The following is a 115,343-nucleotide window of genomic DNA, read 5'->3' on the forward strand; positions in this document are numbered from 1 at the left end:
TCTTCCACCTGAACCGCTTCGAGAGCATCGAGCAACTACAGGCCGGCATCCGCCAATACATCCACTACTACAATCACCACCGCATCAAGCTCAAGCTAAAAGGCCTGAGCCTGGTTCAGTACCGGACCCAGGCCTTCGGACCTTAGCTTTTTACCGTCCAACTTCTTGGGGTCAGTTCATTGCGCAGCCCCTTTTTATTTGCCGGCGCCTTTGCATGGGGCGCCTGCCCAGCCCGTTGCCTACCCCTGCACGTCACTCGCCCAAGGTTCCGCCGTCAACCGTTCCGCCAGATACTCGATCAGCGCCTGCACCCGCGCCGGCCGCCGGCGCCCGGGCGGCGTGACGATGTGCAGCGCGATGGGGTCGACCCGCCAGTCGTCCATGGCGGTTTCCAGCGCGCCCGATTGCAGGTCTTCCCAGGCCAGGAATTCCGGTTGCAGCGCCAGGCCCAGGCCGGCCTGCAGCGCGGGTGACAGCGCCTCGGCGTTGTTGACGTTCAGCTGCACCGGCAGCGACTGCGAGAACTCGCCGTGCTTCTCGTGGCGGAAGCGCCAGCTCGAGCCGTTGCGCGCGTACATGTACTGCAGCGCGGTGTGCTGCGCCAGGTCGCGCGGATGCTTGGGCTTGCCGGCGCGCTTGAAGTAGCCGGGCGCGCCCACCAGCAGGATGCGCACCGAGCACAGCCGCCGCGCCAGCAGCGTCGAGTCCACCAGGTTGGAGATGCGCAGGGCCAGGTCGAAGCGCTCGGACACCAGGTCCGACTGCTTGTCGTTGAATTCGATCTCCAGGTCCACGTCGGGATGCGCCTGCATGAAGGGCGGCAGCATCGGCGCCAGGTGCGTGACGCCGAAGGACATGGGCGCGGCCAGGCGGATCTTGCCGCGCAGGCTGGTGGATTTCTCGGTGACCTCGGCTTCGACCGCCTCGCCCTCTTCCAGGATGCGCGCGGCGCGCTCCAGCGCCGCATAGCCGGACTCCGTCAACGACATGCTGCGCGAGGTGCGGTGGAACAGCATGGTCTTCATCTTGGTTTCCAGACGGGTGATGGTCTTGGACACCGTGGCCTGGGACAGGGACAGTTCTGCCGCCGCCTTGGCGAACGAGCCCGTGTCGGCGACCTTGGCGAAGATCGCCCAGCCTTCCAGATCCGGCAGTTTATTCATGATGATTCTCGCAAAGAAAGTGGCGTCGATGATAGCGGCTGGCTATGTGACGAACAAGAACGCCCGGGGAAGGCCGGGCGGGAAACACCCGGGTCATGGGGATCATGCAAAAAATGGAAAGGATGCAATTCCCGGTTGCGGATTCTCAGGTGGAGGGCGGATCCCTAATATGCCCATACCGACAGACGACGTGAACGAAACCCCTCAAGCGGCATTCGGACACGGCGGCAGCGGGGCAGGCCGGAACGGTTTGCGCAGTGCCCGAATTCACCTAGCCGCATTTCCTTGAACGATTCCTTGAAAGAGAGAGCCACCATGTCCGCCAACAAGTACCTCGAAGTCCTGACCCCGCAAAACAGCCAGATCATCTTCATCGATCAGCAGCCGCAGATGGCTTTCGGCGTGCAGTCGATCGATCGCCAGACGCTCAAGAACAACGTGGTGGGCCTGGCCAAGGCCGCGCGCACCTTCAACATCCCGACCACCATCACCACGGTGGAAACCGACGGCTTCTCGGGCAACACCTTTCCCGAACTGCTGGCCGTGTTCCCCGAGAACAAGATCCTGGAACGCACCTCGATGAATTCGTGGGACGACCAGAACGTGCGCGATGCGCTGGCCGCCAACGGCCGCAAGAAGATCGTGGTGGCGGGCCTGTGGACCGAAGTCTGCAACACCACCTTCGCGCTGTGCGCCATGCTGGAAGGCGACTACGAGATCTACATGGTGGCCGACGCCTCGGGCGGCACCTCGGCCGACGCGCACAAGTACGCGATGGACCGCATGATCCAGGCCGGCGTGGTGCCGGTGACCTGGCAGCAGGTGATGCTGGAGTGGCAGCGCGACTGGGCTCGCAAGGAGACCTATGACGCCGTGACCGGCATCGCCAAGGAACACTCGGGCGCCTACGGCATGGGCATCGACTACGCCGTCACCCACGTCCACAAGCTGGCCGAGCGCGTGACGCACGGCGAACGCATCGGCCCCAACCCGGCCAAGTAAGCCGCCTGCCGGGCCGGCGGTGGCGCCGCCACCCCCGGCCGGCGTGATTCCCTTTCGAACACGGCAGGCGGCATGATGAACGCCCCTGGCGACCCCCGAGCGATCCAGGAGCGTTCCATGCCGAACACCCCCCCTCATTCCCCGGGCAGCGGCTTCGCGCCGCTGCGCCAACCCGTCTTCGCCGTGCTGTGGGCGGCCGCGGTGCTGGGCAACGTCGGCAGCTTCATGCGTGACGTCGCCAGCTCCTGGCTGGTGACCGACCTGTCGGCCAGCCCGGCGGCGGTGGCGCTGATCCAGACGGCGGCGACGCTGCCGATCTTCCTGCTGGCGATTCCGGCCGGCGTGCTGTCGGACATCCTGGACCGCCGGCGTTTCCTGATCTTCGTGCAGTTGCTGCTGGCATCGGTCAGCGGCACGTTGCTGCTGCTGTCGCACTTTGGCGCGTTGACGGTGGACTACCTGATCGCCCTGACGTTCGTCGGCGGCATCGGCGCGGCGCTGATGGGGCCGACGTGGCAGTCGATCGTGCCGGAGCTGGTGCCGCGCGAGGACCTCAAGGGCGCCGTGGCGCTCAATTCCCTGGGCATCAACATCGCGCGCGCCATCGGTCCGGCGGCGGGCGGCCTGATCCTGGCCAGCTTCGGCGCGGCGGTGACCTACGGCATGGACGTATTGAGCTATGCGTTCGTGATTGCCGCCCTGGTGTGGTGGAAGCGCCCGGCCAAGGTCGACAGCGCCCTGTCGGAGAACTTCTTCGGCGCGTTCCGGGCCGGCCTGCGCTACACGCGGGCCAGCAAGGAACTGCATCGCGTGCTGCTGCGCGCCGCCGTGTTCTTCCTGTTCGCCAGCGCGGTCTGGGCCCTGCTGCCGCTGGTGGCGCGGCAGATGCTGGGCGGCTCCTCGGGCTTCTATGGCGTGCTGCTGGGCGCCGTGGGCGCGGGGGCCATCATCGGCGCGCTGGTCATGCCCAAGCTGGGCGCCAAGCTCAACGCCGACGGCCTGGTGCTGCTGGCCTCGGTCGTCAGCGCGGTGGTGATGGGCGTGCTGGTGTTCGCGCCGCCCAAGTGGCTGGCGGTGCTGATGCTGGTGCTGCTGGGCATGGGCTGGATCACGGCGCTGACCACGTTCAATGGCGTGGCCCAGGCGATCCTGCCCAACTGGGTGCGGGGCCGCGGCCTGGCGGTGTACCTGATGGTGTTCAACGGCGCGATGGCGGCGGGCAGCCTGGGCTGGGGCCTGGTGGCGCGGGAGATCGGCGTGCCGTATGCGCTGGTGGTGAGCGCGGTCGGCTTGGTGGCCGTGGCGCTGCTGTTTCACCGGGCGCGGCTGCCGGTGGGCGAGGCCGACCTGCAGGCGTCGAACCACTGGCCCGAGCCGCTGGTGTCCGCGCCGGTGGCCAATGACCGCGGTCCGGTGCTGATCCAGGTCGAGTATCGCGTTCGGCAGGCGGATCGTCCCGCCTTCCTGGAAGCGATGCAGCGCCTGTCGCAGGAGCGACTGCGCGACGGCGCCTACGCCTGGGGCGTGGTCGAGCACACGGGCGATCCGGAGCGCGTGATGGAGTGGTTCTTCGTGGAGTCGTGGGCCGAGCATCTGCGCCAGCACCATCGCGTCTCGCACGCCGATGCCGACCTGCAAGCCGAAGCGCTGCGCTTTCACATCGGTCCCGACAAACCCGAAGTGCATCACTTCCTGGCGTTGAAACGCTGACCGCAACGCGCGGCACCCATTCCCCCGACCTGGAGTCTCGTCATGATCGAGCGCCGTCCCCTTACTACCCTGGGCCATGCCCGCCGTGGCTGGCTCGACGTGAAGCACCATTTCTCCTTTGCCAACTACCAGGATCCCGCGCGCATGCGCTGGGGGGCGCTACGCGCCTGGAACGACGAGACCATCGCGCCAGGCGCGGGCTTTGAACCGCTGCTGCACACGGATGTGGAAATCATTACCTGCGTGCGCGAAGGCGCGCTGACGCACGAGGATGACCTGGGCAACCGCGGCCGCACGCGTGCCGGCGACGTGCAGGTCATGAGCGCCGGCAGCGGCGTGACGCACGCCGAATTCAATATGGAAGGCGGCCCCGCGCGCGTGTTCCAGATCTGGCTGGAGCCGGACCGCCGCGGCGTGCCGCCCAGCTGGGGCCGCAAGTCGTTCGCCCGCGAGGCCTGCCACGGCCGCTTCGTCACGCTGGCCAGCGGCATCGAGGGTGACGACGACGCCCTGCCGATCCGCAGCGACGCGCGGCTGCTGGCCGTGGCGCTCAAGGCCGGTGAAGCCGCCACGTATCGCTTTGCGCACGGACGGCGCCGTGGCTACCTGGTGTCTTCCAAGGGACGGCTGACCATCAACGATGTCGAGATCGGCAGCGGCGACGGCGCCGCGATCCTGGACGAGACCGACGTGCGCATCACCGCGCTGGACGATGCCGAGCTGCTGTTGGCCGATACCCATGCATGACCCATCACACACACGAGGACGCACATGAAGATCTATCTACTTTCCCTGGGCGCCGGCCTGCTGGTCGGCGTGGTGTACAGCCTGCTGCAGGTGCGTTCGCCCGCGCCGCCGCTGGTGGCGCTGATCGGCCTGCTCGGCATCCTGGTCGGCGAGCAGATCGTGCCGGTGGGCAAGCAACTGCTCAACGGCACGGCGTTCGTTGCCGCCTGCGACAAGGAGAAGGCGGTCAGCCACGTATTCGGGCAACTGCCCGGCCGACAGGTGAAAGACAAGGATCACAGCTGATTCCCTTCCCGCACCAGAGGAGATAATCGTATGCCGACCCGCCGCGACCTTATCGGTGTTGCTTCCACGCTTGCTCTGAACAGCCTGTTGGGCGGATGTGCCACTGCCCGTTCCAAAGGAGAACCCCCCATGTCAAATGCCTCGAACGCCACTCCCGATGTCATCTTCCACAACGGCCGCATCACCACGCTGGACCGCGCCAAGCCGCTGGCCAGCGCCGTGGCCATCAAGGACGGCCGCTTCGTCGCCGTCGGCACCGACGCCGAGGTCATGGCACTGGCCGGGCCCGGCACCCGGCGCGTCGACCTCAAGCAGCGCAGCGCCCTGCCCGGCCTGTTCGACAACCACACCCATGTGGTGCGCGGCGGCCTGAACTACAACATGGAACTGCGCTGGGACGGCGTGCGCTCGCTGGCCGACGCCATGGCGATGCTCAAGCGCCAGGTCGCCATCACGCCGGCGCCGCAATGGGTGCGGGTGGTGGGCGGTTTCACCGAGCACCAGTTCGCCGAGAAGCGCCTGCCCACGATCGAAGAAATCAACGCCATCGCGCCCGACACGCCGGTGTTCCTGCTGCACCTGTATGACCGCGCCCTGCTCAACGGCGCCGCGCTGCGCGCGGTGGGCTACACCAAGACCACGCCCAATCCGCCGGGCGGCGAGATCATCCGCGACGCGCAGGGCAACCCCACCGGGCTGCTGCTGGCCAAGCCGAATGCGACCATCCTGTACGCCACGCTGGCCAAGGGCCCCAAGCTGCCGTTCGACTACCAGGTCAATTCCACGCGCCATTTCATGCGCGAGCTGAACCGCCTGGGCGTGACCGGCGTGATCGACGCGGGCGGCGGCTTCCAGAACTATCCCGACGACTACGCCGTGATCCAGAAGCTGGCCGACGAAGGGCAGATGACGGTGCGGCTGGCCTACAACCTGTTCACGCAGAAACCCAAGCAGGAGAAGGAAGACTTTCTCAAGTGGACCTCGAGCGTGAAGTACAAGCAGGGCACCGACTACTTCCGCCACAACGGCGCCGGCGAAATGCTGGTGTTCTCGGCCGCCGACTTCGAGGACTTCCGCATCGAGCGCCCGGACATGCCGCCGGAGATGGAAGGCGAGCTGGAGGAAGTGGTGCGCGTGCTGGTGCAGAACAAGTGGCCGTGGCGGCTGCATGCCACCTATGACGAGACCATTTCGCGCGCGCTGGACGTGTTCGAGAAGGTCAACCAGGACACGCCGCTGACCGGGCTGAACTGGTTCTTCGACCATGCCGAGACCATTTCCGACAAGTCGATCGACCGCATCGCCGCGCTGGGCGGCGGCATTGCCGTGCAGCACCGCATGGCCTACCAGGGCGAGTACTTCATCGAGCGCTACGGCGCGGCCGCGGCCGAGGCCACCCCGCCCATCGCCAAGATGCTGGATCGCGGCGTGAAGGTCTCGGCCGGCACCGACGCCACCCGGGTCGCGTCCTACAACCCTTGGGTGTCGCTGTCGTGGATGGTGACCGGCAAGACCGTGGGCGGCACGCGCCTCTATCCGGCGCGCAACTGCCTGGACCGCGAGACCGCGCTGCGCATGTGGACCGAGAACGTGGCCTGGTTCGCCAACGAGGAAGGCAAGCGCGGCCGCATTCAGCCGGGCCAGCTGGCCGACTTCATCGTGCCGAGCAAGGATTACTTCCGCTGCAGCGAGGACGAGATCTCGTTCCTGACCTCGGACCTGACGGTGGTCGGCGGCCGCGTGGTCTACGGCGCGGGCGAATTCGGGTCCGAGGACGACAACGCGCTGCCGCCGGCCATGCCGGACTGGTCGCCCACGCGCCTGTTCGGCGGCTATGCCGCCTGGGGCGACCCCGACGGCGCCGGCCGCAATTCGCTGGGCTACCGCAACATGGCGGCCTGCGCGTGCGCCAGCAGCTGCGGGCTGCATGGGCATGACCATGCCAAGGCCTGGGCCTCGAACGCGCCCAGTTCCGACCTCCAGGGCTTCTTCGGCGCGCTGGGTTGTTCCTGCTGGGCAGTCTGAGGAGGCCGGCCATGAACGCGACCTTTCAATGGGAGCGGCGGCTGGCCAGCCTGGCCCGGCCGCTGTTCGGCTCCTCCGCCGTGCGGTTCCTGGCCTACCTGGGCCTGTGCGCCGCGTACCTGCAGGGCGGGCTGGTCAAGCTGACCGACTTTCCCGGCGCGCTGGCGGAGATGGCGCATTTCGGGCTGGCGCCCGGACCGTTGTTCGCGGTGCTGGTGATCGCGCTGGAACTGGCGGCCTCCGCCATGATCCTGAGCGGCCGCCTGCGCTGGCTGGGGGCGCTGGCGCTGGCTGTCTTCACGCTGGCGGCCACGGGCATTGCGCTGCGCTACTGGGAGATGCCGGTCGGCCAGGAACGCTTCATGGCCGCCAATGCGTTCTATGAGCACCTGGGGCTGGCGGGGGGATTGTTGCTGGTGGCGTGGCTGGATCTGCGCGAGCCGCGCCCGGACGGCGCGACCGCCTGACGGCGGGACGCCGCGGGCAAAAAAAGGCCCCGATTCCGGGGCCTTGTCGTTTCCAGGCGAGGGGGGCCGCTGCCCTCACCGCCCCGGCCGCGCCTTCAGGTCCGCCATTTCCTCCTGCATCAGCTGGTGCGCATAGCGCGAGAACACGCTCACCAGCCGGGTACGGGTATGGTACGGCGGGTACAGCAGCGCCACCGTGACCGGCACCGCCGGGCTGAAGGGGCGGACCTCGACGCCGTTGGCTTCGTATTCCTCGCGCGCCGCCAGCGGGTTGATCAGCGCCACGCCCAGGCCGGCGCCGACCAGCGCACAGACCGACGAGCCCAGCCCGGCTTCGGCCACCGTCTGGCGCTCGACCTTGGCGGCCTTGAAGACCGCGTCGATCTTCTCCCGCAGCGGCGTGGCGCTGGGGAAGGCGATGAAGGGTTCGCCGGCGAAGTCGGCGGGCTTGAGCTTTTTCAGCTTGGTCAGCCGGTGGCCCTTGGGCAGCACCGCCACGCAGTTCATGGTCAGCACCGGTTCAACCTGGATGCCGGGGCTGTCGCCCGACAGCATGGCCAGGCCGGTGTCGCAGAAGCCCGAGCTGATCCAGTTGTGCACGGCGCTGGCGTTGCCGGAGTGGATCGAGACCATGACGTCCGGGTATTCGGTCTTGAAGGCGGCCACGATGCGCGCCAGCAGGCCGCCGGCCAGGCGCGGCATGGCGGCCACGCTCAGGCGGCTGGCGCTGAACGAGCGGATGCTGGCCGCCGCCGATTCCAGGCCGGCCAGGCCAATGAAGGTCTTTTCCACCTCTTGAAAGAAGCGCGAGCCGTCCTGGGTGGGGGTCAGGCGGCTGCCATTGCGGTCGAACAGGGGAAACTGGGTGATTGCTTCCAATTGCGCGATTAAGCGGCTAACGTGCGGCTGCGAGGTGTGCACTCGTCGCGCCGCCGCCGTCATGGATCCGGTCATCATGACAGCACGGAAAGCCTCGATGTGTCGCAAGCCCATTCGTGTAATGGCCATATCAAATCCGTATAGAGGAATACCCGATTGGAACTGGATAAAACCATAACGCTAGTTGATACTTTTTGCCAGCCGCGGGGCTCATCGCGGGACGCGGCGGTTCGCATGCAATCCGGCACCGCTGTTCGTGAACATAAACACGCGCCGCACGACCGGCGCCAAGGGAATACGATGAAAGCATTTGCCGCGATTTCGGTCGCCGCTGCCCTGTTCGGCAGCGCCGCCGCCCACGCCGAAGGCCCCAGCCGCCTGGACAAGATCCGCGACACCGGCGTGATCACCATCGGCCACCCCGAGACCTCGGTGCCGTTCGCCTACCTGGACGGCAACCAGAAGCCGATCGGCTATACCGTCGAGATCTGCCAGGAAATCGCCCAGCACATCAAGACCGCGCTGAAACTGCCCAAGCTGGACGTGCGCTACAACCCGACCACGTCCGCCACCCGTATCCCGCTGCTGGCCAACGGCACCATCGACCTGGAATGCGGCAACACCACCAACAACCTCGAACGCCACAAGCTGGTGTCGTTCGCGCCCACCACGTTCGTGGCGCAGGTGGTGCTGGTGGCGCGCAAGGACGGCGGCGTCGATCCCAACAACCTGGCGTCGTTCCGCGGCAAGACCATCGCCGCGCAGGCCGGCGGCCAGACCTTCAAGCTGATCTCGCGCCTGAACGCCGAGGGCAACCTGGGCATCAGCATGGCGCCCACCAAGGATACGGCGGAAACGCTGCTGATGGTGGAATCCGGACGCGCCGCCGGGTCGGCCAACGATGACGGCATCGCCTATGGCGTGGTGGCCTCGTCCAAGAACCCGGACGCTTTCGTGATCGGCACCAAGGGCCTGGAACTGGCGCCCTACGGCATCATGCAGCCCAAGGACGATCCGGCCTTCAAGAAGGTGGTGGACGACGCCGTGCTGGACCTGATCAAGACCGGCCGCGTCGCCGCGATCTACGACAAGTACTTCAACTCGCCGATCCCGCCCAAGCAGATCAACCTGAAGTACCCGATGAGCGACGCGCTCAAGCGCGCGCTGGCGCATCCGACCGACTCCGGCGACCCCAAGGCCTACGAGTAAGCCGGCCCGCCGCGGCGGCCCCGTCATGGGCGTCGCGGCGCCGCGCGACCCGGGGCGCCGCCCGCCGGCGCCCTCTTCTTTGGTTGTCCACAGGTCCTGAAGCATGAATTACAACTGGAACTGGAGCATCTTCCTGGAGATGTCGCCCGACGGCGTGCATACCTTCCTGGAGACGATCCTGATCGGCGTGGGCTGGACCCTGGCGCTGGCCCTGACGGCGTGGGTGTTCTCGCTGTTGCTGGGGTCGTGCCTGGGCGTGATGCGCACCGCCTCGTCGCGCCTGGCCAATGCCGTCGGCGCGACCTATGTCGAGATTTTCCGCAACGTGCCGCTGCTGGTGCAGATGTTCCTGTGGTACTTCGTGCTGCCCGAGCTGCTGCCGCACGCCTGGGGGCTGGCCATGAAGCAGATGCCGCAGCCCTGGGGGCAATTCCTGCCGGCGGTGCTGTGCCTGGGCTTCTACGGTTCGGCGCGCGTGGCCGAGCAGCTGCGCGCCGGCATCCAGTCGCTGCCGCGCGGCCAGTTTCAGGCGGGCACGGCGCTGGGGCTGACCGAGACGCAGGTGTACCGCTACATCATCCTGCCCGAGGCCTATCGCATCGTGCTGCCGCCCCTGACCTCGGAGTTCATGGGCACGATCAAGTATTCGTCGGTGGCGCTGACCATCGGCCTGCTGGAACTGACCGGCCAGACCCGCTCGATGGCCGAGTTCAGCTTCCATATCTTCGAGGCCTTCACGGCCGCGACCGTGATCTACCTGATCCTGAACGGCATCGTGGTCCTGGGCATGCGCCTGCTTGAACGCCATGTGGCGGTTCCCGGCCTGATCGGCGCGGCGGCCAGGAACGGGCGCTAGGAATCGACATGGGCAAATTCGATTTCGACGTCATCGGCAGCGCGCTGCCGTACCTGTTCCAGACCGGCATGACCTTCACGCTGACCCTGACGCTGCTGGCGGCGGTGATGGGGCTGGCGCTGGGCACGGTGCTGGCCATGATGCGGCTGTCGCGCTTCCGGATCCTGTCGGTGCCGGCGGGCATCTACGTGAACGTGATGCGTTCGGTGCCGCTGCTGCTGGTGATCTTCTGGTTCTACTTCCTGGTGCCCTATATCGCCGCCTGGATCGTGGGTTCGCCCACGCCGCTGCGGGTGGGAGCGTTCAATTCGGCGGTGGTCACGTTCACGCTGTTCGAGGCCGCGTACTTCTGCGAGATCATGCGCGCCGGCATCCAGTCGATCTCGCGCGGCCAGGTCTCGGCCAGCATGGCGCTGGGCCTGAACCACTGGCAGGGCATGCGCTACGTGATCCTGCCGCAGGCCATCCGCAACATGGTGCCGGCGCTGCTGACGCGGGTCATCATCCTGTTCCAGGACACCTCGCTGGTGTACGTGCTGTCGCTGACCGACTTCCTGGGCGCGGCGTCCAAGATCGGCCAGCGCGACGGCCGGCTGGTGGAACTCTATCTCTTCGTGGCGGTGGTGTATTTCGTGATCTGCTTCACGGCATCCCGTCTGGTCAAACGGCTGGAAAAGCGCGTGCGGGTGCTGCGCTAGGCGCCCAGGTTATCCACAGGTCCAACGATGCAACTCTCTTCGAAACCCCCGATGATCGAGATCAAGCAGGTCAGCAAGTGGTATGGCGACTTCCAGGTGCTGGATGACTGCTCCACCACCGTTGGCCGGGGCGAGGTCGTGGTGGTGTGCGGCCCGTCCGGGTCGGGCAAGTCGACCCTGATCAAGACCGTCAACGCGCTCGAACCCTTCCAGAAGGGCGACATCGTGGTCAACGGCATCCATGTGGGCGATCCACGCACCGACCTGCCCAAGCTGCGTTCGGTGGCCGGCATGGTGTTCCAGCACTTCGAGCTGTTCCCGCACCTGTCGGTGACCGAGAACCTGTGCCTGGGCCAGCTCAAGGTGCTCAAGCGCGGCAAGGACGAGGCCCGCGCCCGCGCGCTGGCGCTGCTGGAGCGGGTCGGCCTGTCGGCGCACAAGGACAAGCATCCGGGCGAGCTGTCCGGCGGCCAGCAGCAGCGCGTGGCGATCGCCCGCGCCCTGTCGATGGATCCGGTGGTGATGCTGTTCGACGAGCCGACCTCGGCGCTGGATCCGGAGATGGTCAACGAAGTGCTGGACGTGATGACTGACCTGGCCGGCGAAGGCATGACGATGATGGTGGTGACCCATGAAATGGGGTTCGCCCGCCGCGTCGCCGACCGTGTGATTTTCATGGACGGCGGCAAGATCGTCGAAGACTGCCCGAAGACGGCCTTCTTCGACGATGTCGAGGCGCGCGCGCCGCGCACGCGCCAGTTTCTTTCCAAAATTCTGCAGCACTGATTGTTATGACCCAGCGGATTTCCGTCGACTCCTCCAGCGCACTCGTCGACCTGCGCAGCGACACGGTGACCCACCCCACCGCCGCCATGTACGAGCGCATGCGCACCGCCCCGATCGGTGACGACGGGCTCGATGGCGACCCCAGCGTGCGCGCGTTGGAGGCCCACGTTGCCGCGCGCCTGGGCAAGGAAGCCGGGCTGTTCGTGCCCAGCTGCACCATGGCGAACCTGCTGGCGGTGCTGGCGCAGAGCCAGCGCAACGAGCAGGTGGTGCTGGAATCGGCCGCGCACATGTATACGTCCGAGCGCGGCGCCGCCACTTTCACCGGGCTGTTCTACCAGGGCGTGACGGGCACCGATGGTGCCATGGACCTGAACCGCCTGGAAGACGCGCTGCAGTCCGGCGGCCACAAGCTCAAGACCGCGCTGGTGGCGATGGAGACTTCGCACAACAACGCTGGCGGCACGGTGCTGCCGCTGGAACACATGCAGGCGGTCCATGGCATGGCGCAGGACTGCGGCGTGCCGGTGCACCTGGACGGGGCGCGCCTGTTCAACGCCGCGGTGGCGCTGGGCGTGGCGCCGGCCGAGATCACGCGCCATGCCGACACGGTGTCGCTGTGCCTGTCCAAGGGCCTGAGCGCGCCGGTGGGCGCGGTGCTGACCGGCGCGCGGCCGGTGATGGCGCGCGCCCGCATGCTGCGCCGCATGCTTGGCGGCACGCAGCGCCAGGCCGGCATCATGGCCGCGGCCGGGCTGGAAGGCGTGCAGACCATGGGCGACCGCCTGGTCGAGGACCACGCGCGCGCGCGCCGCCTGAGCGATGGCCTGAACCGGCTCGATCCGTCCTTGTCGGCCACGGTGCCGCAGACCAACATCGTCCAGGTCGAGACCGCCGACACGGGCATGACCAATGCGCACTGGGTCACGGCGCTGGAAGGCGCGGGCCTGCTGACGCGGCCGTGGGGCCGCACGCGCCTGCGCTGCGTGACGCACCGCCATATCGACGACGAGGACATCGACCGCGCCATCGAGGCCTTCAAAAAGGTGCTGGCAAGCCGCTGAATCGGCGTTTTTCGGGGGCGGGCGATGCGATAATGCAGGCATGTCCGCTACCCACCTCTCCAAGAAAGACTATCTCTGCGCGCTGGCGGTAGTGGTGATCTGGGGCCTGAACTTCGTGGTCATGAAGTTCGGCCTCAAAGGCCTCTCGCCCATGATGCTGGGCGCCCTGCGGTTCGCCCTGGCGGCTTTCCCCCTGGTGTTGTTCGTGCGGCCGCCGCGCCTGCCCTGGCAATGGATCGCGGCCTATGGACTGGTGCAGGGCCTGGGCCAGTTCGGCCTGTTGTTCACGGCCCTCAAGTTCGGCATGCCGGCGGGCATGGCTTCGCTGGTGATCCAGACCCAGGCGTTCTTCACGCTGCTGCTGGCCGCGCCGATACTGCGCGAGCGAGCCCGGCCGCATCATTGGGCCGGATTGGGCGTGGCGGCGCTGGGGCTGGCGGTGATCGCCGCGGGCCGCGGCGACGGGCCGGGGCAGATGACCATGGTGGGCTTTGTCCTGACGCTGGGCGCGGCTTCCATGTGGGCGGTGTCCAACATCATCGTGCGGCTGGCCAGCCGCAAGGCCCCTGGCTACGATCCTTTCGCCTTCATTGCCTGGAGCAGCGCCGCGCCGGTGTTGCCCTTTCTGGCGTTGGCGGTGATGGCGGATGGCTGGGACGCGGTGACGGACATGATCCTGGGCATCGGCTGGGGCGAGGCGCTGTCGGTGCTGTACCTGGCGGTGCTGGCCACGCTGCTGGCCTATACCCTGTGGACCCAGCTGCTGACGCGCCATCCGGCCGCCAAGATCGCGCCGTTCTCGCTGCTGGTGCCGGTGGTGGGGTTGTGGGCCGCATCGGCGGCCTTCGACGAACGGTTGCAGCCGTTGCAGTGGGCCGGCGCGGGCTGCGTGCTGATGGGGCTGGTCATCAACCAGGTGGGCGGGCGCTGGCTGCGCAACCGCTGATCCCGCCGCGCGCATTGCGCTTCGTCGATTCGGCGGTCGCCGCGCCCGCCTCGGCGTTGCTGCGCCGGTTCTCATCCCGCGGTATTCATCCTTCCCTGGCCATGTCCTCCACCCACTTTGGGATGAAAGGCGGGACGCCTGGCGTGCGTTCTACAGCTGTTCGAAATGGGCGTAGCGCTTGTCGGTGTACTCCCGTCGCGTGACCATTTCGGTGACCTCGGCGCCCGGCGGCCCGCGCCGCAGCCATTCCAGCATGTGATCGACCTGGTCGGGCGTGCCCTGCACCAGCGCCTGCACGGTGCCGTCCAGCATGTTCTGCACCCAGCCGCGCGCGCCCAGCAGGTGGGCGCGGCGCACGGCGGCATGGCGGTAGCCCACGCCCTGTACGGCGCCGCTGACGGTCACATGAACGGTTTCTATATGGGTGTCTTGCATTGGAATTCCTTCGGATGATGCGCCGCGGCGCGCCGGCGGGCTAGACGGTTCCGGCTACAGCGGATGGTCGATAGGCCCCCCGGGCATCGAAGCGATACGTTAGTGCACATGTCGAAACGTGCCAACGGGAACGCCCGCAAGCAAAGCTTGGAGAAGCCATTATGGAAGAGACCAGTTTGTTGTCGGAAGCAGAAACAGCGCGGTACAGGGAACGGGGCTACCTGGCCCTGCAGGATATGTGCCCGCAGGACGAGGTGGGCTACATCCGGCGCACGTTGCTGGACTTGTTCGCGAACAAGACCGGCTATAACGAGGGGGCGCAGTACGACTTCATCAGCCGCGACGACCCGACCAAGCCGGCCAAGTTTCCCAGTCTGCACGATCCTCGCCATTATGCCCCGGGCCTGCTGAAGACCCAGTATCACGAACGCACGCTGGAGCTGGCGCGCCAGCTGTTGGGCGAGGACGCCGCGCTGTACGGCGAACACGCGCTGCTCAAGCCGGCGCTGGTCGGGCCCGAGACGCCGTGGCACCAGGACGAGGCGTTCCGTTCGCCCGATTTCATCTACAACGAGCTGAGTATCTGGCTGGCGCTGCAGCCGGCCACGCTGGAGAACGGCTGCATGCAGTTCATTCCGGGATCGAACAAGGGCGAGGTGCTGGAGCACCGCTCGCCGGGCGGCGACAAGACGCTGCATCCGCTCGAATGCTGCGCCGACTTCCCGCGCGAGCAGGCGGTGGCCGAACCGCTGCAACCCGGCGGCTGCACCGTGCACGATGCGCGCACGCTGCATTTCACCGGCGCCAATACCTCGCCGCAGCCGCGGCTGGCGTACATCCTGATCTACAACACGCCGCCGGTCTACAAGCCGGGACGGCGCGAGTTTCCGTGGCTGGAAGGCCGTTGGACCGACAGCCAGACGCGCAAGAAGGAATGGCATCGCCGCGGCGGCCTGGCGGTGGATGTGATGCGGCGCCTGCCAGCGGCGCGCTTGACCAGCCCGCGCTGGGTGGCGTGGGCCACGATCCGGGCGGTGAGCAAGGTCTGGCCGAGGTAGCGGCGGCGCGGCGGCCGGGCAATCGGCGGCGACGTAGGGGGGGCACGGGGCCGGCAAGGGACGCTTGCCGGCCTCGGCGCGTATACTGGGCGGCGCCGCAGGGCCTGGCCGCCATGCGCGACCCCGGATGTCCTGGCGACGCGGGCGGGTTGCGCGCAGGGGTGGGCGCGCTGCGGGATCGCGACCCCTCTTTCCCCAGAAGAATAACCATGACCGCTGACCTTTCCACGATCACCTGCATCGAAGACCTGCGCGCGATCGCGCGCAAGCGCGTGCCGCGCATGTTCTACGACTACGCCGATTCGGGCGCCTGGACCGAGGGCACCTACCGCGCCAACGAAAGCGATTTCCAGAAGATCAAGCTGCGCCAGCGCGTGGCGGTGAACATGGAAGGCCGTTCGCTGCGCACCACGCTGGTGGGCCAGGATGCGGTGATGCCGCTGGCGATTTCGCCGACGGGCCTGACCGGCATGCAGCACGCCGATGGCGAGATCCTGGCGGCCAAGGCGGCGGCCGATTTCGGCGTGCCGTTCACGCTGTCGACCATGAGCATCTGCTCGCTGGAAGACGTGGCGGCGGCCACCGGCAAGCCGTTCTGGTTCCAGCTGTACGTGATGCGCGACCGCGAGTTCGTCGGCAACCTGATCGACCGCGCCAAGGCGGCGGGCTGCTCGGCGCTGGTGCTGACGCTGGACCTGCAGATCCTGGGCCAGCGCCACAAGGACATCAAGAACGGGCTGTCGACGCCGCCCAAGCCGACCCTCCGCAATCTCATCAACCTGGCGACCAAGCCGCGCTGGTGCCTGGGCATGCTGGGCACCAAGCGCCGCACGTTCGGCAACATCGTCGGCCATGCGAAGGGCGTGAGCGACCTGTCGTCGCTGTCGTCGTGGACGGCCGAGCAGTTCGATCCGCGCCTGAGCTGGGACGATGTGGAGTGGATCAAGCAGCGCTGGGGCGGCAAGCTGATCATCAAGGGCATCCTGGATGTCGAGGATGCGCAGCTGGCGGCCAACAGCGGGGCGGATGCGCTGATCGTCAGCAACCACGGCGGGCGCCAGCTCGATGGCGCGATGTCGTCGATCGCGGCGCTGCCTGGCATTGCAGATGCGGTGGGCTCGAAGATCGAAGTGTGGATGGATGGCGGCGTGCGCTCGGGGCAGGATATCCTCAAGGCGGTGGCGCTGGGCGCGCGCGGCGCGATGATCGGGCGGGCGTTCCTTTACGGCCTGGGCGCATATGGGCAGGCGGGCGTCAAGCGCGTGCTGGAGATCCTGTACAAGGAAATGGATACGACGATGGCGCTTTGCGGGCGGCGCAATATCGAAGTCGGGGATCGGAGCATTCTGCTGCCGGGGACTTATCCCGTTTGAGCGTTGCGCTGATTGGCTGGAAGCCGGTGGGTCGCTGTTGCGGCTTGCCGGCTTTTTTGTTTTCTTGCTTTGGGGTTTTTGCTTGGCGAGTCGTGCTTCGTAGGTCGGCCGGCGCGGCGAGGGGCGGGCGGGGCGCGCCTACGATTGCGGTCCGGAGCCTTCGCTCCGGACTGCCCCATCGTCATCCTCGTTGCCGCCTGAGGCGGCTGCCTACGGATTCCCTCGGGCGCATCTACGCGGCGCGCCCCGCCCGCCCCTCGCCGCGCCGGCCTGCGGGTGTCGAGAGTTGAGGCGTTGTTGGAGCGGAGGGGGCATGAAGAGTGTGCGTTGCCCGTCATGGTCGGCTGCGCGGGCAGCCGGCCATGACTTACGCGGTGTCTTGTGGTGGCGCGATGTGCGCTGCGCGACGTTGACGCGGGGCTGGGTTGGCCCGGCCTTGGGTGGGGAGAGGGGGCGGTGTGGCTGGTCGTTTCAGTCGCGGTTGCCGGTTCCCAGGAATTGGCTGGGGCGCCTTAGCGCCGGGTCGAAGGGGTTGAGTTGGGCGCTGATGCCGGCGGCTTCGCGGCGCAGGATCTCCACGATCAGGGGCAGGCGTTCGTCGCTGATGCGTTCTACGGGGGCGGCGATGCTGAGGGCGGCGACGGTGACGCCGTTGGGGTCGTGCACGGGGACGGCGAGGCCGGCGATGTTGGGGAAGATGCCCTGGCCCTTGCTGCGGGCGTATTGGAGTTCCTGGCATTCCTTGATGCCGGCGCGCATGGTGATTTCGTCGACGAAGCCCAGGTGGTGCAGGCGCGGGATGTTGAAGCGCAGGACTTCCTCGCGTTCGGCGTCTGGCAGGTTGGCCAGCAGCAGCAGGCCGCCCTGGCCGAGGCCGAGCGGGACGCGGCCGCCGATGTCGCCGGTGTGCGAGCGCACCGGGAAGGCGCCGTCGATGCGGTCCAGGCAGACGGCGTCGAAGCCGCTGCGCACCAGCAGGAAGATGGTGTCGTTGAGCATGCCGCTCAGGCGCAGCATGGCGGGACGGTAGATCGAACGCAGGGTCGATTGGTGGTTGCCGGCGTTGGCCGCGAGCGAGAAGAAGGCGACGGTGAGTTGGTAGCCCTTGCTCTGCGCGGGCTGTTCGACCATGCCTTCCTGCACCAGGCCCTGCAGCACGCGGTGCACGGTGGCCTGGGCCTGGCCGGTGCGGGCGGCGATGTCGGTCAGGCGCAATTTTTCGCCCTTGGCGTCGGACAGGACGCGCAGCACGGCGAAGGCGCGTTGCAGGACGCCCTGAGCGCCGGCGTCGTCGGCGGCTTCTGATTTCTTCATTGTTCAATTCCGATAATCAAAATATACGGCTGTATTTTTATCAGGAAATTCAGCTATACGGAAATAATAAGTAGAAAATTCGATTCTTCGGAAAACCCTAATTGACCGGCCTTTTCGGCCCCTCCTAGACTGCCCTGCATCGATTGCAACGCGGGCGGGTCCCGCGCACCGCGCCTTACCGGGCAGGGGGTTGGAATATGTCATTTCTGCGGCTGGACAACGTCTCCAAGAATTACGGCGACCTGCGGGTGGTCTCGGACCTGAGCCTGGCGGTCGAGAAAGGGGAATTCGTGTCCTTGCTGGGGCCGTCGGGCTGCGGCAAGACCACCACGCTGCAGATGATCGCGGGCTTTGCCGACGTGACGCGCGGCAGCATCACGCTCGATGGCCGCGACATCACCCATGCCAAGCCGAACACGCGCGGACTGGGCATCGTGTTCCAGAGCTATGCGCTGTTTCCGCACCTGACGGTGGCGGACAACGTGGCGTTCGGGCTGAAGATGCGCAAGGTCGAGCGCGCCGAGCGCCAGGCGCGGGTGCGCGAGGCGCTGGCGCTGGTGAAGCTGGACAAGCACGCCGACCGCTTTCCGCGTGAACTGTCGGGCGGGCAGCGCCAGCGGGTGGCGCTGGCGCGCGCGCTGGTGATCCGGCCGCCGGTGCTGTTGCTGGACGAGCCGTTGTCGAACCTGGACGCCAAGCTGCGCGAGGACATGCAGTTCGAGCTGCGCAGCATCCAGAAGCAGATCGGCACCACCACCGTGATGGTGACGCACGACCAGGCCGAGGCGCTGTCCATCAGCGACCGCGTGGTGGTGATGCAGGACGGCCGCGCCACGCAGGTGGATGCGCCCTACCGCATGTACGAGCATCCGCAGAGCGAGTTCATCTCTCGTTTCGTCGGCAAGACCAATCTGCTGCCGGGCCGCGTGACGCGCTGCGGCGCGCAGGCCGAGGTGGAGACCGGCGCGCTGCGCGTGCTGGTCGACGGCGCGGGGCTGCGCCATGGCGACAGTGTGCAGCTGTCGCTGCGGCCGGAGAAGCTGGTGCCGGTGCCGGCCGGCCAGGGCAAACTGTCCTGTGTGGTCAGCACGCGCTACTTCCTGGGCAGCCAGTGGATGTATGGGCTGGATTCGCCGGTGGGGGCGCTGACGGTGCTCACGCCCAACGACGGCCGCCGGCCGCACGATGATGGCGACCAGATCGGCCTGGACTGGGCCGAGGGCGTGCTGCGCGTGCTGCCCGTCGCGGCCGTTGCCGAAGAGGCCTGACATGGCGACGCTGACCCAACCCGGCGCCGCCAGCGCGCCCAAGCCGCGCACCGACGGGCTGCTGGCCATCCTCGGTTCGATCCCGCTGGCGATCGTGTTCCTGACGCTGGTGCTGACGCCGCTGGCGTTGACGCTGGTGCTGTCGTTCCGTCCGTTCGACTACAGCGCGGGCATCCTGCCCGGGCACACCTTCGAACACTACCTGGCGGTGGTGACCGACGGCTATTTCCTGGAGATCTTCTGGCGCACGTTCTGGATCGCGGGCGTGACCACGCTGATCTGCGTGCTGATCGGCGCGCCCGAGGCCTACATCCTGTCGCGCATGGGCAAGCCGTGGCGCTCGATCTTCCTGCTGGTGGTGCTGTCGCCGCTCTTGATCTCGCTGGTGGTGCGCGCCTTCGGCTGGAGCATGCTGCTGGGGCCGGGCGGGGCCATCGGCCGCGCGGCCGCGGCGCTGGGCCTGGGACCACTGCTGTACACGCCTACCGCCGTCATCATCGGCCTGGTGCACGTGATGCTGCCGTTCATGGTGATTCCGGTGTGGACCTCGCTGCAGAAGCTGGACCCGACCGTGGAGCACGCGGCGCTGTCGCTCAATGCGTCGCGCTTGCAGACGCTGCTGCGTATCGTGCTGCCGCAGGCCATGCCGGGCATCCTGTCGGGCAGCCTGATCGTGTTCGGGCTGTCGGCCAGTTCGTTCGCCATTCCCGCGCTGCTGGGCGGACGCCGCCTGAAGATGGTGGCCACGGTGGTCTACGACGAATTCCTGACCGAATTGAACTGGCCGCTGGGCGCGGCCATCGCCATCGTGCTGCTGGTGGTCAACGTCGTCATCATGATGGCGTACAACCGCGTGGTGGAACGTTCCTACCGGCGCAGCCTGGGTTGAGCGAGGACAGCGATCATGCAGAAAAACGGTCCCTTCGCCCTGCTCTTCAATGCCCTGGTGGTGCTGTTCGTGCTGGCGCCGCTGGCCATCGTGTGCCTGGTGGCGTTCACCCCCGAGTCGACGCTGACGGTGCCGACCACGCAGTTTTCGCTGCGCTGGTTCCACGCGGTGTTCGAGCATCCCAACTTCATGCAGGCGTTCAAGAACAGCTTGTGGCTGGCGTTCCTGTCGGCCAGCATCGCCGTGTGCCTGGCGGTGCCGGCGGCCATCGCCATTACGCGCTACCGCTTTCCGGGACGCGATGCGCTCAACGGCCTGTTCCTGTCGCCGCTGATGATCCCGCACCTGGTGCTGGGCGTGGCGCTGCTGCGCTTTTTCGCGCTGCTGGGCACCACCGGCAGCTTCGGCTGGCTGGTGTTCAGCCACGTGGTGGTGATCACGCCGTATGTGATGCGGCTGGTGATCGGCGCGCTGGTGGGCTTTGACCGCTCGGTCGAGCACGCCGCGCTGTCGCTGGGCGCGAGCCGCGCCACCGTGTTCTTCCAGGTGACGCTGCCGCTCATCATTCCGGGCGTGTCGGGCGGCTGGCTGCTGGCCTTCATCAACAGTTTCGACGAACTGACCATGTCGGTGTTCATCACCGCGCCCTCGACCATCACGCTGCCGGTGCGCATGTACATGTACGCCACCGAGTCGATCGACCCGATGATGGCGGCCGTGTCGGCGCTGGTGATCGGCCTGACCGCGGTGACCATGCTGCTGCTGGACCGTGTCTACGGCCTGGACCGCGTGCTGGTGGGACAGAAATGACGATCACGCCGGGTACGCAACGGGAGACCCCGCCATCATGGCAATACTGAAACGCCTGGCCGAAACGGCCCGGCCCGCCGTCGCCTTCACGCTGGACGGCAAACCCTGCAGCGCGCTGGCCGGCGATACCGTGCTGACGGCGGTGCTGACGCAGGCCGAGCGCCTGCGCGTCTCGGAATTCGGCGGCGGGCCGCGCGCCGGCTTCTGCATGATGGGCGCCTGCCAGGACTGCTGGATGCAGCGCGAGGATGGCACGCGGCTGCGCGCCTGTTCCACCTACATCGAAGCGGGCATGCGCCTGCGCAGCGCGCCGCTGCGCGCCGAGCAGGTGCCGGGCACGCTGGCGGCGGAGGGCGACGCCTCATGAACCTGATCCTGCCCGTGATCGTGGGCGCCGGCCCCGCCGGCATCCGCGCCGCGCAGACGCTGGCGTCCCAGGGCCTGCGGCCGGTGGTGCTGGACGAGGCGCCGCGCGCCGGCGGCCAGATCTACCGGCAGCCGCCGCCGGGCTTCGCGCGCTCCAAGGCGTCGCTGTATGGCTTCGAGCACCGCAAGGCCGATGCGCTGCATCGCAAGATGGACGAGCTGGCGCCGCAACTGGATTACCGGCCCGGCAGCCTGGTGTGGAACGCCGAAGGCAAGACGCTCGATGTGCTGCGCGACGGCAAGAGCGCGCCCGTGCCCTACACCCACTTGATCCTGGCCACCGGCGCCACCGATCGCGTGCTGCCGTTCCCGGGCTGGCTGACGCCGGGCGTGTACACGCTGGGCGGTTCGCAGGTGGCGTTGAAGCACCAGGGCTGCGCCATCGGCGAGCGCGTCGCGTTCCTGGGCACCGGCCCCCTGCTCTATCTGGTCGCCTACCAGTACGCCAAGGCCGGCGCCCGCGTTGTGGCGGTGCTGGATACCTCGCGCTTCGCCGACCGCCTGGCGGCGTTGCCCGGCATGCTGCGCGCGCCGGGCCTGCTGGCCAAGGGGCTGTACTACATGGCCTGGCTGCGCGCGCATGGCGTGCCCATGGCCAGCGGCGTGCGGCCGGTGCGGGTCGAGGGCGAGACGCGCGTCACCGGGCTGGCCTACCGCCAGGGAGCGCGGCAGCGGCGGGTGGATTGCGACGCCTTGGGCTACGGCCTGTCGCTGCGCTCCGAAACGCAGCTTGCCAGCCTGGTGGGCTGCCAGTTCGCCTTCAATGTCCGCGACCGTGGCTGGACGCCGCGCCTGGACGCGGCCGGGCGCAGCAGCGTGGCCGGCGTGTACGTGGCCGGCGACGGCGCCGGCATCGGCGGCGCCGACGCGGCCGAGCTGGCCGGCGAGCGCGCCGCGCTCGCCTTGCTTGAGGATGCGGGCCATGCGCAGCCGGCGCAGCGGGCGCGCCAGCTCGAAGCGCGCCTGGCCGCCAACGGCCGCGTGCGCGATGCGCTGGAGCGCGCCTTTCCGTTTCCCGAGGATTGGGCCGCCGACATCGCCGACGACACCGTGGTGTGCCGCTGCGAGGAAGTCACCGCCGGCACGCTGCGCGCGGCGGTCCACGGCACCGGCGCGCGCGAACTGAACCGCCTGAAGGCGCTGACGCGCGTCGGCATGGGCCGCTGCCAGGGCCGCATGTGCGGCGCCGGCGCGGCCGAAGTGCTGGCGCACGCCTGCGGCGCCGGGCCGGACGGCGTCGGCCGCCTGCGTGGCCAGCCGCCGGTCAAGCCGATCCCTGTGGATATCGTCTGTCTCGACCGCACGGAGAAGGCCGCGCCATGACCGAACGCATCGACACCGAAGTCGCCATTCTCGGCGGCGGCATCGTCGGCGGCAGCGCCGCGCTGTTCCTGCGCCGGCTGGGCGTGCCGGTGGTGCTGCTGGAGGCCGCGCTGTGCGGGGCCCGCGCCAGCGGCGTCAACTATGGCGGCGTGCGCCGCCAGGGCCGCGACCTGGAGCAGATGCCGCTGGCGCGCCGCGCGCACGAACTCTGGGGCCAGCTGCCGCAACTGATCGGCATCGACGGCGAATACGTGCGCTCGGGGCACCTGAAGCTGGCGTGTTCCGATGCGGACCTGGAAGCCCTGCATGCCTACCGCGCGCGGACGCGCGGCTTCGGCATGAACCTGGAAATGCTGGACCGCGCCGCGCTGGCGCGGCGTTTCGGCTGGCTGGGCGCGCACGTGGTGGGCGGCTCGTTCTGCCCCGAGGATGGCCACGCCAACCCGCGCCTGGTGTCGCCGGCCTTCGGCCGCGCCGCCCGCGCGCTGGGCGCCGATGTGCGCGAAGGCACTCCCGTCACGCAGGCCATCCACGACGGCGAGCGCTTTATCCTGCGCGCCGGCGATGCGCTGGAGGTGCGTTCGCGCTTCCTGCTCAATTGCGCCGGCGCCTGGGCCGGACGCTTCGCGCAGGATTTCGGCGAAACCGTGCCCGAGACTGCGATCCATCCGCTGATGATGGTGACCGAGCCGCTGCCGCTGTTCATGGATGTCAGCCTCGGCATGCAGGGCGGCGGCATCTACGCGCGCCAGGTGGCGCGCGGCAACTGCGTCATCGGTGGGGGCCGCGCCGTGTCCGCCGGCCCCGATTACGCCCGTCCCGGCCGCGAGGCGCTGGGCCCGCTGATGGCCAACGCCGCGCGCCTGCTGCCGCCGTTGCGCGGGGCGCAGGTCATCCGCTTCTGGACCGGGGTCGAGGGCAACATGCCCGACCACAACCCGGTGCTGGGCCCCAGCGCCACCGTGCCGGGCCTGTTCCATGCCTTCGGCCTGTCCGGCGCGGGCTTCCAGATCGGCCCCGCCGTGGGCGAAGTGCTTTCCGAACTGGTCGTTAACGGCCGGTCTTCCATTCCCATCGACGCCTTCGGCATCGGACGATACACGGGGGCCGCTCACGGCGCCGTGGCTCGGTTGGGGCCTGTTCGTGAGCAAACGCTGGAGTCACCATGAAGCACAACAAACAGGGCGTTCGCCGCCCGTCCAAGGGGAAGTGGCTGCTGGGCCTGGCGCTGGCCGCGCTGTCGGCGGGCGCCATGGCGCAGCAGAAGACGCTGTACGTCGGCATGAACGGCGGCGACATGGAGCGCGCCTTCACGCAGTACGTGTTCCCGGATTTCGAGAAGGCCAACAACGTCAAGATCGTGGTGGTGCCCGGCACCTCCACCGACGTGCTGGCCAAGGCCCAGGCCTTCAAGGACAAGCCGCAGATGCACGTCATGTTCCTGGACGACGGCATCATGGCGCGCGCCATTTCCATGGGCCTGTGCGAGCCGCTCAACGACGATCCGGTGCTCAAGGACCTGTACCCCACCGCCGTCATGAAGGACCGCATGGCCGCCGGCATCGACATCGGCATGACCGGCCTGGGCTACAACACCCGCCTGTTCAAGGAGAAAGGCTGGGCCGCGCCGACCTCGTGGATGGACCTGGCCGATCCCAAGTTCAAGGGCAAAGTGGTGTTCCAGTCGGCCTCGGGCAGCACCTTCGGCCTGCACGGCTTCCTGATGTTCAACCGCATCCAGGGCGGCAACGACCAGAACACCGAGCCCGGCTTCAAGCAGTGGCCGTCCACCATCGGCCCCAACGTGCTGGAATACATCCCCAACTCGGCCAAGCTGGCCGAGATGATCCAGTCCAACGAAGCCGCCATCTTCCCGCTCACGCCCACCGCCATCGCCCGCCTGAAGAAGCGCGACATCCCGGTGGAATACGCCCAGCCCAAGGAAGGCTCGGTGATCCTGATGGTGGCCGAGTGCGTCATCGCCAAGAACAGCGAGCCGGAACTGGCGCAGAAGCTGGCGCTGTACCTGCTGTCGCCGCAGGCGCAGGCCAAGGCACTGGAAATGGGCGGCCATTTCCCGTCCAATAAGAACGTTCAACCGCCGGCCGGCAGCGAAGAGGCGCTCAAGCGCTTCCAGGGCTACATGGCCAACGCCAAGATCCTGGACTGGGACCAGATCAACGCCACCCGTCCCGCCTTCAACGCGCGCTGGAACCGCACGGTCGAACGCTGAGGACAGGCGCGCCTTGCCGTCCGCGACGCTGCGCGCGTCGCGGACGGCAAGGCGCCGATCACATCCAGGGCGCGCGCGCCCTTCACGCAGGAGCGAGGCATGCGGCTCATCATCAGGTCTGGCGGCGAATCGGCCATGGAAGAATGGCGCGAGCAGTTCAAGCGCCACGCGCCCGATCTGGAGATCGTCAGCTGGTTCGACGACGTCGACCCCGCCTCGATCGACTACGCCCTGGTCTGGGCGCCCGAGCCTGGCCGCCTGGCCACCTTCCCGAACCTTAAGCTCATCATCAGCGCCGGCGCCGGCGTCGACCACATCGTCTCCGACCCCGCCTGGCCGCGCCACCTGCGCATTGCCCGCATGGTCACCCCGCGCACCGAAACCGAGATGGCCGAGTTCGTGCTGACCAGCGCCCTGATGCTGACCCGCGACCTCAAGCGCGCCATCGACCAGCAGGCCCGTCGCCACTGGGAACTGTACGACTCGCTGCGCGTGGTCGCCGACATGCGCGTCGGCATCATGGGCCTGGGCCACCTCGGCATCGCCGCCGCCCGCCTGCTGGCCAAGGTCGGTTTCCCCGTCAGCGGCTGGTCACGCGGCGCGACCACCTTGCCCGACGGCCTGCCTTCCTACGCCGGCCCCGACCAGTTCCCCGAATTCCTGTCCCGCACCGACTTGCTGGTCTGCCTGCTGCCCGCCACCGAAGCCACCCGCGGCATCCTCAACCGCGACACCTTCGCCCGTCTCCCTCGCGGCGCCAGCCTCATCAACGCCGGCCGCGGCGCCCACATGGTCACGCAGGACCTTCTCGATGCCCTCGACGACGGCCACCTGCACCAGGCCCTGCTGGACGTCTTCGACCCCGAACCCCTGCCGCCCGAGTCCCCCCTCTGGACCCACCCCCAAATCATCATCACCCCCCACTGCGCGGCCATCCCCGACCGCCAGGAACGCGCCCGCCACACCGCCTGGCTCATCACCGCCAACGAACGCGGCGAGGCTTTGCCCAACATCTACGACCCCATCCGCGGCTACTGAAAACCCCGCCAAGCACTTATCCACAGCCGGCGCGTTGCACAGAAAAACGAGACCCTGTGGAAAACTCGCTTTCCCCACCAGCGCCCTTGAAGTGAAATCAACAAGAGCCCGGCGTGCCGGGCGTCTAAAGAACCCCACTCCCCACCAGCAACAACAACTACCCAACTCAAAGAAAAAAAACCGCAAAATCTGCAAACCAGGCCCGCCTACATTGCTCCCCAAGGAGCCACGCACTTGAAACCCCAAACCCGCGCCACCTACGCCCACCGCCTGGACCCCGTCCTGCGCTGGCTGGCAAGCCACCCCGACGCCGACCCCGACCTGTACCAGTTGGCCGACCTGGCTTGCCTCTCGCCCTATCACTTCCACCGCGTCTACCGCGCCGTGATGGGCGAAACCGTGAACGCCACCGTGCAGCGCATCCGCATGCACCGCGCGGCCGTTTCATTGGGCAGTACCGGGGATTCCTTGCGTGACGTTGCGCAGCGCGCCGGCTATGAGTCGGACGCCGCCTTCAACCGCGCGTTCGGCGCGACCTTCGGCATCCCGCCGGGGCGCTACCGCGCGACCCGCTCCCGACCCTTCGACCCCAAGGAGCTAGGCATGTACCCCATCACCATCGAAACCTTCCCCGGCGCCGTGCTGGCCGCCCTGCCGCACCGTGGCAGCTACCAGGAAATCGGCCCGGTCTTCTCCCGCGCCTTCATGCTCGCCGCCAGCCGCGGCCTGGCGCGTCCCGAGGCCATCGGCTTCGGCATCTACTTCGACGACCCCGAGCAGGTGCCGCCGGCCCAGTTGCGCTCGATGGCGGGTGTGTCGGTCGCGCCCGACGCCGTGCTGGGCGACGAGCTGGAGCGCTTCGAAATCCCCGCCAGCCGCTGCGCCATGCTGACCTACACCGGCCCGTACAACGAGATGGACAAGGCCTACAACTGGATGTTTTCGGAATGGCTGCCCGGCAGCGGCATGGTGCCGGCGGACTTTCCCATGTTCGAGCAATACCTGAACGACCCGCGCACCACGCCACCGGCGCAACTGCAGACGCGCATCTGCATGCCGTTGAAGTAATCGCCGGACACCGCGCGATGGCCCGCGCTGCCGGAGCCGTCGTTCACGCCATGGGCGCGGCGGCCCTGGCATCGAGCACCGCCGCTACCCCAGCACGCCCGCCAGGTACTGCCGCAGCCACGCATGCGCCGGGTCATCCTGGTAGCGCTCGTGCCAGTACAACGACACGGTGATCGCCGGCAGGCTCAGCGGTGCCTTGAGCGTGACGATGCGCGCGCTGCCCGACATCGCCTTGGCGATGCTCGCCGGCATCGTGGCGATGAGGTCCGAGGCCTCGACGATGAACGGGCACACCATGTAGCTCGACAACGTCGCCACGATGCGGCGGCTGCGGTTCTGCCCCATCAGGATGCGGTCGATGGCCTTGCTGAAGTAGCGCGTGTGGGCCGCCAGGTCCAGGTGCCCATAGCTCAGGTAGGCGTCCAGGTTCCAGCGCTTGCGCAGACAGGGATGGCCTTCGCGCACGATACACACCGCCGGCTCCTGGTACAGGAAGCGCGTGCGCAGGTCCGGCGCCGGGTCCGGAAAATAGCCGGCGATCAGCTCCACATGGTTGGTGTCCAGCATGCTCAGGCCGTGCTGCGGCCGCGCCGGCACGATCAGCAATTGGAAGTGCGGCGCGTCCACCGCCAGGCGCGGGATCAGCTTGGGCAGCAGCGTGTACTGCACATAATCGGTGGCGTAGAACGACAGGCTGCGGGCCGAGTGCGCCGGGTCAAACACCTCGCGCGTGCGGGTGGCGCGACGCCAACCTTCCAATAGCGGCAGAAAGCCCTGGTGCAGTTCATGCGCGCGCTGCGTCGGTTGCCACGCGCCGCCTTCGCGCACCAGCAGCGGATCGCCGAACAGTTGCCGCAGCCGGTTCATCGCGGCGCTCATGGCGGGCTGGCTGATGCCGAGTTGCTCGGCCGCGCGCGACACATTGCGGCAGGTCATCAACGCGTCGAAATGCACAAGCAGATTCAAGTCCGGATGCTTCACCGCCGCCCACCTATAAATGGCATCTATATCAATATAAACCGCAAGGACTGCTGGCGCGTGCCGGCCAGGCCTAGGATGTTCCCGTTGTTGCAGTGAACCCGAGGCAATGCCTCTCAGGCCTGGCGTCCATGATCGGGCCGCAAGGAAGTTCTATCAACAAGGGGAAGTCATGAACGCAGCGTTCATTCGCAGTTGCTGTCTTGCATTCGGGGCGGCGGCGCTGGCCGCCACCGCGCTACCGGCCCGCGCCGAGTGGCCCGACAAGGTGATCCGCATCGTGGTGCCGTTCGCGGCGGGCGGGTCCACCGACCTGATCGCGCGCAAGATCGCCGAAGGCCTGGGCCAGCGCCTGTCGGCCAATGTCATTGTCGAGAACCGGCCCGGCGCCGGCGGCACCGTCGGCACCGAGTACGTGGCGCGCCAGCCGGCCGATGGCTACACCATCCTGATGGGCTCGGTCAGCACGCACGGCAGCGCGCCCTGCGTGTATTCGAAGCTGCCGTACGACGCGCTCAAGGATTTCACGCCGCTGACCGTCGTCGCCACCATTCCCAACGTCATGTCGGTGAACAAGTCGGTGCCGGCCAACAACCTGCGGGAATTCGTGGCGCTGCTCAAGAAGGAGCCCGAGAAATACTCGTTCGCTTCCAACGGCCAGGGCACATCGAACCATTTGGCCGCCGAGCTGTTCAAGAGCACGGCCGGCGTGTCGATGGTGCATGTGCCCTACCGCGGTTCGGGCCCCGCGTTGATCGACCTGGTGGGCGGCCAGATCAACATGATGATGGACGTGGTGATGACGTCCTATCCGTATATCAAGGACGGCAAGATCAAGGCGCTGGCGGTGACTTCGCCGCAGCGGTCGCCGATGCTGCCCGACGTGCCGACGGTGGCCGAGTCCGGCTATCCCGGTTACGAGGCGATGGTGTGGTTCGGCATGCTGGCCCCGGCCAGGCTGCCCGAGCCGCTACGCGTCAAGCTCACCGACGCGCTGGCGCAGACGCTGCACGCGCCCGCCATGAAGGCCTATCTGGAACAACAGGGCGCGCAGGTCTCGGACGTGGCCGGGCCGGCCTTCGGCGCCATGATCAAGAGCGAAATCGACAAATGGTGCGGCGTGGTCAAGCAGGCGGGCATCAAGCTGGACTGAGCGCGGCCGCGCCCTTCTTTTCTTTCAGGGAAGCACAAGCATGTATCGCATAGGGATAGACGTCGGAGGCACGTTTACCGACTTCACGATGATCGACGAAGATCAAGGCATCGTGCATTTTCACAAGGTGCCGTCGACGCCGTCCGATCCGTCGGAAGCCATCGCCACCGGCATCGGGCAGATGCTCAATGACCATGGCGTGGCGCCGTCGCAGGTGTCGCACGTGGGCCATGGCACCACGGTGGCGACCAACCTCATCATCGAGCGCAAGGGCGCGCGCGTCGGCCTTATCACCACGCAGGGCTTTCGCGACGTGCTGGAGATCGGCCGGCAGACGCGGCCGCACCTGTACGACTACAGCGTCGGCAAGCCGCCGGTGGCGGTGCCGCGCGAGTTCCGCGCCGAGGTCAATGAACGCGTCAATGCGCAAGGCGAGGTGCTGACACCGCTGGATGGGGACGCGGTGCGCGCGGCGGCGCGGCGCTTTGCCGCCGCCGGCATCGACGCGGTCACGGTCTGCTTCCTGCATGCCTACCGCAACCCGGCGCACGAGCAGCTGGCCGCGCGCATCGTGGCCGAGGAAATGCCCGATGCGTATATCAGCCTGTCGTCGGACGTGCTGCCGGAATTCCGCGAATACGAACGCCTGTCGACCACGGTGCTGAACGCGGCGGTGGGCCCGAAGATGGCGCGCTATCTGGAACGCTTCCTGCAGCGCGTGCGCGAGCTGGATATTGGCCACGAGCCGCACACCATCCATTCCAATGGCGGCCTGATGTCGATCGCCACGGTGCGCCAGTATCCGGTGCGCACCTGCCTGTCGGGGCCGGCCGCCGGCGTGGTGGGCGCGGCGGCCGTGGGCCGCGCCATCGGCAGCCTGAACCTGGTGACGTTCGACGTCGGCGGCACCAGCACCGACGTGTCGCTGATCTGCGATGGCCGGCCGCTGTTCACCTCGCATCGCCAGGTGGCGGGCTATCCGGTGAAGACGCCGATGGTGGACATCCACGTGATCGGCGCGGGCGGCGGCAGCATTGCCTGGCTCGATGACGCGGGCGCGCTGAAGGTCGGACCGCACAGCGCCGGCGCGGTGCCGGGGCCGGTGGGCTACGGCCGCGGCGGCAGCGAGCCGACCATCACCGATGCCGAGATCGCGTTGCAGCGCCTGAATCCGGTGGCGCTGCTCAACGGCCGCATGCCGGTGCACGCCGAGGCCGCGCGCCAGGTGATCGACGAACGCGTGGCGCGGCCGCTGGGCCTGACGCGTGAGGCGGCGGCAGAAGGCATTTTGCGCATCGCGGCGGCCAACATGAGCCGCGCCATCCGCGCCGTGTCGACCGAACGCGGCTACGACCTGTCGCAATTCGCCCTGTATGCCTATGGCGGCGCGGGCCCGCTGCACGCGGTCGAGGTGGCCGAGGAATGCGGCATCCCCACGGTGATCGTGCCGCAGGAGCCGGGCACCATGTGCGCGCGCGGCATCCTGCTCAGCGACATCTCGTTCGACTTCGTGCGCAGCGAGATCGCGCTGGCCAGCGCGGAAAGCTGGGACGGCGTATCGACGATCTTCGACGGACTGCGCGATCAGGCCGAACGCTGGCTGGAGGAGGAACGCGTGGAACCGGCGCTGCGCCTGTACCGCAGCGCCATCGACGCGCGCTACGAGGGCCAGAACTTCGAGGTGCAGGTGGCGCTGGACGACACCGGCGCCGACGGCTACGCCGAATTCGCGCGCCGCTTCGCCGAGGCGCACGAGCGCGAGTACGGCTACACCGTCGATGACCGCAAGGTGCAGATCATCAACTGCCGCATGCAGGCGGTGGGCCAGGTGGTGAAGGCGCCGCTGGCGCCGCGCCAGGTCGATGGCACGCTGGACGGCGCCCGCATCGGCGAACGCCGCGCCTATTTCGGCGAGCGCCACGGCTGGCTGGACACGCCGGTCTATGACCGCGACCGCGTGCCCACCGGGGTGCGCTTCCGCGGCCCGGCGCTGCTGGAGGAAATGAGTTCGACCACCGTGGTCGGCGCGGGCCAGGACGTCGAGGTCGACGCCTACGGCAACCTGATCATCCATTTGCAAGGAGGCTCGCATGCGTGAAGCCCATCAAGCCAATCAAGACACTGGCGTGGCCCTGGCCGACCCGGTCGGCATGGAGGTGTTCTGCAACCGCCTGCTGTCGATCACCGAAGACATGAACAACACGCTGGTGCGGGCCTCGTTCTCGACCAACATCAAGGAACGCAAGGACTGCTCGGTGGCGCTGTTCGACGCCGCCGGCCGGCTGGTGGCGCAGGGCACGCAGATTCCGCTGCACCTGGGCTCGCTGGACGGCGCCATGGGCGCGATACTGCGCGCCTTCCCGGCCGACCAGATCCGCGACGGCGATGTGTTCATCTGCAACGACCCCTACCTGGCCGATGGCAGCCACCTGCCCGACATCAACATCGTCACGCCAGTGTTCTGGGAAGGCACGCTGCGCTTTTTCGCCGCCAACATCGCGCACCATTCGGACGTGGGCGGCGCGGTGCCCGGCTCGATCGCCGGCGGCCTGAAGTCGATCTTCGAGGAAGGCATCCGCATTCCCGCCAGCCGCATCGCGCGCGCCGGCGAGGTGGACGAGGATTTGCTGCGCCTGATCTGCGCCAACACCCGCGACCCCGAGGAGCGGGTGCTGGACCTGCGCGTGCAGATGGCCACCAATCGCCGTGGCGCGGCCGCGGTGCAGGGCCTGATCCGGCAGATGGGCCTGGCGGCCGTGCTGCGCTCGGTGGATGACGTCATCACGTACACGCGCCGCCGCCTGCTCAACCGCATCGGCGAGCTGGCGCAGGGCAGCTACACCTTCCGCAGCGACCTGGACGACGACGGCATGGGCGGCGATCCGGTGCCGATCCAGGTGACGCTGACGGTCAGCCGCGACCGCCTGCATTTCGATTTCGAGGGCTCGGGTAAGCAGGCGCGCGGCGCCATGAACCTGCCGTTCAACGCGCTGCGGGCCTGCGTGTATTACGCGGTCAAGGCGCTGCTGGATCCGGACCTGGCGCCCAACGCCGGCCTGTTCGACCCGATCAGCGTATCAGCGCCGGTGGGCACCATCACCAACCCCGAGCATCCGGCGGCGGTGGGCGCGCGCTCGATCACCGCGCAGAAGGTCGCGGGCGCCATCTTCGGCGCGTTCCGCGGCCTGCTGCCGGCGGAAAAGACCATGGCGTCCAGCAACGACTGCTGCCCGGCCATCGTGTTCTCGGGCCGCTGGCGCGAGCGCGCCGGGCACTTCGTCTACCTGGAGACGCTGGGCGGCGGGGCCGGCGCGCGCTACGACAGCGACGGCATGGACGCCGTGCACGTGCACATGACCAATACCTCCAACCTGCCGGTGGAAGCGCTGGAGAACGAGTACCCGCTGCTGATGGACGAGTACGCCATGATCCCCGATTCCGGCGGCGCCGGCCGCACCCGCGGCGGCATGGGCATCGCCAAGCAGATCCGCGCGGTTGGACCGGGCATCGTGTTCTCGGCGCGCTCGGACAGCCACACCGTGGGCGTGGCCGCCGGCGTCGATGGCGGCGCCGATGGCCGCCGCGCGCGGCTGGTGCGCAATTTCGGCACGCCGGCCGAAGAGGAACTGTTCTCCAAGACCGCCAACATCACGCTGGCGCCGGGCGAGAGCGTGCGCATCGAGACCCCGGGCGCGGGCGGCTACGGCCCCGCGGCCGAGCGGACCCGTAGCCGCATCGAGCGCGATCTGGCCGACGGCAAGATCAGTCCGGAAGCGGCGCGCGCGACCTATGGCTACGAAGCCCTCGCTACGCCACGTTGAGCGACATCGAGTACTTCATCTTGTCATGCGGAAAAGTGGTGATCGTGGCCAGCAGCAACACCCCGCCGCTGCCGTAGTAGCGGCGGGTGATGACAAAGCCCGCCGTCTGCGGCTCCACGTGGAGCTGTCTGGCGATCCCGGCCGCGATGGGCGTGGCCGAGAATTCCTGGTTGACCTCGTGGATGCGGTTGCCGAAGTGGTCTTCGATCAGCCGCAGCAGCGAGATGCGCGGCTGGATGTCGGCGCGCAGGTCGGAATGCGCCGGGTCGACATAGATCAGCGTGCACGCCACCGGCGTGTCCTGGTCGCCCAGCGTCTTGATGGAGTTGATGTGCAGCCACGGCTGGCCGGGCTCGGCGCCCAGGCTCTCGGCCAGCCGCTTGGTGAGCTTGATGGTGCGCACGTCCTGCACCAGCAGCGCGGCGTTGCGCGCGTACTGCAGCAGGTCGGGAAACTGCGAGATGCGTTGGGTGAAGCGGGTGCTGGCGTGGGCGGTCTCGACGCGCGTGCCGACGCCGGGGCGCCGCGACACCATGCCGGCCACCGTCAGCATGCGGATGGCCTCGCGGATGGTGTGGCGGCTGGCGCCGAATTGTTCGCACAGTTCGTGTTCGGTCGGCAGCAGCGTCATGACCGGGTAGCGGCCGCTGCCGATGTCGCGCGCCAACTGCTGGTAGATGCTTTTGTAGCGCGGACCGCCAGCCTCGTCGTCCGGCCCCGTGGCCTGGCCGCGGGCCTCGCGCGCGGCGGCCGGGTCGGGCGCGCGTTCGGAGGATCGGGTCATGGGGGTGGCTCCTTTTCTCGTTCTATCGGGGTTTGTACGGACAATAACCCATTGACAGGGCCCGCCTTGCGGATCCATTATTTGTCCGGACATTCATGTACGGACAAATTGTACGGCGGACATGAGGTCGCGGGGCAAGCGGGTCCGCATTTTTTTCTGCGGCGAGTCCATCCCCGGATTCAGGCAGCACCGGCAGTTCTTGCAGTTCTCTTCCAATAAACGGGGGTTTTCATGGGCAAGGTACTCGCAGTCCTGGCGGCGGCCACGGTGGCCGTCGGCGTATGCGCCACGGCGCAGGCGCAGCAGAAGTTGGTGGTGGCCGGCTACGGCGGCTCGTTCGAAGACATCATGCGCAAGGACATCTTCCCGCCCTTCGCCAAGCAGCATGGCGTCGAGCTGGATTACGTGGCCGGCAACTCCACCAACACGGTGGCGCGCCTGCAGGCGCAGAAAAGCAACCAGCAGATCGACGTCGCCATCATCGACGACGGCCCCATGTACCAGGCCATCGCGCTGGGCTTCTGCGCGCCGATCCAGGGCCTGCCGGCCGACGACATCTACGGCACCGCGCGCTACAAGGACGACAAGGCGGTTGCCATCGGCATCGTCGCCACCGGCATCATGTACAACAAGAAGGTCTTCGACGAGCGCAAGTGGGCCGCGCCCACCTCGTGGAAGGACCTGAAGGATCCCAAGTACAAGAAGCAATTGGTGGTGCCGCCGCTGAACAACACCTACGGCCTGCACGCGCTGGTGGAATACGCCCGCGAGGGCGGCGGCGGCGAGAAGAAGATCGACGCCGGCTTCAAGACCTTCAAGGACGAGGTCGGCCCCAACGTGCTGGTGTACGAACCGTCGCCGGGCAAGATGACCGAACTGTTCTCCAGCGGACAGGCCACCATCGCCGTGTGGGGCAGCGGCCGCGTCAAGGCCTTCGCCGACACCGGCTTCCCGGTGGGCTTCGTCTATCCGCAGGAAGGTGCCTACGCGCTGCTGTCGTCGGTGTGCCCGGTGGCCAAGGCCAACGCCAATCCGCTGGCGCAGGCCTTCGTCAACTATCTGGTCAGCCCGAAGGTGCAGGAGCAGTTGGCCAGCGCCTACGGCTATGGCCCGGTCAACAAGCAGGCCAAGGTGGCCGACGATCCGCGCGTGCCGCTGCCGATCGGCAAGCGCGCCGCCGACCTGATCGTGATCGACTGGGACACGGTCAACCAGAACCGGGACGACTGGAACAAGCGCTGGACGCGTGAAATCGAGCGTTGACGTTTCGTACACCAGGACGCAACGGCGGCGCGGGCGCGCCGCCAGCGGGAGCATCCATGAGTTATCTCGTATTGAACCGCCTGTCCAAGCGCTACGGCGACCTGACGGCGGTCGAGGACCTGAGTCTGTCGGTCGAACGCGGCGAGTTCATCTCGCTGCTGGGGCCGTCCGGCTGCGGCAAGACCACCACCCTGCAGATGATCGCCGGGTTCGTCGAACCCAGCGGCGGCAGCATCGTGCTGGACGGCAAGGACGTCAGCAGGACGCCCGCGAACAAGCGCGGGCTGGGCATGGTGTTCCAGAACTACGCGCTGTTTCCGCACATGACCGCGGCCGAGAACGTGTCGTTCGGCCTGGAGATGCAGCGGGTCGGCAAAGACGAGCGGCAGGCGCGGGTGGCCGAGGCGCTCAAGCTGGTGGGACTGTCGCACCTGGCGGATCGTCATCCGGCGCGCATGTCGGGCGGCCAGCAGCAGCGCGTGGCGCTGGCGCGCGCGCTGGTGATCCGCCCCAGCGTGCTGCTGCTGGACGAGCCGCTGTCGAACCTGGACGCCAAGCTGCGCGAGGAAATGCAGCTGGAGCTGCGCAGCATCCAGCGCACCGTCGGCACTACCACCATCCTGGTGACGCACGACCAGTCCGAAGCGCTGGCGCTGTCCGATCGTATCGTGGTGATGAACCAGGGCCGGGTCGAGCAGGTGGCCGAGCCCTTCGCCGCGTATGAAGGGCCATCCAACCGCTTCGTCGGCGGCTTCCTGGGCAAGGCCAATGTGTTCACGCCCACGCCCCAGTCTTATGACGGCGAGGTGCGGGCGCGCATCGGCGAGGCCCACATCGCCATGGACGGGCAGCCCGTGCCGCAGGGCGCGGTGATCGTGCGGCCCGAGAAGATTCTGTTTGCCGAGGCCGGCGCCTGTGCCCTGCCCGGCCGCATGAAGACGCGCGTGTTCCAGGGCAACCACTGGCTGTGCCAGGTCGAGACCTCGGTGGGCGAAGTCATGGTGATCCGCCAGAACGACGGCGTGCCGGTGCCCGCCGAGGGCGCGACGGTACACCTGCGCTGGCGCGCGCAGGACATGTGCGCGGTGGCCGGCCAGGAGCCGGCAAAATGAGCGCGCGCGCCAACCCCTGGCTGCTGAGCGCGCCGGCGCTGGCGGTGTACGCCACCTTCCTGGTGGTGCCGATGGCGCTGGTGCTGCTGATCAGCTTCTTCGACTTCCAGTTCTACGGCGGCATGCAGGCCACCTTCACCTGGAAGAACTACATCGAGATTTTCAGCGACGGCTATTACTACGAGATCTACGCCCGCACCTTCGGCGTGGCGGCGCTGGTGACGCTGGCCTGCCTGGTGCTGGGCACGGCCGAGGCCTACGTGCTGTCGCGCATTGCCAATCCGTGGAAGGGCCTGTTCCTGATGGTGGTGCTGGGGCCGCTGCTGATCTCGGTGGTGGTGCGCACGCTGGGCTGGGCGCTGCTGTTCGGGTCCACCGGACTCATCAACAAGGCGTTGATGGGCATCGGCCTGATCGCCACACCGATCGACCTGATGTACAGCAACCTGGGCGTGGGCATCGCGCTCACGCACGTGCTGGTGCCGTTCATGGTGATCGCGGTGTGGGCGTCGTTGCAGCGGATCAATCCGTCGACCGAGGCCGCCGCGCTGTCGCTGGGCGCCAGCCAGTTCACCGTGATCCGTCGCGTGATCGTGCCGCAGGTCATGCCGGGCATCCTGTCGGGTTCGATCATGGTGTTCGCGATGGCCGCCAGTTCCTTCGCCACGCCGGCCATCATCGGCGGCCGGCGCCTGAAGAACGTGGCCACCGCCGCCTACGACGAGTTCCTCAACACGCTCAACTGGCCGCTGGGCGCGGCGCTGGCGGTGGTGCTGCTGGTGGCGACCGTGGTGGTGCTGCTGTCGGCCAACCGGCTGATCGAGCGTCGCTATGGCGCGGTCTTCAATCCGTCGGGGGCCTGACATGAACTTCCGCAACGGTCCCATCGGCCTGCTGTTCCATACGCTTTTCATCCTGTTCATCCTGGCGCCCATCGTGATGGTGTGCGCGGTGGCGTTCACGTCCGAAGGCTTCATCTCGCTGCCCAGCGGGGGGCTGTCGCTGCGCTGGTTCCGCGCCATCCTGGACAACCCGCGCTTCATCGAGGCGTTCTGGTTCAGCCTGGGGCTGGGCACGCTGTCGGCGACGCTGGCGATCGCGCTGGCGGTGCCGAGCGCGCTGGCGCTGGCGCGCAACCGCTTTCGCGGCCGCGAGGCGCTGGTGGCGTTCTTCCTGTCGCCGCTGATGATTCCGCACGTGGTGCTGGGGCTGGCCTTCCTGAAATTCTTCACCACCGTGGACCTGGCCGGCACTTACGTGGGGTTGGTGGTGGCGCACGTGATCCTGGTGATGCCCTATGCGCTGCGGCTGGTGCTGGCCTCGGCCACCGGCATCGATCCGGCGCTGGAGCGCGCGGCGCAGTCGCTGGGCGCGTCCCACTGGACCGCGTTCCGGCGGGTGGTGCTGCCGCTGCTGCTGCCGGGCGTGGTCAGCGGCTGGGTGATCGCCTTCATCACCAGCTTCGACGAGCTGACCATGTCGATCTTCATCGCCTCGCCGTCCACCACCACGCTGCCGGTGCGCATCTTCCTGCACATCGAGGACACCATCGACCCGCTGGTGACGGCGGTGTCGGCCGTGCTGATCTATGTGACCATCATCGCCATCTTCATCCTGGACCGCCTGGTCGGCCTGGAAAAGCTGTTTGTCGGAAAGGGACGCTAATGACGGAAGAAATACAACAGGCGCCGCGCGCGCCGGCGCATCGCGGCGTCTACGACGCCGTGGTGATCGGCGGCGGCCTGGTCGGCTCGGCCGTGGCCTACGGGCTGCGGCGCGAACTCGACCACGTCGCGGTATTGGACGAAGGCGACGTGGCCTACCGCGCCTCGCGCGGCAACTTCGGCCTGGTCTGGGTGCAGAGCAAGGGCATGGGCCTGCCGCGCTACGGCGTGTGGACCATGACCTCGGCCGGCGCCTGGCCGCGGCTGGCGGCCGAGCTGCGGGAGCAGACCGGCGTGGACGTGCACCTGGAGCAGCGCGGCGGCCTGCACGCGTTGTTGAGCGACGAGGAAATGGAAGCGCGCGCCACCTTCATGCGCACGCTGCTGGCGCAGCCCGGCATGGCGCAGTACGACTGGAAAATGCTGGACCGCCACGAGCTTGCCGACATGGTGCCCGGCATCGGCCCCGAGGTGCGCGGCGCCACCTGGACGCCGGTGGACGGCATCGCCAATCCGCTCAAGCTGCTGCGGGCGCTGCACATGAGTTTTGCACAGCGGGCTGTGGATTACCTGCCGCGCTGCCCGGCGCAGCAGATCCGCCAGCGCGACGGCTTGTTCGAGGTGACCACGCCCACCGGCACGGTGCGGGCGCGCAAGCTGGTGCTGGCCAGCGGCCTGTCGAACAAGGCGCTGGGCGAACAGGTCGGCCTGACGGTGCCGGTGCGGCCGCAGCGCGGCCAGATCGTGGTGCTGGAGCGCACCCGCCGCCTGCTGGAAACGCCACTGTCCACGCTGCGCCAGACCGACGAAGGCACCTGGCTGATCGGCGACTCGCAGGAAGAAGCCGGCTATGTGGACAACCTGGTGGGCCTGCCGATCCTGGGCACGCTGGCCGACCGCGCCGTGCGCACCCTGCCCGCCTTGCGCGAAGTGCGGGTGGTGCGTAGCTGGGCCGCGCTGCGCGTGATGTCCAAGGACGGTTTCCCCATCTATCAACAATCCGAGACGTGCCCCGGCGCCTTCGTCGCCACCTGTCACAGCGGCGTCACCCTGGCGGCCGCGCACGCGCTCAAACTGGCGCCCATGATCGCCGCCGGCCAGTTGGCCGACGACATGGCGCCCTTCTCGACCCGGAGGTTCCATGTTCAAGAGGCTTGACGAGGCGCAGCGCCAGGCGCAGGGCGCGCCGGTGCGGGTGACGGTGAATGGCGCCGAGCTGCAATGCCGCGCCGGCGACAGCGTGGCCGCGGCGCTCTTTGCCGGCGGCATGCAGGCCTGTCGCGACACCGCGGTGGGCGAAGTGTCGCGCGGCCCCTATTGCATGATGGGCGTGTGCTACGACTGCCTGGTCACGATCGACGGCCAGGCCAACCAGCAGGGCTGCATGACGGCCGTGCGTGATGGCATGAAGATCGAGCGCCAACTGGGCGCGCGCAAGGTGCAGGCATGATCGAGACGACGCAATGCGATTTGCTGGTGGTGGGCGCGGGTCCCGCCGGGCTGGCCGCCGCCACCACCGCCGCCCGGCTGGGGGTGGATACGGTGCTGCTGGATGAGCAACCCGCGCCGGGCGGACAGATCTACCGCGCCATCACCACCACGCCGGTCACCGACCGCGCGGTGTTGGGACCGGATTACTGGCACGGCGCCTCCCTGGTCGAGCCGTTCCGGCAGTCGGGCGCGCGTTATGTGCCGGGCGCGACCGTGTGGGCGGTGGCCGAGCGCACCGCGCCCGAGCCGCGGCGCGGCTTCGAGGTGGCGTATTCGGTGGCGGGCGAGGCGCGCATCCTGCATGCGCGGCGCCTGCTGCTGGCCACCGGCGCGCAGGAACGGCCGTTCCCGATTCCGGGCTGGACGCTGCCCGGCGTCATCACCGCCGGCGCGGCGCAGATCCTGCTGAAGTCCGCCGGCGTGGTGCCGGCCGACCGCACCGTGCTGGCCGGCTGCGGCCCGCTGCTGTACCTGGTGGCCTGGCAATACCTGAACGCCGGCGTCAAGGTCGACGCGCTGCTCGAAACCACGCCGCCCGGTCGCTTGCGCCAGGCCTTGCCGAAGGTGTGGGACTTCCTGCGCTCGCCCTATCTGGGCAAGGGGCTGTCGCTGCTGCGCGCGGTCAAGGCGGAAATACCCATCATCAAGGGCGTGACGGCGCTGGAAGCGTTGGGGCAGGACAAGCTGGAAAGCGTGCGCTACTCCGCCGGCGGCATCACCAAGACGCTGCCGGCGCAACAGTTGATGCTGCATCAGGGCGTGGTGCCCAACGTCAACCTGTCGCGCGCCATCGGCGCCGAGCATCGCTGGAACGCGGCGCTGGATTGCTGGGAACCGGACGTGGATGACTGGGGCCTGACCTCGGTGGACGGCGTTGGCATGGCGGGCGACGGCGCCGGCATCGCGGGCGCGCTGGCCGCCGAACAACGCGGCCGGCTGGCGGCGTTGCAGGCCGCGCATCTGCTGGGTCGCATCGACGCGGCGCGGCGCGACAGCGAGGCCGCGGCGCCCCGCGCCGCGCTGGCGCGGGCGGTGCGCGGACGCGAGTTCTTCGATGCCTTGTACAAGGCGCCCGAGCGTTTCCGCCGCCCTACCGGCGACACCATCGTCTGCCGCTGCGAGGAGGTGACGGCGGCGCAGGTGCGTGACACCGTCAAGCTCGGCTGCAGCGGCCCGAACCAGATGAAGGCCTTCCTGCGCTGCGGCATGGGGCCGTGCCAGGGCCGCTTCTGTGGCCTGACGGTGTCGGAGATCATCGCCGAGGAACGCGGCGTGCCGGTGCCCGAGGTCGGCTACTACCGCCTGCGCTTCCCGACCAAGCCGTTGACGCTGGGCGAGCTGGCCTCGCTGCCGCAGACCGACGAGTCGCGCCAGGCGGTGGTGCGGCTGAAGAAATAGGAGCCCGCCATGACGGACGCTTCGCGCTCGGCCGCCGTCATCATCATCGGCGGCGGCCTGCACGGCAGTTCGGCGGCGCTGCACCTGGCGCGCGCCGGCGTGCCGGCGCTGGTGATCGAGAAGAACTACGTCGGCCGCCATGCCTCGGGCGTGAACGCCGGCGGCGTGCGCACCCTGGCGCGGCACCTGGCCGAAGTGCCGCTGGCGCTGGCTTCGCGCGAGCTCTGGTATCGCATTGGCGAGCTGGTCGATGACGATTGCGGTTTCGAACAGCATGGGCAGGTGCGCGTGGCCGAGAACGAGGCCGACGCGGCGGCGCTGCGCGCGCGCCTGGCGACCATGCAACAGCATGGCTACACGCATGAACAATGGATCGACCGCGATGAATTGCTGGCGATGATTCCCGCGCTGACGCCCACGGTGCAAGGCGGCCTGATCGCGCGCGAGGACGCCGCCGCCGATCCCTACCGCACCACGCTGGCGTTCCGCCGCAAGGCCGCCAGCCTGGGCGCGCGCTTCCTGGAAGGCGTGCGCGTGCTGCGCACCGCGCATGAAGATGGCCAGTGGCGGGTCGAGACCGACGCCGGCGTCTACACCGCGCCGCAGGTGCTCAACTGCGCCGGCGCCTGGGCCGACCGCGTCGCGGCCGAATGGGGCGAGCCGGTGCCGCTGACCGCCATCAGCCCGATGATGCTGGTGACGCTGCGCATGGATCATTTCCTGGACGCGGTGGTGCTGGGCACCGGTCGGCCGCTGTCGTTCAAGCAGCGCGCCAACGGCACGGTGCTGATCGGTGGCGGCCGCCGCGCCTGGGTCGATCGCGACGCGGAATGGACCGAGCTGGACTTCCGTTCACTGGCCGAGGGCGCGCGCACTGTCTGCGACCTGTTTCCGCACATGCGGCAAGCGATCGTGAACCGCGGCTGGGCCGGCATCGAGGCCGCCATGCCCGACGAGATCCCGGTGATCGGCCGCAGCCAGCGTTACGACAGCGCCTTCCACGCCTTCGGCTTCTCGGCCCATGGCTTCGAGTTGGGCCCGATCGTCGGCCGTATCATGGCCGATCTGATCACCACTGGCGTGACCGATCTGCCGATCGCGCCGTTCGCCATCGATCGTTTCGCCGGCGCCGCGGGCGCGCCGGCATCCACTTCAAAGGAGCAGCACTCATGAATGACATCGTGCGCAAGGATTCCAACGAACGCCTGAGCCGCATTGTGATTCACGGCAACACCGTGTACGTCGCGGGCGTGACCTCGTCGGCCGAAGGCGGCATCGCCGCGCAGACGCGCGACGTGCTGGCCAAGATCGACGGCTATCTGAAGCAGGCCGATTCGGACAAGACGCGGCTGCTGTCGGCGCAGATCTGGCTCAAGGACATCGAGCGCGATTTCGCCGGCATGAACGCCGTGTGGGCCGAGTGGGCGCCGGCCAATGCGCTGCCGACGCGCGCGACCTGCGAGGCCAAGCTGGCCTCGCCCGATCTGTTGGTCGAGATCATCGTCACGGCCGCCAAGCGGCCGGGATATGTCGGCGGGCCAGTGTCGGAAGCCTGATCGACCACAACGATCCGGCAGCGTGCTGCCGGATCTTTCCCGTGGCGTCCCGTCGCGACCCTGACAGCGGCGGATGAAGGCCAGGTCCGGCCTCGGACACGCCTTATTTCGTTATCCCGCGATGCATTTTCCCGGTTTTGCGCTTTCTCGCTGTTGATAATCGGCGCGTTGACAAGGAAGTGCTTTGGATGGGCCGGCAAGTTCGGCCTTCGGGAATTCGTAGCGTGCCAGCCGGTCAGGTTTTCATCCGCAATATCGAGACCTCTTGCCGCCACCATCATGGTGCGCCGCGAGGCTGGTGGCGTCCCAGGAGGGCCGCCGCGCACCGTGCCGCCAGCCTGAGGCTGTGCCTTGGGTTCACCGCCGCCCTGGCTTTCCCGCCATGGCCGGCCGCGCAACCCCTCCCCGCGGATGCCGCCACGCGCGCCAGCGAGATCCAACGCCGCCAGGAGCAGGAGCTGGACGCGCAGCGCGCCCGCGCCGCCGAAAGGCCGGACGTGCTGTCGGCGCCGCCCGCCGTCCCCGGCGAGGGGCCGCTCGTCTTCCCCGAGGAATCACCCTGCTTCACCATCGCCCAGGTGGTGTGGGATGGCTCACCGCCACCGGCCGCGCTGCGCCGCGACGTCCATACCGTCTTGGGGCAATGCATCGGCGGGCAGGGCTTGCGCGCCTTGCAGGAACACCTCATGGCGCGCCTGATCGACCGTGGCCAGATCACCGCCCGCGTGCTGGTGCCTGAGCAATCGCTGGCCAGCGGCACCCTGACCCTGCGCTATGTGCCGGGCCGTATCTCCGGGGTCAAGAGCGACGGCACGCCCGGCTGGTGGCGCACCGCCTTGCCCACCTGGCCGGGCGGCGAGGTCAACCAGCGCGACCTCGACCAGGCGCTGGAAAACATCCGCCGGCTGGCCGGCCAGGCGGACGCTTCCATCGACGTCGCGCCCGGCCCCGAGCTGGGCGACTCGGACATCATCATCAAGCCCGGCACCGGCAAGCGCTGGCATGCCTACGTGGGCGGGGACAACGCCGGCCTGGAATCCACCGGCAAGAACCAGGTCAACGCCGGACTCACGCTCGATTCGCCGCTGTTCCTGTACGACCAGTTGTCGGTCTCCTGGAACAGCAACGCCGACCTGCGCAACAGCGACGCCGGCTCGCGCGCCGCCTCCGTCAACTACAGCATCCCGTTCGGCTACTGGACTTTATTCGCCGGCGCCAGCAAGTCGCGCTACCGCCAGACCGTGGCCGGCTTCGATGAGCCCATCGTCTACGGCGGCACCAGCAAGCAGGTTGAGGCGGGCGTGTCGGTGGTGCCCTACCGCGGCGCCAGCTACAAGGGCACCGCCATGCTGAAGTTTCTGCGCAAGCGTGCCAACAGCACCCTCAACGACATCGACATCGAGGTGCAGCGGCGCGACGTGGTCGGCTACGAATTCAGCTACGGCCATCGTCATTACATCGACCAGATGGTGCTGGACGTTGGCGGCGGCGTGCGCGGCACGCTGCCGCAGTTCTCCGATCAGCCCGGCTACGTCTACGGCGATCCCGACTGGAACGGCCGCAGCACCATCCTGACGGCCAATGCAGGTCTATACCTGCCCTTCAAGGTGGCGGGGCAGCAGATGGCGTACCAGGTCAACTGGCAGATCCAGCATGCCAAGACGCCCATCGTGCCCGCCGACTACTTCACCATCGGCAACCGCTACGCGGTGCGCGGCTTCGATGGCCAGATGACGCTGGCCGCGGAAGACGGCTGGACCCTGCGCAATGACCTGTCGCTGGACCTGGGCGAGCTGCTGCGCGTGCCCGGCCATCAGGGGTATGCGGGCCTGGACGTGGGCCGCGTGGGCGGCCCGTCTGCGATGTGGCTGTCCGGCCGCACGCTGGCCGGCGCGGTGATCGGGCTGCGCGGCCGCGCCGCCCTGCCCGGTGCCGCCAATGCGGTCAGCGCCAGCTACGACGTTTCCGCTGGCTGGCCATTGCAAAAGCCTGAGTCGTTGAAAACCGCCTCCCCCGTATTCGCAGCGACGCTGATGTTCGAGTTCTAAGCCCGCCGCCTTGCGTTGTCGAGACATTCACAAGGCCAGTTCCCATTCTTGGTTCAACCGAGTACGCATGATGTCCAAGTTACGTTCCCTGATCGTGTGGTCCGTGGTCTTCACGCAGGTCTGGTCGCCGGTGCTGGCGCAGACCCTGCCGATCTCGGTGGACAGAAGCGTGCCGGGCGCCAAGCCCTTCGTGAGCGTCAGCCATGGCGTGCCGGTGGTCAACATCGCGCCGCCTTCGGCCGGCGGCGTGTCTAACAACCGCTACACGCAATTCAACGTCGGCCCATCCGGTGTGGTGCTCAACAACAGCGGCGGCGCCAGCCAGACGCAACTGGCCGGGCAAGTGTCGGGCAATCTCATGCTGGGCAATCGGCATGCGGGCACCATTCTCAACCAGGTCACCGCGCCCAACCCGTCGCAATTGCTCGGCACGTTGGAAGTGGCGGGCAATCGGGCCAACATCATCGTCGCCAACCCGGCGGGCATCACCTGCAATGGCTGCGGATTCCTGAACGCGGACCGCGCCACGTTGACCACCGGCAAGCCGCGCGTCGGGCCCGACGGCGGCATTGGCTTCGATGTGGCGGGAGGCCGGCTCGCGGTCGAAGGGCAAGGCCTGAACGGCATGAACCTCAGCCAGGTGGACCTGCTCGCGCGCACGCTGGAGATCAACGCGGGCATCTGGGCGAACCGGCTGAACGTGACGGCTGGCGCATCGCGCGTTGACTATGGCTCGGACGCCATATCCGCGCAGGCCGGTGACGGCCCCGCGCCCATCGTGGCGCTGGACACCGCCGCGCTGGGCGGCATGTACGCCAACAGCATCCGCCTGATCGGCACCGAGGCCGGCGTGGGCGTGAACATCGGCGGCAATCTGGCCGCGCTGACGGGCGATCTGCAGGTCAATGCCGCCGGCGATGTGCGCATTGCGCCGCGCGCCACTGTGCAGGCGGCCGGCGATCTGCGCATGCGCAGCGGCGGCGAACTGGCCGTGCAGGGCGCGGCGCAGGCGACAGGCGCGGCCGCGCTCGTCGCCACGCGCAACGTGACGATCCCGGGCGCGGTCGGCGCGGGCTCGTCGCTGAGTATCGAGGCGGGCGGCGATGCGGCGGTGGGCGCACAAGGCAGCCTGCGCACCCAGGGCGCCTTGCGCGTGGCCGCAGGCCGGGATCTTTCGCTGTCGGGAGGCCTGCTAACGTCCGGACAGGACGCGCGCGCGCAATCGGGCCGCAATCTGACGGTGGCCGCTCAGGCGGCAATGCCGGGCGGAGCCACCGAAAGCGGCGCCGGCGCGGACGCGGAGGCAGGTGCGCAGCCGGGCAAGCCATTCGGCCCAGCCACGCCCAGCGAGCCGCCCGGCGGCGTATCCACGGTGGACGGCGTGGTGTCCGCGCAAGATGGCGTCACGCTGCAAGCGGGCCGCGACCTGGTGCTGCCGCAACAGGTGCTGGTGTCGGGAACGCTGCTCACCGAGGCAGACGGGCGCGTGGCCTTGGCGGCCGGCACGCAATTACAGTCGGCCGGCAACGTGACGATACGAGCGAGCCAGGACATTGCCCTGGGCGGTGCGGTCCTGACCGACGCGGCGCTGAGCCTGATCAGTGGCGGCGATCTGGTGCAGGGCGCGGCGGGCAGGCTGCAAGGCAAGCAGGTGCAGGCCAGTGCCGGCCGCGACCTGGCCTTGGGCGGCGCATGGGTGTCCGCAGCCGATGCCCAGGCGCGGGCCACGCGCGATATGCGCTTGGACGGAAAACTCAGCGCCGGTGGATCGTTGGATCTGGATGCGGGGCGTCATCTGCGGGTTGGCGCCGACGGGCAAGCAGACGCGTCGGGCCAGGCGCGCATGCACGCGGCCGGCGACCTCTCGCTGGCTGGCCTCGCGCAAAGCAATGCTGGCCTGACCTTGTCATCCGGCCGTGATCTGCAGGTCGATGGCGGCGCGTTGGCCGATGGCGGCTCCGTGTCCATGACCGCTGGCCAGGCGTTGACGCTAGGCGCCGCGAGCCGCGTGCAAGGTGGGGACCTCATCGCGCGCGCGGGCAGCGATGTGGACGCCCGAGGCGAAATGGGCGCGCAGGGTGATATCGGGCTCCTGTCCGGCCGCGATCTGCGGCTTTCGGGCAAGAGCGCCGCCTCGGGCAATCTCGGCCTGCAGGCCAGGCGCGACCTGTTCGCCGACGCCAATGGGCTTTGGGAGGCGAACTGCGGCGCAACTATCGAGGCCGGGCACGATGCGGCATGGGCAGGCACCTTGCGCGCCAATCGCGGCATCGCGCTGGATGCCGCGCGCCGGCTGTCCGTCGACGGCCTCGTCACCACGGCCGAAGGCGGGCTGCTGAGCGCGGCGGGGGACGCGTTGTCCATCGGCGTGACGGGCCGCCTGATTTCCAGGGATCGCCTGGGGGTGACGGCGGGCGCGGACCTGGTGATCGATGGCGAACTCAGTTCGTTGGACGAACTGTCTGTGCAGGCGGCGCGCGATGCGCGGGCCGGCGGCAAGCTGCATGCCACGACCTCGTTGCGCATGGCGGCCGGTGGCGACCTTGCCCTGCTGCGCGGCGCCAGCGTCCGCAGCGATGGCGAAGTGGCGCTGCACGCCGACCAGGATCTGGCGCTGGCCGGCATGGCGGCGGCGGACGGTGGCATGGTCTTGAACGGGGCGCGTGACCTGACGATGGCGGGCGAGGCATTCGCTTTCGGCGGGCGGTTGCGCCTGGAGGTTAGCCAGAATGCGCGGTTGGAAGCGGGCAGCCGCCTGCAAGGCCTGGGCGTGGACGCGCGCGCTGGTGGCGACTTGAGCCAGGATGGCCAACTGGTGTCCTTCGCGGACATCAATCTGGCTGCCGGCCATGACCTGAGCGCAGGCGGCGGAATCGTTGCCGATGGCAAGCTGGATCTGTCCGCTCAGGGCGACGCGCGGATTGGCGAGGCGGGGCGTCTGCAATCGGCGGGTCTGGCCACGCTGCGCGCGGACGGCGAAGTCGCCGTCGCCGGCGAACTGCGCGGCGATGGCGGCACGGCGGTCAATGCGGGCGGCACGCTGAATGTGCAGGGCTTGATCGCGTCGGCGCAAGGTGCGCTGACCATGAATGCCGAACAGGACCTGACGTTGGGCGCGAACGGCAGCGCCTTGGCGAGCGGCCCATTGAAGGCGCAGGCCGGCGGGGCGTTGGCCAGCGCGGGAATGCTGTCATCGCTAGCCGACCTGGCATTGGAGGCAAGCAGGAACCTGACCTTGCAGGGCCAGAGTCTCGCCACCGGCGACATGCGCCTGAATGCGGGTGGCAGGCTCGTCAGTGCCTCCAGCGCGCAGACGCAGGCCAACGGCGCGTTGAGCGTGAACGCCGATTCGGCGATGCTGGCCGGCCAGGTTGTCGCTGGGGGCGTGACCAATCTGCGCACGAACGGCGAACTGCTCCTGGACGGTAGCTTGCTGGCACCCGGGAACACACTCACGCTGGCCAGCGGCGGCGATCTGAAACTGGCCGCATCCAGCGCCATGAAGGCGGGCGGACGGCTGACCGCGCGAGCTGGCGGCGCGTTGCTTGCCGACGGCGCGATACAGGGCGACAGCGATATTCACCTGTCCGCCACGTCGGACGCGGTGCTGAACGGCAACACGGCCGCCAACGGCCTGTTGAACGTCATGGCAGGCAAGGGCCTGGGCGACCTGCGGGTCGGGCAAGACGCGCACCTGCGGGCGGCCACCACGTTGGACATGCGCGCAGGCCGCGACCTGACCGTCGCGGGGACGCTGGCTTCGACCGCGGATCTGACGCTGGCCGCTGCGCGCGACATACGCGTGGATGGCGTGGCGGCCAGCGACGCGGGTTTGACCTTGACCGGGCGCGACATCACGGTGGGCGACCCGGGCCTGATCCAGGCGGCCGCCACCATGGCTGGCGTGGCCGACCGCTCGATGACGATCGCGGGCCGCGCGGTGGCGGGCCGTACGCAATCGCTGGGCGCGGGCGAGCGCCTGTCGATCGCGGGCACGGTCGCGGCCTTGCAGGGCGATCTGTCTCTGGCTGCCACGCGCGGCGATGCCATCTTCGGCGCGGCATCGCGTCAACAGGCGGGCGGCTCGCTCATGTTGACGGCGGGCGGCGCATTGCAGATGTCGGGCAGCAGCAGCGCCGGCCAGGATTTGTTCTTGCGCGCCGGCACTGATGCCCAGCTCGATGGCGTGATCGCCACGCGGCAAGGCACGCTCGCGGCCACCGCCGCCCGCGACCTGCGGATAGCGGCGGGCGGCCGCCTGCAAGCAGGCGCCGGACTGGCCCTGGCGGCTGGCGACATCCTGACGCATGCGGGTGTCGCCGTTGCGGGCGCACAGGCAGACCTGAGCGCCAATACCGCATTGAGCAATACCGGCTCGGTGCTCGCCGCCGGTGATCTGCGCGTTCGCGTTCCGGGTCTGCTGCACAACGCCGGCCGCCTGGTGGCCGGTGTCGACGCCGATGGCGGATTGCGCCTGCCAGGCGGCCTCCAGGTCGACGCGGGCACGATCCAGCATCCTGGCGTCAGCCTGGCCGGCAAGGACATGACGTTGTCCGCCAATGGGTTGCAGCTTGACGGCGGCGCGCTGTCGGCGATGGGCCAGATGACGCTGGCCGTCACGGGCGACATCGACACAGCCGGGGCCCTCCTGCACGCCGGGGCGTTGGATCTGTCGGCGGTTCACCTGCGCAACCCGGGTGGCGCGCTCACCGCCACGGGCGCGGCCCGCATCCGCCTGGGCGCGGGCCTGGACAACACCAACGGCAAGCTGATCGCCGCCGGCCATGCGCGCGTGGACGCAGCCAGCATCGACAACCGCGACGGAACGCTCGCCGGCGGCGATCTGACCATCGTCACCCCGGGCGCGGTCGACAACCGCAGTGGCCTGATCCAGGCGGACGGCACGCTAGCGCTGTCGGCCGCAAGCCTGGACAACCGCGCAGCCACCGCGCCGGCCGTGCCGGTTCGTGGCTTGCTGGGCCGAGTGGTCGCCGTCGAGGCTGACGGCATCAACAATCAGGGCGGCGCGATCAACGCCATCGAAGGCCTGTCGCTCAAGGCCCGTGACATTGACAACACCGCGGGCCGGATCGTCTCGCAAGGCGATGCCAGCATCGAGACCGACGTCCTGCAAAACGGCCGAGGCGAGCTGGCGGCGGGCCGGAACCTGGCGCTCGGCATCAAGGCCTCGCGGACCCTGGGCGCGCTGCGCGCGGGCGGCGATCTGTTGCTGGATTACGCCGGCTCGCTGAACCTGGATAGCGATATCACCGCGGGCCGTGACCTGACACTGAAGCTGGGCGGCGCGCTTGATAACCGGGCGCGCGTCAGTGCCGGGCGCGACCTCGGCATCCGCGCCGAGTCGTTCGTGAACCATGAGACGGGCGAATGGATTGCCGGCCGTGGCAACACGATTGATGTCGCCAACGGGCTGGTCAATGAAGGCCTGATCGATGGCAAGACCACCCGCATTGCGGCCGGCTTTGTGGATAACCGGGGCCGCATTTACGGCGACCAGGTATCGATCGGCGCCGGCACACTGATCAACACGGTTGGAACCAAGGGCGCGGCGGTGATCGCCTCGCGAGCGGACATGGATCTGGGCGCTGGCTCGCTCGTCAACGAGCAGGGCGCCCTGATTTACTCGGCGGCGGACCTGCGAGTGGGCGGCGCGCTGGACGCGGTAGGTACCGCCACGGGCCAGGCCGCGCGGGTGCGCAACAGCGCGGCGACGATCGAGGCGGCAGGTCAGGCCAGCATCGCCGCGTCGCTGATCGAGAACTTGAATCCCAGCTATGCGAGCCGGACTGAACAGGTTTCGTCCGAGCCGAAATTCTATTTCCGGCAGGTCAATCAGGACCGGCAGGAGTTCGGGCCGTTGATGGACGGCAGCGAGTTCTTCTGGGTGTGCCATGAGTACCGGGGAATCTGCTCGCAGAATCCCGCGCAGGGCGTGGGCAAGCAGAACTGGCTGCTGCTATTGCCACCCAGCGAGAAGTACCCGGCCGCGCGCTATGGGCCGCCCTTCGACTATGGCGTGCCGAACTGGTATGGAGACTGGGGCCTGGATCCGACGGCGACCACCTGGCCGATCGCGCCCTCGTACACCCCGGCGGAGCCGGGCTGCGCGGGCATGGCCGACGACGACTGCGATATCCCGCAAGACCTCTTCGCCTACGCCCCGGATGCACGGATCTGGTCGGTCTTCGGGGTCACCCCGCCCGACGGTCCGATGCCGCAATGGGATGAAACCGAACCGGCGGCATGCCGTAACGGCAAATCATCGGTTTGCGAAGCCTATGCCGCGCGCCGCGGCGCGTATGAGCAAGCCTACGCCGACTACAAGGCGCGGCACCTCGAACTCGACACACGCATCAAGGCCTTCAACCGCGACGTGAACGACCGCTGGCAACACGCGTTCATGTACTACCGCGTCAATGAGACGGTTGTCGAGACCCGGACGGTGTCGTCCGATCCCGGGCAGATCCTGTCTGGCGCCGCGATGACCTTGACCGGGGCGGTCACCAACGACAAGAGCCGCATCGCCGCCGGCGGCGCGCTGTCCGTGGTCGGACCCGCCATCGACAACATCGGCGCCAGCGGCACGCACACCGTGACGCGCGAAGGCGTCATGACCTTGAGCTTCGAGAAGCAGCGGCACGCGCGCAAATCCACGCGCTGGGAAAGCAGTAGCCCCTACGCCAGCACCTTGGCGGCCGAAGCGATTGACCTGCCGGTCGCCACCGCGACGGGCGGCGCCGCCCTGACGCTGTCGGGCGGCGCGCCGGCCGCGACCCCCATAGGCGCGCCGGAGCCGGTGCGGGTCTTCAGTGTCGACCTGCCGGGCGGCAAGGCCATCCGCACCGTTGCCCGTCCGGCCGGTATTCCCGACAACCAGCTCTTCGTGGTCAACAGGCAGCCGCAGGCGCCCTACCTGGTGGCGACCGACCCGCGCTTTACTGCCGGCCACGCCCACGTCTCCAGCGACTACCTGCTCGATCTGCTGCGGCAGCCCGGCACGCTGCCTGAGGCCTCGGCCGGCGAGAACGCGGGCGGTGGCGATCGCCGCGCCGGCGATCCCGTCCTGGTATCGCCACCCGCGCGCCAGAACGGCGATATGGCAGGCGCGGGGGACGCCGTGACGGTGGCACATCTGGGCGGCTGGGACGACCTGATCCCGCCGGGCGCCAAGTTCCTCACGCCGGCGGGCCAGCCCCGGCGCCTGGGCGACGGATTCCATGAGCAAAAGGTGGTATCCGACCAGATTCTCGCCACCAGCGGCCAGCGCTTCCTGGAGAACTACAGCAATCAGGATGCGCAGTACAAGGCCTTGCTCGCGGCCGGCGCCCGCTTCGCGCAGGCGCACGGCATCAAGCTGGGCGCCAGGCTGACCGAAGCCCAGCAGCAGTTGCTGCTCACCGATCTGGTATGGCTGGTGGAACAGCCCGTGACCCTGGCCGATGGCAGCGTCCAGTCGGTGCTGGTGCCGCAGGTGTATCTCCTGGTCCGGAAGGACGACCTGAAGGGGGACGGCACGTTGATCGCCGGGCGCGACGTCGACATTGCCGCCGAGGGCGATTTCGTCAACAGTGGCGCCGTCGCGGGGCGTCAAGCCACCGTGATCCGCGCCGGCAACATCGTCAACCGGGCCGGCGGCACTCTCCAGGCGGGCGGCACCATCGACCTGATCGCGCGCCAAGACATGACCAATCTGGCATCGCTGATCAAAGGCGACAAGATTGGCGTGAGCGCCGGACGCGACATTGCGCTTACCTCGACCTCGGCGTCCGAACGCGCCAGCAATACCTGGGGCACCTATCTCACGGGCAAGGCGCGGATCGACGCGGGCAGCCTGGACGTGCGGGCGGGGCGCGACCTGCGCCTGACCACGGCGCAAATCGCCGCCCGGGACGACGCGCGCCTGCAAGCCGGCCGCGACGTCAACATGGCCACCCTGACCGAGCGCAAGGGCGAACGCCTCGAGCGTGACCCGCGCAACCGCTACGAACTGAGCACAGGCCGCGAGATCGGCGCGGCGCTTGCCGCCGGCGGCAGCCTGGCCCTGGTGGCGGGCCGGGACATCAACGCGCGCGCGGCCGATGTCACCGCGGGCAAGCATCTGGCGGTGCAAGCCGGGCGCGACATCAACGCGACGGCCGGCGTGCGGACGCAGCACTCCTACATCGAGTCCTACAGCAAGCAGCACGGCTTCCTGTCCAGCCGTTCCAATCACATGGTCAACGCCATCACGACCGAGCGGGCGCAGGCCACGACCTTCACGGGCGACACGGCAACGCTGACGGCCGGCCGTGACGTAGCGGTCAGCGGCTCGAACCTGGGCGCGCAGCATGACCTGGCGGTGTCGGGCGCGCGGGATGTGAAGATCACCGCCGGCGCCAACACCATGGACATCCGCCACTACGAGCAGGACAAGCAGTCCGGCTTGGGCGCGATGGGCGGGTTGAGCTACGGCACGCGCAGGCAAACCGACTCGCTCGATGGCAAGAACGTGTTCCATACCGCGAGCATGGTGGGCAGCGTTGAGGGCGACACGCTGATTCGCGCGAACCGCGCGCTGAACCTGACGGGCAGCAACATCGTGGCGCGCCAGGGCGATGTGGCGCTGATCGGGCGCGGCGTCAATATCGCCGCGGCGATCGACACCACGCGCGACAAGGAATACCACGAGGTCAAGCAGTCCGGCGTCAGCATCAACGCCAGGACACCCGTGATCGATGCGATGCAGACGGCGGGAAAAATGCACCAGGCCGCCGGCAAGACCGACAACAAGGTCATGCAGGGCCTGGCGCTGGCGACCACGGGTATGGCCGCGCTCAATGCCTACGACTCGGTGATGGCGGATCCCAAGAGCGCCGGCGGCGCAAGCCTGAGCATCGACCTGGGCGCCAGCAAGAGCCAGAGCGCCACGGACCGCGCGTCTGCATCGACGGCCGGATCGACCGTGGCCGCCGGCAGGGATATCACGCTCCTGGCCCGGGGCGCTGGGGCCGCTTCGGACATTGCGGTCGCGGGATCGCGCTTGTCGGCGGGCGGCAATGCCTTGCTTGAGGCCGAGGGAAGCATCCTGCTGCGGGCCGCGCAAAACACATACGAGCAGCGCACAAAGAACAAGAGTTCCAGCGCAAGCGTGGGTATCGGCGTGTCGGCCGATAGCGAGAACGGGGCTGGCGTCATGGTCAGCATCGGCGTCAGCGGCGCTCGCGGCCATGCCGATGGCCGGGATGCGAGTTGGGCCTACAGCAACGTGAGCGCTGGCGATGTGCTTGCGCTGCACTCCGGCGGCGACACCTCCTTGATCGGCGCGGCGGCACAGGCCGACCGGATCATGGCGTTGGTAGGCGGTGGCTTGCGCATCGAGACCTTGCAGGATGTCAGCACGTACGCCTCCAAGCAGCAGAGCGCCGGTGCCCAAGCCAAGATCTGCGTTTATGGCTACTGCAAGAGTTCCGTATCCGGCAACGTGGCGCAAGGCCGGATGGACAGCAACTTCAAGTCCGCCAGCGAACAGGCGGGACTGAAGGCCGGTGACGGCGGATTCCAGTTGGATGTCGCGCGAAACACGACATTGATCGGCGGGCTGATATCCAGCAGCGAGCGCGCGGCGCTCGATGGCCGAAACGCGCTCACTACCGGCACGCTGGTCGTTCAGGACGTCAAGAACACGGCGCGATACAAGGCCGACCAGATTGCGCTCAGCGGGGGCTATAGCTGGGGCGGCGATGGCGGGGGCGCACCCAAGAAAGACGACGCAGGCAAAGCGGACGTAGGCGCGAACACCCACGGCCAGGCGGCGGGCGGCGCCGACAAGGCGCGAGACCCGGCCGACAAGAGCGGCGCGTCGGCAGGCCTGCCTGTCGTCGTGGGCGCGTCCGGCAATGCCAGCTCGACCACGCGCAGCGCGATCAGCGGCGGCAATGTCGTGATTCGCGATGAGGCCGCGCAGCAGGATCTGACGGGGATGACGGCGGTACAGACGATCGCTGCGCTGAATCGCGACACGTCGTCGGATACGTTGAATGCGCTCAAGCCGATCTTCGACAAGAAGAAGATCGAGGCGGGGTTCGAGATTGCGTCGGAGGCTCAGAAGCAGGTCGGGCAGTTCCTGGAAACGCGGGCCAGGGAAGCCAAAGCGCTGGAAGATGCGCTGAAGAACGAACCTGAAGGACCGCGTCGAGATCAATTAAAGCAAGCTTTTGAGGATGCGAAGACGTGGGGGCCGGGTGGCGAGAGCCGTCGCTGGCTGACTGCGATCTTGGGAGCTGTGAGCGGCAATGTGACCGGCGCGGCCGGTGACGCGATCCAGGCGACCGCAGTCAATTATCTGCAAGGGTTGGCGGCATCCGAGGTGAAGCAAATCGTCTCGGCGGTGGGCGACGGCCCCATGGCGGAGACGGCTCGCGCCGCCATGCACGCGATTGTGGGTTGCGCGGGCGCGGCAGGCAAAGGCAGCGATTGCGGCGCGGGCGCGCTGGGCGCGGGTTCCGGTGCGGTGCTGAATGCGCTGTTGGCGGGCGATGCCTCGAAGATGACCCCGGAAGAGAAGGAAGTTCGTCGCAACCTGATCGGCTCGCTGGTGGCGGGGATTGCGGAAACGTCAGGCGTCTCGGGCGCGGAGGCAGTCTTCGCGGCGATCAATGAAACGGAAAACAACTATCTCAAGCCGGATGAGTTGAAGTTGTACCTTGCGGCGCGGCAGGTATTGAAGGATTGCGCCGGGGATGTTTGCGTGCAAGCCCGCAAGGAAGTGGATCGGCTCAATGCCATCAGTGTGAACCGCAACAACGGGGCGGAACGCGCTTGCATTGAGAACCCGCAGGCATGCGCGGCGGTGGCGCAAGTGCTGCGCGCCGATATCACAGCCCTGGAGACACAGGCCAACAGCCTGGACCGCACGGAAGCAGCCACGGCCGCCAACAATCTGCTGCAGGCGCGCACGCAGTACTACACGAACCTGGAATTGCGGGCGCTTGCCGCCGAGCAGGCGCGCGAGCGCGAGGGCCAGGGATCATGGCTGAATACGCTGTCCAAGGAAGATCTGTCTGCGAGTGGCTATCTGACGGCGCAGGAGGTGCAGGATCTGGAAGCGATGCGAAGCCAGGGACTGAAGGTGGGGGTTCTGGCGGTATTGCCGGCGGTGGCCGATGGCGTGATGAAGGGGATCGGATCGGTTGGGGGGCGGCGGGTGCAATTGGCGCCTGAGAAGGCGAAATCTCCAAACTTGAATGGTGCAAAAGATGAAGGCGCAGGCTTTAGTGGTGGTAAGCCGACTGTTCCAGGTGATCCGTATAACCCAAGCACTGTTTCTGAGCGGTCCGGATTAAACAGAAATAATTATGGGCGGGAAAATTCTACTGATGAATTTCCTGCCGGTCTTCCCAATTACGCAAACCACTCCACTGCAAAGAATTATCAGTCTAGGGTGCCGCGAGACTTGAATGAGCAGATTTTGTGGAACAGAGTTAAAGAGAATCCCTCTGCTGGTCGAGACACCAAGCTGGCTGGTGACAAAGATTTTCCACGAGCTGAGGGGTGGAAAAAAATGGAAGTGAGCCACAGATTGCCTAGCGGAGAGAACATAACCATTCATTATCAGTACAATTCCGCGACGGGAAAAGCATACGATATGAAAATTACTACCCCTCAACCATTGCCTCCCGCACTCCAGCCCGGGAAAACCTTAGAGTAATGCGAAATGATTATTAAAGAGCTAGGACGCGAAGAGCCGGTGCAGGTATATGGAGTGTATTGGATTAATAGTGAAAGATTTTATTGGGTCATTCCCTATGAGGGTTACGGTGGTTTGATGGCACTCGGTGATAAGGATGTCAAGATCGTTGACTCTTCCTTATCAAGTGATCTTATCCTCTGCAAAGATGGGGACGGGTCGGACATGATTTTGCACTGGGCTGCGGAAGGCTTGATCGATGATTTGGCTGAGCGTGATCCAATAGCGATGGCCGAGTTTTTAAGGCGCTTAAAGAGTTGATAGTTGGTAGCGAGCGACTTCCGGGGTTATCGGAGGTCGGTAGAGTCGTATGCCGGTGCAGATAGCCAACTGAAGCGGACGTGAGGGGATTGTTACCGCAGGTCAAAAATAGAGGTCCCCGCGATGAGTGAATTGGAAAAAAGAATGCAAGCTGTTCTGGACGAGATTTCGCAATATCTTGTCCCCGATACAGAAAGAAATGTCAGAGAGCTGCTTGTGCACGGGGAGGCAGGAATAGCTTTGGAACTACTCTGCTCTCAATTGGCGGAGTTCGATATAGCTATTCCACTGAAAATCAAAGAGCAGCTCGCGGTGTTTGCGAAGGATATGGGTATAGAGGTTAGTGAGTTGCAGGAGTTGAGGTCTTTTACGGGAGTTTCACGAGATGGCTCCTATTGAGCCATCGGTGCGAAATGAACCTCCCGGGTGTTTCGCAGAGGTCAGTCAGCTTGAGTCAGACTGCGCCGACCAGCCCCCCGCTCACGCGCGCACCTGAAAACTCACCTGCCCCGGCCGCCCCGGCAGGTTCAACGTCGCCGTGGCCGGCGGCGTTGTCGCCACGACCACCCCGGCGCGCAGCACCATCAGGCGCGTGGCGCGCAGGCGCAGCGCCTCGACCGGGTCGCGGGCCTGCAGCAGCACCATATCGGCGCGCTTGCCCACTTCCAGCCCGGTCTCGTCCAGGCCCAGGATCTTCGCCGGCGTGGCCGTGACGGCCTGGAAACAGGCGCGCATGGCGTCCTGCCCGGTCATCTGCGCCACGATTCGTCCGCTATTGCGCCTGCTGACGGAATGGCACGGCGTGCCGCCCGGCCTATCGGACCCGTTCCCATCGCTAGTAGCGGGGGACGTTGGATAAGTTGAGCGCGCAATTACACGTTGAGCAATCGGCGCCCCTGCACGCGGCCGCCTCGACCTGATCCACGCCTGGGTCCGGGCCGGTCCCGTGTCCGTTTACGCCCCTGTTCCCCTTATGTCTGCGCTGCGTTCAGGCCGCACTACTCGCTGGCCGACAACGAGGCCTCAACGAGCGGCTTCGCCCAATCGGGCGTGTCCCGCATCTCCCCTAGCGAAGTGGGATAGAGCACCTGGCCATCGTCCACGTAGAGGGCCAGAGCCGGCTCAGGTACGGCCTCGCCAGGCTCCACGTCCACGCTGTTGTCGTAGACCCGCAGACTGACCAGGTGCGGCATCAATTTCAGCAGATTGCGGTAGGACGTCTTGCAGCGCTCGCGGATGCGTTCTTCGGGGATGTCGTGGCCACCGCGCGCCACCCGGGCCTGCACACGCGCAATATGGTGCTCGGCGTCGCGCAGGCCGCAGTACCAGACCAGCACATCGTGGGTCGACGCCGCGGCGATGAGCTTTTCCACGATGGTCTGGCCGCCCAGGGTGGTTTCGAAGGCGAACGACCCGCCCGCCGCGACTGCCGCGTCCAGCCGCCGCACCCCTTCCGCCCACGCTTCCGCATTGGCCTGATCTTGGGACCGGCCCAAGCGCTGTACAAGCTCACGAGCGAAGGTGTCAGGGTTGAACCAGGCCATGCCGGCCTGAGTCAGGATATGGCCGCCCACTGAGCTTTTGCCGGCGCCATTCACTCCCGCCAGCACATACAGAATTGGGCGTTCCATCAAAACGTGGAGCCGGCCTTAACTCGACCAGCCAACGGGCCTGGGTTGCGCATAACGCTTCGCAGGCGCTCAGCCGCGTCGGGGGCGGACAGCGCGGCAAGTCGTTGATCGAAGCTGCGGCGCAGTTCTTCGACCGGGTCCGGCACGGCGGCCTGGGCAGCGTTCAGCGCGTCTATGATGCGCGTGTACTCGGCCACCGTCATGATCACGGCCTCCGGCTCATCGTGGTTCGTGACGACGAGCTTTCCTTCGGCGGCGGCAAGACTGCGGACGACACCCCGCCAGCCGTCCTTCTTGACTGCCGAAGCAGGCTTCGCCGGCAGGCGGGCGATAGGTTCAGCGAGCAATGCGGAAGCAGCCATGATCGTTCTCCCAACGAGGGCTTTCGAATCGGCCTTGATGGCCTCTTGGTCAATTTTACCCTTTTTGGCCTTTTATCATTAATTGCCCTCTTGGACCGCTCATGCCGACCCTTTCTTATATGGGGCCGGATAAACCGCGCCGCGTCACCATGTCGCGATTGATTGCAGTGAGCGAAGACATCGTCTTGAGCGTGTCGGGTTTGCGCACCATGGCAGAGAAGACCGGTGCCCCCCACGTCAACGCCGCGGGCCTGTTCTGACGCAAAGGCTTCCGTCGGTTGGTCGCTGTTCCATTCGGAGGGGGACAGCACAAAGCCGAAGCCGCCATGGGCCAGTCCCCCTACATCCTCAGCGCACCTGAAAACTCACCTGCCCCGGCCGCCCCGGCAGGTTCAAGGTCGCCGTGGCCGGCGGCGTCGTCGCCACGACCTCCCCGGCGCGCAGCACCATGAGGCGCGTTGCGCGCAGGCGCAGCGCCTCGACCGGGTCGCGGGCCTGCAGCAGCACCATATCGGCGCGCTTGCCCACTTCCAGCCCAGTCTCGTCCAGGCCCAGGATCTTCGCCGGCGTGGCCGTGACGGCCTGGAAACAGGCGCGCATGGCGTCCTGCCCGGTCATCTGCGCCACGTGCAGCCCCATGTGCGCCACTTCCAGCATGTCGCCCGAACCCAGGCTGTACCAGGGGTCCATCACGCAGTCGTGGCCGAAGGCCACCGGCACGCCGGCGGCCAGCAGCTCGGGCACGCGGGTCATGCCGCGGCGCTTCGGGTAGGTGTCGTGACGGCCCTGCAGCGTGATGTTGATGAGCGGGTTGGCGATGGCCGACACGCCGGCCTCGCGCATCAGCGGAATCAGCTTGGACACGTAGTAGTTGTCCATCGAGTGCATCGAGGTCAGGTGCGAGCCCGTGACGCGGCCCTGCAGGCCCAGGCGCTGCGTGTGATAGGCCAGCGTCTCGATGTGGCGCGACAGCGGGTCGTCGCTTTCGTCGCAGTGCATGTCCACGCGCAGGCCGCGCTCGGCCGCCAGTTCGCACAGGATGCGCACCGATTCGGCGCCGTCCTGCATGGTGCGCTCGAAGTGCGGAATGCCGCCGACCACGTCCACGCCCATGTCCAGCGCGCGCTTCAGGTTATCGAGCGCGCCCGGCGCGCGCAGCACGCCGTCCTGCGGGAAGGCGACCAGTTGCAGGTCCAGGTACGGCTTGACCTGCTCGCGCACGTGCAGCAGCGCTTCCACCGCCAGCAGGCGCGGGTCGCACACGTCGACGTGCGAGCGGATCGCCAGCAGGCCGCGCGCCACCGCCCAGTCGCAATAGGCCAGCGCGCGCTCGACCAGCGCTTCCTGCGTCAGCAGCGGCTTGAGTTCACCCCACAGCGCGATGCCTTCGAGCAGCGTGCCCGATTGGTTCACGCGCGGCAGGCCGAACGACAGGGTCGAGTCCATGTGGAAGTGGGCGTCGACGAACGGCGAAGTCACCAGTTGGCCGGCGGCGTCGACGGTCTGCGCGGCCTCGGCCTTCAGCGCCGGTTCGAGCGCCACGATGCGGCCCTGGGCCACGCCGATGTCGATGTGCTGGCGGCCGTCCGGCAGCGTGCAGTTCTTGAGGATCAGATCGAGCATAGTCAAACCTTGTGGATCACCGTTCGCCCTTGCGGTAGGGCTTCATCAGGGCCTGCGGGTAGGCGGCGCGGCGCGCCATCACCACCAGGGCCAGGATGGACAGAATATAGGGCAGCATCAGGTAGACCTGATAGGGCAGCTCGGGCAGCCCCGGCAGCGCCGCCCCGCCCTGCTGCAGCCGCAGCTGCAGCGCGTCGAAGAAGGCGAAGATCAACGCGCCCAGCAGCGCCTTGCCGGGCCGCCACGAGGCGAACACCACCAGCGCCACGCAGACCCAGCCACGGCCGTTGACCATGTTGAAGAAGAAGGCGTTGAAGGCCGCCAGCGTGAGGAAGCTGCCGGCCACGCCCATCAGCGCCGAGCCGGCGACGATGGCGCCCATCCGCAGTTTCGTTACCGACAGGCCCTGGCCCTCGGCGGCGGCGGGGTTCTCGCCCACCATGCGGATCGCCAGGCCCACCGGGGTGCGGTTCAGCACCCACGCCAGGATCGGCACCGCGGCCAGCGCCAGCAGCGTCATCGGCGTCTGCCCGGCCAGCACCGGGCCGATCAGCGGAATGCCGTCCAGGAATTTCATTTCGGCGAACGGCGTGATGGTGGGCGGCGTGTTCACGCTGGGAAACGTGACGCGGTACGCGAAGTAGCTCAGGCTGGTGGCCAGCAGCGTCACGCCCAGGCCCGAGACGTGCTGCGACAGGCCCAGCGGCACCGTCAGCACCGCGTGCAGCAGGCCGAACACGGCGCCCGCCAGCGCGGCGGCCAGCACGCCCACGTACAGCGGCGCGCCCAGGTACACCACCAGCCAGCCGGTGAAGGCGCCGGCGGCCATGATGCCTTCGATGCCCAGGTTCAATACCCCGGCGCGCTCGCACAGCAGCACGCCCAGCGTGCCCAGGATCAGCGGCGTCGCCAGCCGCAACACCGCGACCCAGAAGGCCGCGGAACTCAACAGGTCCATCCATTCCATGGCGTGCTCCTCAAGCCCGGTTGCGGCGCAGGCGGTACTGCGCGAACAGCGTCGCGACCAGCATGGCGAGCAACGACGTGGCGACGATGACGTCGGCGATGTAGTTCGGCACCGCGATGGCGCGGCTCATGCTGTCCGCGCCCACCAGCATGCCGGCCACGAAGATGCTGGCCAGGATCACGCCCAGCGGGTGCAGGCCGGCCAGCATGGCCACCACCACGCCGGTGTAGCCGTAGCCCGGCGACATGTCGAGCGTGACGTAGCCGGTGCGGCCGGCCACCTCGATGGCGCCGGCCAGTCCGGCCAGCGCGCCCGACAGCATGGCCGTGCCCAGCATCACGCGGTTGACCGGCAGGCCCAGGAAGCGCGAGGCGTGGGCGTTGGCGCCGACCGCGCGCATCTGGAAGCCGAACACCGTGTAGCGGTTCAGCAGCCACAGGCCCAGCGCCAGGCCGGCGGCCCACAGCAGGCCAGTGTGGGCGCGGGTGCGCTCGATCAGCTTGCCCAGCTCCAGGTCGGGATTGAGCGCCACCGATTGCGGCCAGCCCATCGCCATCGGGTCTTTCATGGGGCCGTCCAGCATCATCGAGACGAACAGCAGCACGATGAAGTTGCCCAGCAGCGTGGTCACCACTTCGTCCACGCCCAGGCGCGTCTTGAGCAGCGCCGGGATCAGCAGCAGCAAGGCGCCGGCCAGCGCCGCCGCCAGCATCATGCCGCCGAATAGCGCCGGCAGGGGCAGGTCGAAGCCGGTGCCGTCATGCAGGCCGCCCACCGCCACGGCGGCCAGCGCGCCCAGGTACAACTGGCCTTCGGCGCCGATGTTGTAGAAGCGCGCGCGAAAGGCCACGGCGCAGGCCAGGCCGGTCAGCATCAGCGGCGTGGCGCGCGTCAGGGTTTCGGACAGCGCGAATTTGGAGCCGAACGCGCCTTCGAACAGCAGCGCGTAGGTGCGGCCCACCGGCGCGCCGGCCCAGGCCACCAGCAGCGTGCACACCGCCAGCGTAAAGAGGATGGCCGCGATCGGGGCCAGGGCCAGCGCGGCGCGGCTGGGCTCGGGGCGGCGTTCCAGGATCAGTTTCATTCGAGAAATGCTCAGTAGAGGGGGCACGGCGTCAGGCGCGCGTGCCCGTCATGGCCAGCCCGACGGTGGCGGGCGTCCATTGCGCGACCGGCTTGTCGGCGACCAGCTTGCCGCCGCACAGCACCGCGATGCGGTCGGCCAGCGCGAAGATCTCTTCCAGGTCTTCCGACACCAGCAGGATGCCGGCGCCGCGCCGGCGCGCGGCCAGCAACTGTTCGCGCACGTAGGCCACCGCGCCGATGTCCAGGCCCCAGGTGGGCTGGTCGGCGACGATGAAGCGCGGTTCGCGCGCCAGGGTGCGGCCCAGGATCAGCTTCTGCATGTTGCCGCCCGACAGGCTGCGGGTGCGCACATCCAGCGAGGCGGCGCGCACGTCGAACTGCTTGGCCAGCGCCGCCGCGTAGGCGCGGCCGGCCTTGGCGCGGATCAGCCCGAAGCGCGAGAAGCGCGGGTCCTTCAGGTCTTCGACGATGGCGTTTTCCCACAGCGGGCTGTCGCCGATCATGCCTTCGCCGTGGCGATCCTCGGGAATGCGGCCCACGTGCGCGGCGGTCCAGCCGGCCGGCGTGGTGGGCGCGGCCGCGTGTTCGGGGCCCAGGCGGATGGTGCCGTCGGCGGGCTGGCGCAGGCCGGTCAGCACCGACACGAGCGCCTGCTGGCCGTTGCCGGCGACGCCGGCGATGGCCACGATCTCATGCTTGTGCACCACCAGGTCCAGGCTGTCCAGGCGCGGCGCGCCGCCGCGCGGGTCGCGCACGGTGACCTGCGACAGCGTCACCACCGGCGCGGCCTGGCCGGCCGCCGCCATGGCTTCGGCGTGCGGCATGGCGACCTTGCGGCCCACCATCAGCTCGGCCAGTTCGGCCGGCGTGGTGGCGGCGGTGTCGCGCTCGGCCACCAGCTTGCCCTGGCGCAGCACCGCGACGCGGCGCGACACGGCCATGACCTCGTCCAGCTTGTGCGAAATGAAGATGACGGCCAGGCCCTCGTCGACGAAGCCGCGCAGCGTGGCGAACAGGTCCTGCACTTCCTGCGGCGTGAGGACGGCGGTGGGCTCGTCCAGGATCAGCACCTTGGCGCCGCGGTACAGCGCCTTGAGGATCTCGACGCGCTGCTTCTCGCCCACCGACAGGCTGCCGACGCGCGCGTCCGGATCCACCCCCAGGCCGAAGCGCTGGCCCAGTTCCACCAGGCGGCGGCGCGCCTGGCCGCGGCCCGAGGCCAGCTTCCACAGCGACTCGGTGCCGACCATGATGTTGTCCAGCACGGTCAGGTTGTCGGCCAGCGTGAAGTGCTGGTGCACCATGCCGACCCCCGCCGCCAGCGCGGCGTCGGGCCGGCCCGGCGGCAAGGGTTGGCCGAAGACTTCGATACTGCCGGCGTCGGCCACGTAGTGGCCGAACAGGATCGACACCAGGGTCGATTTGCCGGCGCCGTTCTCGCCCAGCAGGGCCAGCACTTCGCCTTGCGCCAGCGTCAGCGAGACATCGTCATTGGCCGTCAGGCTGCCGAAGCGTTTGGTGATCCCTGCCAGCCGCAGGGCGAGAGGCGCTTGATTCATCGTGCCGACGACTTGGGTTCTTTGTCGTTGACCTGCACGCTGAAGCTGCCGTCCAGGATGGCCTTCTGCTTGGCCTGCACCTTGGCGATCAGGTCAGCGGGGATCTTGCTTTCGAAGGTGCCCAGAGGCGCCAGCGACGAACCCTTGTATTTCATCAGCGAGTATTGGCCGAAGTCGGCGGCCTTGAAGGTGCCGGCCTTGACCTGCTTGAGCGCCTCGTCGATGGTCGGCTCCATGCTCCACAGCGCCGAGGCCACCACGGTCTCGGGATACTGCGGCTGGGTGTCGATGACGTTGCCGATGGCCAGCTTGCCGCGTTCCTTGGCGGCGTCCGACACGCCGAAGCGCTCGGCGTACAGCACGTCCGCGCCCTTGTCGATCATGGCGAAGGCGGCTTCCTTGGCCTTCGGGGGATCGAACCACGAACCGATGAAGGTCACGGTGAATTCGGTCTTGGGGTTGATTTCCTTGGCGCCCTCGATGAAGGCCTGCATCAGGCGGTTCACTTCGGGGATGGGGTAGCCGCCCACCAGGCCGATCTTGCCGGTCTTGCTCATGCCGGCGGCGATCATGCCGGTCAGGTAGGCCGGTTCCTGGATGTAGTTGTCGAACACCGAGAAGTTGGGCTGCTGCGGTTTGCCCGACGAACCCATCAGGAAGGCGGTCTGCGGGTAGTCCTTGGCCACCTTGCGGGCGGCGGCCTCGACCGCGAAGGCCTCGCCCACCACCAGCTTGTTGCCCTGCTCGGCGTACTGGCGCATGACGCGCTCGTAGTCGGCGTTGGTGACGTTTTCCGAGAACGTGTATTCGATTTCACCCCGGTCGCGCGCGGCGGTCAGCGCCTTGTGGATGCGCGACACCCATTGCTGTTCCACCGGCACCGTGTAGATGGCGGCAACCTTGGTCTTGGCGGGCGCCTGGGCCTGGGCGCCAGCCGACAGCAGCAGCGCGCCGGCGGCGGCCGCGGCCAGCTTCAGCAGGCCACGGCGGGCGATGCCGCCGGCGGCCGGGAGGGAAAGGGATTTCATGCGCAAGTCTCCTTCGCGGGGATGGAAAGGGAATGGGAGGAATGGCGGCGATGTCCGGGCGTCGCGGTGCGGCACGCGTGGGCGGGCGGGGTCGAGGGCGTGGGATCGGTCATCGGATGGGGGAGCGCCGGGGCGGCGCGCCCCATCCGAATGGGCGGGTTCGCGGCCAGTCCTGGCGAAGCAAGTTGTATGCCATGCGGCATTCCCGCGACAAGTCGGGGGAATCCTGATGGCCGGGCGCGATTATAGGCACCCTGGCGGCCAAGCGTGGCACCAGCATGGTGCGCACCGTTGCGGTGCGTGGACACTTTTCGGCGTGGAACAGCCTGTTGCGGCTGAAATGGGCCCGAAAGGCCCTGGAGGCCTATCGCCATGCGGCCATCGGCGCGGCCGCGGGCCTAAAATTCCCCGCATAGCGCCGCGCCCGTGCGCGGCAAGCCGGAATCCATCATGCAAGACATTCAATTGCTGCTCGAGCAGTACGGCGGCTGGCTCGTCTTCGCCAACGTGCTGGTCGAGCAGGCGGGCCTGCCCGTGCCCGCCTATCCCATGCTGATCGCCGCCGGCGCCCTGGCCGGCGCGGCCGGCTGGCTGGTGCCGTGGCTGGCGGCCACTGTCGCCTGTCTGCTGGCCGACTCGCTCTGGTACGCGGCCGGCCAGCGCTACGGCTCGCGCCTGCTGGGTGTGATCTGCAGGATGTCGCTGTCGCAGGACTCCTGCATCCGCCAGACCCAGCGCCTGTATCTGCGCATCGGCGTGCGCGCCCTGCTGGTCTGCAAGTTCCTGCCCGGCGCCGGCGCCCTGTCCACCGTGATGGCCGGCCTGACCGGCACGCCGTACCGCCGTTTCCTGGCCTATGACCTGGTGGGCGCCATGATCTGGGCGGGCTCGGCCCTGCTGCTGGGCGGGCTGTTCCACGGCGTGGTCAACGACGTGCTGGACGTGCTGGGCACTTACGGCCCCATGGGGCTGGCCCTGCTGGCGGCGGTGCTGGCGCTGTACATCATCGCCCGCGCCCTGCGGCGCTGGGTTCTCAAGCGCCACTTGCGCGTGATTCCGCGGCTGTCGGTGGACGAGCTGATGCAGTGGCGCCAGGACGGCCGCCAGGCGCTGGTGTTCGACGTGCGCCCCGAGGCGGTGCGCGAGGAAGACCGCATCCCCGGCGCCATCGCCGTTGACCTGCGCGCGCCGCTGCCGGCGCTTGAAGCCGGCAGCGAGGAGGCCGATATCGTGGTCTATTGCGCCTGCCCCAACGAGGTTTCGGCCGCGATGCTGGCCGCGCGCCTGCGCGCCGCCGGCTACCCCAAGACCTGGGCGCTGCGCGGCGGGTACGAAGCCTGGGCGCGCCACGCGCACCCGGCCTGACATCGTGCCGGGGGCGTGACGGCGGCAGCCAGTCGCAGGTCACGCGGGCGCTCCGCCCGCGATCGTTCCCCTCTACCTCCACCCACCTGGATGCGGGCCCTTGGCGGGCCGCGCCGGCGTCTGTCCGGGCCATGGGCGCCCGCGCGGTTTCGGTCCGCGCCCGGCGCCGCCACGGGCGCATAATGGCTCCATCGGCCCGCGCCTTTGACGGGCCAGGGAGACAGGCATGAAGTTGTTGTTCTTGGGCGCCGGTGGAACCGGCGGCTATTTCGGCGGCCGCGCCGCCCAGGCGGGCGCGGACGTGACCTTCCTGGTGCGCGAGGCCCGCGCCGCGCGCCTGCGCGAGCAGGGCCTGCGCATCGAAAGCCCGTTCGGCGACGCCACGCTGCAGCCGCAATTGGCCACCGCCGACACGCTGAAGGGCTTCTACGACGTGGTGGTGCTCAGCTGCAAGGCCTATGACCTGCAAAGCGCCATCGACGCCATCCGCCCCGCCGTGGGCCCCGACACCGCGGTGCTGCCCATCATGAACGGCGTGCTGCAGTACGACGTGCTGGACCGCGAATTCGAACCGCACCGCGTGCTGGGCGGCCTGTGCCAGATCAACGCCACGCTCGGCCCCGAAGGGCAGGTGATCCACCTGGGCAAGCACGCCAGCATCGTCTTCGGCGAACGCGCCGGCCCGGCCCGCAGCGCCCGCTGCGAGGCACTGGCAGAGGCCCTGGCCGGCGGCGAATACGTCAGCCGCCTGAGCGAAGACATCTACCAGGACATCTGGGAAAAATACGTGTTCCTGACGACGCTGGCCGCCGCCACCTGCCTGATGCGCGGCACGGTCGGCCAGATCGCCGCCACCGACGACGGCGCCGACATCGTGCGCGGCCTGCTGCGCGAATCGCAGGCGGTTGCCGCCGCCAGCGGCCACGCGGTGCGGCCCGAGGCCGACGCCAACGCGCTCAAGATCCTGACCGATCCGTCCCAGGCCATGACCGCCTCGATGTTCCGCGACCTGCGCCAGGGCCTGCCGGTCGAGGCCGACCACATCGTCGGCGACATGGTGCGGCGCGCGCGCACGCTGGGGGTGGATGCCACCACGCTGCGCACGGCCTACGCGCATTTGCAGGTCTACCAGGCGCAGCGCGCCGCGGCCTGACGGCGTGGCCCGGGCTCATTGGTGCATGGATTGCAAAAAACTCTTCCGTGCCCGTGGGTTCCGGGATCCGATCCGGCCGAATAGTATGGGTTTGCCCGTGCTCCGGACCGTCCAGCGCCGCCTGTCGCGGCCATCGTCCGGGGCCCACCTACCAGGAGCAACACCATGAAAATCGCATTGATCGGAATCACGGGCCGCGTCGGCTCGCGCGTGGCGGACGAGCTGCTCAAGCGCGGCCACCAGGTCACGGGCATTGCCCGCAACCTGGGCGACGTCAACGCCCAGCCCGGCCTGACCGTCCAGCAGGGCGACGCCACCGACCCGCAGGCGCTGACGCCCCTGCTCAAGGGCCATGACGCCGTGGTCAGCGCCTCGCGCTTCGTGTCCGCCGACGCCAAGCCGCTGCTGGCGGCCGTGAAGGACGCCGGCGTGCCGCGCCTGCTGGTGGTCGGCGGCGCCGGCAGCCTGGAAGTGGCGCCCGGCAAGATGCTGATCGACACCCCGGAATTCCCTGACGCCTACAAGCCCGAGGCGCGCGCCGGCGTGGTGTTCCTGGACGCCTTGCGCCAGGAAAAGGTGCTGAACTGGACCTTCCTGTCGCCGTCGGCGCTGTTCGAGCCGGGCGAGCGCACCGGCGCCTTCCGCCTTGGCGATGACAGCCTGCTGGTCGATGCCGGCGGCAAGAGCTGGATCTCGATGGAAGACTACGCCATCGCCCTGGCCGACGAGATCGAGACGCCCAAGCACTCGCGCCGCCGCTTCACCGTGGGCTACTGATTCCGTCCGCTTCCCCCCGGATCGCCTGACGCGGCTCCTTGGACCCAAGGGGCCGCGTCGTTTTTCAGGCGAAAGCCGCAATGGCGGCAGGGTCGAATCGGCCGGTTTTGTTTGTAAACTGGCAAACCGCCAGCCGGCGTCACGATCCCCGAGTAGTCAGTATGAGCATGAAGTTCAAATCGTTGGCCCTTTGCCTGTTGCTGGCCGCCAGCTGTGTGGCGCCGGTACAGGCCGCCTCGCCGCAGTCCAACAAGGACATCGTGTTGGCGTTTTTCCGCATGATGTTCCAGGACCGCGAGATCGACGAGGCGGTGCGCCTGTATGTCGGCAAGAACTACATCCAGCACAACCCCTACATGCGCGACGGCGTCGAGCCGATGGTGGATTTCTTCCCGCACTACTTCGAGCAGCATCCGCAGGCCACGGTCGACATCAAGCGCGTCATCGCCGAGGGCGACCTGGTGATGATCCACAACCTGTGGCGCGAATCGCCCGAAGACCGCGGCCAGGCCGTGGTCGACATCTTCCGGGTCGAGAACGGCAAGATCGTCGAGCACTGGGACGTCAGCCAGGAAATCCCGGAAAATCCCGCCAACAAGAACGGCATGTTCTGAGACCGGTAAACCATGTCCGCCATCGAACCCGTCGACCTGCCACGCGCCTACCTGCTGCTGAACCACGGCCCCACCGTGCTGGTCACCAGCGCCCATGGCGCCGAGCGCAACGTCATGGCCGCGGCCTGGGCCATGCCGCTGGATTTCAGCCCGCCCAAGATGCTGGTGGTGGTGGACAAGAATACCCACACGCGCACGCTGATCGAGGCTTCCGGCGAATTCGCGCTGTGCATCCCCTCGCGCGCGCAGGCCCAGGCCACCCTGCAGGTTGGCTCGCATTCGGGGCGCGACGAAGACAAGTTCAAGGCCAGCGGCCTGGCCACCTTCGCCGCCAGCAAGATCGGCGCGCCGCTGATCGAAGGCTGCCTCGGCTGGCTCGAATGCAAGGTGGTGCCCGAGCCGCATAACCAGCAGGCCTACGACCTGTTCATCGGCGAGGTGGTGGCCGCCTGGGCCGCGCCCGACGTGTTCTCCGGCAACCGCTGGCACTTCAATGACGACGCGCGCCGCTCGGTGCATTACGTCGCGGGCGGTTCGTTCTTCGCCACCGGCGAAGCGTTCTCGGTTGCCGATCCGGAGTAAGCCCATGCGCCGCGTCTACCTTGCCGGCTTCGACGTGTTCCTGCCCGACGCGGTGGCGCACGGCGAGCGGCTCAAGACGCTGGCGGCCGCGCATGGCTTCGAGGGGCTCTACCCGCTCGACAACACGCCGCCGGCCGGTCTGTCCGGCGCCGCGCTGGCGCAATGGATCTACCAGGCCAACGCGGCGATGATCCAGCGCGCCGACCTGGTGATGGCCAACCTCAACCCGTTCCGTGGCGCCGAACCCGATTCGGGCACGGCCTTCGAGGTCGGCTACGCCATCGCGTTGGGCAAGCCGGTGTGGGGCTATACGTCGCAGGCCGGCAGCGTGCGTGAGCAGGTCGCCGTGGGCGTGGCCGCCGACGATGCGGCGCGCGCGGTGGACGCGCAGGGCTACACGGTGGAGGACTTCGGCTTGAACCTGAACCTGATGCTGGCGTGCAGCGCCCGCATCGTGGTGGGCGACGCGGCCGACTGTCTGGCGCACATGGCGCACATGGCGCGCGGTTAGCGCGCCAGCGGCGGCCCGTTGGCGCCCGCCGTCATCCCCGGCTTCAGGCCTCGCCGGCGCGGCCTGGCTTGCGGGCCGTGGCGCGATTGGCCCGGGCCTTGACGCTGGCGGTCGGCGTGCCCAGGTATCCCATCACCGCGTCCACCACCGCCCGTTCCAGTTGCCGCGGATCGAACCCGGCCGGCGGCTCCAGCGCCACCGCGTGCACCAGCGACTCCATGATGCGCAACACCACGTAGGTCGCCAGCTCGCGATCCTGCTGCGCGATTTCTTCGCGATGCAGCTCCAGCAGGTGGCGCATGCGGCGGTGGATGTCCTGGTCGGCGCGGCTGTGGTCGCGCGGCTGGTCAAAGAGCGGGAATTCGCGCTCCAGCACGCGGTGCAGCGCCGGCTCCAGCAGGTGCGCGCGCAGCGACGCGGCAACGATGGCAGCGACCCTTTCGCGCAGCGTGGCCGCGGGGTTGCCGTCCAGCACCTCGTCGATCAGCGCCAGCATCTGCTGGTCGTGGCGGTCGTGCAGGGCCGCGATCAGCGCGTTCTTGTTGGGGAAGTACTGGTACAGCGAACCGACGCTGACGCCGGCGGTCTCGGCGATGCGGTTGGTGTTGGTGCCGGCGTAGCCGTGCTCGGCCAGAACGCGAGCTGTCGCTTGCAAAATGATGTCGACGGTTTGCTGTGAACGTTGCTGGCGCGGCGATTTACGGGGCTGCGGGATGGATGTCATTGGGTTCGGGGAAAGCGAGTTTCAAACCTGAGCATCGGTTCATAAAATTTCGGTACGCAACGGGCATCGCGCCGAACTCCGGCCGATTATGCCATCGTCGATTGCGACGAGCGGGCCACCGGGTGCGTTTCCCACTTCCAAGGAATCCTCATGTCGACTTCATCGACGGCCACGGCGCTGCCCGCGGCCGGCGGGACCGCGCGTCCCGTTTTCATGCAGATATTGCCCCTGACGCTGGCGGTCTTCGTCGGCTTTTTCATGGTCGGCCTGCCCATGCCGGTGCTGCCGCTGTACGTCGACGGCGTGCTGGCGCAGGGGGCGCTGGTGGTCGGCATCGTGGCCGGCCTGCAGTTCGCGGCGGCGCTGCTGTCGCGTGCCTGGTCCGGTTCGCTGGCCGATCGGCGCGGCGCCAGGCGCGCGGTGGTCACCGGCTTCCTGCTGGGGTCGGTGGCGGGGCTGCTGTACCTGCTGGCCAACGCGCAGGCAGCGCAACCACGCGCGGCGCTGGCCGCGTTGATGGCCGGCCGCGCCCTCATGGGCTGCGCCGAAAGCCTGATCGTCACCGGCGCGCTGAGCTGGGGCGTGGGCCGCGTCGGGCCGCGGAACGCGGGCCGCGTGATGGCCTGGATCGGGGTGGCGATCTACGCCGCATTCGGGTTGGGCGCGCCCGCCGGCATGCGCTTGTACGGCGCGGCCGGTTTCGAAGGCATCGCCTGGGCCACGGTGCTCATCCCCGTGCTGGCGTTGGCGCTGGTGCTGCCACAGCGCGGCGTGCCGGCGGCCGGGGGCGCGCGCACGCCGTTCTACCGCGTGCTGGGCATGGTGATGCTGCCGGGCCTGGGGTTGGCGCTGACCAGCGTGGGATTTGGCGTCATCACCGCCTTCATCAGCCTGCTGTTCGCGCAGCGCGGCTGGGACGGCGCGGCGTGGATGTTCAGCCTGTTCGGCGTGGGCTTCATCGTGGCGCGGCTGTTCTTCGCCGGGCTGCCCGACAAGCTGGGCGGCGCGCGCGTGGCGTTGGTGTGCGTGCTGATCGAGGCGGCCGGCCAGTGGCTGATCTGGATGGGCCCGACGCCGGCGTGGGCGTTTGCCGGCGCGCTGTTGAGCGGCGCGGGTTATTCGCTGGCGTTCCCGGCGTTCGGCGTGGAAGCGGTGCGCCGGGTGCCGCCGGCCAGCCGTGGCGCGGCCATGGGGGCGTATGTGGCGTTCCTGGACGTGGCGCTGGGCATTGCCAGTCCCGTTGCCGGCTGGCTGGCCGGCGTGCAGGGCTACGGCGCGGTGTATGCGTTGGGGGGCGCGTGCGCGCTGGGCGCGGTGCTGGTGGCGATGGCGCTGCGCGGTCGCGTTGCCGTGCCATAGGGTGATTGCCGCCAGGCAACGGCAGCGCGCCGACGCCGACGGTTGGCGAGGCTGCCAGGTCGCGCGTATTTATTGATTGAGGGTGACGGCGCCCGCCGATGCGGGCGCCGTTGGCGTTCAGACCGTGGCGGCCATTTCCAGCACTTCGTCATCGACCGGCTGGGCCTGGCCGTCGCGCAGTTGCCGCAGGTGGTCGGCCAGTTCGGCGATGGTCAGGGCGACCAGGCCGTGCTGGGCGGCATAGCGCTCCAGCGCGGCGCCGCGCATCATGGTGCCGTCGGCGTTCATCAGTTCGCACAGCACGCCGGCGGGACGCAGGCCGGCCAGCGTGGCCAGGTCGACCGAGCCTTCGGTGTGGCCACGGCGGGTCAGCACGCCGCCGGGCTGGGCGCGCAGCGGGAAGACGTGGCCGGGGCTGACGATGTCGTCGGCCTGCGCGGTGGGCGAGATGGCGGCGCGGATGGTGGTGACGCGGTCCACGGCCGACACGCCGGTGCTGACGCCTTCGCGCGCTTCGATCGAGACGGTGAAGGCGGTGGCGAAGCGGCTCTGGTTGCGCTGGACCATGGGGGCCAGGTCGAGGCGGTCGAGGGTTTCGCCGGGCAGGCACAGGCAGACGATGCCACTGCCGTCGCGGATCAACTGGGCCATGACGGGCACGGTCAGCTTGTCGGCGGCGACGATGAGGTCGGCTTCGTTTTCACGGTCGAAGTCATCCATGAGGATGACGGGACGGCCCAGGCGCAGGTGATGCAGGGCGCGTTGCAGGCGCGCGGCGAAGGGCTGGGCGGCCAGGCTGGGGATGGGGGACTGCGGGGTAAGGGTAACGTTGGACATTGAAACGCTCTCGCGAAAAAGTGGGCGAAAAACGTTTCAGGGCTAATCGACAGCCGAACGCAAACCAATTGCCCGCGCGTGTGGGGCGCGGACAGGGGGCGTGTGACGGCACATCTTCTCTCATCCGGACTGTGACCGTCGGCCCTGGCATCTCACCAGATCTGCTGACCCCGGTGTCCTCCGTGAAGGACGCCGGGCGCTCGCGGGCTCGCCAAATCGCTTGGCATACCGCCGGTGGGGAATTTCGCCCCGCCCTGAAGACGTACTGCTTGTTTGTCGTGTTAACGACATCGGGGATTTTACGCTGGTCTTGGGGGTGGTGCTGAATATGCTTATTGCGGGTGGGGTTTTGGGTTGGGGGGTGGGATTGGGTTCTTAAGGCGCCGGGGGTGGCGGGGCTTGGGGGGAGCGGGGCTACGATTGCGGTCCGGAGCGTTCGCTCCGGACTGCCCCTGCCTCAACCTCGTCCGCCTTCGGCTCCCTTCGGTTTCCGTTGGGCGCATCTACACGCCCCGCTCCCCCCAAGCCCCGCCACCCCCGGCGCGGTCGGTTGTCACTTCACGGGCGTGGGGGCGGGTGGCTTGCTTGGCGTTTTGGCCAAGAGCCGGGCTGGGTCGGAGGGGGGTGCGGGGTCGCCAAAGGCGGCCGCGCGGGCGGCCTTCTTTGGCATTTGGGTGTGTTGCGTCGGGGCGGTGCCGGGTTGGCTGCTGGGCCGGCGTGGTGGCGCAGCGGCTGGCGTTAGGGATGGGCGTCGCGTGGTCTTGGGATGGGTGGGCCGTAGATTCGGGCGGGGCGGGTATCGCCTCGGCCGCGGGCCGCATGGCGGTGGCGCGAGCGTGGTTTGGGGCGGGCTGGATACCGGGTGTTGGGCGAGCGCAGGCGTTGTGGCTGCGCTGTTGGCGCCCGCGCCGCTTGCTTACTTCGTGGTTTCCGTTTGCGCGGGCGCTTCGGCCTTTTTCTTTTTCTTCTTCTTTTCGGGCAGCGCCAGCATGGTGCCGCGGCACGGTGGGGTGCCGCAGAGGCACTTGTAGCCTTCCTTCAGGGCCTTGGTGATGCGGCCGTCCAGGACCAGGCCGTAGTCGTAGGAGAGTTCCGTGCCGCGCGGGATGTCTTGCAGCGCGACGATGTAGACGCGCTTGCCGTGCTTGCCTTCCTGGGCCTCGCAGTTGGGCTCACAGGAGTGGTTGATCCAGCGGGCGTCGTTGCCCTGGTCGCCGCCGTCGATGACGCGGCCGGAGCTGAGGGCGAAGAAGAAGGTGTGGAAGGGATCGTCGGGGTTGGTGGGGTGGCGACGGTCGGCTTCCTTGGCGCTGATGCGGGCGCCGCCGTACTCGATGATGCGGGTGCCCGCGGGAATCTTGCGGGCGGCGAAGACGCCGTTGCCGTGCAGCTTGGAGCGGCGCACGACGTACCAGGGCTTGATGGGGGTGTCTTCGGAGGTCATTGAGTGGCGGCAGTGTGGCGGTGAGACGAAACAGAATTATATCGGCGCGCTCATGACAGGATGACAGGCGTATAGTGAGCGCCGCCTCGTTTCTTTGTTTACCCGCACCATGATTGTCCGTCCGCGTCCTTCCGCGCTGGGTTTGTTCTTTGTTTTGCGCGGTTCGATCATTCCCCGCATCTTCAGCCGCATCCTGGTCATTACGCTGCTGTCGTGCGTGGTGGTGTGGATGTACCACCGCCAATGGTTCTCGCCCACGCACCTGTCGGCGGTGCCGTTCTCGCTGTTCGGGCTGGCGCTGTCGGTGTTCATGGGGTTTCGCAACAACGTCTGCTACGACCGCTGGTGGGAAGCGCGCAAGCAATGGGGCGACCTGATCGTGCAGGCCCGCAGCCTGGCGCGCGAGAGCGCGGTGCTGCTGGCGGCCAGCACCGCCAATCCGGTGCAGGAAAGGCTGGTGCGGCGCTGCATCGGCTTCGGTTATGCGCTGGCGGCGCGGCTGCGCGACCAGGACGTGCTGGAAGCGGTGCGGCCCTGGGTGCAGCCGGATGAGCTGGACACGCTGGCCGGCAACCGCAATGTGCCCGACGCGCTGCTGCTGGCGATCAACCGCGACCTGGCGGCCTGCCTGCGGCGCGGGGAATTGACCGACATCCTCTATCAGGCGCTGACCCAGCGCGTGGCGCAGTGCGCGGCGATCCAAGCGGCCTGTGAGCGCATCAAGTACACACCGACGCCGTTCGCCTATTCGCTGCTGCTGCATCGCACGGCCTGGCTGTTCTGCTTGCTGCTGCCGTTCGGGCTGGTGGGCACGCTGGAATACCTGATGCCGGTGGCGGTCACCATCATCGCCTATACCTTCTTCGGACTGGACGCGCTGGGCGACGAGCTGGAAGATCCGTTCGGCCTGGAGGAAAACGATCTGCCGCTGTCGGCGCTGGCGCGGGTGATCGAGATCGACCTGCTGGACGGGCTGGGCGTGCGGCCGCTGCCCGAGCCGGCGCAGCCGGTGGACTGCGTGCTGCGCTGACCTCGCCGGGGGCGCCGCGCAGGCGGCGCGAAGCGCCTTGCGCGTGTCTGGGCGCGGGATGCGTTGTCTTGACCGGCCCCGGCGCACCTGCGCGCCCACGGTTCCTGCGCGCCGGCTCCGCTGCCCGGCAGCGCTCGTTCAGGTCGTCGGCCCGTTCAGCGGCAGCATGGTTTCCTTCAGGCGGCGCAATACGAAGCAGGATTTGCTGTGGCGGATGCCGGGGATGCGATACAGCTGCTCGCGCAGCAGCCGCTCGTAGTCGCGGGTGTCGCGCACGGCGATGCGGATGTAGTAGTCGTAGTCGCCCGACACCAGGAAGGCTTCCAGCACTTCCGGAATCTGCGCCAGCGCCCGCCCGAATTCATACAGCGTTTCCTCGCTGTGGCTCTCCAGCGTGACGTGGACGATGACCGTGTCCATGAAGCCCAGGCTGGCCGGGTCGATGTCGACCGTGTAGCCGCGAATCACGCCGGCGGCCTCCATGCGCTTGATGCGGTTCCAACAGGGCGTGGACGACAGGCCGACCGCCGCGCCGATGTCGTTGAGGCTGGCGCGGGCGTTCTCTTGCAGCACGCGCAGAATCGCCAAATCAAACTTGTCCAGGTTCATTTTCTTTGATTCCTCCGATCCAAAGATAAATTTACTGCGTTTGCAGGCAATGCGTGGAAAAGAAGATAAATATTCTTCCGAATTCCCAATAAGATGGATAGCATGAACGATCGCCTGCACCCCTCCGTCGCCGCCGCGCTTGCCGCCCCTGAAACTCCCCCCGCCAATGGGGCCAGGATTCTGCTGGAAACGCTGATTGCGCACGGCGTGGACACCGTGTTCGGCTATCCCGGCGGCGCCGTGCTGCCGTTGTATGACGCGCTCTATGCCGAGCCGCGCCTGCGCCACGTGCTGGTGCGCCACGAACAGGCCGCCGTGCATGCCGCCGAGGGCTACGCCCGCACCACCGGCCGCACCGGCGTGGTGTTCGTGACCTCCGGCCCCGGCATGGCCAACACCACCTCGGGCCTGCTGGACGCCATGTGCGACTCGATCCCGGTGCTGTGCATCAGCGGCCAGGTCGCCACCAGCGCCATCGGCACCGACGCCTTCCAGGAATGCGACGCCATCGGCATCTCGCGTTCCGTGACCAAGTGGAACACCCAGGTGCGCTCGGTGGACGACGTCGCCGCCGTCACCGCCCGCGCCTTCGAACTGACGCGCCAGGGCCGGCCCGGCCCGGTGCTGCTGGACTTCCCCAAGGACGTGCAACTGGCCGTGCCGCGCGACGCGGACGGCGACGACGACACCCCGTCGCAGCAGAAGCTGGCGGCGCTACGCGCGCGGCGCCAGTCGGGCAAGCTGGCGCCCAAGCTGCCGCAGTCGGCGGTGCGCCGCGCCGCCGCGCTGATCGCCCAGGCCAAACGCCCCATCTTCTATGGCGGCGGCGGGCTGGTGAACGCCGGCCCCGAGGCCTGCGCCGCCTTCACCGAGCTGGTGCGCGCCAGCGGCGCGCCCTGCACCCTGACGCTGATGGGCCTGGGGGCGTTCCCGGCTTCCGATCCGCAGTTCGTCGGCATGCTGGGCATGCACGGCACGGTCGAGGCCAACCTGGCCATGCACAACGCCGACCTGGTGGTCTGCATCGGCGCCCGCTTCGACGACCGCATCACCGGCAAGCTGTCCGAGTTCTGCCCGCATGCGCGCAAGATCCATATCGACATCGACCCCGCCTCCATCAACAAGGTGGTGCGCGTGGACGTGGCCCTGGTGGGCGACTGCCTGCCGCTGGTGCGCGCCCTGCAGGCCGAGCTGGGCGGGCCGCTGGACCCGGCGCGTCTGGCGCCGTGGTGGGCGCGGGTGCAGGCCTGGCGCGCGCAGGACTGCCTGGGCTACACCCCGGCGGCCGACGCCATCCTGCCGCAGCACCTGATGTCGCGCCTGAACGCGGCGCTGGCGGGTCGCGACGCCATCGTCTCGACCGACGTCGGCCAGCACCAGATGTGGGCCGCGCAGTATCTGCGCTTCGACCAGCCGTACCGCTGGCTCACCTCCGGCGGCGCCGGCACCATGGGCTACGGCGTGCCGGCCGCCATCGGCGCGCAGGTCGCGCATCCGGACAAGACCGTGGTGTGCGTCAGCGGCGACGCCTCGGTGCTGATGAACATCCAGGAACTCTCCACCGCCATGCAGCACCAGGCGCCCGTCAAGGTCGTGCTGTGCAACAACGGCTACATGGGCATGGTGCGCCAGTGGCAGGAACTGATCCACGGCGGCCGCTACAGCCACAGCTACAACGCCTCGCTGCCCGACTTCGTGGCGCTGGCGCGCGCCTTCGGCTGGGGCGCGGCGCGGGTCGAGGACCCGGCGCAACTGGACGCGGCGCTGGCCGAGTGCCTGGCGCACGACGGCCCCTACTTCCTCGATGTGGCGGTGACGGCGCAGGAGAACTGCTTCCCGATGATGCCGGCCGGCCACGGCCATCACAAGATGATGCTGGCCGAAGGCGTCTGGTACCAGGACGAGACGACCTGAGCCGGCGGCGATTGCCGGGCAGGCGGACATCCCTGCCGGGACCGCCGGAATGATGAAGGGGCCCTTTGCGGGCCCCTTCGTTTTTGCCGCACGGCCAGCGCGCTGTCAGAACTGGATCGACAGGCCGCCGTCCACCACCAGCACGTGGCCGTTCACGTACGACGCCGCCTTGGACGCCAGGAACACCGCCGCGCCGGCGATCTCCTCCGGCTCGCCCCAGCGCCCGGTCGGGTTGCGGGCCGCGATGCGCGGGCCGACCGCCGGGTCGGCCACCATCTGCGCATTGGTCTCGGTGGCGAACGTGCCCGGCGCGATCGCGTTGCTGGTGATGCCGCGCCCGCCGAACTCCGCCGCCAGCGCCCGCACCATGCCGGTCAGGCCCTGCTTGGCGGCCGGATAGACGGCGTCGCCGGCGCGCGCCAGCTCGCCCACCACCGAGGTGATGGCGATCAGGCGGCCGCCGCCCTGGCGCGCCATGCGTTCGGCGGCGTGCTTGGCCAGCAGGATGCCGGCCACCAGGTCGGTGTCGATCAGCTCGCGGATCTCGGCGGCGCTGGTGTCGGCCAGCGTCTTGCGGTTGCGCGCGCCGACGTTGTTCACCAGGATGTCCAGGCGGCCGTGCTCGCGGTCGATGCGCTCGAAGGCCCGCGCCATGGCGGCGTCGTCGCTGACGTCGAAGGCCAGCGCGTGCGCGTCCAGGCCGTCGGCGCGCAACGCGGCGGCGGTGCTTTCCGCGGCCTGCTCGTTGCGGCCGTTGATCAGCACGCGCGCGCCGCAGCCTGCCAGCGCGCGGGCGATACAGAAGCCCAGCCCGCGGGCCGAGCCGGTCACCAGCGCGACCTGGCCGCTCAGGTCGAAGTTGCGCAGATAGGGCAAGGAAGTCGTCATGGTTGCGGCTCGGTTCATTCGCGGAATTCGGGCGCCCAGTGCAGCAGCCGCCGTTCCAGCCAGGTGACGCAGTACACCAGCGCGATGCCGACGATGGACAACAGCGTGACCGCCGCGAACATGTCGGTGGCGTTCAGTGTAGCCAGCGCGGTGATCATCAGGTAGCCCATGCCGGTGGTGGAGCCGACGAACTCGGCCAGCACCACGCCGATCAGCGCGAAGCTGATGGCGTTGGGCAGCGCGGCGAAGGTCCAGGCGGCGGCGGTCGGGATGCGCACGCGCCACAGGATCTGGCGAGGCGATCCGCCCAGCGTGCGGCAGAAGTCCACCAGTTCGCGCTCGACGCTGCGCCCGCCCTTGTAGGTGTTGAAGAACACCAGGAAGAACACCACGAACCACGAGGTCACCACCTTGGACGCCAGCCCCAGCCCGAAGAACATGGTGATGAGCGGCACGAAGGCGATGCGCGGCATCGAGTTGAAGGCCACGATGAACGGGTTGAACACGTCCGCCAGGAAGCGGCTGCGGCTGAGCGTCATGCCGACGATGAAGCCGCTGCCCACGCCCACCACCAGCCCGACCAGCGTGGCCTGCAGCGTCAGCCACAGGTGCGGCCAGACCGAGCGCGGCCCGGGCTGCAGCCATTCCCACAGCCGCACCGCCACGCGCGACGGCTGGCTGATGAAGAACGGATCGAACAGCGTGTTCTGGGTGAACCACGGGATGCGCGTCAGCGTTTCCCAGGAACCGAGGATGAGGGCAAGGATCAGCACTTGCCACAAGGTGATGCGCAGGCGCCGCCGCGCGCTGGCGCGGCGGTCCAGCCGCAACTGGTCCTGCAGGGTATCGGTGAATTCGGGAGCGGTCATGGCGGAATCAGGCGGCGGCGCGGAACTGCTGGCCCAGCACGCTCCAGAGGCTTTGCACGTGGGTGACGAACTGCGGCGTCTCGCGCAGGGTGAAGACGTCGCGCGGATGCGGGATGGCGATGCGCTCGTCCAGCAGGACGCGGCTGGGCGGGCCGGACAGCACCACCACGCGGTCGGACAGCAGGATGGCCTCGTCCAGGTCGTGCGTGACCAGCACCACGGTCTGGCCCAGCTTGCGCCAGATCTCCATCAGCTCGCGGTGCAGGTGGGTCTTGGTGTGCGTATCGAGCGCGCCGAACGGCTCGTCCAGCAGCAGGATGCGCGGCTCCACCGCCAGGCTCATCAGCAGCGCCACGCGCCGCCGCATGCCGCCCGACAGCTGGTGCGGAAAGGCGTCGGCGAAGGCCGTCAGGTGGCCCAGCTCCAGCAGCTCGGCCACCCGGCTGGCGATGCGCGCGGCCGGCACGCCCTGGAACTTCAGGCCCAGCGCTACGTTCTTCCTGACGCTGAACCACGGCAGCAGCGTGTCCTTCTGGAAGATGTAGCCCAGCGCCGGCGGCACCTGGCCGTCGACCACCCGTCCGTCCACCACGATGCGGCCGGTGGTGGGCGGCAGGAAGCCGGCGATCATGTTCAGCAGCGTGCTCTTGCCGCAGCCCGAGGGGCCGACGATCGACACGAACTCGCCCGCCGCGATCTCCAGGCTGACTTCGCCCACCGCGTGGGTGGTGCCCTGGCGCGTCTGGTAGGCCTTGCCCACCCGGTCCAGCGTGATCATCGCTAGCTCCGCGCGCGGCGCACGAAGCGCATGTCGACGCACTTGTCGTACGGCACCGTCTTGATCTCGTCGTTCGAGAACTGGCGGCCGTCGCCCATGATGGCGGTCATGCGGTTGTAGGCGTCCTCGGTGATGACGTTGTCCCCCAGGAACACCGTGTCCTTGTACACGCCCAGCGTCTTCTCGATGGCGGCGCGCGGGAAGGCGTTCAGGTAATCGTCGTAGATCACGTCGGCGATCTCGGCGGCGCTGTGGGCGGTGATGAAGTTCTGTGCCTTCACCAGGCCGGTGACGAAGGCCTGCACGGTTTCCGGCCGCTTCTGGATGGTGTCATGCAGCGTCAGCGCGGCGATGCCCGGCACGTCGCCGCCCATGAATTCGTTCCACGAGGCCTCGGTGGTGGCGTCGAAGATCGGCACGCCCCAGCCTTCCTGCCGGGCCTGTTCCATCATCGACATGGTGGCCATGCTGGCGGCCACCGAGCCGGTCTTGAGCGCGCCCAGCATGGTGGCCAGGTCGCCCAGGGGGCGGATGTCGACCTTGTCGGCCACGCCGGCCTTCTGCATCAGGTACAGCGCCATCAGCCAGGTGCTGGACTGCGGCTGGGTCGCGCCCACGCGCTTGCCGGCCAGGTCCTTGAGCGACTTGATCTTGCCGCTGTCGAAATCCTCGCGCCGCACGATGACGTTGGCGTAGGTCAGCTTGCGGTCGAAGCCGAACACCAGCGCGGCCGGCTTGCCGGCCAGCGTCAGCGCCGGCGCGGCGGTGGCGGCCGTGGCGCCGAACGCGATCTGGCCGGCCGCCAGCAACTGGTTGGTGCGCGGGCCGCTCTGCGAATTCAGGTACTCGACCTCCAGCCCCGCTTCGCCGAAGTAACCCTTCTTGAGCGCCACGTAGCCGGCCGCGAAGAACGGGTCGATGCTGCCCTGCCCGTAGACCACGCGGCCCAGCTTGGGCTGGGCGAAGGCGACGCGGCCGCCGATCAGGGTGACGCCGGCCAGCGCCCCGGTTGCGGCCAGCACGCGGCGGCGGGTGGTGAAGTGGGGGCTCGTGCTCATGTCTTCCTCGGTCTCGATCGGGTGTGGTTGTTTGGCGTCAACAATACCGCAGCGGCGCCTGCCGTCCAACAATGGAAAACGCCCGGTTGCCCGGGCGTTCTCGTCGTGCCACGCAAGTGTAGACCGTGGCGGCTTATGCCGCGGTCTTCTTGGGCGCGGCCTTCTTCACGGCTTTCTTGGCGGCGGTCTTGGTCGCCGTCTTGGTGGCCGTTTTCGTGGCGGTCTTGGTGGCGGTCTTCTTCACCGCGGCCTTCTTGGCCGGCGCCTTCTTCGCCGCCGTCTTGGTGGCGGCGCCGGCGGTCTTGGCCGGGGCGCGGCCGCGGCCGGGTTTCTCCGGACGCGGTTCGAACTCGAAGCCGATCTTGCCGTCGGGCTGGCGCACCAGGAAAGCCTTGAACTTGCGGTTGGTGCGGCTGGACACGAAGCCGTCGAGCAGGTCGGTGCGGCCGTCGGTCAGCAGCTTTTCCATCTGCTCGCGCGAGATTTCCTGCTGCAGGATGACCTTGCCCGAGCGGAAGTCGCAGCTCTTTTCAGGGCCGACAGACTTTTCGCAGACGTAGCTCATGCCGTGCTCGAACACGCGCGACTGGCACTTGGGGCAGGTGCCCACCGGCGTGTGGCCGGAGAAGTCCACCGCCTCGTTGTCGTCCTCGTCGTTCTGGCCGAAGTCGAATTCCAGCTTGTACTCGTCGCTGATGCGCAGGATGGCGGCGAACGGCCGGCCCATCTTGCTGATGAAGCCCTGCAGCGGACCGATCTCGCGCTTGGCCAGCAGTTCCTCGACTTCCGGCAGCTCGAAGGTGCGGCCGCCCGGGTGCTTGCCGATCGAGAAGTCGCAGTTGGTGCAGGCAAAGCGGCGGTAGTTTTCCTTGACCACCCCGCCGCACTTGGGGCACGGCGTCTGCAGCGTGGCGTAGTCGCCGGGCACCGTGTCGCGCTCGTATTCCTTGGCGCGCTTGACGATCACCTGCGTCATCTGGGCGATCTCGCGCATGAAGGCCTGGCGGTCCAGCGCGCCCTGCTCGATCTGCTTGAGCTTGTGTTCCCATTCGCCGGTCAGCTCGGGCGAGGTCAGTTCCGACACGTCCAGGCCCGACAGCAGCGTCATCAGCTGGCGCGCCTTGGCGGTCGGCACCAGGTCGCGGCCCTCGCGGCGCAGGTAGACCTCGTTGAGCAGGCCTTCGATGATGGCCGCGCGCGTGGCCGGCGTGCCCAGGCCGCGCTCGGACATGGCCTCGCGCAGTTCCTCGTCGTCCACCAGCTTGCCGGCGCCTTCCATGGCCGACAGCAGCGTGCCTTCGTTAAAGCGCGCCGGCGGCTTGGTGGTCAGGCCCACGGCTTCCACGTCCTCGGTGCGCACGGTCTCGCCGTCGCCCACCGGCACCAGGTTGGCGTCCTCGCCCTGGGCTTCCTTGCCGTACACGGCCAGCCAGCCCGGATTGACCAGCACCTTGCCGTCGGTGCGGAAGCGATGCCCCTGCACCTCGGTCATGCGGGTGGTGACGCGGTATTCGGCGGCCGGGAAGAACACGGCCAGGAAGCGCTTGAGCACCAGGTCGTACAGCTTGGCCTCGGCCTCGCTCAGGTCGTGCGGGATCTGCAGCGTCGGGATGATGGCAAAGTGGTCCGACACCTTCTTGTTGTCGAAGATGCGGCGGTTCGGCTTGACCCAGTGCTGGCTGACCACGGTCTCGGCATGGCGCGACAGCCCGCCGACGGCGTTGGAGCCGCCCTTGGCCAGCGCGCGCATGGTTTCCTGCACCGTGCCGATGTAGTCCTCGGGCAGATAGCGCGAATCGGTACGCGGGTAGGTCAGCGCCTTGTGGCGTTCGTACAGGGTCTGGGCCAGCGCCAGGGTGGTCTTGGCCGAGAAGCCGAAGCGGCCGTTGGCCTCGCGCTGCAGCGAGGTCAGGTCGTACAGGGCCGGCGACATCTGGGTCGACGGCTTGGATTCCTCGGTGACGCTGCCCGGCTGGTCGCGGCAGGCGGCCACCACGCTCTGGGCGGCGGCCTGCGACCACAGGCGCGACTCGCGCTTCTCGGGGTCGCGCTCGTCCTTCTTGAAGTCCGGATCGATCCAGCGGCCTTCGTACAGGCCGGCGGCGGCCACGAAGGTGGCGCGCACTTCCCAGTAGTCGCGCGGCACGAAGCGGCGGATGCGTTCCTCGCGCTCGGCCACGATGGCCAGCGTGGGGGTCTGCACCCGGCCCACCGGCGTCTTGAAGAAGCCGCCGTCCTTGCTGTTGAAGGCGGTCATGGCGCGGGTGCCGTTGATGCCCACCAGCCAGTCGGCCTCGGCGCGCGAGCGGGCGGCGGCCTCCAGCGGCTTGAGCTGGCTGTCGTCGCGCAGGTTGGCGAAGGCCTCGCGGATGGCGGCCTGCGTCATGGATTGCAGCCACAGGCGCTGGATGGGCTTTTTCACGCCCGCATACTGAATGATGTAGCGGAAGATCAGTTCGCCCTCGCGCCCCGCGTCACAGGCGTTGATGATGGCATCGACGTCCTTGCGCTTGGCCAGGCGCACCAGCAGCTTGAGGCGCTCGGCGGATTTCTTGTCGGTCGGCCCCAGCTCGAATTCAGGCGGAATTACTGGCAGGTGCGTGAAGCTCCATTTCCCCTTGACCGGATCGTTGGGCGCGACCAAGCTAAGCAAATGCCCGATGCTGGACGCCAGTACGTAACGTTCGCTTTCAAAATAGTCGCCCTCGCGCGCAAAGCCTCCCAAGGCGCGTGATATATCAAGGGCCACCGAGGGCTTCTCGGCAATAATCAGCGTTTTATTCATGTGTATCCAGTGGCGGCAGTCCCGCCGTAGTAGCGCGGATAATAAGATCGGAGTTTCGCGAGATGCAAGTCGGCATTGAACGGCAAGTGGGATCGGAACTTCACGCATGGCGTCAATTCCTGGCGCGCAGCACCCTCTGGCTGGGGGTCCTGCTGCTCGGCAGCGCCGCCATCTGCTGGGTCGCGGCGAACTGGCAGGACATGACAAAAATCCAGCGCTTCGCCGGCACGCAGGGCCTGCTGGCCCTGACCGCGCTGGCGGCCGCCTGGACCGGTTTGCGTCTGCGCGCCACCCCTGGCGTGCGCCGCAGCATTCCCGGCGCGCTGCTGGCCCTGGCCGGCATCCTGCTCGGCGCCCTGCTCGCGTTATTAGGCCAAACTTACCAGACTGGCGCCGATACCTGGGAATTGTTCGCCTGGTGGGCGGTCCTGCTGCTGCCGTGGGCATTGGTGGCGGCCAGCCAGGCCGTCTGGCTGCTGTGGGCGCTGGTGACCAACGTCGCCCTGGTCCTGTGGCTGGGCGAGCGCGCCTTCACCTGGTGGCTGATCTTCGGCGGTCCCCAGATCGCCAGCCTGATCGTGGCCGCCTGGAACCTGCTGTTGCTGCTGGGCTGGGAACTGGCGGCGCGCCGCTGGCGCGCCAGCACCTTGGTCGGACCGCGGGTCCTGGCGGCGCTGGTGATCAGCGCGCTGGTGACGGCGCTGGTGTTCGGCCCGATGGTGACGGTGCTGGTGATCGGCAACGGCCTGTCGCGCGGCCTGGGCTCCGTCAACAGCCTGGCCTGGATCGCGGTGACGCTGGGCCTGGGTTTCTATTACCAGCGCGGCCGCCGCGACCTGGTCATCCTGGCCATGCTGGTGGCCGGCGTCATCTGCGTCTCGCTGCGGGTGGTAGGCGAATGGCTGCTGCGGCTGGAGCCTGGTATCTGGGCGGCCCTGCCGCTGGCGGCGCTGCTGATGGCCGAGGCCGTCTGGGCGGCGCGCTGGCTGCGCGGACTGGCCGCCGGGCCGCGGGCGGCGGTCGCGGCCCCGGCCGATGCCGAGCCCGCCGCCGCCTCGGCCGGCAACGCGGTCGATCCCGGCGAGGCCGGCGAACCCGTGGCGCAACTGGCGCCGCCCGCCGTGCCGCACACCGAGCCGCCCTGGTACGTGCAATGCATCCTGGCGCTGAGCGCCTGGCTGTCGACGGTGCTGTTGCTGGCGTTCGTCGCCTTCTCGGGCATGATCAATTCAGAGGAAGGCGCGCTGGTGGCCGGCCTGGTGCTGTGCGCCGCCGGCGTGGCCGTGCTGCGCAGCGACGCCGGCCCGTTCTGGCGCCAGTGCGGCACCGCCATGGCCTTCGCCGGGCAGATCCTCATCATCTACGGCATGTCCAGCTCGACCTCGTTCGCCAGCGCCTGCCTGTTCGTGCTGCTGATGGCCACGGCGGTGTACGCGCTGGGGCCGGACGTGATTCTGCGCTTCCTGAGCGGCGGGCTGATCGCCCTGGCCGGCGCCGGCCTGATCTGGCGCATCCTGGCGCCCGAGCTGCTGCGCGAGGACATGATCGACTCCCTGCTGTATCTCGACATGGCCCGCGCCGCCTTCATCTGGCTGCCCATCGCCGTGACCGGCGCCTGGGCCACGGCGGTGATCCTGACCCTGGCGCACCGGCTGGGCGGCAAGCGCGGCCATGCGCTGCAACCGCTGGCCTGGGCCTTTCTGCTGTCGGTGCAGGGCATGGTGTGGCTGGCCAGCGGCCTGTCGGTGCTGCAACTGCCGGCCATGTGGCAACTGCACGCGCAGACCGCCGTGCTGGTATGCGCGGGCGCGCTGCTGCCAGCGGCGGCGGCAATGGCGGTGCTGTGGCCGCGCCGCCAGGTGCTGACGGGCGGCGTCACCTGGGGTGTGCCCATCGCCCTGCTGCTGCTGGCCCTGTTCTGGCTGCCCAGCCCCGGCGTGGGCTTCGCGCTGGCCTGGCTGCTGCTGGGCTTCGGCCTGAACCAGCCGCGGGTGGCGCTGTTCGGCGTCTTCAGCCTGCTGGCTTACCTGGGCGTCTATTACTACCAGCTGGACGTGCCGCTGCTGCAGAAGTCCTTGTGGCTGGGCGGCGGCGCCGTGCTGCTGTTCGTGCTGCGGGGGCTGGTGTGGCTGGTGCCGCGCTTGATGCGCACCCAGGAGCCGTCGCGCCGCGCGCCGCTGCCGCCGGTCTCGCCGGCCCTGCGCTGGCGCACCCTGGCGATCCTGGGCGGCCTGGCGCTGGTGCTGGTGGTGGCCAACGGCAGTATCTGGCAGCGCGAAAAACTGCTGGCCAACGGCAGGCTGGTGATCCTGGAATTGGCGCCGGTCGACCCGCGCTCGCTGATGCAGGGCGACTACATGGCGCTCAACTTCGCCGCCGGGCGCGAAGTCACGCGGCTGCGGTTGAGCGGCGAGCGCCGGGACACGGAGGACGCCGTCATGGGCGAAGCGTCCGACGGCTACGTCATGCTGACCGGCGATTCGCGCGGCGTGTACCAGCCCGTGCGCATCCAGACCGACGCCAAGCCGCATGGCGACGGCGAAGTGCCGCTGCGCTATCGCGTGCGCGACAACCAGGTGCGTATCGTCACCAATGCCTATTTCTTCCCTGAAGGCCAGGCCAAGCGCTATGAGGTCGCCAAGTTCGGCGAACTGCGCGTGGCCGAGAACGGCGAGGCCCTGCTGGTGCGCATGCTGGGCGAGGATCTGCAGCCGTTGTAGGAATCACAGGTCGGCGGCGCTCCACCCGGCGTGATGTGGCCGGGTGGCCGTCGGCCATGCATCGGAACGGACGTCTCGGCACGCGCGGTTGCACTGCCCGTGACGGCCGCCGGCTCCTGCCGGCCATGCCGGATCAGGGCAGCGGAAAGCGCGCGGCCCAGCGCGCCGTCGCCTCGCGCAGGAAGGCCGCCGGGTCCGGCGCGTCCAGCGGCGCGAAGCCCAGCGCGCGCCAGGCGCCTTGCAGCGACGCCAGCGGCGCGCTCGTGTCGATGGCCGGGGCGCCGTTCTGCTTGGACAGCTTCAGGCCGCTGGCAGGGTCCAGGATCAGCGGAACGTGCAGATAGCGCACCGGCGGCAGGCCTAGCAGCCGGCCCAGCACGCGTTGGCGCGCCGTGGAGCTGAGCAGGTCGGCGCCGCGCACCACGTCGGTCACGCCCTGCGCGCCGTCGTCCACCACCACCGCCAGTTGATAGGCCCACAGGCCATCCGCGCGCTTCACGGCGATGTCGCCCACCGCCCGCGCCACGTCCTGCTCCTGCGGCCCCAGCCAGCGGTCCTCGAAACGCTCCACCCCTTCCGGCATGATCACGCGCCAGGCGCGCGCCTCGCGTCCCGGCGCCAGGCCGTGGCGGCAGGTGCCGGGGTATGGGCGTTCACCGTCCGCGCCCGGCGCCGCCTGGCCACGCAGCGCCGAATCGGCGATCTCGCGGCGGGTGCAGCCGCAGCCATAGACCAGCCCGCGCGCGGCCAGCGCGTCGAAGGCCGCCTGATAGGCGTCGCCGCGTTGCGATTGCCAGACGATGTCGCCATCCCAGCGCAGGCCCAGGGCCTCCAATTGGCCCATGATGATCTCGGCCGCGCCGGGCACCGTGCGCGGCGTGTCCACGTCCTCGATGCGCAGCAGCCAACGGCCGTGGTGGGCGCGCGCATCCAGCCAGCTGGCCAGCGCGGCCACCAGCGAGCCCGCGTGCAACGGGCCGCTGGGGCTGGGGGCGAAGCGGCCGGTGTAGGTCACGGGATGGCGAAGCGGAGCAAGGGGGTTGCGGCGTGGCGACGCCGCGCGCAGCAAGCGCGCGCGTCGCGGGGATACGAACGCCGGCCGGCGCCGTCAGTGCAGCAAGCGCGTGCCGTCTTCGTCCAGCAGCTCTTCCAGGACCAGGTTGTCGATCTCGGCTTCCTGGCTCCAGAGAACCATGAGGGCGATGATCTTGATCTTGGAGAGCGGCACGGGCGATTCCGGCGCCGCCAGACCCCGGTCGATGACGATCTCGCGCAAGGGCGCGGGCAGCACGCCGGCCGATTCCAGGAAGGCGATGAAGCCAATGGATTCGGAGCCGAGCTGCTGGTATTCGTTATCGGTGTAGATCCGGGTACCGGTGGCGGGGGCTTGGGCGAGATCGACGCAGCGTTCGGTGGTTTCGGCCAGGCCGTAGAGCCAGCCGAGCGCGTCATCGATGTCCTCGTGCTCGAACCCGGCGGCGGCCAGCCGTTTGGCCAGCACGTCAGCGGCGGGACAGGCTTGCGGCGTGTAGTAATTCTCGTACAGGTAAACCAGGATATCGAACATATGGCGCAGTCTTGTGCCTGTTTGCACAGTCGGCCCGCATATCGGCAGACCAGCAAACATGAATTTTACTTTACGCTGATTTATTTGCCCGGGCAACCGCCGGAAAGACTGGGAACGGGGGGCGTAGTGGCCTTGCGACAGTCATGAAAACCGCGCGGAAAGGCTGACAGAATAAGGGGTTGCGCGATGCGTCCGGGGCGGACTTCCGGGGTCCGCCCCTCTTTAATACCCCTACGCCTCAGACGGTTTTCGGCGCCGTTTCCAGTTTCAGCTGCGCCAGCTGGCGGATGAACACCGGAATGCAGATGGCCAGTCCGATCAGCCCGCTGGTCAGCCCCGGCAGGATGGTCAGCAGCGCGCCCAGCGTGCACAGCCAGCGTTCCCAGCTTTTCATGCCCACCAGCATGTAGCGCGAGAACGCCGCCGACAGCAGCACCAGCCCCACCATGCAGCCGAACAGCGTCACGAAGAAGTCGTACCACGTGAAGCCCTGCACCGAGATCAGCAGCGACGGCGAGAACACGAACACGAACGGCACGATCAGCTTGGTGATGCCCAGCCGGAACGCCGTGTTGCCGGTCTTGAAGGGATCGCTGCCCGCCATGCCCGCCGCCGCGTAGGCCGCCAGCGCCACCGGCGGCGTGATGTCGGCCAGGATGCCGAAATAGAACACGAAGAAGTGCGCCGCGATCGGCTGCACCCCCAGCTGCACCAGCGTCGGCGCGGCCACCGCCACCATGATCAGGTAGTTGGCGGTGGTGGGAATGCCGCAACCCATCAGGATGCAGACGATGCCCGTCATGATCAGCGCCGCGACCAGCGTCAGCGACTGGGCGTTGGCGATGGTCTCGGGAATGATCGCGCCCGCCACGCCGGCGATCGATTGCGCCGCCGAGATCACGATGTACGAGATCTTGAAGCCCACGCCCGTCAGCGTCACCACGCCGATCACGATGCCCACGGTGCCGGCCGCCGCGCCCACCGCCAGCGCGTACTTGGCGCCGGTCTCGAAGGCTTCGTACAGATCGCGCCAGTGCAGCCGCTGGAACGGATTGAGCAGGCCCACGATGATGCAGCCCGTGATGCCGGCAAACGCCGCCAGGTACGGCGTGCGGCCGCTGGCCAGCACGCCGATCAGCAGAATCAGCGGAATCAGCGTCGGCCAGCGCATCTTGAACGACTGCTTCAGCTTGGGCATTTCCTCGGCCGTCAGCCCGCGCAGGCCCTCGCGCTTGGCCTCGAAGTGCACCTGCATGAACATGCCGAAGAAATACAGAAAGGCCGGGAAGATGCCCGCAATCGCGATCTGCTGGTACGGAATGCCCAGGAACTCGATCATCAGGAACGCCGCCGCGCCCATGATCGGCGGCGTGATCTGTCCGCCCGTGCTGCTGGCCGCCTCCACCCCCGCCGCGAAGTGGCGCGGATAGCCGATGCGGATCATCGCCGGAATGGTCAGCGAGCCTACCGTCACGGCGTTGGCCACCGACGACCCCGACAGCATGCCGAACATGGCCGACCCGAACACCGACACCTTGGCCGGGCCGCCCGCATAGCGTCCGGCGATGGTGGACGCCACGTCCAGGAACAGCTGGCCCAGGCCGATGCGCGTGGCCAGCACGCCGAACAGCACGAAGTGGAACACGTAGGTGGCCACCACGCCCACCGCCACGCCGTACACGCCCTGGCTGGTCAGGTACATGTGGTTGACGATCTGCGACCACGTATTGCCCGCGTGCTGCAGCAGCCCGGGGAAATACGGCCCGAAGGCGGCGTAGGCCATGAACACCAGCGCGATGATCGGCAGCGGCCAGCCCATGGCGCGGCGCGTGGCCTCCAGCAACCCGATCAACAGAATCGAGCCCATCAGCACGTCGATCGGCAGCGGGTTGCCGACGCGGAACGCCAGGTCCTCGAAAATGTAGGGGATGTACAGCACCGACAGCGCCAGCGCGATGGCGATGATCCAGTCATACAGCGGCACGCCGCCCGGCGCGTACCAGGTGGACTTCGGCTCGCGCTGGTAGTGCGCCTTGGAAAAGCCGAACACCAGGAAGATCAGGCTCAGCACGAAGGCCAGGTGCACGCCGCGATGCGTGGCTTCGCGCAGCAGGCCGAAGCCGGCGGTGTAGTAGTGGAACAGCGACAGCGCCACCAGCAGGCCCGAGACGATCCAGGTGGCGCTCTTGTGCAGCGGCCGGAAGCGGATCTCGGAATCGTACTTTTCCGCCAGCTGCTGTGTTTTCTCGTGGTCTATTTCCATAGCCGTGTTTCTCAGGTGAATCGCGAACAGGGCCGCCCGAGGCGGCCCTGTGCAAGCGCGGCGCCGGCGGCCGCGCGCTTCCCGATGGGAATGGATCGGCGCTTACTTCAGCAGGCCGATTTCCTTGTAGAACTTCTCGGCGCCCGGGTGGAACGGGATGCCGGCGCCCTTGACCGCGTTATCGCGGGTGATGAGCTTGCCCTTGGCGTGGCCGTTGTCCAGGGTCTTGCGGGTGGCGTCGCTGTACAGCGCCTTGGTGACGTCATACACCACCTGCTCGGACAGCTTGGCCGACGTCACCATCTGCGCGTTGACCGAGATGGTCTTGACCTCGGGCAGATTCTGGTAGGTGTTGGCGGCGATGGTGTCCGGCGTGAAGAATTCCTGCTTGGCGCGCAATGCGTCGATTTCCGGGCCGACCAGCGACACCAGTTCGATGTTGCCGGAAGACGCCAGTTCGGCGATGGCGCCAGCCGGCGCGCCGCCCACGAAGAAGAACGCATCCAGGCCGCCATCCTTGAGCTTGTCGCCGGCCTGGTTGGGCTTGAGGTACTCGGCCTTGACGTCCTTGTCGGTCATGCCATAGGCGCCCAGGATCAGGCGCACGTCCACCAGCGTGCCGGAGCCCGGCTCGTCCATCGACACGCGCTTGCCCTTCAGGTCGGCCACGCTCTTGATGCCCGCGCCCTTGCGCGTCACCAGGTGGATGCTCTCCGGATACAGCGTGGCGATCAGGCGCAGGTCCTGCGCCTTGGGCTTGCCTTCGAAGGTGCCGGTGCCGCTGTAGGCCCAGAAGGCCACGTCCGACTGCGTGAAGCCGGCTTCGAACGAACCGCCCATGATGCCGTTGATGTTGGCCACCGAACCGTTGGAGGCGACCGCGGTGGCGATCAGCTTGCCGGGTTGGGACACGGCGTTGGCGATGATGCCGCCGATGGGGTAGTAGGTGCCGGCGGTGCCGCCGGTGCCGATACGGAAGAACTGCTGGGCTTGCGCGGCCCCGGTCGCGCCGACAGCGGCGGCGGCCATGGCCAGGGTGGCGATCCAATTCCTGAGTTTCATGCGAGCTTCTCCGTTATGAGTGGAAGTAACCTATTGTTGTGTTGAAATTCTGGCACGCCACCCGCCCTGCGCCAATGGCCTGGAAGCTATCGTTTACCAGGGGTTGCCGCAGTGCGGAAACGTCAACGGTCCGGCGTGGGCCATCGCGCGCGGCGGCGGTTCACGGTTACGCCGCAGGTTTGATCACGGAGCTATTCGATGTCCCAAGAAGTCATACGCGGCATTGTGCTGCCCCCGCCCGCCCAGGCCGGCGATCCCCTAGCCAGCGTCGACACGCCCAGCCTGGTGCTGGATCTGGCCGCGTTCGAGGCCAACCTGCGCGCCATGCAGGCCTGGGCCGACCGCCACGAGGTCGCGCTGCGGCCCCACGCCAAGGCCCACAAATGCCCCGAGGTCGCGCGCCGCCAGCTGGCGCTGGGCGCGCGCGGCATCTGTTGCCAGAAGGTCAGCGAGGCCGTGCCCTTCGTGGCCGCCGGCATCACCGACATCCACATCAGCAACGAAGTGGTCGGCCCGGCCAAGCTGCGCCTCTTGGCCCAGCTGGCGCGCGCCGCCAAGCTCAGCGTCTGCGTCGACAACGCCGCCAACCTGGCGCGGATCTCGCAGGCCATGGCCGCGGCCGGCGCCGAGATCGACGTGCTGGTGGAAGTGGACGTGGGCCAGGGCCGCTGCGGCGTGTCCGACGACGCCACCGTGCTGGCGCTGGCGCAGCAGGCGCGCGACCTGCCGGGCGTGACCTTCGTCGGCCTGCAGGCCTACCACGGCTCGGTGCAGCACTTGCGCACCCGCGAAGAACGCGCCGCGGTCTGCCGCCAGGCCGCGCGCATCGCCGCGTCGTATCAACTGCTGCTGCGCGAGAGCGGCATCGCCTGCGACATCATCACCGGGGGCGGCACCGGCAGCGTCGAGTTCGACGCCGCCAGCGGCGTCTACACCGAACTGCAGGCCGGCTCCTACGCCTTCATGGACGGCGACTACGGCGCCAACGAATGGGACGGCGCGCTCGCCTTCCAGAACAGCCTGTTCGTGCTGTCCACCGTGATGAGCACGCCGGCGCCCGACCGCGTCATCCTCGACGCCGGCCTGAAGTCCACCACCGCCGAATGCGGCCCGCCCGCGATCCACGGCGCCCAGGGCCTGCAATACGCCGCCATCAACGACGAACACGGCGTGGTGCGCGTCGCATCCGGCGCGCAGCCGCCCGCGCTGGGCGACACGCTGCTGCTGGTGCCCTCGCACGTCGATCCCACCTTCAACCTGCACGACGGGCTGGTGGTGTATCGCGACGGCATCGTGCAGGACATCTGGGAGATCTCGGCGCGCGGGTTCTCGCGCTGATGGCGGGGGCGGGCCGTCGGCAACGGCCCGCGCCTAGCGCGCCAGGTCCGTCATCCCCAGGAACTGCCGCAGCTCCGGCGTGGCCGGCGCGGTGAACAATTCCTCCGGCGGCCCGATCTCGTGCACGCGGCCCTGGTGCATGAACACAACCCGGTCGCACACCTCGCGCGCAAAGCGCATCTCGTGCGTCACCATCAGCAGCGTCATGCCGTCGGCGGCCAGCTCGCGCACCACCGCCAGCACCTCGTTGACCAGCTCCGGGTCCAGCGCCGACGTGATCTCGTCGCACAGCAGCGCCAGCGGCTGCATCGCCAACGCGCGCGCGATCGCCACGCGCTGCTGCTGCCCGCCCGACAATTCCTCGGGCCACGCATCGAACTTGTGTGCCAGCCCCACCCGCGTCAGCATCGCCCGCGCCAGGTCGGCGGCCTGGTCCTGCGGCATGCGCTTGGCCACCATCGGCGACAGCATCACGTTGCGCCCCACCGTCAGGTGCGGGAACAGGTTGAACTGCTGGAAGATCATACCCACCTTCAGCCGCAGCGCGCGCAACCGCAACTCGTCGTCGCCCAGTTGCGCGTCCGCCACCATGATGGCGCCGCTGTCGATCTGCTCCAGCCCGTTCACGCAGCGCAGCAGCGTGCTCTTGCCGGAACCGCTTTTGCCGATGATGGCGATGACCTCGCCTGGCTCGACGCGCAACGTCACCCCTTTCAGGACTTCGTTGTCGCCGAACTTCTTGCGGACGTCTTCAAGGGCGATGAGGGGCATGCAACTTCCTTTCCAGCAGCAGGCTGAGGCGCGACAGGGGCCAGCACAGCGCGAAATAGATCAGCGCGGCGCAGGCATAGACAGTGAAGGGGCTGAAGGTGGCGTTGGTGATCACCGTGCTGGCCTTGGACAGCTCGGTGAAACCAATGATGGAGGTGAGCGCCGTGCTCTTGACGATCTGCACCGCGAAGCCGACGGTCGGCGCCACCGCGATGCGCAGCGCCTGCGGCAGCACCACGTAGCGCATCTGCTGCACATAGCCCAGCGCCAGGCTGGCCGAGGCTTCCCACTGGCCTTTCGGAATCGCTTCCACGCAGCCGCGCCAGATCTCGGCCAGGAACGCGCCCGACCACAGCGTCAGCGCCGCGCCCGCGGCCAGCCACGGCGGAACCTCGACCCCGGCCAGCGACAAGCCGAAGAACGCCAGGAACAACTGCATCAGCAGCGGCGTGCCCTGGAACAGTTCGATATACGCCCAGCTCACGCGCCGCAGCAGCGCCACGCGCGAGGTCCGCATCATCAGCGCCAGCATGCCCATCAGCGCGCCGCCGGCAAACGCCACCAGCGACAGCACGATGGTCCAGCGCGCCGCCAGCAGCAGGTTGCGGACAATGTCCCAGGTGGTGAACTCGATCATCGCGCCGCCTTGCGGAACAACCGCCTGCCCGTCATGCGCAGAAACTGGCGCAACAACACCGCCAGCACCAGATAGATGCCGGTGGTCACGAAATACACCTCGAACGCGCGGAAATTGCGCGACTGGATGAAGTTGGCCGCGAACGTCAGGTCCTCGGCCGCGATCTGCGAGCACACCGCCGACCCCAGCATCACGATCACGATCTGCGACGACAGCGCCGGCCAGATGCGCGCCAATGCGGGTTTCAGCACCACATGGCGGAACACCTGCAAGCGCGTCATCGCCAGGCTGGCGCCGGCCTCGTACTGGCCCTTGGGCGTGGCGTCGATGCCGGCGCGGATGATCTCGGCGCTGTAGGCGCCCAGGTTCAGCGCCATCGCCAGGCAGGCCGCCTGCATCTCGCTGAACTGCACGCCCAGCGACGGCAGCCCGAAGAACACGAAAAACAACTGGATCAGGAACGGCGTGTTGCGCACCACCTCCACATAGGCGGTGACCGGCGCGCGCAGCCAGCGCGGCCCCTGCGTGCGGGCCCAGGCGCAGGCGATGCCCAGCGCCACGCCCGCCACCGCGCCAAACGCGATCAGCTCGACCGTCACGCCAATGCCCTTGATGAGCACCGGCGTGTAGTCGAACACGGAAGCGAAGTCGAATTGATAAGCCATGAACAGCGCTCCGGCGCGCGCGCCTGCCTTACAGATCCTTGGGCAGATCGGCGCCCAGCCACTTCTTGGAGATCGCCGTCAGCGAGCCGTCGCGCTTGGCATTGGCCAGGATCTCGTTGACCTTGGCGCGCAGCTTCGGCTCGTCCTTGTTCAGGCCGATGTAGCAGGGCGAATCCTTGATCAGGAACTTGGTCTCGGGCTTCTTCGGCGGGTTGCGCGCCAGGATCGCGGCCGCCACCACGTTGCCCGTGGCGATCAGCGGCACCTGGCCCGACAGGAAGGCGGTGATGGTGCCGTTGTTGTCTTCATAGCGCTTGAGCGTGGCCGTGGGCGGCGCGATCTTGGTCAGCTCGATGTCCTCGACCGCGCCGCGCGTCACGCCGATGGTCTTGCCCGCCAGGTCGGCGGCCGACGCCACCTTCACATCGGCCGGCCCGAACACGCCATTGAAGAACGGCGCATACGCGTCGGAGAAATCGATCGCCTTCTCGCGCTCCGGATTCTTGCCCAGGCTGGAGATCACCAGATCCACCTTGCGGGTCTGCAGGTACGGCACGCGGTTGGCGCTGGTCACCGGCACCAGCTCCAGCTTCACGCCCAGCTGCTTGGCGATCAGCGCGGCCGTGTCGATGTCGTAGCCCAGCGGCTTCATGTCGGCGCCGACCGAGCCGAACGGCGGGAAGTCCTGCGGCACGGCGACCTTGAGGGTGCCGCGCTTGACGATATCGTCCAGGGTGTCGGCATGCGTGAGCGGCGCGGCCAGCAGCGTGGCGGCGGTGCAGAGGGACAGCAACAGGGTTCTACGGTTCATGAGGAACTCTCCAGGGCGCGCCGCCCCGGGAGCGGGGTCGAGCGTTGCACACCAATTCGGTATACAAAACTGGAAAAGCAAGTTCCGTGCCATTTTGCGGCGCCGTGGCGCGCGCCTATTGCTCCTTGCCCATCGCACCAGGGTGGTGCATCATGCGCCGTTGCGGCGCATGCGTGGCACCGGATCGGCACCACGGCGAGCGCCGGGGCGGGAATAGCCCCGCCACCGGCTCCTGCGGGACAGTCGTCAGTCCACCTGCGCGCCCGACTGCTTGACCGCCTTGCCCCACTTGTCGACCTCGCCGGCGATGAACGCGCCGGTGGCTTCGGGCTTCATCGGCATCGGCTCCGCGCCGCGGTCGCGGAAGAACTTCTGCATCTCGGGCGTGCCCAGCACGTGGCCGATCTGCTGGCTCAGGTAGTTGGTAATGGCCGGCGGCGTATCACGGGGCGCCAGCACCGCCGCCCAGCCGATCGCCTCGAAACCCGGATAACCGCTCTCGGCCACCGTCGGCACGTCCGGCAGTTGCGGCAGGCGCTTGGCCGTCGTCACCGCCAGCGCCACCGCCTTCTTGCTCTGCACGTGCGGCAGCCCCGCCGTCACCGAATCCACCATCAGCGGCACCTGGTGCCCCAGGAAATCCGCCTGCGCCGGGCCGCTGCCCTTGTACGGAATATGGCGGATGTCGATATTGGCCGCCGCCTTGAACATCTCGGCCGACAGATGCTGCGTGCCGCCAATGCCCGCGCTGGCATACGCCAGCTCGCCCGGATTGGCGCGCGCCTGCTTGACCAGCTGCTGCAGCGACGTGATGCCCGAAGCCGGCGTCGCCAGGAACATCAGCGGCACCGAGAACACCCCCGACACCGGCGCGAAATCCTTGGTCAGGCTGTAGTTGATGGTCTTGTACAGCGTCTGGTTCACCGCCGCGGCCGAGCCCGCGATCACCAGCGTGTAACCGTCCGGCGTCGCGCGCGCGGCCTGTTCCATGCCGATATTGCTGCCAGCGCCGGCGCGGTTCTCCACCACGATCGGCTGCTTGACCGCCGTGCCCAGCTTCTCGGCCAGCGCGCGGGCGAAGATATCGGTGGCCTGCCCCGGCGGGAACGGCACGATCAGGCGGATGGGACGGTCGGGATACTCGGCATGCGCGGCCGTCGCGGCCGCCGCCAGCACCAGGCCGGCGGCAAGACTGGAAAGAATTCGTGTCATGATCGGTCAGTAAAAAGCGACAAAGCGCGGCGTCCGGCGCCGGCCCTGTTGCATAAAATAGAGAGCCCCGCGCAAGCGGCCCTTTTGGGGCGGCCGTGGGGCGGATCGGCTGGGGGTGCGTCACGATAGCATTCCCCCGCCGGTGCTAAATTCGGCATTTAGCGTTTCCCCTTCTTTTTCAACCCCTGTTCTCTCCTTTCAGCAGGAACCGCCATGGAATTCAGCCAGTACAACGTCAACGCCCTCATGGAGATCACCTCCCGTCCGGACCTCGTGTTCGTGCGCGGCCAGGGGTCCTGGCTGGAGGATCACGCGGGCAAGCGATACCTGGACTTCGTCCAGGGCTGGGCCGTCAACACCCTGGGCCACAGCGCCCCGGAAATGCAGAAGGCCCTGCTGGACCAGTCCAAGCTGCTGATGAACCCGTCGCCGGCGTTCTACAACCTGCCCTCCATCGAACTGGCCACCCGCCTGACCGGCGCCTCGGTCTTCGACCGCGTCTTCTTCGCCAACAGCGGCGGCGAAGCCAACGAAGGCGCCATCAAGCTGGCGCGCAAATGGGGCCAGGTCAACAAGAAAGGCGCCTACAAGATCATCACCATGAACCACGGCTTCCACGGCCGCACCCTGGCCACGATGTCGGCGTCGGGCAAGCCGGGCTGGGACAAGATGTTCGCGCCGCAGGTGGAAGGTTTCCCGAAGGCCGAGATCAATGATCTGGAATCGGTGCGTAAGCTGATCGACGACCAGACCGTCGCCATCATGCTCGAACCCGTCCAGGGCGAAGCCGGCGTCATCCCGGCGACGAAGGAATTCATGCAGGGCCTGCGCAAGCTGGCGGATGAGCACAAGCTGCTGTTTATTGTTGATGAAGTGCAGACGGGGATGGGGCGTACGGGGACGTTGTTCGCTTACCAACAATCCGATGTGGTGCCGGACATCATGACGCTGGCGAAGGGGATTGGTGGTGGGGTGCCGCTGGCTGCTTTGTTGGCCCGTCAGGAAGTTTGCGTGTTCTCGCATGGGGACCAGGGTGGCACGTATAACGGGAATCCGTTGATGGCGGCAGTGGGGGTGGCGGTGTTTGACGCCCTGGCTGCGCCGGGCTTCATGGAATCGGTGAATGCGCGTGCCAAGCAACTGTCCGAAGGGCTGCTGGCTTTGTCGGCCAAGTATGGGATGAAGGGCGAGCGCGGGATGGGCCTGCTGCGCGCACTGATCATGGATCGCGATGACGGCCCCGCCATCGTCGAAGCTGCGCGGAATTTGACGCCGAATGGGCTGCTGCTGAATGCGCCGCGGGGGAATTTGCTGCGGTTTATGCCGGCGTTGAATGTGACGGTTGAGGAAATCGATACGATGCTTACGCAGTTGGATGGGTTGATTGCGCAGGTGCGTAAGGCCTGATCTACTTTACCTGGCAATAATCAAAGGGTCGCTTGCGACCCTTTTGTTTGCGCGATCGTGTACTTTGGATTTTCAGTGTCAATTACGCTCACTGGTTCAAGTGCTTTTTGGTGAGCACGTCCAGTAGAGTTCCGCCTGGCGAGAGACTGATAGATGCATGGCGATGAGCTAGCGCGACGGGAACAACTGAGTTTTCATAAAGATCGAACTCTAGGTGGCGGATCAGCGAAAATGCCCGCGCAAGCCAGTGATCGTAGTTGGTAGGATCAGCCTTCATGCCAGAAAACTGCTTGCGATTGTGCTTGTTCGAAAATGGGTAGGCTAAGCAAACGTCAAAGATCCTGCCACTATCCGTCTTATATATGAAATCCTGCCCGTAATAGGTTTCGTGGCCGAAATTATCGGTCAACGGCGCGATGCCATTAATGAACTTCGCACGGTAATCGTCCGAGACGGGGCAAAAGGTGCCGTTTCTGAGGTGTGGTGAAAGAGCGCGGGCATGCTCCATGACCATGCCGTCTTTTTGAAGTCCCATAATCAAAGGGGACGGGAGATTCGCCGCAGTGCACCGTTCGAATAGTTTGTTATAGAACGCCTGAATTGAGGCATGGTATCGCGCAGGTTGACCAAACAGGGCGAGAGGTCCGTCCACCATAATCGCAGCGCCTGCAACGGTCGAAAGGCTGTTGTCTGCCATTACTTTCAGGAGCGTAGCCAGTTGGAGGTGTTCGACCGCGTTCATGAAGCGCGTGATCGCTGATGAGTTATCTCCTTGGTCAGATATTTGCTCGTGGATGCGAAGAGAATCTGTGACATAAACAACCGTGTGGCAACTCGTGCACTTTCTTTCGTCTTCCCCAGCCTTGAAAAAATGAGGGCCAGCCGCTCCGCATGACGGACACCGTTCAATAGCAATTTGCCCATCCTCTAGGTGATAGAGCATGTCTTTGACTGAGAAACCTCCTCTAGGGATTTGCGTTCGTTCGTCGGTGAGCTGCTCGTACACCGCTCGACGAAATCCGTCCTGTACTTGCATGCCCTTATATCTTACGTTCGAGCCAGGCAAAGTAAACGCGACAGCACGAGCTTTGTTGTGCAAGCTCGCCGCTGCGTACGGGTCAACAAATGGGATCCCTGGTTTTACTAGCCCGTTATAGTCCCCCATATCGAATGCCATAAAGCTCGTCTTCACGTAGCCGATCTGGGTTGAAGGAAACTTCTTGTCGATCGGTTCGGAATAGGTGCTTCCATCTGAGGCAATAACTAACTTAGGCAGCTCATTGCACATGGGTGCTCGTTGAAAATTACCTGCAATTTCTTTGGCGGCTTGTTCTCCTGGCTGTGTTAAATAAGCGCATTCCGCAAGAAATTTTCTGACGTCGTCATTTTTGACGATGTCTATATGACCTCGCTTACTCGCCTGTTGTCCTTCATAGGGCATACGTTCTCCGTGCTCAATCGGCAATAGAAGTAATTGCAGCGAGCTGTTCCTTCAACTCGGCGGGCGTGAAACGGTTGATCTGAACAGGAACGACGAATGGCGATGATAATGTCTTGATGCGAGCAAAGCCTACATCCTGTGCAGACTTTAATGAGGTGACAAAATCAGAAAAGTCGTAGAACTTAGCAAGCGCTTTTAATTCGTCATCATTGTTTAGATGCGTTACGAACCAATTCTCAGTATTCGCAAGGATATTCGGATGAATCGAGGATGGCTCTTGCGTTGCATAAACAAAGGCAATTTTCGCCTTTGCCCCTTCTTTGGCGATACGCGGCCATGTCGTCGTGAGCTCCTCCTTTTTACCGATGAGGTTGTGCGCCTCTTCAACGTAAATCACGATGTTCTGTAGATGTTGGCCCGAATTGTACGCCCGGAAGGATGTGTCGAAAATATGTTGCGCAATTCGCTTGGAGAGAACGGAACGAACTTCAACGGGTCCCACGGAAAGGTCGAGTATTACGATCTTCCCTGCCCATAAGTGATCAACGACTTCTTTCACGACGTCGCCCTGACGCCTGGATGAATGATACTCCTTGCAGCCGATCAGTGCTCTATAGCCGCGAATCGACGTGCCGGTGGCGTTTTCCCTCGCAAGCACATTTAGATAGGACTCCATCATCGGATCTACCCAAGGGTTTCCCGATGAGCTTGTAAAGCCCTTTTGGGGCTTGCTATCAGCCCTTTGTTGCTCACGTAGCTCATAATTCAAGCGACGGATGGTGATAAAGAAATCAACTGCGTCCTTATGCGAAAGAGCGCAATAGCCTTTGCCGACTGCTTTGAGACCTGAACACCCCGCCCCTTTTGCCGCTTCCAGAAGCTCATTGTTTGCAGGGAACCTAACCACAGAGTTAACTGGCACAGGAAAGCCGGCTGCATAGAGGATTGTTTGAAAGACTGCTACGCGCTGCTCCCAACGCTTGTGGTTCGAAAGATCAGTGGCATCGGGTTCTTCGAGTCCAGAATCAAGGAACTGTTGCAAATCGGTCTGGCCCCGGAAGGGGTCGTTGATCAACAGTTTTGAGATCAGATTTAGAGCTTCGGCTGGCTGTTCATAGAAGTTGGTCCGCAGGTCGAGGAACCCCGGTGTATCGATAGCCCGATAGCGAACGCATTGGCCCTCAAAGACCTCAGCAATGGAGCTTCCATCGTCTTGTTGGTTTGCATTGGAATATTCGCCGTTGAGATCAAAAATAATCTGACCAATACTGACTCCGTCCCGCTTTCCGGCGATAGCCACCGAAGCGACCGTAGTCTTGACGGTGTTCGACTTCCCTGTACGCGTCATACCTAATACGGCGGTACGTCTTGCCAAAAAGTCCGAGGGCTGAATAAGGAACGGTACTTTGGGCTCGACGCTACTTCTATGTAGCCTTGAGGTTGACGTGTAGCGTACGGTTCCGATGGAAATTGAGCTTGGCGCCGATTTGAAGCCGGCTGCCTTGGCGTCGGCTGCCATGCTCTTCAAGCGATCTGCGTTGACGTGATTGACGATCTTGTCGAGGGCATCGGCTCGAGGCTTGTAGACACGCAGGCGAGTCGACGCAAAGTAATTCTCGACATCGCTGCCTAACTTAATTTCACCGTCGTCGTCCAGAAAGAACGTGCCCAAGATGCGGCACTCTAGACCGCCATACTGCAGTTCGCTTTGGGTCATCGGATCGAACCCATCCGTCTCGCTCGAAGGATATCGTTCGTTGACTTCGCGGCGCTGGTTGTGTTCGATTCGTGTCTGTAACATCTCTCCATCAGATGGTAGACGGGCTGGACCAACGACTCGCAAAAGCACCAACTCATTATCAAAGTGGGGGGTGCCCGCCGGATTCTGTGGATTTATCGCAGTCGCTACCAAGAAGCTATTATGTGGAATACCAGCCACACGAGCCTTCCAATTGTCATTGGTTAGCACGGCTGCCTTTTGGAAATCGATTCCATATACATAACCAACATGGTTGGTGTCGAAATCACCTACAAGTGATATGAGCTTATTTGGAAGAACTGCGTTCTCGAAGACGTTGGACATGCTCTCTCCACTGATGCGCTTGATGTTTGCTATGTTCGAGATGCGGTGGCTGCCACCGAGAGGGGGAAGCGCAGAGCATTGGCTCCGCTGGCGCGTGATTTGCGAGGTTCTTTAATACTCAACCCTACGTGACCATTTTTGCCACTGGTCGCGGCCGGCAGTCGTTTCATGTTTGTGAAGACGAGTTCTCGGCCGATGAAAGCACAACCGCCTAAAGGATGTGTCGAGTATGTGTTGTCGATCACGCGCGCCTTGCTCGTCACCGTTGAGTAAAGATCACGGACTTCTTGAGCATCGTCATACGACAACAGCCAAGGTCGGTTTAGCTCGCTGAGGAAATTGCGCAGGTTCGCGTGCTCGTCCTCGTCGAAGGTGTAGCCATATAGCTGTTCGGCTTTATGATAATAAGGCGGGTCCAAATAGAACAGCGCGCCTTTGTTCGAGGAAAACTGCTCACAGAAATCGGCCCAATTTTGATTGCCTACCGTCACTTTGCCGCGTAATTCGGAAAGTGAACGTATCCGCTCGGATAGGCGTTGGCGATTGAAGCGTACTCCGATATTGATGCTCTTTTGGCCCCAACCCCCAAGTGGTCCGGACTTGTGAATGATTCCATTGAATGATGTCCGATTAAGGTAGAGGCACTTCAGAGCAGCATCGCGCTGAGTTTTTGGTTTGAGGGCCTTCTGTCTTTTCCATTCTTCTACAGAAAGGGGAATTTCCAGTACTTGATTCGCCAGCCATTCAGCGCCAATCTTAGAGAAGACGGTAGACCAAAGCTGTGAGATCAGAGGGTCCGCGTCGTTGATGGCAATCTCATCTACCAATCCATCTTCGAGCAAGGCAATAGAAACGCTCGCCCCGCCACAAAAGGGTTCGACGAAAAGACGAGGTTGCCCAACGTTGAGCGCAATGGCTTTCGCAATGAAATCGCGGAACCTCGCTTTACTACCAGGATATCGCAGGATGCTTCTTGTGTTAGTGGCCAAAAAATTCTCCACCCTCGCCTTTTGTTGAAACAGCTACACGAATTTTCGCGGGATGAGCCGATGCATTTCTCTACAACATGATTCGCCCGATACGTTACCAGATTGCGTACCGCTTTCGACGGATTAATGGCCTTCGAACTCGCGATTAGATCAAAGCCAGCATGGTCGAAAGAAAAATAAGACCGCCTCCCCTTACTGTATGCATGCCTTGCCCCCGCGGAGTGAAATCATGCGAAGCGCGACTTTTCCATTCCTTAGAGCTGCTCACCTTCATGAGATTTGCCGCGATGATGAGGATGTCTTCGCTCAGGTGCGACGGGTCTACGGCTTGTTGGGAAATTATCGTGAAGTACACTAGATAATATTTATGAATGTGGTTCGGGGGGGCAGGCCATATTCTAATATAGGTTGAATTCTAATCCAATCTCTTTCAATGTGTCGTTAAGCTCGGAGTGTGTCGTGAGGAAATTAGCATAAGGACCCGTTGTAAATTGGGCTGCGATTAAAATTAGTCGAAGCTGCGAAAAGTCGGTGAAATTAACGAGGGTTTGGAAATGGCTTTTTCGATCGGTCAAAGAAAATCCTTCGGTATCGCTTAGCCTGTCAGTTACCAGCTTTACGGCGAGATAGAAAGACCGAAGCGTTCCCCAAACGCAATCCTTGTAGTCCACTTCTTCTAAATATTCTGCTATATCTTCATTGGGCGCACCTCCTTCTCGTAAGGCCTCTATTTTTTCTTCAAGTTGCAAGATTGCTTCAGTGCCGTATATTTTATGGCTATCTTCATTTGCATTAGACCTTATGGATAGATTGCTGATTTGCGATTTTTGAGCGTCTATTACGTTGAAGAAGAGAAGGTTAAAAGAGCGAAATTTCTCATATTGTTTGGTGTTTCTAATTTCTGTTCTAAGGTCTTGGTTTGCCTGGTTTTGAAGATTTAAAGATTGAATAAGACATAATAGTGCGATGAAGCTTAAGAGGGGGTTTAGCATACCTCCAAAATAATCTCCGAACTGACCCCATTTGTCGGTTTCAGAGGATATGCTATATCCTAGCTTAATATAAAAGTGGTAGGCGTAAGCGCCTGTGGTAAGAAGTACAGCTCCTGATGCGGTTGCAATTAAGATCTTATATCTCACTCTTGGTATCCTTCTATGAGATACTTAATTACGGGTCCATCGATGAGATTTATTGGTCTAACTAAGATGTTCAAGTAAACCCAATCCTTGTCTTCTAATCCGTTGTTGTAATCGAGATTGTTTGAAAAGGCTTTCTTTGCTTTGAAACTTACCGCTTTGTAGCCGGAAGCAAAACTAAAAGGCAAAGTGTGGTTAGCACCTTCCTCTTGCAGTCGGCCATTCCCCGTATGTATGTTGAGACGCGTAATCATTGCCGATAGGACGAATTTTTGCTTTCCTTCGACTGCTTTGAAGAACTTAGCGGTATTCTGGTCGAAGCGCGCAAGCATCGTCTGGTCATCTCGATTGCGTCTGAAGCGGAGTTTTACGTCGTAATCAAACTTTATCGGGACTTCGTGAATGTTCTTTACCGACGATTTTCGTAGTTGATTTGTTAGAGCCTCAGAAACTTCACCAAGCCCTTCAACAATTTTTTGAGCTTTCGGACTTAGATCTTTAGAATCAACGTTCATCGCTTCATTCAAGTAAAAAGCAATGAGTTCGGAGAAGGTCTCCCGGCCAATTCGATTGAATGAGGACTGCAAGTCACCATCGTGAATTTCAAGCTGGAAAACGTGTCCGTACGATCCCTTGAAGCTCTGTTTTAGTAAAGTTCGAACCTTGCTTTTATGGTTTAAGCGTTCCGGGACCTGCTTGGTCAGTATGGACTCTGAAATATAGCGGATTGCATCGGATGACCCTTGCAAGGTGTCCAATCCGGTTTTCATGTCGACTTCATGCTGAGGAGTTTCAATCACCACGTCTAAGTTGTACGCCACGACTCTTTGCTCCAAGTTGGCCCATTAGTAAACGAAAGTTTCTTTTTACTACGAAAAATCTTTTTCCGAAAGAGCGCTATTTTTTATCGGCTAACCACCGTCATCTGTCATTGATGTATCGGTGGCTAGCACTATCTCGGCGTTCAAGGAATGGCGTATTTCTAGGGTCATGACGTAAATCGGTTTGATCTCTGAGCCCTGAAAAAGCTGCCTGTCTTTTGAAGATACGCAGTTGATCTCACCTTACCGCTTCGGCTTCGAATTCGGTTTTCAGGTGGTACGCCCACGAAGATTCCGCGCTAGAGGAAAATGGAGTTTCGAGATGACGATGTCTTCGATGTCAAAACCGTCACGCCCGACATACAAAGCGAAAGCTCTGCCGTATACTCCCTCCACTATCGACCAACGGTAGCCCCGGTTTGGAAGCCGGCAATGTCTTTGGCGGACCGCCGCCGCTTGGCGGCTTTTTCACGTCCGTATGCCTCTGCACGTCCCTATGGGCGGGCCCTGGCGAGGGTGCGTTCGCGCACGCCGGTTTCCAAAGACGCCGGTCTTCCAACCTTGCCTTGCGCCCGCCCACCCCATTTGGAAGTGGGGAGCGGGCTTCATCAGTCTTTGGAGCCTGTCATGCAATCCCACCCCCTCACCCAAAACCCCTGGCTGGTCGACACCGACCCTGAACACGCCCCGGTTCCCCTCTCCCACCTCTACAACATCGAACGCGCCCGCTACGCGATCCAGACCATCGCCCGCCTGGTCGGCAACAGCGCCTCGGAACCCGCCGCCACCGGCAGCCAGCCGCTGGACGCATGGACGGTGGCCGCCTTGATGGGCGGCGTGGAGGGCCTGTGCGATCACCTCGGCACCCTGACCGACGCCATGCTGGAATCGGCCCGTGCCTACGCCGATGACGCCGCGTTCGACGCCGCCACGCATAACGCGCCGCGCTCGATCCAGTAACCCGAAAAAGACCAACGGCCTGCCGCGCAACGCGTCAGGCCAGTTCCAGGCCACCAAGCATCAGGCCTCCCTCACGCCGCCCGCCGGAACGCCCGTCGATACCCCATCGGGCTCGTCCCCACGATCCCCGTGAAATGCTCCCGCGGCCACACCGCTGACCCGAACCCCACCTCCATCGCCACCCGCTCCACCGGCAGGTCCGTCGTCTCCAGCATCCCGCGCGCACGATTCACGCGGGCCTGGATCACCCATTGCAGCGGACTCACCCCCAGCAGTTCCTGAAACCGCCGGTTCAAGGTGCGCACGCTGACCGCGGCCTGGGCGGCCAGCGCGGCGACGGTCAGGTTCTCGGCCAGCCGGTGTTCTATCCAGTGCAGCAGCGGCGTCAGGTCGGTGTGCGAGGCCGGCGTGGGCCGGACGATGAATTGCGCCTGGCCGCCGGCGCGTTCCAGCGGCACGACGGCCAGGCGAGCGCTGTTGGCCGCGCCGGTGCTGATCATTCTGCTGGTGGTGATGAAGCCGTTCTGACCTCGTCCGTGAAGCGCAGTCATTCGCTTCGTCCGAAACCCACGGCCTGCACGCGCATGGATACGTTGAAGCCCTTCAAAATGGGTTTCAGTCTATCCACGATAGTGATACGTGTGCATTGCCATGAATGCCCTGTTTGTCGAACGGCCCGAGTTCTCGCGCGACCGCGAGAAGTTCCTGGACGATGACGCATTTCGCGCGCTGCAATGCATGATGCTGAAAATGCCGGAGGCGGGCGTGGTGCTCGAAGGCACGGGCGGGCTGCGCAAGCTGCGCTACGCCGATCCCCACCGTAGCCGGGGCAAGCGCAGCGGCCTGCGGGTGATCTATTACTGGTGCGATGCCGAACGGCAATTCTGGCTGTTCCGGCTGTACGTCAAGGTGGACGTGGACGAAGACACCGTCGGCCGCCGAATCGTGTCAGGCAAGCAACTGGCGCGGGCGCTGGGCAAGGCGGGACGATCCCTTGAGGCCGCGACGCGGCAATCACGCAAGCGTTCGTCGCATTATCGGGCGCCGAAGCATTCGGCGAAGGTGGGCCTGGACTGAACGGACGAAAGGCATTGCGCGAGACCGGCGCGGGGCTTTCGATCCCGCCCCAGCGTGATTGCCGCCGATGCGCGGAGTACCCATACAACACGTCATTCATCCGATTTTCGTGCGCATCCCGCCGAATCTCGGATCGTTCCTATGTCGTGCACGAACGGAGCGCGACTAAAAATGAAGTCCTGCATGGCGCTTTGCGAAGCGCGCAATTGCCGATCTCAGATATCGCCGGCGATCCGTGGCGGGTGACGGGATGTGGGTGTTTCGGCAGTCATCAAGACGATTGCGCCGCCCTCCCTCCAAGCCGTCTTCAACCAAGTACGAATGATGTCCAAGCTCCGTTCCCTGATGGCGTGGTCCGTGGTCTTCACGCAGGTCTGGTCGCCGGTGCTGGCGCAGACCCTGCCGATCTCGGTGGACAGAAGCGTGCCGGGCGCCAAGCCCTTCGTGAGCGTCAGCCATGGCGTGCCGGTGGTCAACATCGCGCCGCCTTCGGTCGGCGGCGTGTCGAACAACCGCTACGCGCAATTCAACGTCGGCCCGTCCGGCGTGGTGCTCAACAACAGCGGCGGCGCCAGCCCGTCGCAACTGGCCGGGCAAGTGGACGGCAACCCCATGCTGGGCAATCGGCATGCGGGCACCATTCTTAACCAGGTCACGGCGCCCAATCCGTCGCAATTGCTCGGCACGTTGGAAGTGGCGGGCAACCGGGCCAACGTCATCGTCGCCAACCCCGCGGGCATTACCTGCAATGGCTGCGGATTCCTGAACGCGGACCGCGCCACCCTGACCACCGGCAAGCCGCGCGTCGGGCCAGATGGGGGCATCGGCTTTGATGTGACGGGAGGCCGGCTCGCGGTCGAAGGGGAAGGCCTGAACGGCATGAACCTGAGCCAGTTGGACCTGATCGCGCGCACGCTGGAAATCAACGCGGGCATCTGGGCGAACCGTCTGAACGTGACGGCCGGCGCATCGCGGGTCGACTACGGCTCTGGCGCCGTGTCCGCGCAGGTGGGTGATGGCCCCGCACCCGCCGTGGCGCTGGACACGGCCGCGCTGGGCGGCATGTACGCCAACAGCATCCGCCTGATCGGCACCGAGGCCGGCGTGGGCGTGAACATCGGCGGCAATCTCGCCGCGTTGACGGGCGCGCTGTCGGTCGACGTGAACGGTGATGTCCGTATCCAGCCGTCGGGGCATATGCAGGCCGCCACCGACTTGGCGGTACGTAGCGCGGGCGATGTCGTCAACGCGGGCGCGGTTGCCGCGGCCGGCGCATTGGCCTTGGATGCCGCAGGCAGGATCGCCAACGACGGGGCCATGTCCTCGGGCGCCGGCAGCCGTCTCGTGGCTGGCCGTTTCGACAACGGGGGGGCGGTGACCGCCGGCCTGCAAGCGGATGGCTCGCTGCGGCCGGCCACGCTGGATGTGCAAGCCGCGCGCATCGGCAACACGGGCACCCTGCTGGCGGGCGGCGATGTCCTGTTGCGCGGCGACACCCTCGATCTGTCGAACGGTCAGTCGGCGGCCAGCGGCGTATTGGCGTTGGACGCCACGGGCGCGCTCGTCAACCGAGGCGGCGCGCTATATGGCGCATCGGTCTCGCTGCATGCCGGCAGCCTGGACAACACGCTTGGCAAGCTCACCAGCGGTGGCGCGCTCAACGGCCACGTGGCAGGCGCTATCGATAACGGTGGCGGCACGATCGCTGGCGGGGATACGGTGGCGCTGGACGGCGACGTGGTCGTCAACGGGACTGGCGGCGTGGTGTCGGGCCGTGCCGTGGCGATCAGCGGCACCCGCCGAATCGACAACCAGGAAGGCGTGATCCAGGCCCGCGACACCGCCCGCATCGATGGCGGCGGCGCGTTCCACAACCGGGGCGGCAAGCTGCTGGGCGGCGATATCGCGCTGCAAGCGGCCGATGTCGATAACCGCGATGGCGTCTTGCAGGCGCAAGGCACGCTGGCGGTCGCCAGCGTGGGCGCGCTGCGCAACCAGGGCGGCCGCGTCTATGGCGGCGTGGTTGGCATCGATGCCGGCAGCCTGGTCAATGCCGCAGGCAAGCTCGCCAGCGCTGGCGCCTTGGACCTTGCCATCTCGGGCCGCCTCGACAACGCGGACGGCAGCCTGCTCGCCCAGGGGCGCGCCACGCTGGGCGCGGCGGACATGTTCAACGAACGTGGCCACGTCGCGGCCGACAGGTTGGCGTTGGACATCCTTGGCGACCTGCGCAACCAGGATGGCAGCGTCTACGGCGGCGTGGCCGACATCCGCGCCGCGGGCGTGGACAATGCGCGAGGCAAGATTCTTGGCGCTGACGAACTTACGCTGAATGCCGGTGGCAAGATCGATAACGCTGGCGGCACCTTCGCCGCCGAGGGCGTGGCCTTGCTGCGCGCGCAGGAGGTGGCGAACGCAAACGGCCTGATGGCAGCCAGCGACCTCACCCTGCAGACGCAAGGCGTGCTCGACAACCGTGCCGGCCGGATCCAGGGAGAGGATGCGCTGGTCCTGCGCGCGGGCCGTGTGGACAATCGCGACACGCTGGCCGGCGGTATCGCGAGCGCTGTTGCCGGCGCCACGGACACTGACGCGGCCGATACCGATTCCCTCCCCGTTCGCCTTGGGTTGGCGGGGGCGCGCGTCGCGCTGGTGACGGATGCCCTCGACAACCAGTCCGGCCGCATCGGCGCCGGCCGCGAGCTGGACCTGACTGCCGGCACGCTCGACAACAACGGCGGCAGGCTCGCCTCCCAAGGCGATGCGCGGTTTCAGGTCGGCGACCTGCGCAATGGCGAGGGCGAGCTGGCCACGGCCGGGTCGCTGGCCTTGGCCACCGGCGCGCTGCGCAATGACGGCAAGCTGCACGCGGGGCAAGACTTGCGGATCACCGCCGACGCGCTCACCAATGGCGCGGCGGGGGAACTCATCGGCCTGCGCGGCGTCGACCTCGCCATCAGCGGAGATCTGGCCAATGCCGGCCTGATCGACGGAGGCGACAGCCACATCCGGGCGGGCAGCCTGCGCAACAGCGGGCGCCTCTTCGGCGACCGCATCGCCATCCAGGCGCCGGCGTTGTTGAACGATGCCGACGCCGTCATCGCCTCGCGTGGCGATATGGACCTGGGCGCGGGCACGCTGACCAACCGCGAGCATGCCCTGCTGTACGCGGCGGACGACCTGCGGATCGGGCGCGATCTGGATATCGCGGGTCTGGCGACGGGCCAGGCGGACACGGTATCGAACATATCCGCCACCATCGAGGCCGGCGGTGACGCCCGCATCGCCGCCGACCGCATCGAAAACCTCAATCCGCACTTCACCAGCGAACAGGTCCAGGTCAGCCATGCCGACCGCAAGATCTACTACCGGCTGGAGAACGGCACCGAACTGCTGGACGGTGCCACCACGTGGCTGTGCGATTCGGTCACCACTTCATGCGGAAAGGACCCGGCGTTCCTGAACGACGACCCCGACCGCAGCCTGTTGCTGCCGTCGGCCAAGTATCCGGAGTCGCGCTACGGTCCGCCGTTCGACTACGTGCCCCGGGTCAAGGGTGAAGAGGGCGTGGACGCACCTATTCCCCCGGCCTATGCGTGGGTACGGTCAGGGGGCGTACTGTCGGCACGCGTTCCTGTCCCTCGCTACCACGCCGGCGATCGCGTCTGGCAAGTGTTCGACGTGGAAGAACCGGTGCCCGTCCCTGCCCCACGGCAAGGCCAGTGCAATACCGACGATTGCGCAAAGGCAGCCGCCGCAGCGCGGGAAGAGGCGCAGGCGATCAACAAGGCGCGCCACGACGAACTGCAAGCCAGAATCCGCGCCTTCAACGCCGACTTCAACAACCGCCTGGTCCGCAACTTCTTCTACTACATCGTGCGCGAGGACGTCAGCGAGACCCGCGTCACTTCCTCGGACCCGGCCAGCATCGTGGCGGGCGGCGATGCCATTTTCACGGGCGCCGTCTTCAACGACAAGAGCCGCATCATCGCCGGCGGCATGCTGGGCGTGAACGGTCCGGCCATCGACAACCGGGGCGCGCAGGGCGAGCGGCGGGTCGAGCGCGTCGGTGTCGAGGTCCACACCGTCACCCGCAGGCGCCATCGCAACGAGTCCCAGGCGCCGTACCAGGACACCGCCGGCTCCGAGCGCCGGGACGTGCCGGTAGGGGCCGTCACGGACCACGCCGTCCCTGGTGACACTGCGCTCACCGCGCCGCCGACGAGGCCCGCCCTCAATCCCCCAAGCTTTGCGCCGCCGTCCCGGCGGCCCGTCGCACGCATCATCGACATCGGCGCTCCGGGCAGCCAGACGGTGCGCGTGGTCACCCTGCCGCCCGTATTGCCGGCCAACAAGCTCTATCAGGTGATCACCGCGCCGGACGCGCCGGCCCTGGTCGTCACCGACCGCCAGTTCACTGGCTCGCGCAGTGCCGTCTCCAGCGACATGCTGCTGCGCCGTCTCAACCAGGACCCGGGCCTGACACTCAAGCGCCTGGGCGATGGCTTCTACGAACAGCGCCAGGTGGCCGAGCAGATCATGCTGGCCACCGGCAGCCGCTTTGTCGGCGACTACGCCGACAATGAATCGCAGTACAAGGCGCTGCTCGCGGCCGGCGCCGATTTTGCCGGCCGATTCGACCTGACGCTGGGCACCGCCCTTACCGAAGACCAGATGCGCCGCCTGACCGGCGACATCGTCTGGCTGGTCGAGACCACCGTCACGCTGCCCGACGGCTCGCGCCAGACAGTGCTTGCGCCCCAGGTCTACCTGGCCGTCAAGCCAGGCGACCTGCGCGGCGACGGCACCCTGATCGCCGGCCGCGATACCCGCATCGACGTGGCCGGCGACCTGACCAACAGCGGCACGCTGGGGGCGCGCCGCGCCCTGGTCGTCAACGCCGGCGACGTGCGCAATGCCGTCGGCGCCATGCAGGCCGGCAGCATCGACCTGAGCGCCCGCAACGACATCCACGACCTGGCGGGGCTAATCAAGGGCGGCGCCATCGCGCTCAAGGCGGGCCGCGACATCACCCTGTCGGCCTCGACCCGATCCCGCGTCAGCGGCGGCGTCTCCAGCACCCGCATCGATGGCGTGTCGCGCATCGACGCCGGCACGCTCGACATCCAGGCCGGGCGCGACCTCTCGGCCCAGGCCGCCGTCATCGACGCCACGGGCGATGCGCGCATCCAGGCCGGCAACGACATCAACCTGACCAGCGCCGAGACCCGCTACGCCGAATCCTTCCGCTACGACAGCCGCAACCGCGCCGAGCTGCGCGCCGCGACCGATGTCGGCACGCGCATCGCCGCGGGCGGCGACGTGACGCTGCTCGCCGGCAACGATGTCAACGCCCGCGCCGCCGATGTCTCGGCGTCGGGCGCCCTGGGCGTGAACGCGCAGCGCGATATCAACGTGCTGGCGGGAGACTCGGCCGGCTACACGTACAACGAGACCTACTTCAAGGAAAAGGGATTCCTGTCCAGCAAGAAAACCCATCGCAAGAGCGAGACGGAATGGACGCAAGGCGTGAGCTCGACCTTCGGCGGCGACACGGTCGCGATGCTGGCCGGGCGTGACATCACTGTCCTTGGCTCGAACGTCCTGGGCGACCACGACGTCGGGATCGCTGTCGGCAGGGACTTGCAGGTTTTGGCCAAGGACGAAACCTACAAGGACTACCAGTACGAAAAGGTCAAGAAGTCGGGCTTCGGTGGCGGGGGCGGATTCAGCATCGGCTACAGCACGCAACAGCGCACCGATTGGATGCGCGGCGCCAGCGGGGGCTATTCGGCCAGCACGGTGGGCAGCGCCGGCGGCAACCTCGGTATCGATGCGGGACGCAATGTCGATGTCATGGCCAGCAACCTGCTGGCCCAGGATGGCAACATTTCCGTGGCCGGCAGCAACGTGGCGATCCTCGCCGGTGTCGGCGACGCGCGGCAACACGAATACCACGAGCTCAAGCAGTCCGGCCTGACCATCGGCGTGGCTGGCGGCATGCTGGGCGCGGCCCAGCAGGTCCAGGGAACCTTGCAGCAAGCTGGCGAGGCCAAGGATGGCCGCCTGGCCGCCGTCAAGGTCGGGCAGGCGGCCTATCAGGTCGTGCAGGCCAATCGGATGATGGAGGCGGCGAAGGCCGACAACGCACGGGCGGCGCAAAAGGAAGCTGCCAGCGCCCAGATCCAGATCAGCCTGGGCGCCAGCAAATCCGTCAGTGAAACCCGGCGCACCCAGGACACCGCCTTTGCCTCGTCCGTCATGGCCGGGGGCGATCTTTCCCTTGTGGCCGCGGGCGAAAAAGACGCCGCCGGCACGGGCAACGTGTCCCTCATCGGCAGCGATCTGGCCGGCAGGAACGTCCTGCTGGCGGCCACCAATGACTTGATGCTGCAAAGCCAGGCCGAGACCGCCACCGAAGTCTCCACCAGCAAGAACAGCGGCTGGAAGGTCGGCGTTGGCATCGGCGTGTCCGATAGCGGTAGCGGCGGCGGCGTCAACATCTTTGCCAGCGGCTACGTGGGCAGTGGCAAGGCCCGCGGCAACGGCACGACCCATCGCGAGACGCAGGTCAGCGCGCGAGACAACCTCGCGCTGCTTTCCGGCCGGGACACCCTGTTGGAGGGCGCCCAGGCGCGCGCAGACCGCATCCGCGCCGATATCGGCCGCAACCTGACGCTGGCGAGCCAGCAGGATTCAGACCGCTACGACGCCAGGCAGAAGCAGGTCAACGCCGGAGGGAGCTTCAGTTTTGGTTCGATGACAGGCAGTGCCTATCTGGGCGCGAGTGTCGGCAAGACCAAGTCCAACTACGACAGCGTCGTCGAACAGACGGGGCTGTATGCGGGCACGGGCGGTTACGACATCCACGTGGGCAGGCACACCCAATTGGATGGCTCGGTCATCGCCAGCGACGCCGATGCGGCGAAAAACGGATTGTCCACCGAGACGCTGGGATTCCGCGATATCCACAACACGGCGCAATACAAGTCGACCACGGTCGGCATCAACCTGGGCATGTCGGGTGCGTTCGACAAGCCGAACAAAGGCGCCGCGCTGGGCGCCGGGCCATCGGGGTTGAGTTTCGCCAGCACCAGCGGCAGCGAATCCGGCACGACCCGCGCGGCGGTGTCGGCGGGCACGCTGGCGGTGCGTTCGGACGCGGGAACGGGACGGGATAGCACGGCCGGGCTGAGCCGGGATACGGCCGGGGCGAACGGCAGTATTGGGAAGATCTTCGACAAGGACAAGGTCCGCGAGCAACTGGAGTTCCAGCAGGCGTTTGGGCAGTTGGGGATGCAGATTGCGGGGGATGTTGCCGATAGGCTCACGGCGGACGATCAACAACTCTGGGGCGAGGGCAAGCCTGGGCGCATGGCGCTGCATGCGGCCATCGCCGGGATTGGCGCGGCGCTGGGCGGTGGCGATGTGGCCGGCGCCCTCTCGGGCACGCTGGCCGGTGACGCGGCCTCTGACCTCTTGCGCGATCAGGTCAATCAGGCGGTTGCTGGTTTGCCGGTGGATGCGCGCGATCAGGTGTCCAAGGTCATTCTGAACGTCGTGGTGAGCGCGGCGGGGGGCGCGACCGGCGGTATGAGCGGCGCCTCGGGTGCGTCGTTGGCCGATATGTACAACCGGCAACTGCATCCTGACGAAGGTTCGTTGATCCGAAAAAGCGCAAAGCGCTACGCCGAAAAGAATGGGATATCCGTTTCCCAGGCCGAGGCAGAACTCACCGCGCAGGCGTTGCGGCAGACCGATTCCTGGGCTGCTGAACACTATGACGAGAACCAGAAGGCCCGTGCGTTCTTGGCGGAAATCGCATCGGGGACCCAGGGACCGGGTTTTGTCTATTTCGATGGCAACGCGGACGCCTCGTACGGGCATGCACTGGTATTTGCCGGAGGTATCAAGGAAAACGCTGATCTGGCCGAACTCTACGATCGCGCAGGGGCCTGGCGGCAAGCAGGGAAGCGCTCGCCGCGCAATGTACTGACGGGCTCGAACCTCGCGTTGGTTGAAGCGGCGCAAGACGTCGATAGTTTTTCGACTCATCCCGATGACGTTGCCAAGCTGATCCGAACTCTGCAGGACGAGCGTGAGATCGCGCAACGCGCGGAAAAGTACCCGTTGGTCGGGGTGTTTGATAGCACGCTGGCGACGATCGATCTCATCCAGCGTGGCGGTGAATATGACTTACGGTCACTGCCGATAGAGGATCGCATAGGGGTCGGCTTGGCATTGAGTGCCGGCCTGGATGGGACGCTCTCGATTGGCCAACTGCGCGGCATCGTGGCGAAGGGCAAGGCGTCGATAGCGTCAACGATCGGCCTCAAAGCGACGGGAAATCCGCTGGCCGATGCAGAAACGGCCGCACTCGATCGCATTGCACGGAACCCCAAAGGGCCTGATCACGAAAACAAGGCTCCCAATAGCGCTGTCAACGCACAAGCGCTTATTGATTTGAAAGCAGGAAAGCTCCC

The 115,343-nt window shown here is 66.8% G+C and carries 93 protein-coding genes, 1 pseudogene and 1 riboswitch (1 of these 95 running past the window's edge); of the genes and pseudogenes, 56 read left to right on the forward strand and 38 right to left on the reverse strand.

Annotated elements, in window-relative coordinates:
- The coding region (locus tag HV742_RS17695) for an IS3 family transposase (protein WP_175146023.1) at positions 1-146 on the forward strand (146 nt) is incomplete at its 5' end.
- Between the two features lie 93 nt (positions 147-239).
- Here HV742_RS17695 and HV742_RS17700 read toward each other — a convergent pair.
- On the reverse strand, positions 240-1,163 hold the full coding sequence (locus HV742_RS17700) for a LysR family transcriptional regulator (RefSeq protein ID WP_059268724.1): 924 nt from the start codon (positions 1,161-1,163) through the stop codon (positions 240-242).
- 315 nt (positions 1,164-1,478) lie between these two features.
- On the opposite strand from HV742_RS17700, the gene HV742_RS17705 reads away from it, so the two are divergent.
- From HV742_RS17705 to HV742_RS17730, 6 genes are all read left to right on the forward strand, one after another.
- Complete coding sequence (locus tag HV742_RS17705; protein ID WP_047992354.1) at positions 1,479-2,165, forward strand: hydrolase; 687 nt, start codon at positions 1,479-1,481, stop codon at positions 2,163-2,165.
- Between the two features lie 117 nt (positions 2,166-2,282).
- The gene (locus tag HV742_RS17710; protein WP_063580917.1) at positions 2,283-3,875 is read left to right on the forward strand and encodes an MFS transporter; all 1,593 of its coding nucleotides are present in this window, start codon (positions 2,283-2,285) and stop codon (positions 3,873-3,875) included.
- A 42-nt stretch (positions 3,876-3,917) separates the two neighbouring features.
- Positions 3,918-4,622, forward strand: a complete 705-nt coding sequence (locus tag HV742_RS17715; RefSeq protein WP_054418846.1) for a pirin family protein — start codon at positions 3,918-3,920, stop codon at positions 4,620-4,622.
- Between the two features lie 24 nt (positions 4,623-4,646).
- A complete protein-coding gene (locus HV742_RS17720) occupies positions 4,647-4,907 on the forward strand; it encodes a XapX domain-containing protein (RefSeq protein ID WP_049070330.1) in 261 nt (86 codons plus the stop codon).
- A gap of 129 nt (positions 4,908-5,036) precedes the next feature.
- Positions 5,037-6,932: an amidohydrolase gene (locus tag HV742_RS17725; RefSeq protein ID WP_217482409.1), complete on the forward strand. Its 1,896-nt coding sequence runs from the start codon at positions 5,037-5,039 to the stop codon at positions 6,930-6,932.
- Positions 6,933-6,943: 11 nt separating this feature from the next.
- The gene (locus HV742_RS17730; protein WP_054418842.1) at positions 6,944-7,399 is read left to right on the forward strand and encodes a DoxX family protein; all 456 of its coding nucleotides are present in this window, start codon (positions 6,944-6,946) and stop codon (positions 7,397-7,399) included.
- A gap of 75 nt (positions 7,400-7,474) precedes the next feature.
- Here the strand turns inward: HV742_RS17730 and HV742_RS17735 are convergent, their stop codons facing one another.
- Positions 7,475-8,407 carry a LysR substrate-binding domain-containing protein gene (locus HV742_RS17735; RefSeq protein ID WP_006389526.1) on the reverse strand — a complete coding sequence of 311 codons (933 nt, stop codon included), beginning with the start codon at positions 8,405-8,407 and terminating at the stop codon, positions 7,475-7,477.
- 171 nt (positions 8,408-8,578) lie between these two features.
- Between HV742_RS17735 and HV742_RS17740 the strand changes: the two genes are divergently transcribed.
- From HV742_RS17740 to HV742_RS17765, 6 genes are all read left to right on the forward strand, one after another.
- Positions 8,579-9,487: an amino acid ABC transporter substrate-binding protein gene (locus tag HV742_RS17740; RefSeq protein ID WP_049070333.1), complete on the forward strand. Its 909-nt coding sequence runs from the start codon at positions 8,579-8,581 to the stop codon at positions 9,485-9,487.
- A 103-nt stretch (positions 9,488-9,590) separates the two neighbouring features.
- Positions 9,591-10,343 (forward strand): amino acid ABC transporter permease, encoded by a 753-nt coding sequence (locus HV742_RS17745; protein WP_175146025.1) that lies wholly within the window; start codon positions 9,591-9,593, stop codon positions 10,341-10,343.
- Positions 10,344-10,351: 8 nt separating this feature from the next.
- Positions 10,352-11,041, forward strand: coding sequence for an amino acid ABC transporter permease (locus HV742_RS17750; protein ID WP_049070337.1), 690 nt, complete (start codon positions 10,352-10,354; stop codon positions 11,039-11,041).
- 51 nt (positions 11,042-11,092) lie between these two features.
- On the forward strand, positions 11,093-11,827 hold the full coding sequence (locus HV742_RS17755; RefSeq protein ID WP_049070339.1) for an amino acid ABC transporter ATP-binding protein: 735 nt from the start codon (positions 11,093-11,095) through the stop codon (positions 11,825-11,827).
- Between the two features lie 5 nt (positions 11,828-11,832).
- Complete coding sequence (locus HV742_RS17760; protein WP_175146026.1) at positions 11,833-12,891, forward strand: threonine aldolase family protein; 1,059 nt, start codon at positions 11,833-11,835, stop codon at positions 12,889-12,891.
- 40 nt (positions 12,892-12,931) lie between these two features.
- A complete protein-coding gene (locus HV742_RS17765; protein ID WP_175146027.1) occupies positions 12,932-13,837 on the forward strand; it encodes an EamA family transporter in 906 nt (301 codons plus the stop codon).
- Positions 13,838-13,987: 150 nt separating this feature from the next.
- Here the strand turns inward: HV742_RS17765 and HV742_RS17770 are convergent, their stop codons facing one another.
- On the reverse strand, positions 13,988-14,272 hold the full coding sequence (locus tag HV742_RS17770) for an acylphosphatase (RefSeq protein ID WP_049070342.1): 285 nt from the start codon (positions 14,270-14,272) through the stop codon (positions 13,988-13,990).
- 161 nt (positions 14,273-14,433) lie between these two features.
- Between HV742_RS17770 and HV742_RS17775 the strand changes: the two genes are divergently transcribed.
- Together HV742_RS17775 and HV742_RS17780 are read left to right on the forward strand one after the other, a co-directional pair.
- Positions 14,434-15,330 (forward strand): phytanoyl-CoA dioxygenase family protein, encoded by an 897-nt coding sequence (locus HV742_RS17775; protein ID WP_049070344.1) that lies wholly within the window; start codon positions 14,434-14,436, stop codon positions 15,328-15,330.
- A 209-nt stretch (positions 15,331-15,539) separates the two neighbouring features.
- The gene (locus HV742_RS17780) at positions 15,540-16,703 is read left to right on the forward strand and encodes an alpha-hydroxy acid oxidase (protein ID WP_049070346.1); all 1,164 of its coding nucleotides are present in this window, start codon (positions 15,540-15,542) and stop codon (positions 16,701-16,703) included.
- 471 nt (positions 16,704-17,174) lie between these two features.
- Here the strand turns inward: HV742_RS17780 and HV742_RS17785 are convergent, their stop codons facing one another.
- Positions 17,175-18,017, reverse strand: coding sequence for an IclR family transcriptional regulator (locus HV742_RS17785; protein ID WP_049070348.1), 843 nt, complete (start codon positions 18,015-18,017; stop codon positions 17,175-17,177).
- Between the two features lie 197 nt (positions 18,018-18,214).
- Here HV742_RS17785 and HV742_RS17790 point away from each other — a divergent pair, with 197 nt between their 5' ends.
- From HV742_RS17790 to HV742_RS17830, 9 genes are all read left to right on the forward strand, one after another.
- Complete coding sequence (locus HV742_RS17790) at positions 18,215-19,285, forward strand: ABC transporter ATP-binding protein (protein ID WP_054418837.1); 1,071 nt, start codon at positions 18,215-18,217, stop codon at positions 19,283-19,285.
- Position 19,286: 1 nt separating this feature from the next.
- Complete coding sequence (locus tag HV742_RS17795; protein ID WP_049070352.1) at positions 19,287-20,174, forward strand: ABC transporter permease; 888 nt, start codon at positions 19,287-19,289, stop codon at positions 20,172-20,174.
- A gap of 15 nt (positions 20,175-20,189) precedes the next feature.
- Positions 20,190-20,984, forward strand: a complete 795-nt coding sequence (locus HV742_RS17800; protein WP_054418835.1) for an ABC transporter permease — start codon at positions 20,190-20,192, stop codon at positions 20,982-20,984.
- A gap of 37 nt (positions 20,985-21,021) precedes the next feature.
- On the forward strand, positions 21,022-21,351 hold the full coding sequence (locus tag HV742_RS17805) for a (2Fe-2S)-binding protein (RefSeq protein WP_059268734.1): 330 nt from the start codon (positions 21,022-21,024) through the stop codon (positions 21,349-21,351).
- A complete protein-coding gene (locus HV742_RS17810; RefSeq protein ID WP_175146028.1) occupies positions 21,348-22,733 on the forward strand; it encodes an FAD/NAD(P)-dependent oxidoreductase in 1,386 nt (461 codons plus the stop codon). Before HV742_RS17805 ends, HV742_RS17810 begins: the two co-directional genes overlap by 4 nt.
- On the forward strand, positions 22,730-23,902 hold the full coding sequence (locus HV742_RS17815; RefSeq protein WP_049070360.1) for an NAD(P)/FAD-dependent oxidoreductase: 1,173 nt from the start codon (positions 22,730-22,732) through the stop codon (positions 23,900-23,902). Before HV742_RS17810 ends, HV742_RS17815 begins: the two co-directional genes overlap by 4 nt.
- Complete coding sequence (locus tag HV742_RS17820) at positions 23,899-24,966, forward strand: ABC transporter substrate-binding protein (RefSeq protein ID WP_049070361.1); 1,068 nt, start codon at positions 23,899-23,901, stop codon at positions 24,964-24,966. The genes HV742_RS17815 and HV742_RS17820 overlap by 4 nt, the downstream gene beginning before the upstream one ends.
- Before the next feature lie 99 nt (positions 24,967-25,065).
- Positions 25,066-26,004, forward strand: a complete 939-nt coding sequence (locus HV742_RS17825; protein WP_175146029.1) for a 2-hydroxyacid dehydrogenase — start codon at positions 25,066-25,068, stop codon at positions 26,002-26,004.
- Positions 26,005-26,238: 234 nt separating this feature from the next.
- A complete protein-coding gene (locus tag HV742_RS17830; protein ID WP_054418729.1) occupies positions 26,239-27,072 on the forward strand; it encodes an AraC family transcriptional regulator in 834 nt (277 codons plus the stop codon).
- Positions 27,073-27,156: 84 nt separating this feature from the next.
- Here HV742_RS17830 and HV742_RS17835 read toward each other — a convergent pair whose 3' ends face one another.
- Positions 27,157-28,038: a LysR family transcriptional regulator gene (locus HV742_RS17835; RefSeq protein ID WP_026382410.1), complete on the reverse strand. Its 882-nt coding sequence runs from the start codon at positions 28,036-28,038 to the stop codon at positions 27,157-27,159.
- A 184-nt stretch (positions 28,039-28,222) separates the two neighbouring features.
- Here HV742_RS17835 and HV742_RS17840 point away from each other — a divergent pair, with 184 nt between their 5' ends.
- Genes HV742_RS17840 through HV742_RS17850 form a run of 3 tightly spaced genes read left to right on the forward strand, consistent with a single transcriptional unit; the run spans position 28,223 to position 33,024 of the window.
- The gene (locus HV742_RS17840) at positions 28,223-29,203 is read left to right on the forward strand and encodes a Bug family tripartite tricarboxylate transporter substrate binding protein (RefSeq protein ID WP_254601168.1); all 981 of its coding nucleotides are present in this window, start codon (positions 28,223-28,225) and stop codon (positions 29,201-29,203) included.
- Positions 29,204-29,243: 40 nt separating this feature from the next.
- Complete coding sequence (locus HV742_RS17845; protein WP_175146031.1) at positions 29,244-31,301, forward strand: hydantoinase/oxoprolinase family protein; 2,058 nt, start codon at positions 29,244-29,246, stop codon at positions 31,299-31,301.
- Positions 31,294-33,024 (forward strand): hydantoinase B/oxoprolinase family protein, encoded by a 1,731-nt coding sequence (locus HV742_RS17850; RefSeq protein WP_175146032.1) that lies wholly within the window; start codon positions 31,294-31,296, stop codon positions 33,022-33,024. Before HV742_RS17845 ends, HV742_RS17850 begins: the two co-directional genes overlap by 8 nt.
- On the opposite strand, the gene HV742_RS17855 is transcribed toward HV742_RS17850, so the two are convergent.
- Positions 33,011-33,808 (reverse strand): GntR family transcriptional regulator, encoded by a 798-nt coding sequence (locus tag HV742_RS17855; protein WP_175146033.1) that lies wholly within the window; start codon positions 33,806-33,808, stop codon positions 33,011-33,013. The two genes, HV742_RS17850 and HV742_RS17855, sit on opposite strands and share 14 nt — an antisense overlap.
- 231 nt (positions 33,809-34,039) lie before the next feature.
- On the opposite strand from HV742_RS17855, the gene HV742_RS17860 reads away from it, so the two are divergent.
- The 13 genes from HV742_RS17860 (at position 34,040) to HV742_RS17935 (ending at position 56,746) form a co-directional block, all read left to right on the forward strand.
- Positions 34,040-35,071, forward strand: a complete 1,032-nt coding sequence (locus HV742_RS17860; protein ID WP_049070372.1) for an ABC transporter substrate-binding protein — start codon at positions 34,040-34,042, stop codon at positions 35,069-35,071.
- A gap of 56 nt (positions 35,072-35,127) precedes the next feature.
- Entirely contained in the window at positions 35,128-36,183 is a 1,056-nt protein-coding gene (locus HV742_RS17865) for an ABC transporter ATP-binding protein (RefSeq protein WP_020925745.1), read from the forward strand.
- A complete protein-coding gene (locus HV742_RS17870) occupies positions 36,180-37,046 on the forward strand; it encodes an ABC transporter permease (RefSeq protein WP_175146034.1) in 867 nt (288 codons plus the stop codon). Before HV742_RS17865 ends, HV742_RS17870 begins: the two co-directional genes overlap by 4 nt.
- A 1-nt stretch (position 37,047) precedes the next feature.
- Positions 37,048-37,848, forward strand: a complete 801-nt coding sequence (locus HV742_RS17875; RefSeq protein ID WP_006389497.1) for an ABC transporter permease — start codon at positions 37,048-37,050, stop codon at positions 37,846-37,848.
- Positions 37,848-39,005: an NAD(P)/FAD-dependent oxidoreductase gene (locus HV742_RS17880; RefSeq protein WP_175146035.1), complete on the forward strand. Its 1,158-nt coding sequence runs from the start codon at positions 37,848-37,850 to the stop codon at positions 39,003-39,005. Before HV742_RS17875 ends, HV742_RS17880 begins: the two co-directional genes overlap by 1 nt.
- On the forward strand, positions 38,989-39,297 hold the full coding sequence (locus HV742_RS17885) for a (2Fe-2S)-binding protein (RefSeq protein ID WP_063580934.1): 309 nt from the start codon (positions 38,989-38,991) through the stop codon (positions 39,295-39,297). Before HV742_RS17880 ends, HV742_RS17885 begins: the two co-directional genes overlap by 17 nt.
- Positions 39,294-40,736: an FAD/NAD(P)-dependent oxidoreductase gene (locus HV742_RS17890; RefSeq protein WP_175146036.1), complete on the forward strand. Its 1,443-nt coding sequence runs from the start codon at positions 39,294-39,296 to the stop codon at positions 40,734-40,736. Before HV742_RS17885 ends, HV742_RS17890 begins: the two co-directional genes overlap by 4 nt.
- 9 nt (positions 40,737-40,745) lie before the next feature.
- Positions 40,746-41,909 carry an NAD(P)/FAD-dependent oxidoreductase gene (locus HV742_RS17895; protein ID WP_175146037.1) on the forward strand — a complete coding sequence of 388 codons (1,164 nt, stop codon included), beginning with the start codon at positions 40,746-40,748 and terminating at the stop codon, positions 41,907-41,909.
- On the forward strand, positions 41,906-42,292 hold the full coding sequence (locus HV742_RS17900) for a RidA family protein (protein WP_049070378.1): 387 nt from the start codon (positions 41,906-41,908) through the stop codon (positions 42,290-42,292). Before HV742_RS17895 ends, HV742_RS17900 begins: the two co-directional genes overlap by 4 nt.
- Positions 42,293-42,636: 344 nt before the next feature.
- The gene (locus tag HV742_RS17905) at positions 42,637-44,340 is read left to right on the forward strand and encodes a ShlB/FhaC/HecB family hemolysin secretion/activation protein (protein ID WP_437340594.1); all 1,704 of its coding nucleotides are present in this window, start codon (positions 42,637-42,639) and stop codon (positions 44,338-44,340) included.
- Between the two features lie 67 nt (positions 44,341-44,407).
- Positions 44,408-56,047, forward strand: coding sequence for a two-partner secretion domain-containing protein (locus HV742_RS32120; protein ID WP_217482410.1), 11,640 nt, complete (start codon positions 44,408-44,410; stop codon positions 56,045-56,047).
- Between the two features lie 6 nt (positions 56,048-56,053).
- The gene (locus HV742_RS17930) at positions 56,054-56,347 is read left to right on the forward strand and encodes a hypothetical protein (protein WP_175146038.1); all 294 of its coding nucleotides are present in this window, start codon (positions 56,054-56,056) and stop codon (positions 56,345-56,347) included.
- 144 nt (positions 56,348-56,491) lie between these two features.
- Positions 56,492-56,746 carry a MafI family immunity protein gene (locus HV742_RS17935; protein WP_175146039.1) on the forward strand — a complete coding sequence of 85 codons (255 nt, stop codon included), beginning with the start codon at positions 56,492-56,494 and terminating at the stop codon, positions 56,744-56,746.
- Between the two features lie 81 nt (positions 56,747-56,827).
- On the opposite strand, the pseudogene HV742_RS17940 reads toward HV742_RS17935, so the two are convergent.
- The 3 genes and pseudogenes from HV742_RS17940 to HV742_RS17950 form a co-directional block, all read right to left on the reverse strand.
- A pseudogene (locus HV742_RS17940) lies at positions 56,828-57,118 on the reverse strand (amidohydrolase family protein); the annotation flags it as partial.
- Between the two features lie 227 nt (positions 57,119-57,345).
- Positions 57,346-57,978 (reverse strand): ATPase, encoded by a 633-nt coding sequence (locus HV742_RS17945; protein WP_175146040.1) that lies wholly within the window; start codon positions 57,976-57,978, stop codon positions 57,346-57,348.
- Positions 57,978-58,340 (reverse strand): hypothetical protein, encoded by a 363-nt coding sequence (locus tag HV742_RS17950; RefSeq protein WP_049070384.1) that lies wholly within the window; start codon positions 58,338-58,340, stop codon positions 57,978-57,980. Before HV742_RS17950 ends, HV742_RS17945 begins: the two co-directional genes overlap by 1 nt.
- A 101-nt stretch (positions 58,341-58,441) precedes the next feature.
- On the opposite strand from HV742_RS17950, the gene HV742_RS17955 reads away from it, so the two are divergent.
- The gene (locus HV742_RS17955) at positions 58,442-58,600 is read left to right on the forward strand and encodes a hypothetical protein (protein WP_175146041.1); all 159 of its coding nucleotides are present in this window, start codon (positions 58,442-58,444) and stop codon (positions 58,598-58,600) included.
- 88 nt (positions 58,601-58,688) lie between these two features.
- Here HV742_RS17955 and HV742_RS17960 read toward each other — a convergent pair whose 3' ends face one another.
- Genes HV742_RS17960 through HV742_RS17980 form a run of 5 tightly spaced genes read right to left on the reverse strand, consistent with a single transcriptional unit; the run spans position 58,689 to position 64,603 of the window.
- Positions 58,689-59,963: an amidohydrolase family protein gene (locus HV742_RS17960; RefSeq protein WP_175146042.1), complete on the reverse strand. Its 1,275-nt coding sequence runs from the start codon at positions 59,961-59,963 to the stop codon at positions 58,689-58,691.
- A 16-nt stretch (positions 59,964-59,979) separates the two neighbouring features.
- Positions 59,980-60,930 carry an ABC transporter permease gene (locus tag HV742_RS17965; RefSeq protein WP_054418758.1) on the reverse strand — a complete coding sequence of 317 codons (951 nt, stop codon included), beginning with the start codon at positions 60,928-60,930 and terminating at the stop codon, positions 59,980-59,982.
- 10 nt (positions 60,931-60,940) lie between these two features.
- Positions 60,941-62,014 (reverse strand): ABC transporter permease, encoded by a 1,074-nt coding sequence (locus tag HV742_RS17970; RefSeq protein WP_006389488.1) that lies wholly within the window; start codon positions 62,012-62,014, stop codon positions 60,941-60,943.
- A 31-nt stretch (positions 62,015-62,045) separates the two neighbouring features.
- Complete coding sequence (locus tag HV742_RS17975; protein ID WP_059268767.1) at positions 62,046-63,575, reverse strand: ABC transporter ATP-binding protein; 1,530 nt, start codon at positions 63,573-63,575, stop codon at positions 62,046-62,048.
- Positions 63,572-64,603 carry a BMP family protein gene (locus HV742_RS17980; RefSeq protein WP_054418762.1) on the reverse strand — a complete coding sequence of 344 codons (1,032 nt, stop codon included), beginning with the start codon at positions 64,601-64,603 and terminating at the stop codon, positions 63,572-63,574. Before HV742_RS17980 ends, HV742_RS17975 begins: the two co-directional genes overlap by 4 nt.
- A 450-nt stretch (positions 64,604-65,053) precedes the next feature.
- On the opposite strand from HV742_RS17980, the gene HV742_RS17985 reads away from it, so the two are divergent.
- The 6 genes from HV742_RS17985 (at position 65,054) to HV742_RS18010 (ending at position 69,605) form a co-directional block, all read left to right on the forward strand.
- Positions 65,054-65,968, forward strand: coding sequence for a VTT domain-containing protein (locus tag HV742_RS17985; protein WP_054504501.1), 915 nt, complete (start codon positions 65,054-65,056; stop codon positions 65,966-65,968).
- A 226-nt stretch (positions 65,969-66,194) separates the two neighbouring features.
- Complete coding sequence (gene panE / locus HV742_RS17990; RefSeq protein WP_110060132.1) at positions 66,195-67,121, forward strand: 2-dehydropantoate 2-reductase; 927 nt, start codon at positions 66,195-66,197, stop codon at positions 67,119-67,121.
- Positions 67,122-67,286: 165 nt separating this feature from the next.
- Positions 67,287-67,898, forward strand: a complete 612-nt coding sequence (locus HV742_RS17995) for an NAD(P)-dependent oxidoreductase (RefSeq protein ID WP_049070395.1) — start codon at positions 67,287-67,289, stop codon at positions 67,896-67,898.
- Between the two features lie 161 nt (positions 67,899-68,059).
- Positions 68,060-68,512, forward strand: coding sequence for a nuclear transport factor 2 family protein (locus HV742_RS18000; RefSeq protein ID WP_175146043.1), 453 nt, complete (start codon positions 68,060-68,062; stop codon positions 68,510-68,512).
- Positions 68,513-68,524: 12 nt separating this feature from the next.
- Positions 68,525-69,094, forward strand: a complete 570-nt coding sequence (locus tag HV742_RS18005) for a flavin reductase family protein (protein WP_049070398.1) — start codon at positions 68,525-68,527, stop codon at positions 69,092-69,094.
- A 4-nt stretch (positions 69,095-69,098) separates the two neighbouring features.
- Positions 69,099-69,605: a nucleoside 2-deoxyribosyltransferase gene (locus HV742_RS18010; RefSeq protein ID WP_175146044.1), complete on the forward strand. Its 507-nt coding sequence runs from the start codon at positions 69,099-69,101 to the stop codon at positions 69,603-69,605.
- 43 nt (positions 69,606-69,648) lie between these two features.
- On the opposite strand, the gene HV742_RS18015 is transcribed toward HV742_RS18010, so the two are convergent.
- Positions 69,649-70,329 (reverse strand): TetR/AcrR family transcriptional regulator, encoded by a 681-nt coding sequence (locus HV742_RS18015; RefSeq protein ID WP_175146045.1) that lies wholly within the window; start codon positions 70,327-70,329, stop codon positions 69,649-69,651.
- A 150-nt stretch (positions 70,330-70,479) separates the two neighbouring features.
- On the opposite strand from HV742_RS18015, the gene HV742_RS18020 reads away from it, so the two are divergent.
- The gene (locus HV742_RS18020) at positions 70,480-71,688 is read left to right on the forward strand and encodes an MFS transporter (RefSeq protein ID WP_175146046.1); all 1,209 of its coding nucleotides are present in this window, start codon (positions 70,480-70,482) and stop codon (positions 71,686-71,688) included.
- 117 nt (positions 71,689-71,805) lie between these two features.
- Here HV742_RS18020 and ribB read toward each other — a convergent pair whose 3' ends face one another.
- Both ribB and HV742_RS18030 read right to left on the reverse strand, forming a co-directional pair.
- Positions 71,806-72,525 carry a 3,4-dihydroxy-2-butanone-4-phosphate synthase gene (gene ribB, locus HV742_RS18025; protein ID WP_068981151.1) on the reverse strand — a complete coding sequence of 240 codons (720 nt, stop codon included), beginning with the start codon at positions 72,523-72,525 and terminating at the stop codon, positions 71,806-71,808.
- A gap of 108 nt (positions 72,526-72,633) precedes the next feature.
- A riboswitch (FMN riboswitch) is annotated at positions 72,634-72,791 on the reverse strand.
- Between the two features lie 650 nt (positions 72,792-73,441).
- A complete protein-coding gene (locus HV742_RS18030) occupies positions 73,442-73,969 on the reverse strand; it encodes an SET domain-containing protein (RefSeq protein WP_047992388.1) in 528 nt (175 codons plus the stop codon).
- A 109-nt stretch (positions 73,970-74,078) separates the two neighbouring features.
- Between HV742_RS18030 and HV742_RS18035 the strand changes: the two genes are divergently transcribed.
- Positions 74,079-74,999 (forward strand): bestrophin family protein, encoded by a 921-nt coding sequence (locus HV742_RS18035; protein ID WP_049077357.1) that lies wholly within the window; start codon positions 74,079-74,081, stop codon positions 74,997-74,999.
- 138 nt (positions 75,000-75,137) lie between these two features.
- Here HV742_RS18035 and HV742_RS18040 read toward each other — a convergent pair whose 3' ends face one another.
- Positions 75,138-75,608, reverse strand: coding sequence for an Lrp/AsnC family transcriptional regulator (locus HV742_RS18040; RefSeq protein ID WP_006389474.1), 471 nt, complete (start codon positions 75,606-75,608; stop codon positions 75,138-75,140).
- A 93-nt stretch (positions 75,609-75,701) separates the two neighbouring features.
- On the opposite strand from HV742_RS18040, the gene ilvB reads away from it, so the two are divergent.
- A complete protein-coding gene (gene ilvB / locus HV742_RS18045; RefSeq protein ID WP_156525640.1) occupies positions 75,702-77,522 on the forward strand; it encodes a biosynthetic-type acetolactate synthase large subunit in 1,821 nt (606 codons plus the stop codon).
- A 105-nt stretch (positions 77,523-77,627) separates the two neighbouring features.
- On the opposite strand, the gene HV742_RS18050 is transcribed toward ilvB, so the two are convergent.
- The 5 genes from HV742_RS18050 to HV742_RS18070 form a co-directional block, all read right to left on the reverse strand.
- Complete coding sequence (locus HV742_RS18050; RefSeq protein WP_175146047.1) at positions 77,628-78,410, reverse strand: SDR family oxidoreductase; 783 nt, start codon at positions 78,408-78,410, stop codon at positions 77,628-77,630.
- A gap of 14 nt (positions 78,411-78,424) precedes the next feature.
- A complete protein-coding gene (locus HV742_RS18055) occupies positions 78,425-79,279 on the reverse strand; it encodes an ABC transporter permease (RefSeq protein WP_049070406.1) in 855 nt (284 codons plus the stop codon).
- A gap of 7 nt (positions 79,280-79,286) precedes the next feature.
- Positions 79,287-80,057 carry an ABC transporter ATP-binding protein gene (locus tag HV742_RS18060; protein ID WP_020925717.1) on the reverse strand — a complete coding sequence of 257 codons (771 nt, stop codon included), beginning with the start codon at positions 80,055-80,057 and terminating at the stop codon, positions 79,287-79,289.
- A 2-nt stretch (positions 80,058-80,059) separates the two neighbouring features.
- Entirely contained in the window at positions 80,060-81,115 is a 1,056-nt protein-coding gene (locus HV742_RS18065) for an ABC transporter substrate-binding protein (RefSeq protein WP_068958583.1), read from the reverse strand.
- Between the two features lie 133 nt (positions 81,116-81,248).
- Positions 81,249-83,900, reverse strand: a complete 2,652-nt coding sequence (locus tag HV742_RS18070) for a DNA topoisomerase III (RefSeq protein WP_054485405.1) — start codon at positions 83,898-83,900, stop codon at positions 81,249-81,251.
- A 62-nt stretch (positions 83,901-83,962) separates the two neighbouring features.
- On the opposite strand from HV742_RS18070, the gene HV742_RS18075 reads away from it, so the two are divergent.
- Entirely contained in the window at positions 83,963-86,620 is a 2,658-nt protein-coding gene (locus HV742_RS18075; protein ID WP_175146048.1) for a GDYXXLXY domain-containing protein, read from the forward strand.
- A gap of 133 nt (positions 86,621-86,753) precedes the next feature.
- Here the strand turns inward: HV742_RS18075 and gluQRS are convergent, their stop codons facing one another.
- The 4 genes from gluQRS to HV742_RS18095 all read right to left on the reverse strand — a co-directional run bounded on the left by gluQRS (position 86,754) and on the right by HV742_RS18095 (position 91,512).
- Positions 86,754-87,635 carry a tRNA glutamyl-Q(34) synthetase GluQRS gene (gene gluQRS / locus HV742_RS18080; protein ID WP_175146049.1) on the reverse strand — a complete coding sequence of 294 codons (882 nt, stop codon included), beginning with the start codon at positions 87,633-87,635 and terminating at the stop codon, positions 86,754-86,756.
- Between the two features lie 93 nt (positions 87,636-87,728).
- Entirely contained in the window at positions 87,729-88,187 is a 459-nt protein-coding gene (locus HV742_RS18085; RefSeq protein WP_049070415.1) for a Smg family protein, read from the reverse strand.
- A gap of 238 nt (positions 88,188-88,425) precedes the next feature.
- On the reverse strand, positions 88,426-90,450 hold the full coding sequence (locus HV742_RS18090) for a TRAP transporter permease (protein ID WP_049070417.1): 2,025 nt from the start codon (positions 90,448-90,450) through the stop codon (positions 88,426-88,428).
- 102 nt (positions 90,451-90,552) lie between these two features.
- A complete protein-coding gene (locus HV742_RS18095; protein WP_006389462.1) occupies positions 90,553-91,512 on the reverse strand; it encodes a TAXI family TRAP transporter solute-binding subunit in 960 nt (319 codons plus the stop codon).
- Between the two features lie 198 nt (positions 91,513-91,710).
- On the opposite strand from HV742_RS18095, the gene HV742_RS18100 reads away from it, so the two are divergent.
- Positions 91,711-92,850 (forward strand): DSD1 family PLP-dependent enzyme, encoded by a 1,140-nt coding sequence (locus HV742_RS18100; protein WP_175146050.1) that lies wholly within the window; start codon positions 91,711-91,713, stop codon positions 92,848-92,850.
- Positions 92,851-92,883: 33 nt separating this feature from the next.
- On the opposite strand, the gene HV742_RS18105 is transcribed toward HV742_RS18100, so the two are convergent.
- The 5 genes from HV742_RS18105 to HV742_RS18125 all read right to left on the reverse strand — a co-directional run bounded on the left by HV742_RS18105 (position 92,884) and on the right by HV742_RS18125 (position 96,946).
- Positions 92,884-93,621: an amino acid ABC transporter ATP-binding protein gene (locus tag HV742_RS18105; RefSeq protein ID WP_063583206.1), complete on the reverse strand. Its 738-nt coding sequence runs from the start codon at positions 93,619-93,621 to the stop codon at positions 92,884-92,886.
- The gene (locus HV742_RS18110) at positions 93,602-94,258 is read right to left on the reverse strand and encodes an amino acid ABC transporter permease (protein WP_054440052.1); all 657 of its coding nucleotides are present in this window, start codon (positions 94,256-94,258) and stop codon (positions 93,602-93,604) included. The genes HV742_RS18105 and HV742_RS18110 overlap by 20 nt, the downstream gene beginning before the upstream one ends.
- On the reverse strand, positions 94,255-94,923 hold the full coding sequence (locus HV742_RS18115) for an amino acid ABC transporter permease (RefSeq protein WP_173000197.1): 669 nt from the start codon (positions 94,921-94,923) through the stop codon (positions 94,255-94,257). The genes HV742_RS18110 and HV742_RS18115 overlap by 4 nt, the downstream gene beginning before the upstream one ends.
- Before the next feature lie 28 nt (positions 94,924-94,951).
- Positions 94,952-95,734: a transporter substrate-binding domain-containing protein gene (locus HV742_RS18120; protein WP_054418795.1), complete on the reverse strand. Its 783-nt coding sequence runs from the start codon at positions 95,732-95,734 to the stop codon at positions 94,952-94,954.
- Between the two features lie 246 nt (positions 95,735-95,980).
- The gene (locus tag HV742_RS18125; protein WP_026384005.1) at positions 95,981-96,946 is read right to left on the reverse strand and encodes a Bug family tripartite tricarboxylate transporter substrate binding protein; all 966 of its coding nucleotides are present in this window, start codon (positions 96,944-96,946) and stop codon (positions 95,981-95,983) included.
- A gap of 213 nt (positions 96,947-97,159) precedes the next feature.
- Here HV742_RS18125 and HV742_RS18130 point away from each other — a divergent pair, with 213 nt between their 5' ends.
- Positions 97,160-98,353: an acetylornithine transaminase gene (locus HV742_RS18130; protein WP_175146051.1), complete on the forward strand. Its 1,194-nt coding sequence runs from the start codon at positions 97,160-97,162 to the stop codon at positions 98,351-98,353.
- Positions 98,354-98,441: 88 nt separating this feature from the next.
- Here the strand turns inward: HV742_RS18130 and HV742_RS18135 are convergent, their stop codons facing one another.
- From HV742_RS18135 to HV742_RS18155, 5 genes are all read right to left on the reverse strand, one after another.
- Entirely contained in the window at positions 98,442-99,794 is a 1,353-nt protein-coding gene (locus tag HV742_RS18135; protein WP_175146052.1) for a hypothetical protein, read from the reverse strand.
- Positions 99,795-99,807: 13 nt separating this feature from the next.
- Entirely contained in the window at positions 99,808-101,877 is a 2,070-nt protein-coding gene (locus HV742_RS18140) for an ATP-binding protein (protein WP_175146053.1), read from the reverse strand.
- Between the two features lie 29 nt (positions 101,878-101,906).
- Entirely contained in the window at positions 101,907-102,866 is a 960-nt protein-coding gene (locus HV742_RS18145; RefSeq protein ID WP_175146054.1) for a DNA adenine methylase, read from the reverse strand.
- Between the two features lie 398 nt (positions 102,867-103,264).
- Complete coding sequence (locus HV742_RS18150; RefSeq protein ID WP_175146055.1) at positions 103,265-104,005, reverse strand: hypothetical protein; 741 nt, start codon at positions 104,003-104,005, stop codon at positions 103,265-103,267.
- Positions 104,002-104,823 (reverse strand): hypothetical protein, encoded by an 822-nt coding sequence (locus tag HV742_RS18155; protein WP_068951121.1) that lies wholly within the window; start codon positions 104,821-104,823, stop codon positions 104,002-104,004. The genes HV742_RS18150 and HV742_RS18155 overlap by 4 nt, the downstream gene beginning before the upstream one ends.
- Positions 104,824-105,450: 627 nt before the next feature.
- On the opposite strand from HV742_RS18155, the gene HV742_RS18160 reads away from it, so the two are divergent.
- Positions 105,451-105,783, forward strand: a complete 333-nt coding sequence (locus HV742_RS18160) for a hypothetical protein (protein WP_054504342.1) — start codon at positions 105,451-105,453, stop codon at positions 105,781-105,783.
- Positions 105,784-105,854: 71 nt separating this feature from the next.
- Here HV742_RS18160 and HV742_RS18165 read toward each other — a convergent pair whose 3' ends face one another.
- Positions 105,855-106,334, reverse strand: a complete 480-nt coding sequence (locus HV742_RS18165) for a helix-turn-helix domain-containing protein (protein ID WP_254601172.1) — start codon at positions 106,332-106,334, stop codon at positions 105,855-105,857.
- A gap of 100 nt (positions 106,335-106,434) precedes the next feature.
- Between HV742_RS18165 and HV742_RS18170 the strand changes: the two genes are divergently transcribed.
- Both HV742_RS18170 and HV742_RS18175 read left to right on the forward strand, forming a co-directional pair.
- Positions 106,435-106,860 (forward strand): toxin, encoded by a 426-nt coding sequence (locus tag HV742_RS18170; protein WP_175146056.1) that lies wholly within the window; start codon positions 106,435-106,437, stop codon positions 106,858-106,860.
- Positions 106,861-107,181: 321 nt separating this feature from the next.
- Positions 107,182-115,343: the 5' portion of a two-partner secretion domain-containing protein gene (locus HV742_RS18175; RefSeq protein ID WP_175146057.1), read on the forward strand. It continues 322 nt past the right edge of the window; only the first 8,162 of its 8,484 coding nucleotides appear in the window; its start codon is at positions 107,182-107,184; its stop codon lies off the right edge, out of view.

The sequence above is a fragment of the Achromobacter ruhlandii genome (assembly GCF_902859695.1).
Taxonomy (GTDB): domain Bacteria; phylum Pseudomonadota; class Gammaproteobacteria; order Burkholderiales; family Burkholderiaceae_B; genus Achromobacter; species Achromobacter ruhlandii.

Excerpts from the sequence above, each read along its gene's own strand:
- HV742_RS17700 (WP_059268724.1), bottom strand. The coding sequence starts at position 1,163 with ATGAATAAACTGCCGGATCTGGAAGGCTGGGCGATCTTCGCCAAGGTC.
- HV742_RS17705 (WP_047992354.1), top strand. The coding sequence starts at position 1,479 with ATGTCCGCCAACAAGTACCTCGAAGTCCTGACCCCGCAAAACAGCCAG.
- HV742_RS17710 (WP_063580917.1), top strand. The coding sequence starts at position 2,283 with ATGCCGAACACCCCCCCTCATTCCCCGGGCAGCGGCTTCGCGCCGCTG.
- HV742_RS17715 (WP_054418846.1), top strand. The coding sequence starts at position 3,918 with ATGATCGAGCGCCGTCCCCTTACTACCCTGGGCCATGCCCGCCGTGGC.
- HV742_RS17720 (WP_049070330.1), top strand. The coding sequence starts at position 4,647 with ATGAAGATCTATCTACTTTCCCTGGGCGCCGGCCTGCTGGTCGGCGTG.
- HV742_RS17725 (WP_217482409.1), top strand. The coding sequence starts at position 5,037 with ATGTCAAATGCCTCGAACGCCACTCCCGATGTCATCTTCCACAACGGC.
- HV742_RS17730 (WP_054418842.1), top strand. The coding sequence starts at position 6,944 with ATGAACGCGACCTTTCAATGGGAGCGGCGGCTGGCCAGCCTGGCCCGG.
- HV742_RS17735 (WP_006389526.1), bottom strand. The coding sequence starts at position 8,407 with ATGGCCATTACACGAATGGGCTTGCGACACATCGAGGCTTTCCGTGCT.
- HV742_RS17740 (WP_049070333.1), top strand. The coding sequence starts at position 8,579 with ATGAAAGCATTTGCCGCGATTTCGGTCGCCGCTGCCCTGTTCGGCAGC.
- HV742_RS17745 (WP_175146025.1), top strand. The coding sequence starts at position 9,591 with ATGAATTACAACTGGAACTGGAGCATCTTCCTGGAGATGTCGCCCGAC.
- HV742_RS17750 (WP_049070337.1), top strand. The coding sequence starts at position 10,352 with ATGGGCAAATTCGATTTCGACGTCATCGGCAGCGCGCTGCCGTACCTG.
- HV742_RS17755 (WP_049070339.1), top strand. The coding sequence starts at position 11,093 with ATGATCGAGATCAAGCAGGTCAGCAAGTGGTATGGCGACTTCCAGGTG.
- HV742_RS17760 (WP_175146026.1), top strand. The coding sequence starts at position 11,833 with ATGACCCAGCGGATTTCCGTCGACTCCTCCAGCGCACTCGTCGACCTG.
- HV742_RS17765 (WP_175146027.1), top strand. The coding sequence starts at position 12,932 with ATGTCCGCTACCCACCTCTCCAAGAAAGACTATCTCTGCGCGCTGGCG.
- HV742_RS17770 (WP_049070342.1), bottom strand. The coding sequence starts at position 14,272 with ATGCAAGACACCCATATAGAAACCGTTCATGTGACCGTCAGCGGCGCC.
- HV742_RS17775 (WP_049070344.1), top strand. The coding sequence starts at position 14,434 with ATGGAAGAGACCAGTTTGTTGTCGGAAGCAGAAACAGCGCGGTACAGG.
- HV742_RS17780 (WP_049070346.1), top strand. The coding sequence starts at position 15,540 with ATGACCGCTGACCTTTCCACGATCACCTGCATCGAAGACCTGCGCGCG.
- HV742_RS17785 (WP_049070348.1), bottom strand. The coding sequence starts at position 18,017 with ATGAAGAAATCAGAAGCCGCCGACGACGCCGGCGCTCAGGGCGTCCTG.
- HV742_RS17790 (WP_054418837.1), top strand. The coding sequence starts at position 18,215 with ATGTCATTTCTGCGGCTGGACAACGTCTCCAAGAATTACGGCGACCTG.
- HV742_RS17795 (WP_049070352.1), top strand. The coding sequence starts at position 19,287 with ATGGCGACGCTGACCCAACCCGGCGCCGCCAGCGCGCCCAAGCCGCGC.
- HV742_RS17800 (WP_054418835.1), top strand. The coding sequence starts at position 20,190 with ATGCAGAAAAACGGTCCCTTCGCCCTGCTCTTCAATGCCCTGGTGGTG.
- HV742_RS17805 (WP_059268734.1), top strand. The coding sequence starts at position 21,022 with ATGGCAATACTGAAACGCCTGGCCGAAACGGCCCGGCCCGCCGTCGCC.
- HV742_RS17810 (WP_175146028.1), top strand. The coding sequence starts at position 21,348 with ATGAACCTGATCCTGCCCGTGATCGTGGGCGCCGGCCCCGCCGGCATC.
- HV742_RS17815 (WP_049070360.1), top strand. The coding sequence starts at position 22,730 with ATGACCGAACGCATCGACACCGAAGTCGCCATTCTCGGCGGCGGCATC.
- HV742_RS17820 (WP_049070361.1), top strand. The coding sequence starts at position 23,899 with ATGAAGCACAACAAACAGGGCGTTCGCCGCCCGTCCAAGGGGAAGTGG.
- HV742_RS17825 (WP_175146029.1), top strand. The coding sequence starts at position 25,066 with ATGCGGCTCATCATCAGGTCTGGCGGCGAATCGGCCATGGAAGAATGG.
- HV742_RS17840 (WP_254601168.1), top strand. The coding sequence starts at position 28,223 with ATGAACGCAGCGTTCATTCGCAGTTGCTGTCTTGCATTCGGGGCGGCG.
- HV742_RS17845 (WP_175146031.1), top strand. The coding sequence starts at position 29,244 with ATGTATCGCATAGGGATAGACGTCGGAGGCACGTTTACCGACTTCACG.
- HV742_RS17850 (WP_175146032.1), top strand. The coding sequence starts at position 31,294 with ATGCGTGAAGCCCATCAAGCCAATCAAGACACTGGCGTGGCCCTGGCC.
- HV742_RS17855 (WP_175146033.1), bottom strand. The coding sequence starts at position 33,808 with ATGACCCGATCCTCCGAACGCGCGCCCGACCCGGCCGCCGCGCGCGAG.
- HV742_RS17860 (WP_049070372.1), top strand. The coding sequence starts at position 34,040 with ATGGGCAAGGTACTCGCAGTCCTGGCGGCGGCCACGGTGGCCGTCGGC.
- HV742_RS17865 (WP_020925745.1), top strand. The coding sequence starts at position 35,128 with ATGAGTTATCTCGTATTGAACCGCCTGTCCAAGCGCTACGGCGACCTG.
- HV742_RS17870 (WP_175146034.1), top strand. The coding sequence starts at position 36,180 with ATGAGCGCGCGCGCCAACCCCTGGCTGCTGAGCGCGCCGGCGCTGGCG.
- HV742_RS17875 (WP_006389497.1), top strand. The coding sequence starts at position 37,048 with ATGAACTTCCGCAACGGTCCCATCGGCCTGCTGTTCCATACGCTTTTC.
- HV742_RS17880 (WP_175146035.1), top strand. The coding sequence starts at position 37,848 with ATGACGGAAGAAATACAACAGGCGCCGCGCGCGCCGGCGCATCGCGGC.
- HV742_RS17885 (WP_063580934.1), top strand. The coding sequence starts at position 38,989 with ATGTTCAAGAGGCTTGACGAGGCGCAGCGCCAGGCGCAGGGCGCGCCG.
- HV742_RS17890 (WP_175146036.1), top strand. The coding sequence starts at position 39,294 with ATGATCGAGACGACGCAATGCGATTTGCTGGTGGTGGGCGCGGGTCCC.
- HV742_RS17895 (WP_175146037.1), top strand. The coding sequence starts at position 40,746 with ATGACGGACGCTTCGCGCTCGGCCGCCGTCATCATCATCGGCGGCGGC.
- HV742_RS17900 (WP_049070378.1), top strand. The coding sequence starts at position 41,906 with ATGAATGACATCGTGCGCAAGGATTCCAACGAACGCCTGAGCCGCATT.
- HV742_RS32120 (WP_217482410.1), top strand. The coding sequence starts at position 44,408 with ATGATGTCCAAGTTACGTTCCCTGATCGTGTGGTCCGTGGTCTTCACG.
- HV742_RS17930 (WP_175146038.1), top strand. The coding sequence starts at position 56,054 with ATGATTATTAAAGAGCTAGGACGCGAAGAGCCGGTGCAGGTATATGGA.
- HV742_RS17935 (WP_175146039.1), top strand. The coding sequence starts at position 56,492 with ATGCAAGCTGTTCTGGACGAGATTTCGCAATATCTTGTCCCCGATACA.
- HV742_RS17945 (WP_175146040.1), bottom strand. The coding sequence starts at position 57,978 with ATGGAACGCCCAATTCTGTATGTGCTGGCGGGAGTGAATGGCGCCGGC.
- HV742_RS17950 (WP_049070384.1), bottom strand. The coding sequence starts at position 58,340 with ATGGCTGCTTCCGCATTGCTCGCTGAACCTATCGCCCGCCTGCCGGCG.
- HV742_RS17955 (WP_175146041.1), top strand. The coding sequence starts at position 58,442 with ATGCCGACCCTTTCTTATATGGGGCCGGATAAACCGCGCCGCGTCACC.
- HV742_RS17960 (WP_175146042.1), bottom strand. The coding sequence starts at position 59,963 with ATGCTCGATCTGATCCTCAAGAACTGCACGCTGCCGGACGGCCGCCAG.
- HV742_RS17965 (WP_054418758.1), bottom strand. The coding sequence starts at position 60,930 with ATGGAATGGATGGACCTGTTGAGTTCCGCGGCCTTCTGGGTCGCGGTG.
- HV742_RS17970 (WP_006389488.1), bottom strand. The coding sequence starts at position 62,014 with ATGAAACTGATCCTGGAACGCCGCCCCGAGCCCAGCCGCGCCGCGCTG.
- HV742_RS17975 (WP_059268767.1), bottom strand. The coding sequence starts at position 63,575 with ATGAATCAAGCGCCTCTCGCCCTGCGGCTGGCAGGGATCACCAAACGC.
- HV742_RS17980 (WP_054418762.1), bottom strand. The coding sequence starts at position 64,603 with ATGAAATCCCTTTCCCTCCCGGCCGCCGGCGGCATCGCCCGCCGTGGC.
- HV742_RS17985 (WP_054504501.1), top strand. The coding sequence starts at position 65,054 with ATGCAAGACATTCAATTGCTGCTCGAGCAGTACGGCGGCTGGCTCGTC.
- panE (WP_110060132.1), top strand. The coding sequence starts at position 66,195 with ATGAAGTTGTTGTTCTTGGGCGCCGGTGGAACCGGCGGCTATTTCGGC.
- HV742_RS17995 (WP_049070395.1), top strand. The coding sequence starts at position 67,287 with ATGAAAATCGCATTGATCGGAATCACGGGCCGCGTCGGCTCGCGCGTG.
- HV742_RS18000 (WP_175146043.1), top strand. The coding sequence starts at position 68,060 with ATGAGCATGAAGTTCAAATCGTTGGCCCTTTGCCTGTTGCTGGCCGCC.
- HV742_RS18005 (WP_049070398.1), top strand. The coding sequence starts at position 68,525 with ATGTCCGCCATCGAACCCGTCGACCTGCCACGCGCCTACCTGCTGCTG.
- HV742_RS18010 (WP_175146044.1), top strand. The coding sequence starts at position 69,099 with ATGCGCCGCGTCTACCTTGCCGGCTTCGACGTGTTCCTGCCCGACGCG.
- HV742_RS18015 (WP_175146045.1), bottom strand. The coding sequence starts at position 70,329 with ATGACATCCATCCCGCAGCCCCGTAAATCGCCGCGCCAGCAACGTTCA.
- HV742_RS18020 (WP_175146046.1), top strand. The coding sequence starts at position 70,480 with ATGTCGACTTCATCGACGGCCACGGCGCTGCCCGCGGCCGGCGGGACC.
- ribB (WP_068981151.1), bottom strand. The coding sequence starts at position 72,525 with ATGTCCAACGTTACCCTTACCCCGCAGTCCCCCATCCCCAGCCTGGCC.
- HV742_RS18030 (WP_047992388.1), bottom strand. The coding sequence starts at position 73,969 with ATGACCTCCGAAGACACCCCCATCAAGCCCTGGTACGTCGTGCGCCGC.
- HV742_RS18035 (WP_049077357.1), top strand. The coding sequence starts at position 74,079 with ATGATTGTCCGTCCGCGTCCTTCCGCGCTGGGTTTGTTCTTTGTTTTG.
- HV742_RS18040 (WP_006389474.1), bottom strand. The coding sequence starts at position 75,608 with ATGAACCTGGACAAGTTTGATTTGGCGATTCTGCGCGTGCTGCAAGAG.
- ilvB (WP_156525640.1), top strand. The coding sequence starts at position 75,702 with ATGGATAGCATGAACGATCGCCTGCACCCCTCCGTCGCCGCCGCGCTT.
- HV742_RS18050 (WP_175146047.1), bottom strand. The coding sequence starts at position 78,410 with ATGACGACTTCCTTGCCCTATCTGCGCAACTTCGACCTGAGCGGCCAG.
- HV742_RS18055 (WP_049070406.1), bottom strand. The coding sequence starts at position 79,279 with ATGACCGCTCCCGAATTCACCGATACCCTGCAGGACCAGTTGCGGCTG.
- HV742_RS18060 (WP_020925717.1), bottom strand. The coding sequence starts at position 80,057 with ATGATCACGCTGGACCGGGTGGGCAAGGCCTACCAGACGCGCCAGGGC.
- HV742_RS18065 (WP_068958583.1), bottom strand. The coding sequence starts at position 81,115 with ATGAGCACGAGCCCCCACTTCACCACCCGCCGCCGCGTGCTGGCCGCA.
- HV742_RS18070 (WP_054485405.1), bottom strand. The coding sequence starts at position 83,900 with ATGAATAAAACGCTGATTATTGCCGAGAAGCCCTCGGTGGCCCTTGAT.
- HV742_RS18075 (WP_175146048.1), top strand. The coding sequence starts at position 83,963 with ATGCAAGTCGGCATTGAACGGCAAGTGGGATCGGAACTTCACGCATGG.
- HV742_RS18085 (WP_049070415.1), bottom strand. The coding sequence starts at position 88,187 with ATGTTCGATATCCTGGTTTACCTGTACGAGAATTACTACACGCCGCAA.
- HV742_RS18090 (WP_049070417.1), bottom strand. The coding sequence starts at position 90,450 with ATGGAAATAGACCACGAGAAAACACAGCAGCTGGCGGAAAAGTACGAT.
- HV742_RS18095 (WP_006389462.1), bottom strand. The coding sequence starts at position 91,512 with ATGAAACTCAGGAATTGGATCGCCACCCTGGCCATGGCCGCCGCCGCT.
- HV742_RS18100 (WP_175146050.1), top strand. The coding sequence starts at position 91,711 with ATGTCCCAAGAAGTCATACGCGGCATTGTGCTGCCCCCGCCCGCCCAG.
- HV742_RS18105 (WP_063583206.1), bottom strand. The coding sequence starts at position 93,621 with ATGCCCCTCATCGCCCTTGAAGACGTCCGCAAGAAGTTCGGCGACAAC.
- HV742_RS18110 (WP_054440052.1), bottom strand. The coding sequence starts at position 94,258 with ATGATCGAGTTCACCACCTGGGACATTGTCCGCAACCTGCTGCTGGCG.
- HV742_RS18115 (WP_173000197.1), bottom strand. The coding sequence starts at position 94,923 with ATGGCTTATCAATTCGACTTCGCTTCCGTGTTCGACTACACGCCGGTG.
- HV742_RS18120 (WP_054418795.1), bottom strand. The coding sequence starts at position 95,734 with ATGAACCGTAGAACCCTGTTGCTGTCCCTCTGCACCGCCGCCACGCTG.
- HV742_RS18125 (WP_026384005.1), bottom strand. The coding sequence starts at position 96,946 with ATGACACGAATTCTTTCCAGTCTTGCCGCCGGCCTGGTGCTGGCGGCG.
- HV742_RS18130 (WP_175146051.1), top strand. The coding sequence starts at position 97,160 with ATGGAATTCAGCCAGTACAACGTCAACGCCCTCATGGAGATCACCTCC.
- HV742_RS18135 (WP_175146052.1), bottom strand. The coding sequence starts at position 99,794 with ATGCCCTATGAAGGACAACAGGCGAGTAAGCGAGGTCATATAGACATC.
- HV742_RS18140 (WP_175146053.1), bottom strand. The coding sequence starts at position 101,877 with ATGTCCAACGTCTTCGAGAACGCAGTTCTTCCAAATAAGCTCATATCA.
- HV742_RS18160 (WP_054504342.1), top strand. The coding sequence starts at position 105,451 with ATGCAATCCCACCCCCTCACCCAAAACCCCTGGCTGGTCGACACCGAC.
- HV742_RS18165 (WP_254601172.1), bottom strand. The coding sequence starts at position 106,334 with ATGACTGCGCTTCACGGACGAGGTCAGAACGGCTTCATCACCACCAGC.
- HV742_RS18170 (WP_175146056.1), top strand. The coding sequence starts at position 106,435 with ATGAATGCCCTGTTTGTCGAACGGCCCGAGTTCTCGCGCGACCGCGAG.